Below are 114,293 nucleotides of genomic sequence, written 5' to 3'. Positions count from 1 at the left end.
TGATATGAAGCACTCTGTAACGTAAAATGCTTGCCAGAAGGTCTCAGAAAGAATCCATGAAGCCCTCCGGTCTTAGATTCTTTATTCCACACTAGTCTCCTCAAAAAACGCCGTTTTGTTTAATCTAATAGGCACTTCTTTATTCTTCCTTTCAAGCAGAAAAAACACAATGCCGGCGTATTCTATTCCCGAATCTGTCCACCCGCCATCAAAAGGTGCGGTGGTCCTTTCAATCCACAACAATATACCCGATCATCGGCCCGTTGCTGTCTCTATCAGGATGGGTAAGGCAGACCAGGCGGTAAATGCCTTCTTTATCAATCTTGACCGGCACTGATGTTTCACCGCCTTTTTTCACGATCCCTTTTATATCAGTTCCTTCAATGATGAAAGGATGTTCCATGCCGTTGATGCCGGAAATCTTTAAAACGACTTCTTCGCCTTCCTTGATGAAAATCGTTCCAGGATCCCAGCGGTATGCTTCAAGTTCCTTTCCATCAGGCAGCGTCGCCTTGAATTCGCCTGTGACCATGTGTATTTCTCTTGGAGCCGCCGCTGCTTTATCCTGGCTGAATACACTTATGCTGTCCTTGCCCAGCAAAAACCAGCCTGTTGCCGACACGACAGCTGCCAGCAGAACCAGTGCGAAAATAACGGTACTTCTTTTTAAAACTAAAAATGGCATATACAGATCCCCCTTTGAATTGATCTATATTAAAGATATGCCAGGGGGGCGGGGGAACTTGTCTTATTCCACAAAATATTTTTAATTTTTGTTCCAGCTGGGTAAAAGGCATAAAACAGGAAAGTTTCACCACACTATTCAGGACAACATTTTTGGCGAGGTGTAGTATGTACCGATTATTTACACATAATGATCTTGATGGGATAGGCTGCGGAATATTAGCAAAGCTTGCATATGGTGACAAGGCAGAGGTCCGCTATAATTCGGTCTCCGGATTGGATATACAGATAAGCCGTCATTTGGACCGGCTGAAAAACAAAGAAAAGAAACAGGATATACTGCTGATCACAGATTTATCTGTTAATGAAGAAAATGAACAGCGGCTAAGCCAGCTGCAGAAGGAGGGAGGCTCCGTGCAGCTGATCGATCACCATAAATCCGCTCTGCATCTGAACAGCAGCAGCTGGGCGAGTGTAACCGTGGAATATGATGACGGACGGCTTGCTTCTGCAACGTCCCTGTTTTTCGATTATCTGATCAAGAAAGACCACATAACCCCAACAGAAGCGCTTATAGAATTTGTAGAGCTCGTCAGGCAATATGATACATGGGAATGGGACCAGAACGGGAACATGAAGGCAAAACAGCTGAATGATCTCTTTTTCCTTCTTTCCATTGAAGAATTTGAAGAGAAGATGCTCGACCGGCTGAAAGATAGCGCGTCATTCGAGTTTGATGAATTTGAGAAAAAACTTCTCGAAATGGAAGAAGACAAGATTGAACGTTATATGAGAAGAAAAAAGCGGGAAATCGTCCAGGCTTTTATAGGGGAGCATTGTGCGGGAATTGTCCACGCAGAGTCTTACCACTCCGAGCTTGGCAATGAGCTTGGAAAGGAATTCCCTCACCTGGACTATATTGCCCTGCTCAGCATAGGCGGAAAAAGGATAAGCTACAGGACCATCCATGATCATATCGATGTTTCAGAAATAGCAGGAAGGTTCGGAGGCGGCGGGCATGCCAAAGCATCAGGCAGCAGCATGACTGAAGAGGCATTTTCCCTTTTTGTGAAAGACGTTTTTTCAGAAGACCCCATTAAGGGTGACGCCTATAAAAATGAACATAATCACAAAGAATCCGGCTCAGGCTCTCTATATGAGAACAGAAAGGGAGATCATTTCCTCATCTTCAAGGACAACGACTCATGGAAAATTGATGTGAATGGCCGAACAGCAGGGGAAGAATATGACAGCTTTACGGCTGCGGAACATGACCTCAAAAGGAACCATTCCGCCTGGCTGGCCAGAGACGAAAATTTCATCGATTATTTAAAAGATTTCTTCCTTGAAGCAAAACTGAATTCCAGCAAGGGAAACCGCCATTGATAATATGGCGGTTTTTTCCTGTAAAAAACATGCATGACAGAATATAATGGTAGTATCAGTCATAAGGAGGGGGAGAATGGCAGGTTTCATTGTATTTATCATCGTTTTCGTATTCATCTTTGGTATGGCGGTTTCTATCATCAGCGGCAATAAAGGAAAAAGGCGTCCGAGGCTGTATGCGGATGAATTGCCTGAAGGGCTTGGCATCGAAAAAGATGCGGCCAAACCGCTTGCACAGCATTTAGAAAAAGCAATGTCTGACGGATTTCAGTCCAATATAAAAAATAGAATGCTGAAAGAGCATCCTTCCTGGTCGGAAAAGCATTTTGACTGGGTATTCTTTGAGCTTAAAAGATTCTTTGTGCTAAGCAGCATCTTAAAATCGGTGCCGATGTTCAGCGGGAAAGTGGATGCAGTCTGGCATGAGATGCTTATGTTCACAAGAGATTATGAAGATTTCTCGAAAAAGTTCTACAACAGCTTTTTGCACCACACACCCAATATGGAGATAGTTCCCATCCCAGGGGAAAGAGCCTTTTTCGACTGGGTCTACCTTCAGGTCTTTTCTCCGGCAAGAAACAGCCGCTTGATTTGGGGAGAATTTTTGAGAACACCGATTGAGCAGGGCATTTTGCATGATTTCAGAACCAAATCTGAAGGAGAGCTTCTAGCAAAGTATTTCAGGGATGGAGAAGCTGCAAGAGAAATTCAGCTTTATCTGATCCGGCAGCTCAAAAATGATATCAGGGAAGCAGAAATGACTTTCAGCAAAAATGAAAAAAAGCCATTCACGCGAATTTCTTCTTCACATGATATGAGCATGCTTCTTCCGGCAGCCGTATTTTTCTCGATATATGAGCATGATGATTATTCATCACATATTGAAGAGGTGCTTCCTGTAGAAATGATGAAGAGCGGGTATGCGGGTGCGACCTCTTGTTCCGGTTTTGCCTGCAGCACTGATCATGATTCAGATTCCGGCAGCTGTTCAGGGGGGGCGAACTGTTCGGGCGGATCCAGCTGCTCAAGCTGCGGAGGAGGAGGCGGCTGCGGGGGAAGCTAGACCTTTGCAGCCCTGGATAAAAAGTGTTTTTAAACTAAATATGCAGCTTTTAAAAAAGCACACTGTTTGAAGCCATCTTAATAGATGGCTTTTCAATTTGGCCGGCTATATACCCAGCCTCAACATTCACCAAACCTGTTATTTTTCATTTTTGTAACAATTCATAAACAAGCCCATTTGCCGCAAAATATTTTGGTACAATCAAAATTAGGGAATTTAGCACTATCAAAATCAGCAAATGGAGATTGACAGATGAAGAAATTTTTATCCGCTTTAATGGTTTTCATGCTTACTGTACACGCCGGACAGAGCGCTGTCGCAAAAGAAGAAAAAGAACCTGCCATAGTGAGTGAGGCTGCGGTTTTAATTGATTCGCAATCAAATGCTATTTTATACAGCAAAAATGGATCTGACCGGATGTATCCAGCCAGCCTGACAAAGATTGCCACCGCTATTTATGCTATAAAAAAAGGAAATCTGGATGACATGGTGACTGTCAGCAGGAGTGCTGTTGAAACAGAAGGGACTAAGGTTTATTTAGAAGAAGGCGAGAAGACAACGCTCAGGCATCTGATCGAGGGGATGCTGATAAACTCAGGGAATGATGCTGCTGCAGCTATTGCCGAGCATATTGACGGAAATATAGAAGAGTATGAGAGAAATTTGAACACATTCCTGGAAAAAGAAGTGCATGTCCATAATACCCATTTTACAAATCCGCACGGCTTGTTTGATGAAAGGCATTATACGACAGCTGAAGACATGGCTCTTATTACCAGCTATGCCTTGAAAAACAATACCTTCAGAACGATTTACGGGACAAAAGAGCTCGCATGGGATGGAGAAAGCTGGGATACAACGATATTTACCCACCATCGGATGCTAAAAGGGGAAGTGCCATATACCGGGATAACCGGCGGAAAGACAGGGTTTGTGAACGAAAGCAAGCAGACGCTGGCCACTTCCGCAGAAAACGGAAAAATCCAGCTGACTGCCATCGTCATGAAAGCAGATTTCAAGAGGGATATCTATAATGATACAAAAACCTTATTTGACTACGGCTTCAGCCGTTTCAAGTCTTCTGTGATCAGCAAAGAAACTTCCTTTCAAAAAGGGGACCAGATTTATTTTAGCGGAAAAGACCGCTTTGTCACATTACCGCTGAATCATTTTGAAAAAATCGTCACAGAAGAAGGCCTTTTGAAAATCGTTGATGGAAGCGGAAAACTGATTCAAATCTTCCCCCTCGAGCCGGAGGCCGTAAAAGCTGCAGGTCCTTCTGAAGCGGTCCAGGCACAGGAAATTGAGGAGACACCGGTTAAGTCAGGGGTCTTTTACATGGTATTTGTGCTTTTACTGGCTTCTCTTTACATTATGTCACGGAAACTATACCGCAGAATCAAACAAAGGCATTGAATCAGCTGATTCAATGCCTTTTTATAAAAGAAAAGACTAAAGAGTAACCTTTAGTCTTCTGCGCCATTTATTGAAGCCTTGATTCAACCTGCTGGCAAACTTCATCTGCCGATAACCCGTTTGCCTCGATGACTGAAGATTGTGTGAAAGTATCCTGCATCCCCATAACATTGGAGTCCAGTCCTGTCACTACACAGCAGGAGCAATTCTGGGCATCCTCCTGAGTTTTCATGTCAATTACATCATAACCTTTCGCACGGAGTGCCTCCTGGATATTGGTAAGAGATTGTTCTACCGCAATACGTTTCGCCATAACTTACACCTCCTCTGAATGTTATGATGCCTGAAAGAGCGTGGTCTTATTCCCATGAATGAGATGGGACTTGGGAGTTAAAAGTAATAAACGGAGGTGTTTAAGATGGCCAAACATAAAAAAGATCCTTCCAAAACCGGCTTAAGCTCGCCTGAAGTTGAGGGACAGGGCACGACCAATAATGAAACAGGCAGGTTCAAAACTGATTCAGCAAGAAAAAAGACAAAAAAACAAGATGTCTGACCCCTGAAAATCTTAGCCTGATACTAAACCGGAACTTGATCAGGAATAAGAAAAACCAGGAAAGCAGTGCTTTCCTGGTTCACTTTTATTTATACATTTCAGCTACCTGTTTTTGCAGGTCTGTGTTTTCCAAGTATTCATCATAAGTCATTTGCTTATCAACAGTGCCGTTCGGAGTGATTTCAATGATCCGGTTTGCAATGGTCTGGATGAACTGATGGTCATGAGAAGCGAAGATCATGGAACCTTTGTAGCTGGTCAATCCGTTATTCAATGCTGTGATAGATTCAAGATCCAAATGGTTTGTCGGCTCATCAAGAAGAAGCACATTCGCACCGCTCAGCATCATCTTTGAAAGCATGCAGCGGACTTTTTCTCCACCAGAAAGCACGCTGGCTTTTTTCAGCACTTCTTCGCCTGAGAACAGCATTCTGCCAAGGAATCCGCGCAGGAAGCTTTCACTCTCATCCTGAGGGGAGAATTGGCGCAGCCAGTCAACAAGGTTAAGTTCGCTGTTTTCAAAATACTGCGAGTTGTCTTTAGGGAAATACGCCTGTGAAGTCGTGATGCCCCATTTAAATGAACCGCTGTCCGGTTCCATTTCTCCGGTAAGGATTTTGAACAATGCCGTTTTTGCAATTTCATCTGTACCGACAAGTGCAATTTTATCGTCTTTATTCATAATGAAGCTGACATTGTCGAGCACCTTGACACCGTCGATCGTCTTGCTGATACTGTCTACCCTTAAAAGATCATTTCCGATCTCGCGCTCCGGCGTGAATCCAACATAAGGATAACGGCGGGAAGAAGGCTTGATATCATCAAGGGAGATCTTATCGAGCAGCTTTTTCCGGGAAGTTGCCTGCTTGGATTTTGATGCATTTGCACTAAAACGGGCAATAAAGCTTTGCAGCTCTTTGATTTTTTCTTCTTTTTTCTTATTTGCATCAGATGCCATCCTGGAAGCCAGCTGGCTTGATTCATACCAGAAATCATAGTTCCCGACATAAACCTGGATTTTTCCGAAATCAAGATCGGCAATATGCGTACAAACTTTATTAAGGAAGTGCCTGTCATGGGAAACGACAATGACTGTGTTTTCGAAGTTGATCAGGAACTCCTCAAGCCAGCGGATTGCTTTGATATCCAAGTGGTTTGTAGGCTCATCTAGCAGAAGGACATCAGGCTTGCCAAATAGAGCCTGTGCAAGCAGGACTTTTACTTTATCTGATCCTGTAAGATCTTCCATCTTTTTATTATGGAGCTCTTCGCCAATTCCAAGGCCTTTAAGCAGGATGGCCGCTTCAGATTCAGCTTCCCAGCCGTTCAGTTCAGCAAATTCACCTTCCAGCTCAGCTGCCTTCATTCCATCTTCATCAGAGAAATCAGCTTTCATATAGATGGCGTCTTTTTCCTGCATAACCTGGTATAGGCGGGCATGGCCCATGATGACCGTCGTAAGTACCTCATGCTCCTCATACTCATAGTGGTTCTGCTTTAATACTGCAAGACGTTCTCCTGGGCCAAGTGATACATTACCCGTCTGGGACTCGATTTCTCCAGAGAGGATTTTCAGGAATGTCGACTTCCCGGCACCATTGGCGCCGATAAGGCCATAGCAGTTACCGGGATTGAATTTAATATTAACATCTTCGAACAGCTTCCTGTCGCCATAACGAAGACCTACGTTGCTGACAGTTATCATATAGGTTTGATTCCTCCAAAAAAAACAATATCGTAAGAATTATAACACTTTCAGCGTCCAAGAGCGAATCTTTCCAACAGGTGCCTATGAAAAGAAAAAGGCAGAATAAGAAGAAAGGCAAGAGAAAAAGTTTCAGCTGAGAAGAAATGGGAAATAGATAGAGTAAATCAGCTGACTCAGAATGCGTGCCAATTTTTTATAAATAAAATTATCAAAAATTATTCACATTTAATTTGCCGAATGTCATAGTTTTTTCATATTTTTCATGTAAAATGAAAACATACAGGCAAAACAAAGGAGTTTTTTGACATGGCTAAAAAGCAGCTCGTCGATTTAGTTAACCGTTTGAAAAAATCCGGCATAAAGATAAGCTTCACTAAGCCAAAATCTGACTACCTGCTGCACATTAACCAGGCCGGAAAGATATCTTCCTCCACGAACTGAGACTAGAGAGGTACAGGAGACAGGCACATATACAGCTGTCTCCTGTTGTGCAGCCTGAAGAACATAAGAAACATACGAATGAATATACATACAAAAGGCTGACCTGCCTCTCCGGCAGTCAGCCTTTTTCGTGCTTAAGAAAAAATCCAGGCCGTGGGAACCCTGGATTTACAGCTCCTTCAAAATCTTCTTATACACTTCTTTTCTATCAAAACTTTCACCCATTGGGAACTTTTTAATATATTTATTGTCTTTATCCAGGAGATAAACATAGGTGCTGTGCACATAGAAGCCATCCCCGGGATCACGGTACTGAAACTGGAAGGCATTGGCGAGCTCCTGTATTTCCTGCTGGTCTTCTTTCATGCTGTCTCGATCTCCAGTCAGGAACACCCAGTTCCCGTCTTTATTAATTTCAAAAGTGTCCATATACTTACTCAGCACTTCAGGTGTGTCGCGATAAGGGTCAATGGTTACTGTCATGAATTTTACTTTATTGCCAAAAACATGATCTTTCTCCAGATCGCTTCTGAGCATATTCATTTTTTGTGTTGTTGTGGGACAGATATCAGGACAATGGGTATAGATAAATTCAACTAATGTTAAGGTCTGTCCACGCTCGCTGAAATCATAGGTTTCACCATTTTCATTAATCAATGATAGATCTTCAGGAATTTCTGCTGAATGATCCCTGATGACAAAAAAAGCAATCCCTGCAGAAATCCCGGCAATAATAAGGATAGAGCTGATCCAATAAAGTTTCTTCATTTCGTTCCCTCCCACTTAAGAATAGGGAAGAGAAGGAAAAAATGACATGGATATTATGTGAAATTTTAAAAGCAGGAGCAAAAAAATATTCATCCGGCTCCGTGGCATATGGACAGCACTATCTGGGTGATTCGATAATTTCTCAAGTAGAGTTATAAAAGAAAAAAAGGAGCCCGCGGGCCCCTCTTTTAATGATTGGATCAGTTCATTCCGATCCAGACGCTCTTCACTTCTGTATAATTATTCAAAGCGTAGGATCCCATTTCCCGGCCCATGCCAGACTGTTTATAGCCGCCGAATGGGGAGGCTGCGTCAAAGGCATTATAGCAGTTGACCCAAACAGTTCCTGCCCTGAGCTGACTGGCGATATAATGGGCTTTGGAGACGTCCTTCGTCCAGACGCCCGCCGCCAGGCCGTATTCGCTGTTATTTGCCCTGGCAATCAGTTCATCAAGATCTTCATACGGCATCGCCGAGATGACAGGACCAAAGATTTCTTCTTTGGCAATCGTCATCTCATCACGTACATCGGCAAAGATAGTAGGGGAGACAAAATAACCTTCTTCATATGGCTTATTTCCGCCGACAAGCAGTTCCGCTCCTTCGCTGACGCCTTTTTCAATATATCCAAGGACCCTGTTCTGCTGTTCTGTTGAAACGAGAGGGCCTATCTGCGTATCAGCATGCAGGCCGGCACCCTGCTTGATCTTCTTGGCATGATCTACCATATCGGACACTACATTATCAAACTGCTTTTTCTGGATGAACACACGCGATCCTGCACAGCATACCTGGCCCTGGTTGAACATGACTCCGTTCAATGCGCCTGGGATGGCCTTTGTCATGTCGGCATCAGGAAGGATGATATTCGGCGACTTCCCGCCAAGTTCCAGCGTGACACGTTTCAGTGTCTTGGAAGCCCTTTGCATGATCATTTTTCCGACCTCTGTAGAACCGGTGAACGCGATCTTATCGACCAGAGGATGATCCACAAGCGGCTGGCCTGCTGTTTCACCAAAGCCGGGGACGATATTCACGACTCCTTCAGGGAAGCCCGCTTCCTGGATTAATTCTGCCAGATACAGAGCGGAGAGAGGTGTCTGCTCTGCCGGCTTGAGAACAACCGTACATCCTGTGGCGAGTGCCGCCCCAAGCTTCCACATTGCCATGAGGAGAGGGAAGTTCCAAGGGATGATCTGGCCGACCACTCCAACAGCCTCGTGGCGTGTATAGTTAAAGAATGGGCCGTTTACCGGAATTGTCTGTCCGACGATTTTTGTCGTCCAGCCCGCATAGTAGCGCATATGCTCAACAGCAAGCGGGATATCAGCTGCAGAGGTTTCCCTGATTGGCTTACCGTTGTCCAGGGTTTCAAGCTGTGCCAGCTCTTCTTTGTGTTCTTCCATTAAATCTGCGAGTTTATACATTAATCTGCTTCTTTTAGCGCTGCCCATCTTGGACCATTTTCCTTCATCAAATGCCTTCCTTGCAGCGAGCACGGCTCTATCAATGTCTTCAGGACCTGCTTCATACAGGGTCGCCAGAACTTCACCGGTAGCAGGGTTATAGCTTTCAAATGTTTTCTGAGAGGCGCTTTCCACGAATTCTCCATTAATGAAAAGCTTTTTCTTTCCGGCCAGGAACTTTTCTACTTTTTCCTTCAAATTAATTGTTAATTGGGTCATTGCAATTCCTCCCTGAAATTAATTTATGTAGCCAAAAGCCTATTTTGATAGCGCTTCCATAAACTATGTTAGCATTTACAGATTCTATTATTCAAATAAAAAGAGAACAAATTTTCAGATAGTTTTCGACAATATTCTTATGCGCTTTTTGTCTATCCCTCCAAATTTCTGATAAAAAGAAAAATTCTATTTACTTCTGTGGCCTCCCTTGTATATGATTATATTGTATTAAATAATTTGTTCAGCAAAAGGGGTATGTTGTATGTTAGGTGCCGTTCTTAACTAAACCGTTAATCAAATACGGTCATTCCGGGGCTCTTTCTTAAAAGATTAAGGAAGGGAACTTTTATTTAAGTGTGCCCATGGAATAGAGTTAAGAACTCGGTCATAGCCTGCAGCATTTTCTATCAGTGGAAAGCTGTGTTCTTTGAGCACAGCTTTTTTGAATACTGATATATGCTGAATCCTATTTTTGGGAGCCGCAATGATATAGTTCATTGCGGCTTTTTGTATTGATAAAAAGGAGGAAAAAAATTGAATTCACACACTTATGAGTCTTTAGATTTCCATGTGGTAAAAGAAAATGCGGCTCAATTCGCTTTGACGGAAGGAGGAAGAAAAAAGATACTCAGCATGGAGCCATCCTTTCTAAAAGGCCAGATCGAAGCACTGGCAGACGAAACTGCTGAGGCAGCTGCAATTCTTAAAACCGGAAGCAGTGTTCCCATCGGCAGTATGAAAGGGGTTGAAGCCCTGCTGTCATCATTCCACAAAGGAATTGTGCTGCGGGTAGAACAGCTTAGCAGGCTATATGAATTTCTGCAATCCTGCAAGAAGCTTAAGAAGTATATGAAAGACAAGTCTAACCTTGCTCCAAGAATATCTTCCTATATACTCTCTGTTGACGAGCTGCCTTTCCTTGCAGAAGAACTAATGCGCTGCATCCGGAATGGGGGGATAGATGACCATGCCAGCAAGGACCTCCTGAAGATCCGCAAACAGATTGCTATCCAGGAAGAAAGGCTTAAGGAAAAATTGAACCAGATCCTGAAATCAGCTAAATATAAAGAGGTTTTGCAGGAGGGGGTAGTCAGCCAGAGGAATGGCCGGTATGTGGTGCCGGTAAAGAAGGAATACAGGTATAAGATCAAAGGGTCAGTGCTGGACAGAAGTGCTTCAGGTTCAACCCTTTTTATTGAACCTGAAGAAATCGGAGCACACCAGGACCAGCTGAATTGGCTGCATTCAGATGAAGAGTCGGAAATCCTGAACATTCTCTTGTACTTGACAGGGCTGGCGGAGGATAAGCATGAAGAAATCAAGCTGGCGGCCGAGACAATGATCCATTATGATATCGTTTTTGCAAAGGGAAAATACGGGCTGGCGATTGAGGGCATCCCAGTTTGTTTTCAGGATGATCAGTCTTTCCGCCTCCTTGATGCCAGACATCCTTCGCTGGGGAGCTCAGCAGTCCCTCTAACAATAGAGCTTGGACAGAGCGGAACTACAGCCCTTGTGATAACGGGACCGAATACAGGAGGCAAAACAGTTGCCATCAAAACGGTCGGCCTGCTCGCCCTGATGGCTCAATGCGGTCTGCTTCTCCCGGTTTCCCAGGGAAGCTCAATGGGCATATTCCAGAAGATCCTGGTTGATATAGGGGACGGCCAAAGCATTGAAGAAAACTTAAGCACCTTCAGCTCCCGGATAAAAAATATAGGCGAAATCTTAGAAGAATCCACTGCTGACTCCCTGGTGCTTCTGGATGAACTTGGCTCAGGCACTGACCCGGGGGAGGGAATGGGGCTGGCAGCAGCTATTCTGGAGCAGCTGCACAGGAAAGGAGCTGCTATCCTGGCAACAACGCACTATAAAGAGATCAAATCTTTTGCAGAGCATCATGAAGGCTTTATAAATGGAAGCATGGAATTTGATCTTGCCACCTTAAAGCCAACATACAGGCTGAAAATAGGAGAGTCAGGAGAAAGCCAGGCATTTGCCATCGCTTTAAAGCTTGGAATCCATCCGAAGCTGATTGAAAGGGCTCATTACTATTCATACGGGATAGAGAAGAGCTATCCACAGGAACTTTCAGATGATACAGCAAAGAAAAAGATGGAGAGGCAAATATTTGTTCAGAAGCACGAAAAGAAAAGAGAGAAGACAGCAAAAATAGAAAAGCCTGCCGCCTTTAAAACAGGTGACAATGTACTCTATACAAGTACAGGTGAACTGGGGATTATCTATAAAGGACCAGACAGCCGGGATCAATATATTGTGCAAATTAAAGGAGAGAAAAAGGAGATCAACTCTAAAAGACTCAAGCTGTATATTAAGGCAGAGGAGCTATATCCGGAAGAATATGATTTTTCCATCATATTTGATACAAAAGAGAATCGGAAAGTTCTGAAGCAGATGGGTAAGAAGCATGTAAAAGGTTTAAGTGCAGATGCTGATGATTAACATATAAAAAGAAAGGAAAGAAGCGAAGTGCTTCTTTCCTTTTTGCATACTTACAAAAGCATTCCTGCAATTGCTGCGCTCAACAATGAAGCCAGCGCACCTGCTACGACTGCTTTGAATCCGAGTTTAGCGATATCGCCTCTCCGGTCGGGAGCCAGGTTTCCAAGACCGCCAAGAAGGATGGCCATGGATGAAATATTGGCAAATCCGCATAGAGCGAAGCTGATGATGGCTGAAGTTTTTTCAGACAGATTCCCGATTTCAGGGGCAAAGGAAGAATAGGCCACAAATTCATTCAGAACAAGCTTTTGACCGATATATCCCCCAGCCTGAACCGCTTCTGACCACGGAACACCTACCGCAAATGCAATTGGCGAGAATACATAGCCGAGAATCATTTCAAGAGACAGATTGTCTGCACCGAATAGCCCGCCGGCAAAGCCGATCAATCCGTTAATCATAGCAACAAGCGCTATGAACGCCAAAAGCATGGCACCGATATTCAATGCAAGCTGAAGGCCGACACTGGCGCCTTTTGCGGCTGCATCTACTACATTGACAGATTCTGTATCTTTCTCAATAGTAATCTCTTTATCTGTCTGTGATTGTTCTGTTTCCGGAATCATGATCTTTGCTAATACCAGGCCTGCAGGAGCAGCCATGAAGCTGGCAGCAAGGAGATATTCCAGCGGCACCCCCAGCAGGGAGTAACCGATAAGGACTGAACCTGCAACTGAAGCAAGTCCGCCCGTCATGACAGCGAATAATTCCGACCGGGTCATCTTACTGATGAATGGACGGACGATGAGAGGAGCTTCTGTCTGGCCCACAAAAATATTTGCTGCTGCAGAAATGGATTCTGCCTTGCTTGTCCCCAGCAGTTTTGAAAGTCCTCCGCCGATAATCTTGATAACCCACTGCATGACACCAATGTAATAAAGAACAGAGATTAAAGATGAGAAGAATATGACAGTCGGCAGAACCTGAAAGGCAAATACCATCCCGATATTCGTTCCATCGGCAAACAGGCCGCCAAACAGGAAGTTGATTCCTTCGTTCGCATAGCCTACGATATTGTTCACCGTTTCAGTGAGCATCTCTAGTGCTTTTTTCCCCGCATTCCATTTTAAAACAGCAAAAGCAAAGATAAGCTGTATGGCAAGTCCGCCAGCTATCGTCCTTAGATTGATCGCTTTTCTGTTTGAAGAGAAGAGAAGTGCGATTCCAAGAACGACTGCAATCCCAAATAGTCCCCAAAGTAAATTCATCAGTTCCACCCCTTAACAACTAATAGTAATCTCTAGCTTATAAAAATCTTCATAAACGTCTTCCAAATGTTGTATGAGAACAGACGTCAGACATCCAACTAATTTACCTGTTTCATTTTAACATGAATCCGTTTACAGTCCAGTATTTTGTTTAATAAAATTGTTTAGAAAATTAATACATGGATTCTATTTTCCATATTCGCTTTTGCGGAAAATTAAATATGGTTAGTCTGAGCAGGTTCAGGGAAACAGAAGAAAAAACAAAGGGGGGATTGGATGGATCCTTATTTTTTCGGTATTTATGCTATCATTTACACTCTGCTGCTGGTTTGGGGAATTTTTCTTTTATTTAAAAAGGGAAGGTCCACATACGGAGATGTGCTGCTAGTTGTGATTGCCGGCCTGATCTATGATAATAGCATCCTTGCAGCAGGACGGATAGCCGGAGAATCTGACATGCTTCTGTCTCTCAATAGAATGCGATTTATTTTACATGCCGCCGCAACACCTCTCCTCGTTCTCTTTGCCTGGTATGCTGCAAAAGAATCGGGTGCAAGGGTGCTTGATCAAAAGAAAAGCCTGGGGATTGCCTGGATCATAACCATTGTCTTAATGTCTATAGAATTCTTTGCCATCAGGAATCTTCAGCTTGAGGCAGTAACTGAATACGGGGTGCTGAAATATGCACCATTGCATGCTCACGGTCCTCCAATAATGGTGATCGGTGTATCGGTCTTTCTCTTGATATCCGGAGTTATTGTCTGGAAAAAAACAGGCTGGTTCTGGATGTTTGCCGGAATTGCTATTATGGCTGCAGGAAGTGCTGTACCATTTGATCCAGGCAGTGCTGCAGTTACGAATCTGTTTGAGCTAATCTTAATTGCCAGCCTGCTTTTGACAAAAAAATATTTGGATAGGAATGCCGTATAAAAATGCGGGGCAGAAATTGCTCCGCACTTTTTTTCGCAACATATACTGGTCCAGCTTTAGGAATATCCGCACTTGTCCCCGGACGTTTGTCCATTAGCTGACAGGCCCTCCTGCATATGATGTTAGCGGACAACATATCGGAGGTGATTGAAATGTCAAGAAGCTATTACAATCAGTGCAGAGGCGGCATGGGCCGAATGGTGCGGATCCGGACTGTGCATGGAAGAGAGCATGTGGGAGTTATTGAACGTGTTACACCTTCAAAGGTTTTTATCAGACCTGCAGGCGGCAGGAATTACGGCGGCCACGGCTATGGAGAGTTTGATGGATTTGCGTATCCTTACGGCTGGGGCTGGGGCTGGGGAGGCTTTGGCATCGGCATTGCGTTCGGAGCAATTGCTGCTTTAGCTTTTGTCCCATTTCTATGGTAGGAGCTCAATTAAGCACAAAGATACTATTAGCCCATTCAAAACAGTCATCCTTCTCATACAATACCCTAGGTCGTGCATAAAGGGGGTGCAATGAATGAGCGGTGGAGCTGGATACGGCTACGGCGGCGGGTTTGCCCTTATCGTCGTGCTTTTCATCCTTTTGATTATTGTTGGCGCTGCTTATGTTGGGGGAGGCTTCTAATCCTTTCTGCATTTGAGCAAAAGGAATCTGTTTTCAGGCAGATTCCTTTTTGCGTTTTCCCCCTAAACCATTCTTGCTCGCATGGATGATCTCCCTGAATTAAAATCCTGAAAAAGAAAACAATATAATGACAGCCTCAAGGAGGGATTCATCATGCCAAAAGAAGCACAGGATGACATGTCACAATACAAAATGCCGGATGCGTTAAAGAAACAGCGCAATTCATCCTACCAAGTCGGCTATACCGCTACAACAGGCAATCAAACCGGCGGAGAACCTGAAGTGGGCAAAAGGGCAGACTATAAGAATTGACTTGAATCAAGCTGCGCTATGCAGCTTGATTCTGTCACTTTATCTTGCTCTTGCTACAATGCCATTGTGCACTTTTATAAATCCGTGCTGAAGAATTTCCAGTCCGTTTTCATACATATAAAGCCCCATCTGTTCGACTGTCATAAGCTCCCGGTACGTGTGGTTCATAACATCGGCCATTATTTCATAATAAAGCTTGGACCTGAGCTGTGCTCTTGGAGTCGTCATAATGATATACCCTGATGGTTTCACAAAACTTCTGTGCCAATCGACCACCTCGGGCTTTAATTTGTCAGGGAAATGCTCCAGCAGCCCCACGCTCAAGACAATATCAAATTCCTTCCCATAAGGCAGATTCCTGATATCCTCCACTACATAGTCAATTTGGAAATCATTTTTGTAAAAAGCTTTTCTGCCCCCTGTTTGTTTATTTTGGCCAAGGAAGGGATATGATTCTGGAAATTCATCAAAGCGTGCATCCCTGCAAAACGGATCATAATCCACCAGTACTGCTTCTCCGCCTGGATACATGGCAGACAGCTGCATTGCTTCATATCCTTCTGCAGCACCTAAAAACAGGATACGGGGCTTTTCAAGGTCCAAGTTGGCAAATAGGCCTCTTTTTCCGCGCGGATCCCAAATCCCATCCTGAATCCTGTGAACATAATTCCATAGTGACAGCCTTACCAGCTCGCCCAAAGCTGATTTCGCTGCACGGGGCTTCATCATAGCTGCATTTTTCAAGAATTCCTTCTTAGACCTGTCCATTTCGGCTGGGACATCCTTAACAAACCACTGATGAAAGGAACGGTTGAACATTTCCCAGGATGTATGGACGGGAAGTTCCTTTTCATGCTCCCTTTCCCAGTCATGCTTTTCTTTTGCAAATGATGTCACTTCGTACGGCTTCCCGATGTCTTTCCACGAGAGCAAGGACCAATCCCTTACAGTGTTCATCTTAATGAATCTGCCGGCCTGCTTTTCCGTATACTCGCGCATATCCTTCCTGTAAGAGGGAAGGAGAGAGGTTTCCTCCTGAATCTCATCTGCTTTTATTTCGGTTTCAAGCAACAATACCACCCCGTTTGTAAGCGTTATCAATATTTATTCAACACAGGAAATGTCAATCCCTTTAAAAGGCGGAAATAAAACGACTTTCCTATGGCTTTACTGATTCATATTGTGATGGGACCATTTAGCTGGATAATCCTCGTGACTAATAGTGTGTTTACAGGTCTGTAGAACTTGATTTCACAAAAATGATCTAATCATTAGCAGCAATGACACAAAAACCGTCTAAAGATAAAAAGAGCAGGATATCCTGCTCTTAAATCGCCGCAGCCATCTTTTTTCTTTCTAATGTTAGAGCCGCAAACAGGAAGGAAAGCGCTGCTGCAAAACGAACAGCTGAAGTTATGCTCATAGCCGATAACATACCGAAATGATCAAGCAGGAACACTCCGAATTGCGGGGCGATAAAACCGACAAGGGATAACAAAAAGTTATAGTTGGCTATATAGCTGGTCCGGTTTTTTTCCGGCGAAGCATTAAGAAGCTGATTGAACAGTAGCAGATTAGTCCCCGAAACAAAAAGGCCGATCCATAGATTGATTAGCGTCAGGTAAACAAGATTGGATGAAGCGACTGTAAGGAGCGGGGCCGTTGCCATGCCAGCTGCTGCGATGAATAGGCTAAAGCTGTTGCCTTTCCTGTCCGCCGCTTTAGCCCACCATTTAATGCTGACAATCTGGGCCAGCTGGTTGGTTACAGAAAACAGGGAAAGCCACAGGGCAGTAGCTCCTGCTTCCTTTATTTGATATATGCTGAAAATGGACCATGCCATCTGAGCACCAAAATTAAATAAAAGTCCGCAGACAACAAATGTAAGGAATGGCTTGTGCCTGAAAACAGCTAATGATAGTTTCTTTGTCTTGATGCCCTCTTCCGGCTTTTCTTTTATCACCGGGCTTTCTTTATGCTTAAAAAGGTAATAAACTTCCAGCAGCGCAAAGAGGAAGCCGAGCACAAAGAGAAATTGATACGGAAAAGGTGAACCTTGGTCATACTGCTGCAGGAAAAATCCTGTCCCGAAAGTTATAAACATGGCAGCAATTGTATTAAGGCGGTTGCGTGTGCTAAAGAATTCACCGCGTCTTTTTTCAGGGACCAGATCTCCGATCATGGACTGCCAGGACAGTCCGGAAACAGCTCCCGGGAAATTGAGCAGACCAATAAGCCCAACAAGAAACCATGGCGCATATTCCTTTGGCAGGAAAGGTACAAATAAAATCAGCATAAAAAGAAATCTTGTCGCAAATGTAGAAGCAACAGCCACCCTTTTTTTGCTCCGTGAACGATTGATCCAAACTGCTCCAGGAATGATGGCCAGAAGGCCGATGATAGAAGGAAGGGAACTTATCAGTCCCATCTGCTGATTTGTTGCCTCGAGAACACTGATGGCCAGTAGGGGGATGTAGCCGTTGACCGCATTCGTAGAAATAGTAGAAGCCAGGCCATTATAGATGCTCAGCTTTTCATTTTGTGTATATTTCAATTCTTAATCTCCTTTTTCCTTTTTCGTTGCCGAAATGGATTGTATGCTTTCGCTTCTCAAAAAACAATACATTTGGCATAAAAAGGGTAAAAGGCGGGACCTTCTCGATTAAGAACATAGACCTATCGAAGGACTTATGTCACATGACAAAATCATTATTGCCACTGGAATAATTTAACTTTACCGGTAAAATCTTTCCATGTTTCCTCTATAGTTTACGTTTTTCCACCAGGGGTACTTATTCTAGGAAGGCTTATCCAGCCAGACTAAAATACACCTGTCGAGGAGGAATTTTATGTTTTATCATGTAAAAGAACTGCAATTCGAAGCAAGGCCAGAACGTCCGGATCCCTTGTTTGCCAAGAAGCTGCAAGAGCTGATCGGCGGGCAGTATGGAGAAATGACCGTTGCCATGCAATATATGTTTCAGGGATGGTCTACACGCGGCAACGAAAAGTACCGGGACCTGCTTTTGGATATAGGTACAGAAGAAATCGGACATGTTGAAATGCTTGCTACCATGGTTGCCCGCCTGCTAGATAACGCACCTGTCAAGGACCAGGAAGATGCAGCAAAAGATCCTGTCATTGGTGCAGTCCTCGGCGGGATGAATCCGCAGCACGCGATTGTAAGCGGACTTGGTGCCCGCCCGAGCGACAGTGTCGGCAACCCTTGGATGGGCAGCTATACCATTGCAAGCGGCAACCTTCTGGCTGACTTCAGGGCTAACCTGAATGCAGAATCCCAGGGGCGCCTGCAGGCCGTACGCCTGTATGAAATGTCTGATGATGCTGGAGTTAAAGATTTGCTTTCTACCCTCATTGCCCGCGATTCTTACCATCAGAATCAATGGATGGCAGCAATCGCTGAACTTGAGGAAAAAGAAGGCATCATTACACCAAGCACATTCCCTCGCGAACTTGAGAAAAAGGATATTGCTTATAAACTATATAATCTTTCTGAAGGCCAGGAAAGCGGCGCAGGACGGTGGGCAAGCGGACCTGCACTTGATGGCCAGGGAGAATATGAATATGTTGCTGATCCTAAACCGAATGCCGAGAAGCCATTTCTGAACCCGGCTCCTAAAAGCCTTCATAATACGCTGCCGGAAGACTTAAAAAATCAATAAAGAAAGAGTCATGGCCCGGGGTATCCAGCTCCGGGTTTTTTCCTGCAGCCGGGAAAAATATGAAAAAGCAGCAGGAGGATCAAAATGAGCGTATTCAATGTAATCAGCCATAGACCCTACCCTCTTCCAAAGTTACCCTGGCTAATGACGCAGACTTGGACTGATGTGGTGTTTGTACATTGGCCAGTGGAGGCTTCTTCCATCAGAAGCTCTGTGCCTGATGGTATGGAAATAGATATTTACGGAGGCCAGGCATGGATCAGTGTAGTTTTTTTTTCTCTGAAGGAAGCAGGCTTGATAATCACCCCGAGATTTTCGCTAAAAGAAAAAGTCCATGAAATGAACGTCCGGACCTATGTGAAGAGAAATGGAAAACAGGGAGTCTATTTTTTCAGCCTTGATACGAATTCCCTGCTCAATACAGTTGGTCCGAGACTTGCTTATTTCCTCCCATATTTTTGGGCTGATTTGAAAAAAGAAAGAAATAATGAAAGCTTAACCATAAAAGCTGCCAGGAAAAGCAGCCATCGTAAATACAAATGCAGCTTAAGCACCTGCGGACAAACATACACAGCTGAAAAAGGGTCACTTGATGAGTGGCTGACTGAGAGATATTGTTTATTCAATAGAATAGGGGGGCGATATTTAAGGACGGATATCCATCATAAAAAGTGGAGATTGATGCAGGCGGAGGGCAGGGCAGCAGAGAATTCCTTTTTACCGCCGGAGCTTGAAGGTGCAGCCGCAGAAACACCTATCTTCCATTATTCCAAGAGCCAGACCGCCTTCATATGGCCATGGATGCTGGATTAAAAAATAACAGCCGTCAAATGCGGCTGTTATTTTTTCCTGTTCTGATGCATTTCTGCCAGCTGCCTTTTGACTTCGTTGTACGACAGTCCCGAAGCTGCATTTTTTTTCTTTACTTCTTCAATATCAGTTCCTGCAGCAGTATACCTTTTATTAGACTCCAAGCATATTCCCTCCAGTTCTTTTTATTTAACAGGTTAAAAAGGCAGAACCTGCACATACTAGAAAAAAAGGAGGCGGTTCCTATTTTTTTCAACAAGAGAGCACAAGAAGAAAAGCCAGAAGATATCTTAATGGATACTGAAGTATACTCCTGCGCCGGTGAATCCTGCAATGGGTGGATGAGGAAAGATTTCGCATCCGATGACTTATTATGCCCCCTTTGCGGAACAGGTATGACTGCTGAAATAAGAGAGCTTCCAAAGATTTGATGCTGCACGATTAATGGGAAGAAGCCTGAACCTTTGTCAGGCTTCTTTTTGTTGGCATAACGCAGAGTATTTATGCCGTGTTCCTGGAACAAGGCATTTCCGCTTTTCTATTGTCCAGCTCCGCCGGCTAGAGCCTCGAGTCATAAGCCACGCAAGGATTAAAGGCAAAGAACGCCTTTTATCCTTGCGCGTCTTATGCTTGTCGGCTCTGGGCAAGCCGCTTCCGCTTTTCTATTCATAATGTTCTTCAAATGCTTTTTCTGCGGCGGCTTGTGAGGTGAACAGGGCGTCGTCGTCCTCAATTACGTGAAAGGTTTCGTTTAGGAACAGGGCATACGCGTTGGGATCTTTGGGATGCTGGACGATTTCTGCTGCCCGGATATTTGAGACCGTAGGGGTATGGGGGTTGTTATATATAACAAATACTTCATCCCCGGCTTTTACTTCTTTAGGATTGATCATATCCATATTGGCATTCTCCTTTATAAGTTCTCGTTTTGCTGTCCAAATTCGCCTGCAGCTATGATGCTATTGGCTGTTTCCAGTGATTCATGCTCATTGACAGAGTCTCCGGGCGTATTTCTTTCGTTTATCCCGCGAGCATCAGTGTCTATTGTCATTTCAGGCTCAGAAGGTGCAAAATTCTTAGGGTCTTCTGTTTCTTTCTCCTGCAAGTATATCCCCTCCTTTTTTCGAACCATCTATTTAAAAGTTTTTCCTGATGTATCTCCACTATGCATTACGACCAAATTAAAGCAGAGGCTTTAGGATCTGAGCAGCGGGAATACGCATAACAGATAGAAAAAAAGGAGGCAGGGAATGTTTAAAAATAATGCAGAAAGAATAATCTCAGATATCCAGAACCACAGCATTAGGATTGATAATTTTAATGACTTGGATGCAGCAGCAGAAGCTGCCGGCAGCTCCCAGTTCGTCCTACTTGGTGAAGCGTCCCATGGAACATCTGAATTTTATACCTGGAGGGCAGAGCTGACGAAGAAGCTTATCGGACAATATGGCTTCAAGGCCGTCTGTGTTGAAGGGGACTGGCCATCATGTTTTGAGGTTAACAGCTATATCAAATCGTATAATCAGCGCCTGCCACAGGATGTACTGAAAGCAGCATTTAACAGATGGCCGGAGTGGATGTGGGCCAATCGTGAGATCCAGGACTTTATCGTATGGCTCAGGGATTATAATGAGCAGGCAAAAAAAGATATGATTGGCTTTTACGGTTTGGATGTCTACAGTTTATGGGAGTCCATGGAGGAAATCATCCAGCATCTTGAAAAAGACAGCTCCAATGATGCAGAAGCTGCCAAAAAAGCTTTTTCGTGCTTTGAGCCTTATTACAGGAATCCTGAGGACTATGCGGTGTCATCGGGCTTTTATGGAGAATCGTGCGAGGAAGAAGTAATGGAGCTGCTGTTAAATATCCGGAGAGACTTGGCAAAATACCCTCCCCAAAATGAAACGGCGCTTAACCTTTCAGTCAACAGCCTTGTTGCCCTTCATGCAGAAAGTTATTACCGGTCAATGGTAAAAGGAGGCGCTGAGGACTGGAACATTAGGGACAGACATATGGTCAGCGCAATTGAGGAAATCATTAAATACTATGGTGAAGCTACAAAGATCGTCATCTGGGAGCATAATACGCATATCGGTGATGCAAGAGCAACTGATATGGAAATGCATGGGATGACGAATGTCGGCCAGATTCTCAGGGAGAGGTATGCCGGCAAAGTATTTGCGCTCGGTCTGGGAACATACGACGGGACTGTGATTGCCGGACGCAGCTGGGGAGAGAGAAGGGAAGTGATGCTTCTGCCTCCTGCAGCAGAAGGTAGCTGGGAGGATTTGCTGCACCGGGCTGGTGCACATAATAAGCTGATTCTCTTCAGCAGCGAAAATCGCAGCCTTTTTCAAGAAACGATTGGACACAGAGCGGTGGGAGTCGTATATAATCCGGAATTTGAACTCAATGGAAATTACGTTCCTTCACAGATTTCCGACCGGTACGATGGTTTTCTTTTCATTGACCGCACTTCTGCTTTAAGATCTCTTGACTAAAGAGGGTGAGCCTGAATCAGGCTCACCCTTTGTTACATTATTGATAGCTGTCCGCCAGTTCATCAACAAGAGAACCGACAAAAGAAACAGCTTTCCTGATCGAATCCGGCTTGCTCATATCAACGCCCGCGTCCTTGATAAGCTCCAGCGGCTTTTTCGTTCCTCCGGCTTTCAGTACATCGATCCACTGTTCAACGGCAGGCTGTCCTTCTTCCTTGATCCTTTGTGCAACAGCAGTTGATACAGTCAATCCCGCAGAGTAAGTATACGGGTACAGACCCATGTAGTAATGAGGCTGCCTCATCCATGTCAGGCTTGCCCCTTCATCGATTTCAACTGAACTGCCCCAGAAGTCTTCAAGCACCTGTTTCTTCTCCCTGGATAATAAAGCAGCCGTCAGGGGAACCCCTTGCTCCGCCAAAGCGTAGACTCTTCTCTGGTATCTGCCTTCCAGGAGATGTGTAACAAAGTTATGATAATAGGTTCCAAGTAGCTGAAGGATGACCCAGCGCTTCATCCGCGGATCTTCGGTGCCTTCCAGTAGATGCTGCCCCAGCAGAAGCTCATTGATCGTCGATGGCGCTTCTACAAAATAAGTGGAAGGACGGGTATTCATAATACGCTGATTTTTATTTGCCAGGTAGAAATGGCCGGCATGGCCCAATTCATGGGCAAGCACGAATGCACCGCGCATTGTATCTGTCCATGTGATCAGAATATACGGGTGCGAGCCGTACGGGCTTGAACAGAACGCACCTGTAGATTTGCCGATATTATCTGCAAGGTCCACCCATCTGTCTTCAAGGCCTTTTTTCATGATTTCTGTATATTCTGGCCCCATCACCTGAAGAGCTTCCAGGATGACTTCACTGGCAGACTCATAGGTGGTGGCCGGGTTGAATTCCGGGTCAAGCGGCGCCTTAAGGTCAGCAAATGTCATCCTATCAAGTCCGAGTACCGTCTTCTTCAGTTCAGCATACTTGCGCATAATAGGGGCCAATTCTTCTCCGATGATATCAAGCTGATTGTGGTACATTTCCTCTGTAACCTGCTGAGGCTCCAGCAGCATTTCTGTTGCAGATTCATACTTTCTCGCCCGGGACAGAACGACCTGCCGTTTCACTTCTGCTGAATAAGCGGCAGCAAACGTGTTTTTATACTGCTTCAGTGTATCAGTGAAAGATTCATAAGCAGCTCTTCTTGTATGTGTATCAGGCGAAAATTCATAACGATCTTCAAACAGGGCAAAAGAGTTTGGCAGTACATTGCCCTCCTTGTCCTTAAATGAAGCGAACTGCATATCTGCCAGCTTGCTGTTTTGATAAACCTGATATGGAGAGGCATGTACCTCGCCAAGTGAGGCAAGGACTTCTTCAGTCTCTGGGCTGAGCTTATGTTTTTTTGTTTCAAGAAGCTCTTCAAGATTTTTTCTGAAGGCTTCCAGCTCTGGCTGTTCTTTTATGTATCTCTCAAGCAGCCCATCTTCAAAAGCCAGGATCTCGGACTCAATGAAAGAAAGGACGGAGTTCACTTTTGCCCGGAGTGACGCTGCCAGCGATGCGTTGGACTGATTGTCAGGATCTGATCCATCTTCAGATTGGCGCAGGGAAGCATAGGTTCCGGCCTGGACCATCCTGATGGAGTAAGCTTCCTGTGCCAGCAGGCATTCCTTCAGGACAGCAGAGCCGCTGGCAAGCCTGCCTTTATATGAATCAAACCGGGACAGGTCAGCCTCCAGGCTTTCAAGCTCACTCTTCCAGTTTTCTTCCGAAGAGAACAAATCATTTAAATTCCATGTAATAGCCTCAGGGACCTCTGAGCGTGCTAGTCTTTTGACAAGTGTTTTTTCAGTCATTTATAAAAAGCCTCCTTTATATAAAACGGGAAGATGTTTCGAAACCCTAAAGAAATTATACTTCATCGGAAGGCATTTTCCTATCCTTTATCTAAATATTTTTAATCTTTGTACATAAAAAAACGGGCTAAGCCCGTTTCCGATTACTACTCATGTTTTTTAGCCAGGCATCTGTCGCATTCCAGCAAATAGGCTTCTGCCTGTTCTTCCATATGTTCGCCGCATTCCGGGCATTCCTTCTTCGGAAGGTTCCTGAAAAATTCAACTGGGTTCTTAATCATGATAATTCCTCCTTTTATAATACAACTAATTTATATTGTTTCTGTTATAGTACAGTATACCTTCAGTTGATTTATTTGTGAAGGATAAACTGCAAATTTTTTAGATTTTTCCACCCGATACAAAATTTAGGTAAAAATTCGAGAAGCGAAATATGGCTGTTAAATGCTTGTCATGAACGTAAAGGATTTATTATCTGCCTGTTCTTTTTCTCAGAATATTTCATGCTATGATAGATTCCGTTAGCGAGAAATAGCTATCAGGAGGTAATCAGATGAAAAAACAAATTTTATCATTAGTGGCTGCAGCAGCCGTGGCCGGAGCAGCCGGATCCAATGTACAAGCAGATGAAATTTCCGTAGAAAAGGGAGATACCCTTTGGGGGCTTTCCCAAAAATATGAAGTAACAGTAAATGATATTAAGCAGTGGAATGATTTGTCTTCAGACATGATCAGAGCAGAAACCACTCTTTCTATTTTTCCAGAAAAAAAATACATAATTAAATCCGGGGATACGCTATGGGCTATAAGCAGGAATCATGGCGTTTCCGTCAGTGATTTAATGCACTGGAACAATCTGTCGTCAGACTTGATCTACCCTGAACAGGCCCTTGTCATTCATCCGAAAGGAAGCATAAAGGAAAAACCGGCAGCACCAGCGCCTAAAGGGCAGGAACAGACTGAAAAACAGCAGGCCGTACAAGCTGCTGAAAAGTCTCCTGCTCCTGAAAAAACAGCCCCTGCTGAGTCTAAGCCTGCTGAAAGCGAAGGTACTGTAAGCACCCAGCCTGCTCCTGAAGCCAGTGCACCAGTAGCGCAGGAAGAGGTCGGCAAGGAAATCACCGTTACTGCAACCGCCTATACTGCCAGCTGTGAAGGCTGTTCCGGCGTAACATCTACTGGAATTGATTTAAATGCAAATCCAGATCAGAAAGTCATATCGGTAGATCCCAATGTCATTCCTTTAGGTTCCAAGGTATATGTCGAAGGATATGGCAATGCGATTGCCGGAGATACAGGGGGCAGCATTAAAGGCAATAAAATTGATGTATTTATCCCGACTAAAGAAGAAGCAATCAAGTTTGGCAGACAGACATTGACGGTCAGGATACTTGATTGATATATGTAATGTAAGAAAGAGGCCGGAGACACCATTCGGCCTCTTTCTTTTTTATACTATTGTTCTTTCATCTTCCTCTTTTTGCGTTTGTTTATCTTTAATCACGAAACGCTGCACAGGCTGTGTCAGCTGATAAAAGCGGTCTTCAAGAAAATTGCTGACAGCAGCAAATCGATCATGCATGCCAGAACGCAGATCTTCGTAGTGCCTGCCCAGTTTCTGAAGCAGATCCTCCTGTTTATCCAGACGTTCCATAATGGTCAGATGGGTCATTTCATGCAGATCTCCGAGAGAATCCACTTTATTCTTCAATTCTTCGTGTTCTTCTAAAAGGCCGTCAGGCGGAAGCAGATTATCCATCTTTCGGGAGAGTTCCAGCATCATCGCTTCCTGGATAATTTGCTGGTCATTCCATTTCTCCTGCCGGGCACTTTTCTGCTCCACGCTTTCTGTAAGCTGCAGGTGGTGACTTTCCATCATTTCGAGCCGCTGAAGGATTCTCAAGCCAGCTTCTTCCTGCTTTAGCATACATTCTTTCAGCTGTTTTAAATAAACTTCCTCCAGCCCGGCCAGGTCCTCAGAATGCCGGTCTGCTGCAGCAAGCAAATCGGCCTTAAAAGATTCGATTGACCGTGAGACAGCCTCTCTGAATAGACTGTTTTTGTAGATCACCTGATTCCCGCGGGCAGACACTTCCAAATTCTCAGTAAATATGATGGGCGAAATTCCTGAATTAGCATGGTTGCTGATAGGGCACAGCTCCTTTCTGATTTTAGGTTATCCTATGTAATGATTGCAGAAAAGCTGCAAATAATAGGCAGGTGACCCATTCAGGGAAGAACAGATCGGGAGGCGGATATGGAAATATTTTCATTTGATGAAGGCAGTCAGGCTGACATTGCAGGAACCATCATGATTGCGCCTGAAGAAAGATCTTTTTGGCTGGCATTTTGCACCTTCAATATCCACTGGAGGGGGGAAGTGATTCAAACCAGGGATGATATTCTAATAGGTGAGAGGGAGCAGCTGAAAAGGGAGTACAGCATTTTTCATGATCTTTATCAGCAGCTTTTGATGCAGCTGCCGTGGAAAGATGCATCTGGTCTGAAAATGAATCTAAAGCTTGACGAAGGGCTGCTATACTTGATCTTTACGGAAATGGACACTTTCAGGGAATACTGCTGGGAAGCTGGGGACACAGAAGGGGAAGAACTTTGCAGCTCTTACAGGATACTTCTAAAGTCGCTGATTGAAGAGGATTTAAACAGCAAAAAATAAGCCCCGCCATAATAGGCCGGGCTTTTACTTTATTGAAATAATTTTTCGTCGATGACCTCATGATTATCGTCCATTACGGTCACCTTGCTCGGCTTATTTTCTTTAGCCATTTTTTCAGCTTCTTCCACTGCTGCCGTTCTGCTGCCGAATTGTGCTGCTGGTGCTGCATCTTCCAGCTTGACCAGCCAGAGGTTTTCATCCTTATTTGGTACAACTGCATATTCTTTAATCATATAAAAAACTCCTTTCACTTTCTTAATGGTTTTTTTCCCTTTCCGCACCCTGCTAAACCGGGAATATGATTTCTCTGAAAGGAGATAGTAACATTAAAAAGGGAGTGATTAACTTGCCTGAGGATAAAAAAGAACCGACTATGGCGCCGGGCATTGATGACAGTGACGAACTGAACCAGGATGCTTCCGCACAGGAAAGGCAGAAAGGCGAATATACCAATGTGACTGCATTAGTTCTGGATGAAGCGGATCCAAGCTGATAACACGTGTGTTTATGCTAAAGTATCAAAGGGTATTTGAATGCTACCATGAATAGAAAGGAAGATAATGATGCTGAAATTTATCATAGGGGCACTTTTGGTGCTGTGGCTGCTTGGCTTCATTTTTAAGATTGCTGGAGGGATCATCCACATTCTCCTCGTAATTGCTGCTGTTCTGCTCGTCATCAATCTTATCAAAGGAAGAAGAACCAGCTAGATAAGGCCTCCAGGCGGAGGTCTTTTTTGTTAAACATTTGATTTTGGGCTCATTTCATCACAGCTGAAATGAGCCCAAAATCAACAAGGTACACTAACACAGGATTTTTTGTATTTAAATATTAAATATTTACTCTATTCATAATATTTAAAAATTATTTAGAAATATCTTTTTGTTTCGACTTTCGAACAAAAAAGGGTTGAAAAAAGTATGAAAACTAGTTAAATTATAAATTGTCAGTAAATAACCTATTTAAAAAAAGGGTCAACAGAAAAAGGAGAGAGAGAAGAATGAAAAAATTTATGGCATTATTAATGGCTTCCCTTATGACTGCCGGCTTGGCAGCGTGTTCCGATGACACGTCTAAAGAGGCTGACACCGAAAAGGACACTTCAGCCGCCGAGACTGAAACAGCTGAACAGGCTGACAGCAGCAAAGAACAAAAATCTGCGCTCCTCAGCTACCAATCTGAAGTCACCAAGCTAATCCGCAGTACTGAGGCATCTTTTGCAGAAGAAGGCAAAGATCCTGCAGAAGCAGCTTCTGCTTTTGAACCTGGTTTAGACGGAATTGAAATCCCTGAAGAATTGAGCGACTATTCTGCAGATATCGAAGGTGCATCTGACAGCCTCGTTCAATATTTCACAAAAAAAGGCGAACTTCTTAAGGCCGGGTCAGAGGACCTTGCTGAAGCTGAGACATTCAAAGAAGAGTATATTGCGGGCATGACCAAGGTCTTTGAGGGTGTTGATATTTCGACTCCAGCTTTCAAAGGCATGTTCCAATAATCAGAATGAAATTCTAGCAGCATCAGAAAGGCCGGTCCACTCTTGTGGCCGGCCTTTCGGTTTGTTCAGTTATGGAACATCATGACCCATGGAGCTTTGAAGGATTTCAAACCACTGATGGTTGTCCAGCTTCAGTTTCATGCTATTAACTGCTTTTTCAATTCTTTGCTTTTTGCCTGATCCAATGATCGGCATAATCCGTGCCGGATGGTTCAGAAGCCATGCATAGAGAACCTCATCAATGTCACCCGCTCCTATTTCCCCTGCTATATTTTTCAGGGCAGCCTGAAGCCTTTTTGCCCTTTCATCCTGAGCGGAAAAGATCCTTCCTCCCGCGAGAGGGGACCAGGCCATAGGAGCAATTCTTTTTTCCAGGCAATGATTAAGTGTCCCATCTTCGAAATTTTCAAGATGGTAAGCAGAAAGCTCAATCTGATTTGTGACCAGCTGAAACGGCAGATAAGATTGAAGCATATCAAATTGGTGGTTTTTAAAGTTGGAAACGCCAAAGTTTCTGACCTTTCCCGCTTTCTTCAGTTCAATGAAAGCCTGTGCGGTCTGTTCAGGATCCATGAAAGGATCAGGACGATGGATAAGCAGTGCATCCAGATAGTCTGTCCCTAAATTCTTTAAAGAATAATTGACCGACTCTATAATATGCTCACGGCTGGTATTATAGTGGTGTGATTTATGCTGCGGCCTGTTGGGTGATTGGAGGACGATTCCGCACTTAGTGACAATCTCCATCTTTTCCCTTAATTCAGGTTTCAGAGCAAGCGCTTTCCCAAACAGATCCTCACAGGTGTAGCCACCATAAATATCGGCATGGTCAAAGGTTGTGATGCCCATCTCCAGGCAGTATTCTATAAGCGAAAGTGTTTCCTGGTCTGACTGTTTCCAGTCAGCAAGCCTCCAAAGACCATGGATGATCCGTGAAAAAGATAAATCCTCATTCAGTTTTATTCTTTCCATTTTATACAGCTCCTCATGAGTAAAGTTAATAAATATGTATCCGAAAAGCCTTAAACGGCCTGACGGTCTTGTCCATCCAGGGAGGCTCTTGCCAAAAGGGTCTTCCTGTAGGAAAAGTTCTCTTCATCCAGAATCAGTATGCGGGATGAATAGGTTATATGCTCCAAGTAATTCTTCTTAAGGCCTTCGTAAAAAAGCATAAAGTCTTTAGTATCGCTTCGAATTTCTTCATCAAAGATGCCGGAGCTGCTGCCTGCGACATTTTTATACCTTTTGCAAATTCTTTTCGCTTTTTTGACAAGCTGCTGCGCTTCCTTCATTTTGTAGATCCATTGCAGACTGGAAAAAAACTCTTCCATATCCTTGGCGAACTGGCTTTTCACCTCTACATTTATCTGATCCACTGTGAGTGTTCTCCCCGGCAGTATAAATCTTTCAGCCATGATTTTTTCAGTGAGCTGGGGATTGCGCTCAAATGCAAAAAATATCCGCAGTGTGTTATAAGAATCAAACATCGGGTTATGCGTTTCTCCGACGAAATCCAGCCCATACAGTGCCAGGGCGTTTTCAACAGAGGGTGTATTATTAGCCGCACGGTTTGAAAACACTTCCTGGAAATCGACATATCTGGAATTGATTTTTTCAATTGTGGCAGACGGGATCCCATGTCTGGCTGCATCAGCATTCAGTCGGGACAGATCGCTTTTGGACCATGAATAGAACCTGGTTTTCTTCACTCCATTAACCCAGTAAAGAAAAGTGGAAAATACATCAGCAAATCTGTCTGCATCCCTGAGATCTTTATCTTCAATGCCGGTCAGCCTTTTGCAGAACATACTGAGCGGCTTATGATTTTCCGGCTTTATATACTCATCGAAAAATGAAAGCTTCTCTGTAATCAGATCATATTTTACTGCACCAAGCCTGATTGCCTCCATATCTTCAAACAGCATCCCTTTGTTCGAACAGAGCATCTCAAAGTCAAAAAAAACATATTGCGTCAGTTCAGCCATTTTACACCCTCCTTTCCTAACAGTTCATTATAGTTGAATTCACGGTTTTAGGAAAGGAAATATTTTTCCATATATACAAACGAATTCTTACTTGGCGCTGTGTGTTAAGCGCCGCTGCTGATTAAGGGCTCACTTAGCCACACATTCAGGACACCTGAACGGCATATGGAGCAACAGTTCACAGAAATGCCGGATCAGCACATAACACTTACAGAGTATTATTGAACCTTACGCTGTAAAGAACCTTATTTATGACGAATGTTCTTTGCAGAAACGGGTATTAACATTGTAACAAAACCAATTGCAGAGGAGTGGAGCCGGTGAAAAAGATATACACCCTGGCAGCCGCTGCAGCCATAGTACTTTCAGGCTGCGGTGCCGAGGATGACCAAGAAACCGTTTCAGATGAGCAGAATACGACAGAAGGGTATAACGAACAGACAAATACGGAAGGAGAGGAGGAAAAGTTAAGCGCAGGAGAACTGGATGACCGCATCACAGAAGGAATGGATTATGGGACCTATTCAGCAGAGGTTCAGTCATGGGCTGAAAAAGGCCAGCTGGAATTTAAAGAATCGGTCAAGCTTGATGGCGGCGAGGAAGGGACGCTGGCTGACATCCATCAGCTTGCAGACGGATTCCTTGCAGTATCACATGATGGGCAGCAGGTAACGGAAGTACTCGTTTTCACAACCATCGAAGAAGCAAAGGAAACCCTGAAGGGTGAAACAACCCCCGGCACATCTTCGTGATAAATTAAGCAAAAATAACTTAATTAACGAAAGGACGGATCGTTCATGATAACTGTTAATGCAGAGCTGCGCTTTGAAGGAAAGATAGATAGAGATGATATGAGGACAAAGCTGGAAGGATACTTGCAGGGGACTGAGTTCGAGATTCTTTCTATAGATGAGAAAGATCACAGCCAGACACCTTTGGCAGATGAAAACAACAAAGAATATAAACATCATAAGCTTCCTTCCCAGCCTGAAGGCGCTGCACCGGATGTTAACACTTCCGGGGCGGGCGGAATGGTTTCACCGGATACGGATGACTACAGCAAAAATTAGGGATAGATCAACACAGGGCGCCGAAAGCCCTGTGTTTTTCTTATGAAAAGAGACCTGGATGTTATCTTATATTCTATTATTCATTGGAGATCCATATGATGGTATAAAAACCTATTTGAGGTGCTGAAATGGGAATTCATGTTGTATCATACGGTGACACCATATGGCAGATTGCCAATGAATATTCTGTTTCCCCAGCCGACATCTTACTTCTTAATGGATTGAAGGACGCCAATGAAATAGTGCCCGGGCTGGCGCTGTATATCCCTCTGGACACTCTGCCTGTCCGCTCTCATATAATAAGGGAGGGAGACACCGTTTATCGGCTTTCTCTTTTTTATCAGACACAAATTGATTCTATTCTTAAAGCAAATCCCGGCTTGAATCCATATAATCTTAGGCAAGGACAGAACATATTCATTCCTTCACCACTTAAATACGGCATTCAGACGCTTGGTTTTATATTGCCTTACAATACTGAGGCTCTTTTCCCCATACTGGAAGGAATTTCGCCCCTCCTTACCTATCTTGCCATCACTGCCTATTCATTCCGGGCAGAGGGAACTGCCTACAGGCTCCTTGATGACACATCTGTTATCAATAAAAGCAAAGAGCTGGGCATCCTCCCGCTGCTCATGATCCGCAACTATCAGAATGGCGACTTTGATCCGGAACTGGCCGGAAGCGTGCTGGGAAATAGAAGGTATACAGCCAATCTGGTCAGCAGTATTGCCAGTCTGGCTAAAGAGAAGGGTTACAGCGGCGTCAGCATTGATTTTGAATTCATACCTCCGCCGCAAAGGAACAGCTTTTCCCGATTTCTTGCTGAGCTGAAGCTTGCCCTTGGAAATCTGATTCTTCATGTCAATGTCCATGCAAAAACAGAGGATATTCCTTCAAACAGGATCATTGGCGCCTATGATTATGAGGCAATCGGTGCTGCTGCAGATATTGTTGCCGTCATGACAATCGATTACGGTTATCCCGGCGGGCCGCCTGAGCCTGTTTCACCGCTGCCATGGATGGAGGATGTAGTCAAGTACGCCATTACCCAGATTCCTCCGCGTAAGCTGCAGATTGCCCTGCCCTTATACGGGTATGACAAATTCGGACCGGACAACAAAACTGTCTCTCTGTCAGTTCTCCAGGCACAGAACCGGGCAATAGAAAAAGGCGCTAATATCCAGTATGACAGCAACAGGGCAGCACCATTCTTTACTTATTACGATGAGGGGCAGCTCCATACCGTCTGGTTTGATGATATCCGCAGCTATATGCAGAAATACCTTCTTATGGACCGTTATCAGCTACTGGGCACCACTTTCTGGCAAATCAGCCTCCGTGCCCCGCAAAGCTGGCTCGCCCTTTATAACAGCTATCATGTCGTGCGGCAGGAATAGGAGGTTTATTATTGTTTCTGCTGTAAATAATTCCATTCATAATAGATCGGTCATGCAGTGCAAAATAAGACCGTTACATTATTATGAAAAGGGGTTAACAGAATGAGCAAAATGAAATTCAGCTTTTTGCCAGCAGTTTTTGCAGTGATGCTGGTGTCTGCCTGCGCCTCTAATAATGCTGCAGATGACAGGCAAGGCGGCCTCAACACATTGAATGCCGGGAATGGCAGACAGGGCCAGACCAACTTTTTAAATGACCGCAGCAGCCAGCAGTCAAAAGGAATGATGGAAAGCCTTCAGGAAATCAACAATGGATTTATTACGATTGATCCGAATGCTTACAGCACTGGCATGCCAAGCGAAGAATTCCCGCATGGTGAACAGCAGGATAATGGCATGTTCCGTTTTTATACGGGTGAAGAAAGAGGGCAGCAAGGACAGGAAGGACAGCAGGCAGCTCCAGGACAGAATCAAGCAGAACAGGGAGCAGGCATGGAGCCTGGCACTCAGTATGGGGCAGGCCAGGGAACAGCGCCTGGCGGCCAGGGTGACCAGGGGCAGAATGGCGCTGAGGAACAGGGACAGCAAAAGGCAGGAGACACTGACCAAAGCATCAGCGATATGGAATCCAAAGTCATCGAGCTGACTAATGCAGAAAGAACGAAGAACGGCCTTGCTGCATTGAAATCTGACAGCTCTCTGAGCGGGGTTGCCCAGGAAAAATCAGATGATATGCAGGCCAAGAATTACTTTTCCCATACTAGTCCAACTTATGGCTCCCCATTTGATATGATGCGGGACTTTGGAGTGGAGTATTCAACAGCAGGTGAGAATATTGCCATGGGACAAAGATCTGCAGAGGAAGTCGTCGATGCCTGGATGAAAAGTGAGGGGCACCGCAAGAATATCCTCAGCAGCAAATTCACCCATATAGGAGTAGGGCATACAGGCGAAGGTAATTACTGGACACAAATGTTCATTGGAAAATAGAAGGAGAAAAGAAGTGCTTTTCATGGGCACTTCTTTTATTTGCCTGAAAATTTCGTATTGCGAAACTTTCAGATACCGGATAAAATAGACAAAAACCGCACTGGAGTAAAGGAATGAACAGAAAAGTAATATTATATGTAAAAGCTTTTTCAGATTTTGGCACCTTTATGGATACAATTGTCCTCAACGTCCTCATTTATGCTGCTACAGGGAGCACAGGATGGATGGCTGCCGCTATGGCATTCAGGACAGCCGGCGGTGTGTTTTCAAGCATTTTTTCCGGCATACTGGCAGACCGGTTCGACAGAAGAAAGATCATGATCATCAGCGACCTGGCAAGGGGCATTCTGATTTTGTCCCTGATTTCTTTTCCATCACCCTATATGATCATACTCGTATCCTTTGCTATTGGGTTCTCCAACAGCAGCTTTATGGTCAGCTTTAATGCGGAAATCCCCCAGATCTTTGGCGAAAATAAGGTGCTTGAGACAAATGCTCTTATTTCCAGACTTACTTCCGCCAGCCTGGTCGCCGGATTTTTGGCCGCTGGCATCCTGACAGATATTATAGGCTACCATATTACACTGATTATCGATTCAGCTACCTACTTCCTGTCTGCTGCTGTGTTGATGATGCTTAAATGGGAATCGGCACCTGGCAGGAAAGCGGGTGTTCAATCGACGCTTCAAGGGAAGCTGTCTTCAATTTTCTCTGATATAAAAGAGGTCTATGCCTATTTAAAGCTGGCTCCGATGCTTATGCTCGTCAACCTTGTCTTCCTCGCAGGATCTTTTGCCGGAAGCTCCCATAACCTTGGGATTCCGATTTTGGCAGAGGCCCTTAATCCTGACAGACAAAGCTTTTATTATGGGTTGATTTGGAGTACATGGGGAATCGGGTCTATTCTGTCTGCATTCCTCCTGCCGAGGCTCCGGTGGGCAAGGGGCAGCAGAATTTATCTTGCGTGCTTCATTTCTGCCATCCTGATGTCATCAGGGTTTATCATCTTTTTATCAAGCAGCTATATCCCTGCAATATTACTGGTTGCTTTTCTAACCGGTATTTTTGACGCAGCTTTTACGACCCTGCATGCAACCATCCTCCAAAAATCGGCCAATCATATAAGGGGCAGGATATTTGGAGTAGGCATGCTCCTGAAGTCGCTCGGTTTCGCATGCGGATTTATTCTGGCTCCAGCTGTCCTTGACAGTACCAGCCTGCCGGTGCTTGCAGCATCCTTCCATGGCATCCTGATCGTAATGACGCTATTGATCATGGTACGTACATACATATTTGCCAGGACGAAAAATCAGCAGGAAGCGGGGAGTGCTTAACCAGATTGGATTTTTGGCTATAGCCGTGTTATATTATCTTTCATTAAAATGGCCGGCGCTTCTTCCAAAGAAGAAGCAAATGGTGATTGTTGAGTAAAGGAAGAAATATGATGAGCAGCACAAAAAGATATATAGCAGAATGGCAAAAGGCCCTTCAATCAGAAATACAGCATATGAAAAATTATGGAAGCAGTAAATATTCCCTTCACAATGGCATTCTGATATCAAGCCATGAAGGGTTTGTTTATTTTTTTGAGACAGAATCTGCACTGCATGTGCCTATCGGATCACAGGTGAAAATCAGCTGGGGGCATAAAAAAGCTGAAGGAAGGATCCTGTCTTCTGAAGGCCGGAATATCATTGTCTCTGCGGACCAGTATTTGGGTGAGGAACTGCAATATGCATCCCTGCACCATGATCCCTGGGAGCTGATCGATCAGCTCATACAGCGGCTTGATGATATAAAAAAAAGCAAAACGAAGAGGCTGCGGATCAAAAAACTGATGGATCCCTCCATGCCGGCAGCCCATCCGGGAGGAAAGGCAAAATCCCCTGTCCATGAACTTATTTTGAGATCCAAATATAACCCGGTTACATTTGTATGGGGTCCCCCGGGGACTGGGAAAACATATACGCTTGCCCGGACAGCAGCTAATAAATATTTCAAAAAACTGAAGGTGCTTGTTCTATCACACAGCAACCAGGCGGTTGATGTACTGATGGCCGAAATTGCCTCTTTTTCGTCCCGCAAATCCGAAACCAAAGACGGGGATATTCTCAGGTATGGAACGAGAAGCAGCAGTGAAGCACATGCAGGGGGGCTGTTTCATTCCGACAGGCTCATTGAAAAGCACCACCCGGATCTGGCAGATAAAAAATCTCAGCTGATGGAAGAAAAAAGGCTGTTAAAATCTGATTTGGGGCGCTCTTTCAGTAAAAGGGATTCTGAAAAGCTGGTTGAAATTGAAACTAAGCTCGCAGCCGTTCTGGAGAAGATCCGCAAAAAGGAAATTGAATATGTTAAGGATGCAGGCATCATTGGAACCACTCTTGCCAGGGCAGCAGGTGATCCGGCGATTTATGAAAGCCAATTTGATCTTGTCATTGTGGATGAAGCGAGCATGGCTTATGTACCGCAGGCTGCCTTTGCTGCCTCTCTGGGTAAAAGGATCATCATTTGCGGAGACTTCAAACAGCTTCCGCCTATAGCCGCCTCCAGGAGCGAACTGGCAGTCAAATGGCTGAAAGAGGATATTTTCCACCATTCAGGGGCAGCTTCTGCGGTCGGGAATGGCCAGATGCATCCCCATTTGTTTTTGCTGAAAGAACAAAGGAGGATGCATCCGGATATTTCTGCTTTTACCAATAAACATGTTTACCATTCCCTTGTGACTGATTTTGAAGGCACAGCCGAGCTGCGGGAAGGTATTTCCAAATTAAATCCGTTCAAAAACATGGCATCTATTATGGTTGACAGCTCTGAGATGGGAAAGTACGGAGTTAAAGATAATAACAGCGGATCCAGAAGCAACCTTCTTCATCTTGCGCTTTCATTCCAGCTGATCCACGAGGCATATCTGGATGGGGCCAGGTCAATAGGTTATGCTACACCTTACAGGGTTCAAGCTTCATTGATGGAACAGTTCATGGAAGAGGTATACAGCTCTGAAGCTGCTGCTGCAGACATTATTGCGGCAACCGTCCATCGTTTCCAGGGGAGCGAAAGAGATATAATGGTCTTTGACACCGTTGACAGCTTTCCTTTTGAAAAAGCTGGGATGCTTATGACTGGAAAAGACAGTGAAAGGCTGATCAATGTAGCCGTAACAAGGACAAGGGGAAAATTCATACAGGTAGGGGATATCCGTTTTATCAAAGAAAAAGTATATACAGGAAAAACATGGCGGAAACTGGCAGAACACCAGCTCAAGATGGATCAGGCTGTTACTCCCTCCAGTATCGGAAGATGGATCAGGAACCAGCACCAGGCTCTGCAATGGATTCACAGCAGGAAAACCGGCAAAGTTGAAAATGATTTATTACAGGCCAAATCAGCCATCATCATTTCGCTGCCAGCCACCCATGCATTGGACGAAGAATGGACAAAAATAGTGAACGGAATGACTGGAAAGGCCAGTGTCACGCTGATTTCAGACAAAAGGCATGAGACGTTAAAGCATGCCGCTTTCGTTCAAAAAGATGTACCGTTTCCTTTCATCAGCATTGACAGCAGCATCTTATGGCTGGGAATGCCTTTTTGCAGACATGAAGGCATCAGGCCTCCATATATTGCTGTCAGATTTCTATCGGAAAACATTGCCGGCTACGTTGAATCGCAATTTCTGTGAAAAAGCCTGGTACATGCAAGCCAACTAAACATAAAAAGACCCCCTGAAACAGGGGGTCTTGCGTATTGAGGCGGCAGGCTGCACGCCACATCGTGCATTTCCAATAAAGGAGCGCCCGCCGGCTTATTCAATTAGCTCATCGCTCAATAAATATATCACCAATCATCCGCTGATGCAAGATTAAATTTTTCCACAGGGTCTATTATACAAACATATAGGTTTCATAAAAACAGAAAAAGAAGTAAAATTATCTCGAAGTAAAGATTTTTTCTTGAAAAGGAAGTGCATTTGATGAATTTGCTAGCATTGAAAGGCATCCACCATGTTTCTGCCATCACAGCAAACGCAAAAAAGAACTATGAATTCTACACTGACACTTTAGGCATGAGGCTCGTAAAGAAGACGGTGAACCAGGATGATACTTCTGTTTACCATTTGTTTTATGCAGATGAAAGGGGAAACCCGGGAACTGACTTAACCTTTTTTGAAATACCGAATGCAGGGCACACCTACCCCGGAACCAACAGCATCAGCCTCACTTCCCTAAGAGTTCCGAGTGACCGCTCACTTGAGTATTGGCAGGACCGGTTTAAGGAACACGGGGTCGAATATACGGCCATTACTTCTGACAGCGGTAGAAACATGCTTTTTTTCACTGACTTTGAAGATCAAAGACTTGCACTTATTTCTGATGAAGCGAACACCGGGGAAGAAGGAGGGCGCCCTTGGGAGCAAAGCCCTGTTCCCGCAGAGCATGGAATCATAGGTCTTGGACCCGTATTCCTGACTGTCGCCGAACTGAGCCGGACAGAAGATACCCTTGTCAGCCTTTTAGGTTTCCGAAAGAAAGATTCTTATTCCGCATCTGCGCTTGGCGGCCATACAGCACATGTGTATGAAACAGGAAAGGGAGGATCAGGGACCGAGGTACACATCATTGTTCGGGATGACTTGCCAAAGGAAAGGCCAGGCCGCGGAAGCGTGCACCATGTAGCTTTCCGTGTTGAAAACCAGGAAGAGCTGAATAAATGGGTTGCCCTCCTGAAAGAAAAAAGAATCCCCAGCTCTGGATTTGTAGAGCGCTATTATTTTAAATCACTATACTTCAGGGAGCCGAATGGCATTCTGTTCGAGCTGGCGACTGACGGACCAGGGTTCGAAAGTGATGAGCCATTTGAAGAGCTGGGGCAGAATCTTGCACTGCCGCCTTATTTTGAAGACCGGAGAGAAGAGATAGAAGCTAAATTGAAGCCTCTTGATACAGGAAGATAGGCGGAATCCGCCTGTTTTGTGCTCTCTTTAATCATTTGGGCACGCAATCGACAGTTTTCGTAATTTCTTTAAGTTTTGGTGCGGCTCAATCAGCTTCTGACAAACAAGAAACCCGGCAGTATTTTATACTGAAATAATTATCTCCTTTTCTTTCCTGCTATGTTAAGATGAAGTTAACAAATTTAGGGAGATAACTGATGGATTCTATTGTTTTGGATCATTTGTCGGTTGCTGTCATGGCAATTGACGAAAATTTTACTATTAAAGTAGCCAATAAAAGATGCAAGGAAATATTGGGAATAGATCCTGAAGAAGCGCTTGGGCAGAATATCGACGAATTTTTTGGCCATCCGCCTGAATTTACCAGGACCGTTCAGCACACCCTTGAACAGGGAAAGAACTTCCGATACGATGTGTTCCCATATACTTGGGGTAAATACGAATTGACATTGAGCCAGCGTTCCACCTTGCTCAAGGACGATAATAACCAGATAAAAGGTGCTATGGTTGAATTTGAAGACATCACAGAGCGGCACAAGATGGAGGAGCAATATAAAAACTTCATCGAGGAAAGCACAGTAAACATCATTCTTGTAGATGATAAGATTGGAATGCTTTCTCTCCATGCGCTGCCATATGATGTGTCACCGGCCAAAATGGCAGACCTTACTGCTAAAGCCATGCAATCAGCAAGCCAAAAGCAGATCAGGGCCCTGGTTCTCGATATGTCTAAACTGTTTACTATTAAATTGCTTGCCAATGCTGCAGGGTTTGTAAAGCTTATGCAGGGGTTCAGGATGATTGGCATTGAAGTTGTATTCGCAGGCATACGGCCGGATATTGCAGTTCAGTCAGTACAGGCCGGAATCAGGCTGGAAGGAATCGAAACATTTTCTCAGCTTGATTCAGCCATCAGGCACTTAAAAGAAAAGTATTAGCAGAAGGAAGGAAAATTTCATTTTCCTTCCTTTTTTCTGTATAAGTTGGTTAAAATAGAGTATTGAATATGATTTTTTAAGGAGAAAGTTAAAATGGAAAGACTCAAACAGGTCTGGGAATATATCAAACGCTTTTGGAAGAGAAAGCATATCACACAGATCCTGCTGCTTGCCGCCCTGACGGCCCTGCTGCTCGCCATTTTGTTTTTTGCCTACCTTGCAGCCACGGCCAATGTCCAATCCTTGAAGGATGGCCTGAAGCAGTCGACCGTCCTTTATGATAAAGACGGAGATGAGGCCGGAAAGCTTGCCGCCAACAGGACCGGGGGAGCAAAAATAGAAGAGTTGCCTGACCATATGAAGGAAGCTGTCGTCAGTATTGAGGACGAGCGTTTTTACAAGCATAATGGCTTTGATATAAAAGGGATTGCAAGGGCCTTTTTCAGTAATTTGTTTGCAGGGAGAATCACTGGCGGCGGCAGCACCATCACACAGCAGCTCGCCAAAAATGCACTTCTGTCGCCGGAACAAACATACAGAAGAAAAGCTGAGGAGATTTTCCTGGCGGTCGAAATAGAAAAGAATTACAAAAAAGAAGATATCCTGCTGATGTACCTGAACCAGGTTTATTTTGGCAGCGGGGCATGGGGCATTGACAGGGCCGCAAGAACATATTTCAATAAACCGATAAGCGGAGTCACCATCAGCGAAGCAGCGCTGCTTGCGGGACTGCTGCAGTCTCCATCAGCATTAGATCCTTACCAGCATTATGACAGGAGCATAAGCAGGCGTGACACGGTGCTTGGAAAAATGCAGGAACTTGGATACATCTCAAAGGATGAATATGAAAAGGCTATCGCGGAGAAAATTGTCCTGGAAGATGGAAGTTCAAACACAGAAGCAAGAAAGTATCCCTATTATGTAGATGCAGTCCTTGATGAGGCAACAAGCAAGTATGGCCTTACTCAGGAGGAGATATTTACAAGAGGCTATACCATTTATACAGAATTGGATCAAAATATACAATCCGGCCTTGAAAAGGTATATGACAGAGATTCCCTTTTCCCTGCAGGCAGAGGAGGACAGCTGGTGCAGAGCGGCTCAGTCCTATTAGATCCGTCGACCGGCGGTGTCCGTGCCATTGTTGGAGGCCGGGGTGAGCATGTATTCAGAGGCTTTAACAGAGGGACACATATAAAGGCTCAGCCAGGGTCCACCTTAAAACCGCTCTCAGTATATACACCTGCTATAGAAGAAGGCTATGATGCTTCATCTATCCTGAAGGATGAGCCGATGACATTCGGGAATTATAAGCCGGAAAATTTCTCGCGGACGTATGCCGGCGAGGTGCCGATGTATAAAGCAGTTGAAGAATCGCTTAACATTCCTGCTGTCTGGCTGCTCAATGAAATCGGGATTGATAAAGGCATGGATTCTTTAAAGCGCTTTGGAATCCCGACTGAGAAGGAAGACAGAGCGCTTGGCATCGCTCTTGGCGGAATGAGAAAAGGAATTTCGCCGCTGCAGCTCGCACAAGCATATGCCGCTTTTCCTAACGAAGGAAAAAGGCATGATGCCCACTTTATTACCAAGATAGTCGGACCGACAGGGAATGTTATTGCAGAAAGAAAGAAAAAGACAGTCAAAGTCACTTCCAAGGCAGCGGCAAGGGAGATGACATCCATGCTCCTTAATGTTGTCGAAAGCGGAACCGGCCAAAGGACCAGGATTCCGGAAGTACAGATAGCGGGAAAAACCGGCTCCACACAGCTGCCTTACAATGATATCGACGGCACGAAGGATCAATGGTTTGTAGGCTATACACCTTCATTGGTAGGTGCTGTATGGCTAGGCTATGATAAAACAGACCGGGAGCATTATTTATCAACAAGCAGCTCTGAAACTGTAGTGCCTATTTTCAAAAGCATCATGGAGCAGGTGCTGCCTTATACAGAACAGAAAGATTTTGGAACAGAGTCAGTTAATGATCAGCTCGCAGAAGAAGCTGAACCTGATATCGATCTTCAGGAGCGGGCTGAGGAATTCAGCAAGCGATTGAAGGAAGATTTGCCGGAATGGAAAGAAAAATGGCAGGATGCACGGGAGCTGCTCGATAAAACAGAAGAAAAACTAAATGAGATTTGGGACAAAATTGGAAGTTAGCTGTGTTCTATCACTAATATAATCAATATGTTGATCTAAAAGGAAAACATCATCGAATGTTTTCCTTTTTCTGTTCGGCAAATTTTTATATCACATGATCTTATTCGACAATCTCCGAAACTCTTGCGCAGCAGGGGGTATATCAAACTGCTAGCAAATGATTAGCTATTTGATATCTGTATGTTATCCTATAAATAGGAGGTGCTATCATTGCAGAATGAACAAAGAACACAATTAAATGTCCGGCTGCAGAAAGAAACGCTGCAGAAGCTGGATGAAATTGTAGAATATTATCAGGAAAACACTAAGATTGGCCGAATATACAAAGCAGACGTGCTTGCTGATATTATTGAAAAATCATATGAAGTGATGAAGAAACAGAAATCCATAAATGTCCGAAAATTTTAAAAGGCAACTAAATGTTTTGAACTGCTTGGATCTGGAAAAAATAATTAGAACTTCTTCAGGGAGTCCTTTGCCGATCTCAGGCAAGTACCTCATAGAAATAATTAAAAGGAATGGTTTTATTGAGAGATGTCACTTTAGAACAGATTTTCAAACACAGAATCGCCCAAAAGTATTTGACACGATCCGGGGTGGCCCATGCAGTTGCGGTTTCCAATCACAGTTTTAAGCTTGCGGCTGAAAGAGGCGCTGATCCTGACATGGCTGCTAAAGCAGGGCTCCTGCATGATATGGGGCATTACACTTGGTATAAAAATGGAAAGTGGGATTATGATCTCTACAAAAAGAATGATATACATGCGATAAAAGGTGCAGAAAGGGCACATAAACTTTTGATCAGGCTGGGTGAAAATCCTGTTAAAGCAAAAGAAATAGCTCTTGCTATTCTTTTACATACAGATTCCTTTCTTCCTGGGGGGGAAGTCATCCGCACGCCTCTTCAAACAATTGTAAAATTGGCCGACGAATTTGATGAAGAACCTGGCGGCGCCCACCATTACAGAAAAGTTGATGAAGAAAGGGCCCTTGAAAGCCTTAGAAGGCTTGATAAGAAGATCGATAATCTTCTGGAAGCTGAATAAAGGAATCCGCTGATGAAGCAGATTCCTTTTTTTATTTATTTGAAGGCTTCTATTCTCAACTTTTTGTCTAAAAATCATTCCTTTATAGGTATTTATACCTACTACTTTATCCATGAATAGATTGTGAGCCTTCGCAGATTCTTTTAAACTAAAATACAAAGGTATGTAAAAATATTCCGATAGGAGAATCGGCATGGAAATCACTTTATTTAAAAAAAGCAGAAACAGGCAAGAGCATTCTTTCAAACTTAATGATAACGGGAATATTGGAATCGATCAGTCTCTTAGTGAAGAGGTATTAAGGCAAATTGATATGATTGGCCTTCAGGACAGTGACCTGAACTATATACTTTCCCTGCAGCCCTATGTGAAAGAAAATCTCCCTGCTATCATAGAACAATTCTATAAGAATTTAGAAAATGAAAAAACACTGACGAAAATTATCAACGATAACAGTTCAGTTGAGAGGCTGAAAAATACTTTGAGCGCCCACATTTATGAGATGTTCAGCGGAAAAATAGATACAGAATTCATTCAGCAACGTTTTGTCATTGCTCATGTCCATGTAAAAATCGGCCTGCAGCCAAAATGGTATATGTGTGCTTTTCAGGATCTTTATTTGTCCTTATGCAGCATGATCATAGATACAATCTCAGAGAAGGGTCCTTGCACCGGGGCGATGCTGGCTGTTTCAAAGATCATCAGCCTTGAGCAGCAGATAGTGCTTGAAGCTTATGAACAGGAAATAAGCCGCATCAGGAAAGAGTCTGAAAGCTATAAAGAGCAGCTGAAGCATCAGGTTACAGAAGCAGCTGGAGAGCTGGCGGCCATCAGCGAACAGACAAGCGCCGCGATCCAGAAGGCAGCCGAAAGAACAGAGGATATTAGGGCTGATACAAAGTCTGGCTCCGATATAGCTGTTGTTGCAGAGGAGAAATCGGAAGAAGGAATGAATAGGCTTATCGGTCTTGGCAGGACTTTAGTTCAGGCCGAGGGCAAAATTGCCAGCATCAGCCAGAACATGGAACAGCTGATTGACAGTTCGAAACAAATCGAGCAGATTGCTGCGATTGTCACTTCTATTGCCGATCAGACGAACCTTCTGGCTCTCAATGCAGCAATAGAAGCTGCCAGGGCAGGTGAACATGGAAAAGGTTTTGCGGTAGTGGCTGATGAGGTGAGAAAGCTGGCGGAGAATACAAAAAATGCTGTTTCAGAAGTTTCAGGATTAATCGGTGAAATGGAAACCCGTTCAGGCATCATGGCTCAATCCATCGAAGAGGCTGGCGTAAATATCAATTCCAGCTCTGTTCAGTCCAAGGCAGTTAATGAATACTTCTCTCTTATCCTTGAGTCAATGCGGCAGGTAAAAGAAAAGAATCTGGCCATCGTGAAGGAAATGGAGGATTTGAATTTAGTATTTATTGACATAGGAGAAGCTTCAGGCCAGGTTGCTGCATCATCTGATATGCTTTCCGGACTGACTTTGACTTTATAGGAAAGAAAAAATGGCGGCCGCAAAAGCAGCCGCCAGCCCTTTCCGTCCGTACAGTGGTTAAGTGTCCCGCAACAAGCGAATGTCCGGAAAGGGCTTTTTAAGCTTAACATATGCTTTATGGAAAATCAAAAGGGGAAAAAAAGCCAAGTTATTTTATTTCCTCCGCAAAAAATGATATGATAATCAATGATTTTTAAATCTTGGCGATGCTGTTAATCAAAGCTGGTTCCCCGGAACATCAGCCGGTACTGAACCCAGTCAGGATACAGCTGGCCATCAACCCAAGGAGATGATTTCAATGGCGAAAAAAGGATACATACAAATGAAAGACGGCGAGAAGATCGAGTTTGAATTATACCCTGATGAGGCTCCGGGCACAGTTGCTAACTTTGAAAAGCTTGCAAACGAAGGCTTCTATAACGGCTTGAACTTCCACCGCGTGATTCCTGGATTCGTGAGCCAAGGCGGCTGCCCGAATGGAACTGGGACTGGCGGACCTGGCTACACAATCAATTGTGAAACAGAAGGCAACCCTCATAAGCATGAATCAGGGTCTCTATCAATGGCACATGCAGGCAAAAATACAGGCGGAAGCCAGTTCTTTATTGTACATGACCCTCAGCCTCACCTGAACGGAGTCCATACTGTTTTTGGTAAAGTAACATCTGGCCTTGAAGCTGCTAAAGCGATGAAAAACGGCGATGTTATGGAAAAAGTTGAAGTATACGACGCCTAATCAGTAAAAAAGAGCCTCTGGCTCTTTTTTACTTTCACAAAGCTTTTCTTCAGGCTGGAATATGACCAGGCCGATTTTGTTCAAAGAAAGGAGCAGGTATGCTAAAACCAATAAAAGACCATCTCAAGCCAGGCTTGGATATCATCTTTGTCGGCTTCAACCCCAGCATCCGGTCAGCTGAGACCGGACATCATTTCGCCAATCCGAATAACCGGTTTTGGAAGATCCTTTATGAAGCGGGCATCACTCCTAAAAAATCTCTCCCTCAAGAAGACAGCCTGCTGCTGGATTTGAATATAGGGCTGACCAATATCGTCCCGAGGCCGACCAAAGCAGCAGACGAAATAACCAGGGAAGAATATAAAGAAGGCAGAGAAAGGCTCATCTCACTCATTACGGAGCTGAAGCCAAAGGCAGTCTGTTTTGTCGGCAAAGGGGTTTACCTGGAGTACAGCGGCAGCAAAAAAGCACCATGGGGACGCCAGGACATTTCTATTGTTCCAGGGGTTATTGAATTTGCAGCTCCTTCTTCCAGCGGACTGGTGCGGATGAAAATGGACGAAGTGATTGATATATATAAAGAATTGCCTGCCATCGTGTATGAACAGGCACCCTCCCGGCATGGAGAGGACAGCTAAAGGAAAATACGGGGGAATATAGAATGAAATTAGTATCATGGAATGTAAACGGAATCCGGGCCTGCGTCAAAAAAGGCTTCCTGGATTTTTTCATGGAAGAAAATGCTGATATATTCTGCATTCAGGAATCAAAACTTCAGGAGGGACAGATTGAACTCAATCTGGATGGCTATCACCAGTACTGGAACTATGCCGAGAAAAAAGGCTATTCCGGGACCGCCGTTTTTACAAAGGAAAAGCCCCTCTATGTATCCTATGGGATAGCCGGAAGAGAAACAGAACCAGAAGGACGGAGCCTGACTCTTGAGTTTGAAAATTTTTACCTTCTGAATGTGTATACACCTAACTCTAAGAGGGACCTGGCAAGGCTTCCTTACCGGCTGGAATGGGAGGATGAGATTCGGGAATATATCCTTGAGCTTGAACAAGAGAAGCCAGTCATACTCTGCGGGGACCTGAACGTCGCCCATCTTGACATAGACCTTAAAAATGCCAGGTCTAACAGAGGAAACTCCGGATTTACGGATGAAGAGCGCGGAAAAATGACATCTCTTCTGTCAGAAGGATTTGTAGACTCCTTCAGATACCTTTATCCAGAGCAGGAAGGCGCTTATACGTGGTGGTCCTATATGGCCAAGGTCAGGGAGCGGAACATCGGATGGCGCATCGACTATTTTATAGTATCTGATAAACTGAAAGAGCATATACTAGATTCTAAGATTTATTGTGACATCATGGGCAGCGATCACTGCCCGATCATGCTCGAAATGGCCCTTTAGATGATAAAGGGCTTTTTTTCTGTATATAATGGAATCAGCATAAAAATAGGCGCAGTGAAGGAGGCAGGAGAGTCTGCCTGCCTGAACTGCCATGACAGGAAGGTTTTATGAAAAAGACACTTGTTTTGACGGGCGGGGGCTCAGCCGGCCATGTTACCCCCAATATGGCTTTGATTAAAGAACTTGAGGGGGAAAATATAGACATCCATTATATTGGCAGCAAAGAGGGCATTGAAAAAGAGCTTATCAGCGGGCTTTCCATTCCCTATCATTCGATTTCAAGCGGGAAACTAAGGAGGTACGCCGACTTTGAAAATGTAAAGGATATGTTCAAAGTGGCAAAAGGATGTACTGAAGCGCTCTGGATTCTTAAACAGCTCAAGCCAGGCCTCGTTTTTTCCAAAGGGGGTTTTGTATCCGTACCTGTCATCGCGGCAGCAAAGCTCCTCGGAATTCCGATATTCATCCATGAAAGCGATCTAACACCGGGCCTGGCTAACCGGATTTCAAAAAGGTTTGCTTCAAAGATTTATACTTCATTTGAAGAAACTCTGCAGTACCTTCCAAATGGAAAAGCACAGGCAATCGGCTCGCCAATCAGGAGGGAAATCCTTTCTGGCATCAAGGAGAAGGGGCTTGAATTCCTCGGTTTTGACAGAACCAGGCCGGTTCTTGCCATTATGGGTGGCAGCCTAGGGGCAAAGAAGATTAACGAAGCAGTGCGGCAGGAAATTGAACAAATCGGCGGCCAGTTTCAAATCGTGCACCTTTGCGGAAAAGGAAATCTTGATCCTGCATTGGAAGGCCGGCCAGGATACAGGCAATTTGAATTCCTGAACAGTGAACTTTCAGATGTACTTGCCTGTACAGATTTAATGGTAACCAGAGGAGGCTCTAATGCTATTTTTGAATTCCTTGCCCTCCGTATTCCGATGCTTATCATTCCTTTGAGCAGGAAACAAAGCAGGGGCGATCAGATTCTGAATGCAAAAAGCTTTGAGGAAAAAGGCTATTCATTGACCTTGCAGGAAGAAGACCTGACAGCCGCATCTTTAGCCGGGTATATTGCCCTTTTAGATAAACACAGGGAAAGCATACTGAAACAGATGGAAGAATCAAGGATGAAGGATGCTTTATCCGTCATGGCTGGTAACATTAGGGACAAATTGCAGCAGAATTAGGCCTTCTGGGTCTTTGTTCGCTTTTTTGTTCGGTTCTAAAAAAGAAAATCAAGCCTATCTCCTTATCTGAATATTCCTTCGATTTTGGTATAATGGAGATACATCTTGTTTCTGCATCCTGAATTACTCTGAAGGAGGGAAAATAATGAAAGAATGTGTACGTGTGATCCCGTATCAGGTAATTGAACAATCAGAGGCGGTATCAGGCATTCCGGAAGGCATCGGATTGATACAGGCGCCAAAAATCTGGGAAGAAACAAGGGGAGAAGGCATTACAATCGCTGTACTCGATACAGGCTGCGACATCAGCCACCCTGATTTAAAGAATCAAATCATCGGCGGCAGGAATTTTACTGGCGATGATTCCGGAAATCCGGATATTTATAAAGACTATAACGGCCATGGCACCCATGTTGCGGGGACCATTGCAGCAGAAGGCAAAGAGCCCGGCATATCGGGCGTTGCGCCAGGTTCAAAGCTGCTCATTGTCAAAGTGCTTGATAGAAACGGCTCCGGCCAGTATGACTGGATTATTGAAGGAATCCGCTACGCTATCGACCAAAAAGCCGATATTATTTCCATGTCGCTCGGCGGCCCGAATGACATGCCTGAGCTTCATGAAGTTATAAAGGAAGCCGTACGGAACAACATCTCTGTTGTATGTGCAGCGGGTAATGAAGGAGACGGAAAAGAATCAACTGATGAGTTCGCCTATCCGGGCTGCTATAACGAAGTGATCAGTGTAGGTGCAATCGATTTGGACAGGAATTCTTCACAATTTACCAATTCACATAATGAAATCGACCTGGTTGCACCAGGGGAAGAAATACAATCAACCTTCCCGAATGGCAAGTATGCCACATTAAGCGGCACCTCCATGGCTGCACCCCATGTATCCGGCGCAATGGCACTTATTAAAAATTCTGCCAGCAAAAGCTTTGACAGGAAGCTGTCTGAGGCAGAGCTGTTCGCCCAGCTTATCAGGCGCACCGTTCCGCTCGGCAATTCACCTAAACTTGAAGGCAATGGCCTGGTTTATTTGACTTTGCTTGAGCATCTGTCAGATATTTTCACACCTAAAGTTCTGCCGATGGTCGTTAAATCATGAACAGCCTGGCAGAACAGCTCGCTGCTGAAAAGGAGGCTGCACTAGCGAGCCTTCTGGCCCAAAGCGCGGAGCGTGTCTATTATGATGAAGCTGCAGACCGTGAGAAATGCCATGCTTATTATGCTTCCCTCGATTTTGAGGCAGCGGATGCCATAGAAGACCTTCGGAAGCTTGTGGAGGAAACCCATAAGACCGTCCTGAAATATTCCCCTCATCTCTATTTATATCCCTGGGTGGATCTGCAGGAGAACTTTGCTCTCAAAAGCCTCTATTCAGGCGGCAGGATGGATCCGGCTGAGAGCATTAAGCATGATGCGGAAATATGGATGAAGCGAAACCGGACTGGAGACACGCAAGCAAAGCTGAACTGCGAGCATGTGATTCCGCAGTCCTGGTTCAATGAACAGCAGCCGATGAAGGGGGATCTCCATCATCTGTTCGCCTGTGAGCCTGCCTGCAACAGCATGAGGAGCAATTTTCCTTATGAAGACTTTCCTTCCTATATACCGGAAGCTTCTGCTTTCGGTATAAGAGGCGGCTGCGGTATGGCTGAAGAAGGTAAGTTTGAACCGGAGTACGGCAAAGGAATCGCAGCCCGGGCTTGCTTCTACTTTTTCCTGAGGTATAAGCATTTCAAGCCTGAAGATCACGGAATCAACTGCGGGCTCCTTCATAAATGGCATCTTGAATTCCCTGCATCCATCTATGAAAAGCACAGGAATGCGGCAATCGAGGAGCTGCAGGGCAATCGCAATCCATTCATTGATTTTCCGGAGCTAACAGGGAAAATGACTGATTCAATTGAATAAAATTACGGAGGTTTTATTCTTAGCTTTATGCAGCCTTTTACTCAAAGAACGATAAAAATCATTAAAGAAATACCTGCCGGAAAGGTGATGACATACGGCCAGATAGCAGAACTTGCCGGCAGCCCCCGCGCAGCCAGGCAGGTCGTCCGGATTCTTCATTCGCTGAGCAGGCAGGAGAATCTTCCCTGGCATAGGGTCATCAACAAAATGGGTGAAATCAGCATGAAGGATCCTTTGGCTCAGGAGGAACAGAGATTTCTCCTTGAAGCGGAAGGCATCACTGTAGACGGCAAAGGAACAATCAGCCTGGAAAATTTTCTGCACAAGCCAAAAAAAGGGCTGGATAATAATACCTGATTTTGATATGATAATAAAAATCTTAAATTCTATGACGAGAACAAGTAGGAAAGGGAATGTTCCTTCAGCGAGCTGGGTATGGTGAGAGCCAGCGGAAACGATCTTTCTGAAACATCATCTCTGAGATGCAGGTCTGAAATCCAGTAAGTCCTGACGGGTGTCCGCCGTTAAAAGGAACGCGTATGATGGTACGTTGGTGAGCGCTATTGCGTCTGCAATAGAATTTGGGTGGTAACGCGGGTATAACACTCGTCCCTTTACAGGGGCGGGTGTTTTTTATTTCCCTAAAAAAATTCAACTAGGAAGGCAGGTACTGAAATGGAAAGCACTCAGTCAAGAGAAAATAGAATCAGGGAGTATTGGAGGGCAGAGAATATTTTTGCCAGATCCGTTTCCAATCGTGCAGGCAAAACTCCTTTCGTTTTTTATGAAGGGCCTCCGACCGCCAACGGCCTGCCGCATGCCGGCCATGCCCTCGGCAGGACATACAAGGATTTGACAGCCCGCTACTGGACGATGAAAGGGAGGCAGGTAATCAGGAAAGCCGGCTGGGATACACATGGACTTCCGGTTGAGCTGGGAGTGGAGAAAGCACTCGGCATATCAGGAAAGAAGGAAATCGAGGAATATGGTGTAGGAGCGTTCATTGAAAAGTGCCGTGAAAGTGTCTTCCAATATGAAAAGCAGTGGAGGGAATTCACAGAGCAGCTTGGATACTGGACAGACATGGATGAGCCTTATATGACTTTAAGCAATGAATATATCGAGTCGGTATGGCATATCCTCGGGACAATCCATGAAAAGGGGCTGCTTTACAAAGGCCATCGTGTATCCCCCTACTGTCCAAGCTGCCAGACTTCCTTGAGTTCCCATGAAACTGCACAGGGCTACAAGGATGTAAAAGATTTAAGTGCAACCGTCACTTTCAGGCTGAAAGGAAGGGAGAATGAATATCTCCTCGGCTGGACGACGACACCATGGACACTTCCGGCCAATGTGGCGCTGGCTGTCCATCCCCAGGTACGTTATGCAAGAGTAAAGAACGGAGACAAGATTTATATCGCTGCAGAAAACCGGGTGGCAGCTCTTTTCCAAAGCTTTGATGAAATCCTTGAAACGCTGGAAGGAAAAGAGATCGCGGGATGGGAATATGAGCCCCCATTTCAGGCCGATGGGCTTGAAGGTGCACACAGAGTCATTGCCGCTGAATTTGTCACTGAAAACAGCGGTACAGGAATCGTTCATCTTGCTCCTGCTTATGGTGAAGACGATTACCGGGCGATAAAGGAAAATGGGCTCCCTTTCATCAATATCGTTGATTCTAAAGGCTGTTATACCGATGAATTTCCGCCGCTCGCAGGGAGGTTTGTCAAAGACTGTGATGTGGACATCTTAAAAATGCTGGGAAGCAAGGACTTGTTATTCCATAAGGAGAAGTATGAACACAGCTATCCATTTTGCTGGCGGTGCGACTCTCCGCTCCTTTATTACGCAGCTGACAGCTGGTTCATCAAAACCTCTTCCCTGAAAGAGAAATTTCTTGAGCTCAACAGCCAGGCAGAATGGCATCCAAGCCACATGAAGAATGGCCGTTTCGGCAACTTCCTTGAAGGGCTGGTGGATTGGAATATCAGCCGGAGCCGCTATTGGGGCACGCCTCTCAATGTTTGGGTCTGTGAAAATTGCGGGGCAGAGAAAGCCCCAAAAAGCTTTCAGGAGCTGCAGGAGCTTTCAGAAGCAAATGGAAAGCTCACTGATTATCATAAGCCTTATGTCGATGCAGTGAAAATCCCTTGCCAGGACTGTGATGGTTACATGGCCAGGACACCGGAGGTCATCGATGTCTGGTTTGACTCAGGAAGCATGCCATATGCCCAGCTTCATTACCCTTTTGAACATAAAGAGGAATTTTCAAGGCTATTTCCGGCCGATGCAGTTATAGAGGGTGTGGATCAGACCAGGGGCTGGTTTTACTCATTGCTCGCGGTTTCAGTCTTATATAAGGGGCAATTGCCTTATAAAAATGTCCTCGCCCTTGAGCATGTCCTTGATGAAAATGGACAGAAAATGTCTAAGAGCAAAGGAAATGCCCTTGATCCTGCAAAGCTGATCACTGAATTTGGAGCAGATGCTTTAAGATGGGCGCTGGTGGAAGACAGCAGTCCATGGAAGCCCAAGAAGTTTTCCGGAAAAAATGCGGCAGAGGCAAAATCAAAGCTGGTCGACTCGCTAGCAAGCATTCACCATTTTTACAGCCTCTACAGTACAATCGATCATTTTGAGCCAGATAGCTCTCAAACTTCCGGCAACATCATGGACCGGTGGATTCTTTCGCGGCTGCACAGTGTCATTGAAACGGTAAACAAGGAGATGGGCAGCTACCAGGCTACAAATGCCGCCAGGGCAGCAGGCACGCTGATCGAAGAGGTCAGCAACTGGTATATCAGGAGAAACAGGGAAAGGTTCTGGGCGAAGGGCATGGAAGACGACAAAATTTCTGCATTCCAGACACTGTATACACTATTGGACAATATCTCCCGCATGCTGGCACCATTCGTGCCTTTCATAGCTGAAAGCGTCTATTTAGACCTGACAGGCAGAAGCGTCCACCTTGAAGACTACCCGGAGGCTGAAACCGCCTTGATTGACAGGGAGCTGGAGGACAATATGGTTGAAGTCATGGATCTGGTTGAGCTGGGCAGAAGCATCCGGCATTCAAAGCAGCTGAAAACAAAGCAGCCACTGGCCGAAATGCTTGTGCAATGCAGCAAAGAAAAGGAAGAGAAATTAAAAGCTTTCAGCAGGATCCTCAAGGAAGAACTGAATGTAAAAGATATCTCATGGGCTGAAAGCTTGCAGGATAAATACTTCTGCCGGCTGAAGCTGAACTTCAAAGCAGCAGGAAAGAAGTACGGAAAGAATGCCAATCTCGTTCATCAGTCGCTGCAGCAGCTCTCTGAAACAGATATCCGCCAGCTGCTGGAAACAGGAAGCCTCGTTCTGCAGGCTGGCAATGAACTGCTGAAGGTCGAAAATAGTGATACAACGGTGGAAAAGCTCCCAAAGAAAGGCTACGCGGAAAGCAGCGGACGAAATATGACAGTTCTTTTGAAAACAGATTTGACTGAGGAATTGAAGAGGGAAGGCTATGTAAGGGACTTTATCAGAGGAATACAGGATTTAAGGAAAAAGCTGGAGCTTCCTATCGACAAAAGAGTTAACCTGCAGATCGATACAACCTCTGAAGCAGAAGGAATACTGCGCGGATTTGAGGATCTTTTATACGCCAATATCGTTCTTGAAGGGATTGCTTTCAAGCCTCTGCAAGCTCCGATGCTGAAGGGCAGGCTTGGGGGGGAACTGATAGCTGTCTCATTGACATAACCACTGGCTGGCCGGCACCTTTCAAAAACACTACTTTTTCCTCACAATGAAAATAAAGGAAAAGCAGCATTCAAAGCGAAGTAACTGTTAATACTTTAAATCTGGCAAAGCTTAACTTCTGGTTTTGGATCTGAATTTAATTTTTGCCACAGGAAGGTGCTGCTGCTTGTTGAGAAAGTGGAAAATTGTCATCCTTATAACAGCTTTATTATTCATTTCAGCCTCTCCATACGCTTATGAACTATCCCGCCAGGCTTCGGCGGTTGAAGAAGGAGGACTGACCCGAGACCTGAATCAGCTTCTGAATAATGATCCTATCCTCTCTGGAGCGCTTGCGGGAGTAAGCATCAGAAATGCAGAGACCGGCGAACTGCTGTATGACCATATCGGCGGGATCCGTCTTAGGCCGGCCTCTAATATGAAGCTGCTCACATCCGCCGCTTCTCTTCAGGTTCTTGGCGAAGAATACCGGTTTACTACTGAGGTACTGACAGATGGACTGCACAAAAAAGGCAATCTTCATGGAAATCTATATTTGAAAGGCAAAGGCGATCCGACCCTATTAAAAAGCGACTTTGACAAGATGGCAGCCGGGTTAAAGCAAAAGGGCATTAAAACGATTCATGGCAGCCTGATTGCTGATGACAGCTGGTATGATGACATAAGGCTATCAAAGGATCTGCCCTGGAGCGACGAGTCCTACTATTACGGCGGCCAGGTATCAGCACTGACAGCGTCGCCAAATGAAGATTATGATGCAGGCACGGTCATTGTAGAGGTGAATCCGGGGAAATCAGCAGGAGAACTACCGGCAGTCACTCTGACCCCTGAAACAGGCTATGTAAAAATCATCAACGAGGCAGCGACCGTCCCGGCTGACGGCAAAAAGGACATCACCATTGAACGGGACCATGGCACGAACACGATCCGCATTACCGGGACAATACCTGAAAAGGCAAGCAGGTCCAGGGAATGGATTGCCGTGTGGGAGCCGGCCGGATATGCGCTTGATCTGTTCAGCCAGTCATTGAAGGAACATGAGATACGCGTAACCGGAAAATTGGAGCTGGGGAAAGCCCCAGAGAAAAGCTCTCTGCTTCTGGCACATCAATCCATTGCATTGAAGGACTTGCTGATACCTTTTATGAAACTCAGCAACAACAGCCATGCAGAAGTACTGGTCAAGGAAATGGGCAAAAAGGTGAAGAATGAAGGAAGCTGGGAAAAAGGCCTTGAAGTTGTCTCAGAACAGCTTGCCAGCTGGGGAGTCAATAAAGACACCCTGATCCTCCGTGACGGGTCGGGCATATCCCATGTCAGCCTTATTCCGCCTAATGAGTTGTCACAGCTGTTATACGGCGTACAGTCTGAGAAATGGTACCCCTCATTTGAGAGATCACTCCCATTGGCAGGAGCCCAGGACAGATTAATTGGCGGCACACTACGCAACAGAATGAAGAACTCGGCAGCAGAAGGAAAGATTAAAGCCAAGACAGGTTCCATATCCACCGTAAGCTCCCTTTCCGGATATGCAGAAACCAAAAGCGGTGAAAAGCTCATTTTCAGCATTGTCCTCAATAATCTGAAGGATGACAGCAAGGCAAAAATTATAGAAGATAAGATTGCAATCCTTCTGGCAGAACAGCCGTAACGCCAAGAAGCAGGCAGATTCCTTTCAATAGGGAGTCTGCCTGCTTCTTTTTTTAATAATAACGGTTTATTTCGTACGCCCTGCATATTCCTCAACCATTTCAGCGGTCACAAGCTTCCTGGAAGGAACAATTCCCTGTCTGGCAAGCTGGTTGATTTCCTCTGTCACTTCATTGATTTTTTCTGTAGAAAAAGCTTTTCCTGCTTTAGACAGAGATAATGCTTCTTCAATAAACGCTTCTCTTTTTGCGTCAAGCTCAAGAAAGCGGGTGATCCTTGTGTTTAATTTCTTGGCATGTTCGGTTAAAGCATGGTGCACACTCATCGTTTCACTCCTCATTCAAAAGGCTAATATTATATTATCAACTAACCTCCATTTCGTTAAGAAAAACTTTTCTGTGTTAAAGTTCTAAGGAGAACTTTAAAGGATAGGGTGCTGGCCAATACATGATAATATAATATACAGGCTCCTTAAAAGGCGCCGATTAATATTCAAAGGGGGGATTTTCCATGGAAGCATTGGAAACTCTCTATCCTCTTGCAGTAGAACAAGCTAAAGCAAAAATTTTAGAGGATATTCACTATTATTTATCAACGAAAGATTCTCTTCCCGATTTTGAAGAATATTTTCAGGACAGGAAGCTGTATTATGAACAGATTTGGATAAATGTCTGGCTTAATATGACCAACAATAAAGTGGCGCGGAAATTAAAAAAGGAATATCTTCAGGAAAAGGGATTTTCAACAGAGGGAATCGACAAGAAGGTCATCAACAGCCTTTTCCGATCTGAAGTAAAGAACTATTCACCATGGAATGCAGAGAAATGGCTGCTTTCCCTCTATTCCCATGATCCAGGCAAATGGGAACAGACATATCGGGATGCAAGGGAAAAGTATCTGCTTCAGCTTCAGCATGAGGAAAATGCCGAGCGTATTGCCAAGGCTTACACAGCACTCGATAAGGCTGCCGGGAAAATCATGAGGAAGCATAGCCGGCTGTTTTATTTGAGGGCAAGATATGAGGCTGCCCGGCAATTAAAGAAGGACTTCAGCAGCGGAACCAAATACGGGCAGGCGGATACATTTGCACTTGAAGAAAAGCTCAGGCCGGAAGGACATTTTAACCCGGAGCATTATACACTCGCTGCCGAGTTTTTTGAAGAGCTGACTGGCGGCATCCATTCAACAAACCATTGGGGCAGACAGTATTTTGAATATGAAACCTATTATTTTAAATATGAAAAGCTTTTGATGGATTCTATGAAAGATATTGTTCCTGAGACCGTATTGGAACTAATGGATCCTTCCATGCTTGAACAATACAAATCGCTCCATCCGGAAAACGACCCGGAAGCAGCCATCCATTCCATGACTGAATGGCCGTCAGAGGAATTCGCCGGAGAATTCCTGGAGGAAATTGAAAATGAATTCATGGAGGACTTGCTCCGCCTCAGTTCTTTTCCATGGGAACCAGCCGTGCATCTGGAAATATATCAGATGGATCTTGAGGACCGGGAGCGGAAAGAGGCAGAAGCGCGAGCAGCAGAAGAGCGGAGAAAGCAGGAGGAAGCCAGGATCCTCGATGAGATATTTGGCCGGGAATACAGCCCTTCTGTGGACAGGAGCGTCAAATACGTCCTTCATATCGGCGATACGAATACAGGCAAGACCTTCCATGCGCTCGAAAGCATGAAAAAGGCGGACAGTGGAATTTATCTGGCCCCCTTAAGGCTTTTGGCACTCGAGGTATACGATAAGCTGAACGGGGAAGCTATTCCCTGTACACTTAAGACAGGGGAGGAAGAAAAAGTGACTCCCGGGGCAAGCCATTTTGCTTCCACTGTCGAGATGTTCAGTGAAAAAGAGCGTTTTGATATAGCAGTCATTGATGAAGCACAGATGATCACTGACAAAGACCGCGGGTTCTCATGGTATAAGGCCATAACGAAGGCTAATGCAAGTGAAGTCCATATCATTGGCAGCAAAAGCTCTCAGTCAATCCTCCTTCAGCTTTTGGAGGGGACAGATTTGGAGATACATGAATACCATAGAGATACACCGCTTATCGTCGAACCTGACGAATTCAGGCTGAAGCACAGCAGAAAAGGGGATGCCCTGATCTGCTTTTCAAGGAAAAGAGTGCTGGAGACTGCTTCCCGGCTTCAGAATGATGGCCGCTCTGTCAGCATGATATATGGCAGCATGCCGCCTGAAACAAGGAAAAAACAGGTGCAGCGCTTCATCGACGGCGAGACCAATATTATAGTAAGTACAGATGCAATTGGCATGGGTCTGAACCTTCCTATCCGCAGGGTCGTTTTTCTTGAAAATGAAAAATTCGACGGAGTCAGCAGGAGGCAGCTCACTTCCCAGGAGGTCAAACAGATTGCCGGAAGGGCCGGCAGAAAAGGCCTCTACAATACAGGCCGGGTCGCATTTATGGAAAACATCAAGGAAATGGGTTCCCTGCTGGAACAGGAAGATGATCCGGTCCATACATTTTCGATTGCGCCAACCAGCGGAGTATTTGACCGCTTCCAGAAATACTATCATGATCTGGGAACTTTCTTTGAACTTTGGGACAAATTCGAAAGTCCACCTGGAACAGTGAAAGCGTCCCTTGCCGAAGAGAAGGAGCTTTATGAGCTCGTCCAGGGAACAGAAATGGAAGCCAGGCTCAGCCTCGGGGACCTGTATGGATTCCTGCACCTGCCTTTTTCAGCCAGGGAGCCGGAACTCGTCAGGCAATGGAGGATGTCGGTGATGGCATCGGTGCATAACGAAGACCTTCCTGAGCCTTCAATCCGCAAAAGGACCCTTGAGGACCTGGAGCTCACGTATAAATCTGTCGGTCTGCATCTGCTGTTTCTTTACAGGCTCGACCAGAGGACAGAAGCTTTATACTGGGAAAGGGTCCGGGATGAACTGGGGACAATGGTCCATGAAAAGCTGAAGACAGATGTTCAGAAAATGACTAAAAAATGCCGCAGATGCGGCAAGAAGCTTTCATGGGAGCATCCTTATCCGATATGCGACGAATGCCATGAGGGCGGGTTCAGGACCAGGAGAAAACCTTCATATTTCAGGAGATGACTAAAAAGGGCAGGCAGCCCGTGAGCTGCCTGCCCTTTCATTGACAATCCAAACTGTATCTTTTATTATTACAGTATAAGCAGGACATATCCCGGTATTAACCAGCTGCTCAGATATACAATGAAAAGCCTATATGCAGTTTGCGTTATCACACAGAATTTACGGGTAATGATACAGTATACGGCCGAAAAGAACCGGCCCTGAATCTAAGATCTTAAATGTATTGAACATAAAAAATAAATAATCTATTGAGGGCGGTGTTATGATATGAACAATCAAGACATTAAAATGGGCGGATGGATCACAGGGAAGTCGCGGAATGGGGAGCTTGTTCAGGGCTTCGTGGAAGCGGCATTGCCAGAGCGTGAATTTGTGACAGTTTTTGTTGTCGACAGCGACAACCCGGAAGTGATCGGCAGGAAGGTCCATATTGAAAAGAAAAAGGCAGAGACTATGAAAAACGATCTTCTTCCTTCTGCCGACGGTCTTCGCTCCCTTATCGACACAGCTTTGCTTACAAGGGACAAGGAATGGTTTATGGAGCTCTCAAATGCACTGAATCGTATTGAACAGGCAGGCATTGAAAAAAAAGAACATGCAGCCGGCAGCGGTACATTTCCTTCAAGCGAAGGCAGAATGAATAAGAAATATTAAAACTATGCTGTTACAGCAATAATAGAAAGAAGGCAGGAAGATGAAGCTCGGTATACTTGATCAATCTCCTGTTCCTGAAGGGAGAACGGCTCATGAGGCCCTTTTAGCCTCACTCGAGCTTGCACAGGAAGCGGAACGGCTCGGTTACAGCCGCTATTGGATTGCAGAGCACCATAATATGACAGGGCTTGCCTGCTCTGCCCCTGAAGTGATGCTTCCCTATATAGGCGCCCAGACTTCACATATAAAAATTGGAAGCGGAGCCGTTCTTCTTCCTTATTACAAACCTTACAAAGTGGCGGAAACCTATAATATGCTTGCCACCCTTTTTCCCGGAAGAATTGATTTAGGGATCGGAAGGGCGCCAGGCGGATCTGCCGAAACATCCATGGCGCTATCTGACAACTTTTTAAAAGGCGTCGCTGAAATGCCTGATAAAATCACTGAGCTCTTAAACTTTCTGGTGGGCAGCCATCCTGAAGGCCATATGTACTCCAAAGTGGCGCCTGCACCTGTACCCCGTTCTGCTCCTCTTCCGTGGATATTGGGAACCAGCAAGAAAAGCGCCATACAGGCTGCCGAAAAGGGAACAGCCTACTGCTTCGGGCATTTTATGAGCGACCAGAATCCCGAAGAGATTATTTCACTCTATAAGAATAATTACATTCCTTCTAAAATGGCCTCTGCCCCATACTGCATAGCCGCTGTTAATGTGATTTGTGCAGAAACAGAAGAACAGGCAGAGGAGCTGGCTATAAAAAGCCGCTCATGGAGGAATCTGCTGAGCGGGGAAGAAGCGCAGCTGGAACAGGAGTCCTTAAACACAGAAGAACTCTTGCAGGACATGAAGAAAAAAATGATCATCGGAAATCCTGTTCAGGCTGCTGAACAGCTTGAAAGCCTGGCCAGCAGGATAGGGGCAGATGAACTTATGATCATCACTCTGACAACCGACTATCAAGACAGGCTGCATTCATACAGACTGATTGCTGAACAAATGCTATAATAATCCGCTGTGGATGGTGCAGCGGGTTTTTCATTTAAAAGAGGGGATGAAGTATGAAACTAAGCGTACTGGATCAAGCTGTCATTCGAAAAGGAGATTCTCCGGGAGATGCACTTAAGCAAACCTCCCACTTGGCGCAAATTGCCGATAATCTGGGATACACCCGCTTTTGGACCGCTGAGCATCACAATTCCAATGGGATGGCAGGATCTTCACCAGATGTCCTGATCTCCCATATAGCAGCAGTAACCAAAAAGATACGGGTAGGCTCTGGAGGGGTCCTCCTACCTCAATACAGCCCGTATAAAGTTGCAGAGACCTTTAAAGTGATGGAAGCTCTGTATCCGGGCAGGATTGACCTCGGTATCGGCAGGTCACCTGGCGGCGGTGCAGACACAAGACTGGCTCTGACAGACGGCATCAGGAGGAGCATGAATGAATTCCCCGGCCAGCTGAGAGATCTCCAGGGCTTTTTAACCAACACTCTGCCGGATAACCATCCTTTTAGGGAGGTAAAAGCCTACCCGGATCTGCAAACTCTGCCGGAATTATGGCTATTGGGGATTACCGAACGCGGCGCTAGAGCGGCAGCTGAAAACGGCATGCGATTTACCTATGGGCACTTCATCACACCGGCAAACGGGGAAAAAGCATTCCAATACTATTACCGTCACTTCCAGCCGTCTGCTATGCTGAAAGAGCCTTCGGCAAACGTCTGTGTATTCGTCATCTGCGCGCCGACTAACGAAGAAGCCGAACACCTCGCAGCCAGTCAGGACCACTGGCTCCTGGACATCGAAAAAGGAGCCGACACAAGAATCATCTCACCAGAGGAAGCCCAAAAAAGAACCCTGACGGCAGCCGAAAAAGAAAAGATTCAGCACAACCGAAGCAGAATGGTCATAGGCAATCCTCAAAAAGTGAGAAATCAGCTCCTCAAGATCAGTGAAAAATACGGTACCGATGAAATCATGGCCATCAATAATACCTATAGTTTCAAGGACAGAGCAAGGAATCTGGAATTATTGGCTGAATTGTTTTTATAAAGTTTTTATGTAAAGATTATTGTATTTGAATATAAAAAGGGACAGTTTACATTTAGGTTATTATATATGGAGGCTTATTCAGTTAATGGGACATTTTAGTGATGGAAGGCTTTTTGGAGAAAAGAAGTATAATATTATCCGATTTGAGCAGCAAGCCTCAAAATAAGCGGAGATTCTCCTCTTAGACGGCTGAATATGGCACGGATGGGTGTAAATAAGCGGAGAATCTCCGGTTAAGCGAAGCGAAGTTGCCCATTTTCCTGTTAGCGCCGCCCCGCGGAAAGCGAAGTGTCTGGAACGGAAACCATCAGCCCAAGTTAAGAACACAACAACGGATGAAGAAACCAATTAGGGGGTGTCGTTGCTTAGGAATCTTTTTCTCAAAGCCCTGCTGACCGGAACGGAAGGCACGAAGACTCCTCATAAAATGCATGCTCATTTTCTTCGTGCGATGCAGATTCCAGGAAGAAGATTCAACGTCCTGCGGGATTGCAGCGGAAATGTTGAGACCCCGCAGCGCGTAAGCGCGAGGAGGTTCAACTCCGCCCCGCGGAAAGCGAAGTGCCTGCAGTGCAGATCAGGAGCCTACATTTTAAAGCTAAACTAATTTTAGCAAATTTATACAAATCCATAAAAAAACAAAAGCCTGAACCAAACCGGTCCAGGCTCACATCACTTCATCAGCTTCCTAATCAGCTTCAGCCCATTCTCAGCAGAAGGATAACGGAACGAAAAATCAAACAGCGTAGTCTGCTTCAGCACACTTTTATCATGCGAAAACGTCCCAAAACTGCTCTTCCCATGATAACTCCCTATCCCGCTCTCCCCGACACCTCCGAAAGGAAGATACGGCGTCGCGATATGCATTAAAGTATCATTAATGCACCCGCCTCCAAAAGAAATCGTACCATTCACCTTATTTTCTATATCCTTGCTTCCCGTAAACAAATACAAAGCAAGCGGCTTCGGGCGTGACTGGATAAAGGAGACGGCTTCATCCAAGGCTGCATACCCGTATACCGGCAGGATCGGGCCAAATATTTCATCCTGCATAACAGGCGAATTAAAAGAAGGGGCATCCATCAGTGTCGGCTCCATTTTTCTAAGCTCACCATTCACCCTTCCCCCGAAAAGAATTGGTCCGTCGCTCAAATACGCTTCAAGCCTGCTGAAATGCCGGTTATTGACGATCTTGGAATAATCCTCATTACCAAGAGGGTTATCACTGTAAAATTCCTTGATGCACTTCTTCATCTCTTCCAGCAGAGTCTGTTTCACTTTTTCATGGACAAACAGATAATCCGGGGCAATGCACGTCTGTCCGGCATTTGTAAATTTGCCGAAAACAATCCTCTTCGCCGCCAGGCCGATATTTGCATCCTCATGGACAATGACCGGGCTTTTTCCGCCAAGCTCCAGGGTGACAGGAATCAGTCTTTTGCTGGCTGCCTCCATCACAATCTTGCCGACAGGGACGCTTCCTGTAAAAAATATATAATCAAAAGGCTGCTCAAGCAGCTGCTGGCTGGTCTCCACACCGCCTTCAACAGTTGAAATATACTCTACCGGATAGACTTCCTTGATCAGCGCTGAGAGCACATGTGATACATTCGGGGTCAGCTCCGATGGCTTGATGACAGCCGTATTCCCGGCAGCAATTGCCCCAATGAGCGGGGACAGGGCGAGCTGGACCGGGTAATTCCATGGGGCAATGATGAGGGCCGCTCCGTATGGCTCAGGGATAATATAGCCCTTGGAGCCGATATGGGTCATGGCCGTCTTCACTTTCTTTGCTTTCATCCACTTTTTCAGATGCTTCAATGTATAGCCGATTTCTTCATATAAAATCCCAATTTCCGTTGAATATCCTTCAAGTTCAGACTTTCCAAGATCTTCTTTTAACGCAGAGATCAGCTGCTGTTCATTATTTTTGATACTATCCTTAAGCTCCTGCAGCCGGGCAAGCCTGAATGCTGCGGGCTTTGTTCCCTGGGTCGCAAAAAAGTTCTTCTGGGCGGCAAGCAGCCTTTTTATTTCTTCTGCTGGCGTCTCAGTTAAGATGTTTTGCTGCAATCCGATCACCTGCTTTCAGCTTGATTCAATGATTAAATTGAGCATACCTTTTCCCTCAGGAATAGGCAATCAGCAGGAACTAAAAAATAATTATTTTCGAATACCGAATTATTTGTTATTCTAATAAAAAGGAATAAAAATTCACCACTAAGGATGGTTATACAATGAAACAGATAATTCAGAACGAAATAGATAAGCTTAAGCAGGAATTTGTCAATATCAGCACGTACATAGGAGAAAATCCTGAGCTCGGGCATGAGGAGTTCAAATCTTCGGCGATTTTGATTGAAACATTGGAAAAGCACGGATTTAATGTAGAGAAGGGAACCTGCGGACTTCCGACTGCTTTTCGTGCTGTTTATGACAGCGGCATTGCGGGAGCAGCCATTGGGCTGATGGCTGAATATGATGCACTTCCTGAGGTAGGTCATGCATGCGGGCACAACCTCATAGGCACAATGGCAATTGCTGCAGGGATCGGCCTGAGCAAGGCTGTTGGAGAAACTGGCGGAAAAGTGATTGTGTACGGAACTCCCGCTGAAGAAACAAAAGGCGGGAAAGTGACAATGGCGGAGAACGGGATCTTCGATGAACTGGATGTTGCGATGATGGTCCATCCTTTGTCCAAGTATTTGAAAAGCGGCAGATCACTTGCCATGGATGCGATCCAGTTTGAATTCTTCGGCAAGAGTGCCCATGCGGCTGCGAGTCCGGAAAAAGGGATCAACGCTCTTGATGCTGTGCTTCAGACTTTTAACAGCATCAATGCCCTCAGACAGCATATCACTTCTGATGCAAGAATCCATGGCATCATCCCTGAAGGAGGAAAAGCGGCCAATGTAGTTCCTGACTATGCGTCTGCCCAGTTCTATGTAAGAGCATCAAGCCGATCTTATGTGAATGAACTGGTTGAAAAAGTGAAAGCATGCGCCCAGGGTGCTGCGCTTCAGACTGGTGCAGAAATGAAAGCTTCTTTTTATGAATTTTCGTATGATGACATGCAAACAAACCAGCAATTATCGGATGCATTCACTAACGAGCTGATCGGGCTGGGAATAGATCCAGGTGAAATCCACGAGGACCGCGATGGATCAGGATCGCTCGATATGGGAAATGTCAGCCAGGCTGTGCCTTCCATTCACCCATATATCAAGATTTGCGACGAAGATTTCGCCTGCCATACCCATGAGTTCCGCGAAGCGGCCATGAGCAGCCAGGCACAGGAGGCAATGATCTTAGGGGCAAAGGCAATGGCCCTGACGGGTTATGAAATCCTCTCAAGCGAAGAACTGCTTCAATCCATCAGGGAAGAATTCAAAAAGAATAAACTCGTTAATGCATAATGATGTACTCAAAAAGCTTATCCAAAACGGATAGGCTTTTTTAGATTCAGCCTCAGCAGGACACAATTAGGAAAAACCCGTTTTTTTGCCTTTTATAAAGGGTACTCTAGATAGTAATCAGCCTAACCAGCTTGGAATCACTCTCTCAAGAGCTCGCCATAGAAGTGGCCAGGGCTGGTGATAGGGGCAACAGACTAACAGAGTTAAAGGGGATTTTGCACATGAAACTGACACCAGAGCAACGGATCGAGCTGCACGGCTTTAATAATCTGACTAAAACGTTAAGCTTTAATATGTATGATATCTGCTATACAAAAACAAAAGAAGAACGGGAAGCTTATATTGATTATATTGATGAACAGTATAGTGCTGAGAGGCTCACCAACATTCTGACTAATGTGTCCGATATCATCGGGGCACACGTGCTGAATGTCGCCCAGCAGGACTATGTACCGCAGGGAGCCAGTGTGACCATGCTCGTATCAGAAGGCCCTGTTGTCGAAGTGCCTGAAGAATCACTGGAGGAATCTCCTGGACCGCTCCCTGACAATGTGGTCCTGCAGCTTGATAAAAGCCATATTACAGTCCACACCTATCCTGAATTCCATCCGACAGAAGGGATCAGCACCTTCAGGGCAGATATTGATGTTTCCACATGCGGGGAAATTTCACCGCTAAAAGCCCTGAATTATTTGATCCACTCCTTTGAGACGGATGTAATGACGATTGATTACCGCGTCAGAGGGTTTACACGGGACATCAACGGTGAAAAGCTATATATCGACCATGATATTAACTCTATACAGAACTATATACCAGATGAAGCAAAAGGCCTGTATGATATGATCGATGTGAATATCTATCAGGAAAAAATTTTCCACACAAAATGCAAACTGAAGGAATTCGACCTGAATAATTATCTGTTTGGCTTTACTAAGGAGAAGCTGGATTCAGAAGAAGCGGAAGAAATCACCGACCGACTTAAAACAGAGATGGACGAAATCTTTTATGGCACCAATATTTCCTCGCAAAATTAATTTCTATACTTTTTATTAAGGTAGCATGAGACTGCAAAGATCCTCTCATTATGGGGCCATTTGCAGTCTTTTTTGTATGCAGATATCCTTCACACTGTGTTTTTGCTAGAGGATTAGCATTATTTGGGTTTCTTCCAGCCTTTTTCTTTCTACTCTCTTTAAATTAAGTTTTACAACTTGCCCTTTCTGCGTATGTTAGATTAACGGAACATTCTGAACCATGCTGCTGGATTGCCCTGGTACGAAACAGCCCGGTTCTGCAAAGGATGATTCTTTTTATTTTAGAGGGGGAGTAAAGATGGCAGACAATGTGAAGATCGGCTTGATACAAGCATCTCATGATGTGGACGGCAGCGAGCCAGTTGCAGTTCATAAGGAGAAGGCAATCGAAAAGCATATAAAGCTTGTTAGGGAAGCGGCAGAAAAGGGCGCCCAGATTGTATGCCTGCAGGAGATCTTTTATGGTCCTTATTTCTGTTCCGAGCAGAATACGAAATGGTATGACGCTGCAGAAGAAATCCCGGACGGCCCGACAACAAAGCTTTTCCAGGAGCTGGCAAGGGAGCTTGGGATTGTTATTGTCCTTCCGATTTATGAACGGGAAGGGATAGCTACCTATTATAATACAGCTGCTGTCCTGGATGCAGACGGAACTTATCTGGGAAAGTACCGGAAGCAGCATATTCCGCATGTTGCGGCAGGAGGAAACGGCTGCGGGTTCTGGGAAAAATATTATTTTAAACCAGGGAACCTGGGCTATCCGGTATTTGATACTGCATATGCCAAAATCGGCGTGTATATCTGCTATGACAGGCATTTCCCGGAAGGGGCAAGGCTGCTGGGGCTTAATGGCGCAGAAATCGTCTTCAATCCATCGGCCACGGTCGCCGGCCTGTCCGAATATTTATGGAAACTCGAACAGCCTGCCCATGCAGTCGCCAACGGATATTATGTTGGCGCCATCAACCGCGTCGGCTATGAGGGTCCATGGAATATGGGAGAATTTTATGGGCAGTCATACCTGGTGGATCCTAAAGGAAGCTTCGTTGCCTCTGCCAGCCGGGATAAGGATGAAGTCATCATAGGTGAAATGAACAAGAAGCTGATCCGGGAGGTCAGGGACACCTGGCAGTTTTACCGCGACCGCAGGCCGGAAACATACAGTGAAATGACATCCCTTCTTCCGTAAGGGGCTTTTATGTGAAAATAAGCTTTTCAATTGCCTGCCTGGCACAGGCAGGATAGGAGGGAACGCTGTGATCGATGCAAAACCAAAGCGAATCTCACACACCGACCTGGAACAGAACTTCAGGGAAGCGGAGCCTGCGCTGTCCAGCAGGGATGCTGCCCATGAAGCCAGCCGCTGCCTGTATTGCTATGATGCCCCTTGTATTAAAGCATGTCCAACTGGAATAGATATCCCTTCATTCATAAAAAAAATCAGCAGCGGAAATATGCTGGGATCCGCCAAAACCATCATGGATGCCAATCCTGTCGGCGCAAGCTGCTCAAGGGTCTGCCCGACAGAAGAGCTCTGTGAAGGGGCGTGTGTATTGAATTCAACAAAAAGCCCTATTCTGATCGGCAAACTGCAGAGGCATGCGACTGACTGGGCCATAAAAAGCGGGAAGGACTTATTTTTCCCAGGCGCGGCCAACGGCAAAAAAGCAGCGGTCATCGGAAGCGGACCTGCGGGATTATCGGCTGCCAGGGAGCTGGCCCGTCTCGGCTATGAGACTGTCATCTATGAAGCCGAGGAGGAAGCCGGAGGGCTGAACACTTACGGTATCGTTTCATTCCGTCTGCCGAAGGAGATTGCCCATTGGGAAGCAGAACAGGTCAGGCGGATGAATGTAGACATCAGGACAAAAACGAAGATCGGCCGGGATGTTACAGCCGGAGAACTGCTGGACGGATATGACTTTGTGATTCTTGCTGCAGGCATGTCAAAAGTGCCGGACCTTGGAATTGAAGGTGAAAATCTGGAAGGTGTCTTTGATGCGATTGAATTTGTGAAGCAGACAAAAACCGGTGAACTGAGGAGAGATGTGGCAGGCAAGAAAGCAATTGTAATCGGCGCCGGCAACACAGCAATTGACGGGGCAACCTGTGCAGCAAGGCTCGGGGCGGGGAATGTGAAAATCCTTTACAGGAGGACACAGGAAGAAATGACTGCCTATGATTTTGAATATGAGTTTGCGAAGCAGGATGGAGTCGAGTTCCGATGGCTGACGGCACCCAAAAGGATTATCAGCAATGACCGCGGGGAAGCAGCAGGACTGGAGTGCATCCAAATGATGCTTGGCGAGCCGGATACGGATGGTCGGAGAAGGCCCGTACCCATTGAAGGATCTGAGCATCTGCTCCCGGCTGACATCATTATTAAAGCCATCGGGCAGCAAAGGCACGAAAGCCTCATCGATCAATTCGGCCTTGCTCACGATGGGGGAGTTGTAGAAATCAATCCTGAGACATGCCAGACCTCAAATCCGAAAGTGTTTGCCTGCGGGGATATTGTCTTCGGCAAAGGAAAAGGGGAAGCCATGGTCGTCACTGCTGCCCAGCAGGGTAAACAAGCAGCCCATGCGATCCACAAGCTGATGATGAAGGAAGAAAGGAGAGAAGCAAATGGCTGATTTAAGCATAGAATTGGCAGGCATAAAGTCCCCCAATCCTTTCTGGCTTGCCTCTGCACCACCTACCAATTCAGGCTATCAGGTTCAGCGTGCTTTCGAGGCCGGATGGGGCGGAGCTGTTTGGAAAACGCTGGGTGAGCCTATTTTAAACGTTTCTTCCCGATTTGCTGCTGTCAGCTTTAATGGACAGCGGGTCGCAGGCTTTAACAATATTGAGCTGATTACAGACAGGCCGCTTGAAGTCAATCTGAAGGAAATCTATGAAACGAAAAAGAAGTTTCCCAACAACACGATCATTGCCTCACTGATGGTTGAGCCGAAACAGGAGAAATGGCATGAAATTGTCAAACGGGTCGAAGAGATTGGGGTAGATGGACTTGAGCTTAACTTCGGCTGCCCGCACGGGATGGCAGAGAGGGGAATGGGATCTGCATCCGGACAGGTGCCAGAGCTGGTGGAAAAACAGACTTATTGGGCGAAGGAAGCGGCCCGGACACCAGTCATCGTGAAGCTTACCCCCAATATAACGGATATTACAGCAACAGCAGAAGCAGCGGTAAAAGGCGGTGCAGATGCTGTCAGTATGATCAATACGATCAACAGCCTTGCCGGGGTGGACCTTGATACCTGGAATACGATTCCGCATGTCGGAGGGAAGGGAGCACATGGAGGCTATTGCGGCCCGGCAGTCAAACCGATTGCACTGAACATGGTCGCTGAGTGCGCCAGGAATCCAGCAATATCTGTACCGATTTCAGGCATGGGCGGGATATCGAACTGGCAGAATGCGGTTGAATTCATGCTGATGGGCGCTTCCGGCGTACAGATTTGTACAGCTGCTATGCACCACGGGTTCCGCATCATTGAAGATTTAATGGATGGTTTGAATAATTATCTGGACGAGAGAGGCATCCGGTCAGTCAGGGACATTATCGGAAAATCTGTACCAAGGTATTCGGACTGGGGCAATCTGGACCTTAACTATAATATTGCCGCGAGGATCGACCCTGATATCTGCATCAACTGCAATAAATGCCATATCGCCTGTGAGGACACCTCGCATCAATGCATTGATATGCTGGTTGATGAAAACGGAAAAGAATATTTGAAAGTCCGCGAAGAAGACTGTGTCGGCTGCAACCTCTGTTCTATTGTCTGCCCGGAGGAAGGGGCCATTTCAATGGTAGAGCTTCCGCACACACAGCCGCCTATGACCTGGAATGAACGACAGGCCGCGATAGCCGGGGCACAGGCATGCGAATTGGATCTATCTAAACGGTAAAGGGGTGCTGAATATGAAGAAAATAATAAAGAACGGCACTATAGTGACAGCATCAGATACTTTTCAGGCTGATATTTTAATAGAAGAAGGAAAAATCGCCCTGATTGGCAGGGATCTGCAAGATACCGGGGCGGAAATCATCAATGCTGCAGGGCTTTACGTTTTTCCGGGCGGCATAGACCCGCACACCCACCTGGATATGCCATTCGGCGGGACTGTGACAAAGGACGATTTTGAGTCAGGCACGATTGCCGCAGCCTTTGGGGGCACGACGACCATCATAGACTTTTGCCTGACATCTAAAGGAAGGCCTCTCCAGGAAAGCATTGATGAATGGCACCAAAAATCTAAAGACAAGGCTGCCATCGATTACAGCTTCCACCTCATGATCGGGGAAATCAATGATAAAGTACTGGCGGAGCTGCCGAAAGTGATAGATTCTGAGGGAATTACTTCTTTCAAAGTCTTCATGGCCTATAAAAATGTCTTCCAGGCTGATGATGAAACGCTTTTCAAGACGCTGGTTGCCGCAAGGGACCTCGGGGCTCTTGTCATGGTGCATGCAGAAAACGGGGATGTCATCGATTATCTTACGAAAAAGGCATTGGAAGAAGGACATACAGAACCCATCTACCATGCGCTTACAAGACCTCCTGAGCTGGAAGGGGAAGCAACGGGGCGTGCGGCTGAGCTGACCGGCCTGGCAGGCTCCCAGCTGTATGTAGTACATGTATCCTGCGCTGAAGCAGCAGAAAAAATTGCCGCAGCCCGCTCCAGGGGCATCGATGTCTGGGGGGAAACCTGTCCGCAGTATCTTGTTCTTGACCAGACCAGCCTCGAAAAGCCTGAGTTTGAAGGCGCAAAATATGTGTGGTCCCCGCCGCTCCGTGAAAAATGGAATCAGGACACTTTATGGAATGCCCTCAAAAGCGGACAGCTCCAGACGATCGGCTCTGACCAATGCTCTTTTGACTTTAAGGGGCAAAAGGATCTCGGCAGGGAGGATTTTACCAAAATACCGAACGGAGGCCCGACTATTGAAGACCGGTTCTCGATCCTCTTTTCAGAAGGGGCGGCAAAGGGAAGGATCACCCTCAACCAATTTGTCGACATCACTTCGACCCGTGCTGCGAAGCTATTTGGCCTCTACCCTCAGAAAGGGACGATTGCTGTAGGCTCTGATGCCGATATTGTCCTATTTGACCCTGAAAAGGAACGAACCATTTCTGCAGGCACCCACCATTTGGCTGTTGATTACAGCGCATTTGAAGGATTATCAGTCAAAGGAGAGCCTGTCACTGTGCTCGTAAGGGGAGAGTATGTGATTAAAGACCGCCAGTTCACTGGAAAAGCGGGCAGCGGGCAATATTTAAAAAGAGCAAAATATTTTAAACACAAAACCCATAATAACGTGATTCCTGCTTATTAGATTAAGAGGGTTGGCTGTGGACGGAGATGAATTACCCCGGCTTTGTTTCAGTGAACAGGATGATGGCATGCACTAACCCGGCTTTTCGGTTTCAATCAGCTTCTCGGCCTGACAAAAATTAACCGGACAGGATGTGTACGTATGAAAAGAAGCCATCTGAAATCCCCTGACCTTTATCCGATCCAGCAAAAGGACAGGAATATCACCTCGCTCGGCTATTCATTTATGTGGGTGGGCATGGTGGTGGTACTCGCCACCTTTGCCATCGGAGGCTCCGGGGTTATGAGCCTCCCATTGCCGCTTGTCATTATTGCAACGGTGATCGGCTGCCTCGGAATCGGCTTATTCATCAGTTTGATTGCAGACATCGGGATAGAGCATGGCCTATCCTTCCCGGTCTATATGCGCGCCCCTTTCGGCACAATCGGGACTCATATCCCCTCAATCACGAGGGGCGTCACCGCCTCTATGTGGTTTGGAATCAATACCTACTTCGGTGCCACTGCCATGAATGGCATCATTGATATTTTATTCGGTTTCAATAACTGGTTTATCTGTTTTCTTATTTTCGCAGCTGCACAGCTCATTAATACCAGCCTTGGGATAAAAGCGATAGAGCGTTTTGCTGACATGGCAGCTCCGGTCATTATCCTGATTTCCGTCTGGATGTACCTATCTTTATCCGATACGGCTGAAGAGGCAGGAAGGAATATTTGGACATGGGCAGAAAATCCGGCAGCGGGAACCGATGCATTTACTGCTTTCCTTGTTGTGATCTTCAGCAATATGGGCTTTTGGGCGACCTTGAGTGCTGATATTCCTTCCATTTCCCGGTTCATCAAGGCGCCCGTGAATGAAAAAAACTGGTTTAAGCGCAATAAAGGGGCGCTGATCGGCAACCTGATCGCCATGCCGCTGACACAGACCTTTATGATTATCATAGGAGGGATCGCTTATATTGCCGTCCTGAATTACGATCCTGTCATCGCCCTTCAGGAAGCGGCAGGAGGACTCGTCCTATGCGTCCTGCTTCTGATGATCATCCTGGCGCAATGGTCCACCAACACGGCGGCCAATGTCGTTCCGGCGGCAACGATATTTTCTAATGTTGGCGGGCCGAAATTTCCTTTCTGGGCTGGCGTTATTACAGCAGGAATTGTCGGGACAGTCGTCCAGCCATGGAATCTCTTTGGCGTCATCATCCCTGTCCTCCTGTTTGTAGGCGGCATCCTGTCTGCGATTGTCGGCATCCTTTTTGCTGATTATTATCTGCTGAGAAAAAGGCGCGTCAATGTACCTGAATTATACGAGGACCATGGGCAGTTCAGGTATTGGGGAGGAATCAACCTTGCAGGATTCATCAGCTGGGTCATTGGTGCCGCAGTTGCATACTGGCTTCCCAACTATTCATTCCTTGCCGGATTCCTGGCAGGAGCAGGCTCTTATTACCTTCTTGCCCGGTACTGGTGGTTCCGCAAATATCAGCAGGCCGAAATCAATGATCCGGATGACAGCAAATATCTCGGAATCAGTGTGGGGCGCGACTGGATTTTGGACGATGATCAGGAAAAAGCCGCTGATTCCATGAAATCTTGACTATTTTCAGGAGGTCAGAGTATGTCAGACTACCAGTTCTTTTTGCATGAAAGAGACAAAATCGATTTTTATATCGAAAAAGGATTCAGAATCCTTCAGGTGAAAGAAAGCTTGGATGGAGCGGCCATCTTGTTTGCCAATCCGGCCAGCGGGATCCAGGAAACAATCCATGTTGGGACAGCAGAAGCACGGAAATATTTCAGCGGGCTTCTGCTCAAGCAGAAAGAGCATTCTGCAGAACAAAAATAGCTGTGATAGAGCGAAGGATTGCGCATTTCATTATTTGCCGCTGATCCTTCGCCTTCATGTGCAGCTTTCTATCGAAGTCTTATAAAAATCTGAAGTGGATATTTCATATGAAGGAGATGGAGCATATGGCGATCAGGCATGAAACAGAGGTTTTGAGAAATTTTATTGATGGCAATTGGGTAGAAGCTTCCTCTGCAGATACATTTGAAGTCATCAACCCTGCCAATGATGAAGTGCTCGCGAGGGTGCCTGCCTCCAGTGCAGAAGATGTCAGCCTTGCTGTCCAGGCAGCAGGAAGGGCGTTTATTTCGTGGAGGAAGGTGCCTGTCCCAAAGAGGGCAAGGCTCCTTTTCAAATATCATAATCTGCTGTCACAGCATCATGAACAGCTTGCTGAGCTGATTGTAAAAGAGAACGGAAAATCCTTCAAAGAAGCATTCGGCGAGGTCCAAAGAGGCATCGAGTGTGTGGAATTTGCCGCAGGTGCACCGACCTTAATGATGGGTGAGTCGCTTTCAGGGATCGCTGAGGATATTGATTCTGAGATGTTCCGTTACCCGCTTGGCGTGGTTGGGGGGATCACTCCTTTTAACTTCCCGATGATGGTCCCTTTGTGGATGTTCCCTCTTGCTGTTGCCTGCGGGAATACTTTTGTGCTGAAGCCGTCTGAAAGGACGCCGATCCTGGCAGCGCGCCTTGCTGAACTGTTTGCCGAAGCGGGCGCCCCTCCTGGAGTCCTGAACATTGTACACGGCGCACATGATGTTGTGAATGCACTGCTTGAACATAAAGAGGTTGCCGCCATCTCATTTGTCGGTTCTCAGCGGGTTGCAAAATATGTGTATGAACGGGCCGCTTCTGAAGGAAAGCGGGTACAGGCACTCTCGGGTGCTAAAAATCACCATATCGTCATGCCTGATGCCGATGCTGAGAAGGCGGCCCAGCATATCATCAGTTCCTCATTCGGCAGTGCCGGCCAGAGGTGCATGGCATGCAGTGCCGTTGTCGTGGTGGGAGAAAACGACAGCTTCATTAATGAGCTTAAGAAAAAAGCCGATGAGCTCAAGGTCGGCAGCGGGATGGAAGAAGATACCCTCCTGACGCCCGTCATCCGCAAGGAGCATCTTGAAAAAGTCCTCGGACTCATTGAAAAAGGAGAAGAAGAAGGGGCTGAGCTGATACGGGACGGCCGCACGGAGATGGAGCGGCACCCAGCCGGGAACTTTCTTGGTGCAACGATCTTTGATAGGGTGACATGCGATATGACGATCGCAAAGGAAGAGCTATTTGCACCTGTACTGAGCCTGCTCAGGGCAGGAAGCCTTGATGAAGCGCTGGACTTCATCCGAAGGTCAAGATACGGGAATGGAGCAACCATCTATACAAACGATGCCAGGAGCATCAGGCAATTCCGTGAAGAGGCGGATGCCGGAATGCTCGGCATCAATGTAGGCGTTCCGGCTACAATGGCATTCTTCCCTTTTTCAGGCTGGAAGGATTCCTTCTATGGGGACCTTCATGTCAATGGCAAAGATGGCTTGAATTTTTATACAAAAAAGAAAATGGTCACATCTCGTTTTGAACTTTGAAATCACTTAGCAGCAACGAGGAGGAGATAGGATGGCACAGTCAGTGAACGGAAATAAATCATTGCTTGAACAGGATGATCAATATGTATGGCATTCAATGAAGCCCTACAGCCCGCAGTCGACCATCGTCGCGGAAAAGGCTGAGGGTTCGTGGATAACTGCAAGTGACGGGAAACGCTATTTAGATGCGATGGCTGGCCTGTGGTGCGTGAATGCGGGATATGGCAGGAAGGAGCTTGCCGAGGCTGCATATGTACAGCTGAAGGAGATGCCTTATTTTCCGCTGACCCAAAGCCATGCTCCAGCCATCAGGCTTGCTGAGAAGCTGAATGAACTGCTTGGCGGAGAATATGTTATTTTCTTTTCCAACAGCGGATCGGAAGCAAATGAAACCGCCTTTAAAATCGCCAGGCAATATCATCAGCAGCGCGGGGAAGCAGGGCGCTATAAAATTGTGTCCCGCTACCGGTCCTATCATGGCAATACTATGGGATCGCTCGCCGCGACAGGGCAGGCGCAAAGAAAATACAAATATGAGCCGCTCTCCCCGGGATTCATACATGTACAGCCGCCAGACTCTTACAGAGATGAAGTCCACAGCGGCAGCCCTTCTGATCTGCCCGCAGTCAAAGCGCTTGACCAGGCAATGACTTGGGAACTGAGCGAAACGATTGCTGCCATGATTATGGAACCGATCATCACCGGAGGGGGAATCATCACTCCCCAGGAAGGCTATATGAAGGCTGCCAAAGAGGTGTGCGAAAAGCACGGAGCCCTGCTGATCTCTGACGAGGTGATCTGCGGCTTTGGCCGGACAGGGAAGCCTTTTGGCTTTATGCATGACGGTATAAGGCCCGATATCATCACAATGGCAAAAGGCATCACGAGCGCCTATCTCCCGCTGTCAGCCACTGCTGTGAAGAAAGAGATCTATGAAGCGTTCAAGGGAAGCGGGGAATACGACTATTTCCGGCATATCAATACATTCGGCGGCAATCCGGCTGCCTGCGCACTGGCGCTTAAAAACCTCGAAATTCTTGAAAAGGAAAACCTCTATAAACGTTCGGCCGATCTTGGCGCAAAGTTGAAAGAAAATCTTGCCTCCCGCCTGGCGGATCATCCTTTTGTTGGCGATGTCAGAGGGAAAGGGCTATTGATCGGAATTGAGCTAGTCAGCAGCAAAGAAACGAAAGAGCCTCTCGAGGCAGCCCTTGTCAATAAAGTCATAGCCGCCTGCCGTGAAAAAGGAGTGCTGATCGGGAAAAATGGAGCTACTGTGGCAGGCTACAATAACGTCCTTGCACTGTCGCCGCCCCTCAACATAAAAGAAGAAGATGCCGAACTTGTTATCGGGACCCTTAAGGATGCGCTGGAAAGTATTTTGTGAACGGCTTCATCCCGGTTTTTTCTGGCATAAGGAAAAATGGTTCAGAATAAGATGTGGAATAGAACCTATTTAGAAAAGGGAGTTTGATATATGGCCAGCTGCAGCCACCAGGCAGAAGTAAAAATACCGATAGAATCTTTGTGGGAATTCGTCAGCAATATTGACCGCTGGGCCCCGCTTGTGCCGGGATATATTGACCATACGATCATCAATGATCGGGAATCGACATGGAGCTTTTATACAGAAGTGGGCATCATGAAGAAGAAGATACAGCTGAAGGTGGAGATCGTAACCTGGCAGGAGCCTGAAAAAGTCACTTTCAATCTTGAGGGAATCAACGAAAAAATTTCAGGTGAAGGCTATTTTTGGGCAAAAAAAGAGAACCGGACCAATATCATGACCGGCTGCCTGACCATTAGGGCCGAGGGCCTTATGGCAAAGATGGCCAACAGCATATTGAGTTCATCCCTGCCTTCCATCACGGTGGAGCTTACAGAGGCGGTTGCCCGGAAAGCTGAAGAAAATTATAACAGAAAAATCAAGACTCCATTATAAATTGCCTATTTAGTAAAACGGTTTGCATAGCTGGATGCCACAAAGGCCTCCGGCTTTATTTTTGGCTCAAGACCCATAGACTCCAGCCTTGCAACCATTTCATTTACGTACTCCCTTGTTTTGTTCCGCGGCCCGGCGCCGATATCGATATGCCCTTCTATCGCAAAAGTAGCTCCTTTGTAGACATGTGGCAGAACGATATCAATCATCCTGTTCTTTTTCTCATCATCAAAGAGGGCCACAACTTCCTCGGTCAGGGAGGTTTCGAACGAAATCCTTTCATGGAGCTGCTGCATCTTCCGGGGAACAGTCGTTTTCCTGATGCAGGCCCAGGCCCCTTTTCCTTCATTCTGAATAACAATCCCCGTTATAAAACGGGTCGACTCGGGATGAACCTGTGAATCTGTACCGACCATCAGCCTGTAATTGCCTGCAGGCTGCCGGGACATAAAGCGCAGGATGCGTTCAAAAACCTTTTCAAAGGTAAGATCATGCTCCTGCAGGTTCTGAAAGCTGAAAGTAGAAAGCGAATCAGTTTTCACTCTTTATCACCGCTTTTCAGTTGGTTTATGGAAAGAACCCGTGCATCCGGGGCATACCGGGTTCTTTTTAACCGTACACCCAAGTGTCTAAAGGTGCTGTAATACATTATATTAATGTAATCAAAGGATGTTGTTCTTTTTTTAAAAGGCCTTTTCTGCACATCTCCATGTTTGCCGGATTGCTGTGAGGATATATAACAGGAGAGAACGTAAGGAGGCTACCGTTATGAAAATCAAGAGTTTATTCCTGAATTGCAGTTTAAAAGCAGGGGCAGAGCCCTCAAATACCCAGCGGCTGATGGATGAGGTAATCGGTCACTTTGATACCCTTGGAGTAGAATCAGAAACCATCAGGCTTGCAGATTTCAACATTTCCTATGGGATTTCCGCCGATGAAGGAGAAGGGGATGAATGGCCGGAAATCTTTGAGAAAGTCAAAGAAGCGGATATCCTGGTCATTGGCACGCCGATCTGGCTCGGGGAAAAGAGCAGCATTGCCACACTGGCAATCGAGAGGCTATACGGCGCAAGCAGCATGACAAATGATAAGGGGCAATATCTTTATTATAATAAAGTAGGCGGAGCTGTTGTCACAGGCAATGAAGACGGAGCAAAGGACGCTTCCAAATCCATCATTTACGGTTTATCACATATCGGCTTTACCATCCCGCCGAATGTGGATGCCTATTGGGTAGGGGAAGCAGGCCCGGGCCCTTCATTCATCGAGGCGGAAGGCTATAAAAACAGCTTTACTAAACAGCACGCTAAAATTCTGGCCTATAACTTATTCCACTTTGCCAGTCTGCTGAAAAACCATCCCATCCCAGCAGAAGGCAATGTGATTGAAGGATAGCTGTACAGAAGAAACAGAGCAGACCTCCCCTCAGGCTGCTCTGTTTCTTTTTGTTTTCTATGCAGGATTTACACTTAATCTCATCAGTAATAAGGAGATTCAAGAACAGACATTGAGGGAATGCTATATTTTGCAATTTCAAGTTGGCAGCAGGAGTGACATTATGGACAGGTTTGAAATGAAACAGCATGCTATTGCCATCATCGGTGCCGGACTCGCAGGTCTTACCTGTGCTTTCCGGCTGAAGCAGGCAGGAATCGAAGCTGTGGTATTTGAATCACAGGCAGACGCAGGCGGCAGATGCCGGACAGACCGGGCTATTTTTGCGGAAGGGCAGTTTGCTGAATGCGGAGGAGAGTTCATTGATTCCAACCATAAAGAAATACTGGGCTTGATCTCTGAACTCGGTTTGCAGACAGATGACCTTACCAGCTTCGAAAAAAAAGGGGGAAAGCCGCTTTATCTTATTAATGGAACAAGCATCCCCGGAGAAAAGATCGAGGATCTCTACAGCCGGATAGCTGACACTGTCAGAGAAGAATACAGGCTTTGCGAATTCCCTCCGTTGTATAACAGGCATTCTAAGCGCGCAAAAGAGCTGGACAGCATGTCGATTGTGGACTGGATCAATCAAAATATAGAGGGAGGAACTGGCTCTGAGTTCGGCCAGCTTTTATGCGATGCATACACAATCGAATATGGGGCAGATTGTGCTGAACAGAGCGCACTTAATCTCATCAGCCTTGTAGGAGGGCTGAATGGATCGCATTTCAATGTATTCGGCACCTCTGATGAAAGATACAGGGTGCGGGGCGGGAACGACCTGATCATTGAGAAATTAAAGCAAAAACTGGACGGGTCTATCCTTTATGACCACCAGCTTACAAGCATCAGATCCCTCGGGCAGGGCGGATATCACCTTGGATTTCAATCGGCTGGGAAAAGGAAGGAAGTCTATGCAGGCAAAGTCGTGATGGCCATTCCCTTTACTGTTTTAAAACAAACAGATTACACAAAGAGCGGCTTCAGCCCTCTAAAAGCAAAAGCAATAGAAGAGCTTGGCATGGGTCATAATTTAAAAGCACATTTTCAATTCAGCAGCAGATTTTGGGAGAAGTTTGCCAGCACCGGAACAATCTATACCAATGATATGTTCCAATCTGCCTTTGAAGCTACCCGGGCACAAAAGGGGGATGCCGGAATCCTTGTACATTATGCAGGCGGAAAGGAAGCCGTTCGGTTAATGAAAGAAGGCAAGGAAAAGCATAAGCGGAGATTCCTGCAGGATTTGTCACGGCTGTTCACAGGTGCAGCAGACCAATTTAATGGCAGGGATTTGATATCCTACTGGATTGCCGGCAGCTGGACTGGAGGTTCCTATTCCTTCAGGAAGGTCGGCCAGCACACCGGTTTTGCAGGAGTTGAGATGGAGAAGGAAGGAAGCTGCTATTTTGCCGGGGAGCATACATCCATCCTTTATCAGGGCTATATGAATGGAGCAGTAGAGAGCGGGGGCAGGGCAGCACTTGAAGTGCAGATGGACCTTTTGGACGAACATCATAAAGGCACTCTATAAAGCTATATTCCCCGGGGTCTCTGCCCTGCCCCGGATTATAGTGTTATGTGAAGCCAGAAAGGAATGGTATACTGCTTATAAGCCGGTTATAATTCCGGGATGAAATTCGCAAACCGCTAAAAAAGGAGAATACTCATGCTAAAAGAAAATCTTGCTTCATACATAGAAAAAGAACAAAAAGAGAAAGGGACTGCCCTGATTTTTGAAAAAGAAAAAGAATATCTCGGAATGACAGACTCTGATTCAGCTGATGGATTCACAATCGGCAATGAGGGAGACCGCTTCCGGGAGGCTTATTTGGAAAGAGGCGATAAGGAAACAGAAGAAATCCTTGCTGAAGAATCGCCAGATTTTCTGGAAAAGCCCATTTCCTATTTCCGTGAGCATAAACGCGAGTTTGTATACATGGAGTCCAAATGGTTTGATGTCATTGGCGCAGATGCTGTCTCTCTTGAAGTGGATGATGTGTTCGGCAACTACGATATTATGCTTGGATTAAAACTGCAGAAGAAGTATCAGAAATACCTCAAAGACAGCCTGGATAAAGGGCTTGAAGGCAGCGGGGACGCTTATGATCTGATGTTTGATTCAGGTGAAGGCATCTGGAATTTAAATTTTTCCCTCGATGCTCTTCCTGGTTATCATGGCGGATTGTCAGTCGGGGAAGCATACAGTCTAGTATATGGATTCCTATTTAATCTTGCTGAGGGTGCACAAAGTCAGCAAGGATAAAGTTCTTGACATTTAATTAAAGGATTGCCATAATATTAAGAATATTATTAAAGGTTATTTATTGGAAAAGTAAGCAAGGGAGGGTGCAAATGATATGGTGCGATACCGCATTCACATCATTTGCTTCTTTTTCACCCATTCCCTTCAGCACTTCAAAGCATAATAGCAGAAAAGGAGTTTTCAAAAATGACAGATTGCCAGATCAGCGTAACTTTAAGGAACGAAAAAAAGGTCAAGCCGGAAGCAGCGGCACTGGAATTCGGCAGAAATTTCACTGACCATATGTTCGTGATGGACTATAAGGAAGGGTTCGGCTGGCATGATCCCCGCATCATTCCCTACCAGCCGCTCACATTGGATCCGGCAGCCATGATTTTTCATTATGGCCAGAGCGTCTTTGAAGGGCTTAAAGCATACCGGACAAAAGATCAGGAAATCCTTTTATTCAGGCCGGAAAAAAATCTGGAGAGACTGAACAGATCCAACAGCAGGCTTTGCATACCGCACATTGACGAGGACCTGGCGCTTGAAGCCCTCAAAAAACTGCTGATGATCGAAGAAGAGTGGGTTCCTTCTGCTGAAGGCACTTCCCTCTATATAAGGCCTTTTGTCATTTCCACAGAACCATATTTGGGAGTGGCTCCTTCTGCAAGCTATCAGTTCATCATCATCCTTTCCCCTGTCGGTGCCTATTACAAGGAAGGGATCAATCCCGTCAGAATCGCGGTAGAAAGGGAATTCGTCAGGGCCGTCCCAGGCGGCACCGGCAATGCCAAGACAGGAGGCAACTATGCCGGAAGCCTGAAAGCCCAGCAGGGTGCCGGCAAAGGCGGATATGCCCAGGTATTATGGCTGGATGGAAAAGAAAAAAAGTATATTGAAGAAGTTGGGAGCATGAATGTCTTTTTCAAAGTGAATGGAGAAATCATCACGCCGGCTTTGAATGGAAGCATTCTTGAAGGGGTTACCAGGAATTCAATCATTGCCCTGCTTGAAGAATGGGGGCACCAAGTTACGGAAAAAAGGATTTCCATCGAGGAGCTGGCACAGGCTTACCGGAATCGGGAGCTCGAAGAAGCTTTTGGCACAGGGACTGCAGCAGTCATTTCCCCGATCGGCGAATTTCTATGGCAGGATGAAAAGCTTGTCATCAATAATGGAGAAACCGGGGAGCTGAGCCGGAAGCTGTATGATACACTGACTGGCATCCAATATGGCAGAGTTGCGGATCCTTTCGGGTGGACGGTGAAGGTGGAGAAGCCGGCAGCAGCGAAAGTGTAAGACTGAATACTGGAAGATGCTTAAATAAGCCCGGCAAATGCCGGGCTATTTATATTGCTGGCATTTCCTGATTACGTCAATCCGCTTCCGCTTTTCTTTATGTCCAGCTCCAGCGGCTAGAGCCTCGAGTCATAAGCCGCCTCCGCTTTTCTTTTACCCAGCTTTTTCTCTCTTAGTTCAGTATAATGGATAGAGACGCTATTCTAGTTTCGGAGTGATTTCTTATGAATATTGTATGGTTCAGGAAAGACTTAAGGATTCATGACCATCGGCCGCTTGCAGAGGCATGTGCTTCAGCGGAGGAGGTTATCCCTTTATATATAGCAGAACCGCTTTCAGGCCGGAAGGAAGTCTCAAGACGCCATATCCAATTTGCCGCAGAGGGGCTTGAGCAGCTGGATGAGGGCCTAAGGGGTCTTGGAGGAAGATTATTTGCCGCTCAAGGCACCATCATCGATATACTCGAAGAGCTACTGAAAAGATACGGTGATTTCTCCCTTTTTTTCCACCTGGAATACGATACGGATACTGACAGACAGGCTGCGGAGTGGATGGTGTCTAAAGGACTGCCTTTCTATCCTTTCCATCCTCCAGGCCAGCTGGAAAAACCAAAGAGCAAGAGCAGGTTCAGAAAGCTTTGGCAGGAGTCAATGCTTGAGGAGCTGACAGATCCTCCGGCTGCGGTCAGAGTTCCGGAAAAGGTGCCGGATTTTCTTAATCTTTCTGTTCAGAAGGCATTAGGCATGAAAGTTAAAGGAGAGGCCATCAGGTTTGGACAAAATGGCGGGGAAAAAAGGGGAATAGAAACACTGGAATTTTTCATAGGGGAACAGCTCGCCAACTATGAAAAAAACTATCAAAAACCGCTCGCTTCTTCTTTCTCTTCCAGCAGGCTTTCCCCGTACCTGGCATACGGTAATATTTCACCAAGGCTCGCCTACCATGAAGCCGCAAAGAAGGCGGAAAACTGTACAGAAACTGAGAAGCAGCAGCTAAGCCTTTTTCAATCAAAGCTGCTTGAGCGGAGTGAGGCATTGCAGTGGCAGGAAAAAGAAACACAAGCAAATGCAGCCGATAGTAATTCCGCCAGAGCGCATGATGCAGAGCTTCTTGAAAAATGGCGGACAGGAAATACCGGAATTCCTTCGATTGATGCGAGTATGCGCTGCCTGCGCAAAACCGGCTGGCTCAATTACAGCAGCAGAAGGATGCTGGCAGGCTTTGCCTGTAATATACTTCTATTAGATTGGGAGAAGGCTGCACTGGAGCTCGCCCTTTTGTTCCTTGACCACGAGCCTGCTGTTCACATGAAAGAGATGGGCATTCTTGCCGGTAAAAGCGGCTCAAAAACCGTCAAAATCATCGATCCGGTCAAATGGGGAAAAGAGCTTGATACTGATGGAAGCTTTATCCGCCGGTATGTTCCGGAGCTGAAGGATGTGGATGCGGCATATATACACGAACCCTGGCTGTACCCTGGTTTTTTTCAGCTTGGATACCCAGCTCCCATTTGTGATGTACGGAAAGCAATTAAGCAAGCAAAAAGGCAAATAGAGGACCAGAAGAAAGATCAGAAACCTAAAGACATACTTAAAAGTAAAAAAGCAGCTCTTGAAAGTGAAGAACAGCTTACCTGGGATTTCGATTAAAGCTGAAAACCGGAAAAGGCTCAGGGGGAAAATCTGAAAATATGCTTTTAGCCGCGAAATGTTTTATAATAGGTAAAGGGCAGGATGTTCATCCGCTGAAGTCCCTCGGTTGAAGAAGATGTTTTTCCAGCTGATCCTCCCCGTGAGTGATCAGCTTTTCTATATGATAGCAGTAAAGATAAGCTTAGAATGCAACAGCAGGAAAGGCGGAATAAAAATTGTTCCAGGATGTAGGAATTGAGAAACTTTTAGAACTGAAGGATAAACGAAAGCTTGTACTGGTAGATGTAAGGTCTCCTTCTGAGTATAAGGACAGCACGATACCGGGAAGCATCAATATACCTTTGTTCAATGATGAAGAGCGGGCTGAAATCGGCACAATTTACAAACAGGTGAGTGTTGAAGCTGCCAAAGAACGCGGTCTGGAAATCGTTTCGGCCAAGCTTCCGGATTTTATCAGGGAATTTAATGCCGTTGAAGGCGACAAAGCCGTATTCTGCTGGAGAGGCGGGATGAGGAGCAGAACCTCTGCCACCCTCCTTGATCTGATGGGCATACGCACATACCGGCTAGAAGGCGGTGTCAGAGCGCATCGCAGATGGGTTGTCGAAACGCTTGAAGGACTCAAGCTTAAGCCCAAAGCATTCGTCTTGAACGGCTATACAGGTTCAGGGAAAACGGCCATTCTAGAGAAGCTGGCAGAAAAGGACTATAGTGTGATCGATCTCGAGGGACTTGCCAGGCACCGCGGTTCCATCTTTGGCCATATCGGCCTTGAACCGAGCAATCAGAAAATGTTCGATAGCAGGCTGCTGAGAAAGGTGCTCGAGGTGCAGGATTCTCCTTTTGTCTTTTTTGAAGCTGAGAGCAAAAGGGTTGGGAAGGTGGTGCTCCCTGAATCTATCATTGAAAAGAAGGAACAGGGGATCCAGCTGTTCATTGAGATGCCGATGGAAGAAAGAGTCCGCCATATCCTGGAGGATTACAAGCCATGGGATCATCCTGAAGCATGCTTTAATGCGTTCAGCCATATTAAAAACAGGATCCACACACCGATTGCTGCCGAAATAGAACAGAATCTCATTGATGAAGAGTATGGGTCAGCGGTTGCGCTGCTCCTTAAATATTATTATGATCCCCGTTATACGCATACAGCTAAAATGTATCCGGAAGACAGGATCGTGACTATTCAAGCCGCAAATATCGAGGATGCTGCCCAAAAGATAGAAGAGTACGTACTATCACAATCTCCGGTTGCGCAATAATTCTTGTATAAATAGGGCTGCATGCTGTCATGCAGCCCTATTTATTTTTGCTTTTAATGGTAAAATTAACCTAATGAGATGATAAGGTGGGGGTATGATTGGCTTTTTACAAACTTTTGGGCTTATCTGATACAAACATAGACAGGCAAATTAAAATACGGGAAGCGGTCAGGGCAATCATTATACAAGATGATCTGATCCTTCTTCTGCAGACAATTACAGGAGGCTATAAATTTCCCGGAGGAGGGGTAGAGGAAGGAGAAGCCTGCACGGAAGCACTGATCAGGGAAGTTGCAGAGGAAACAGGCTACACAAGCTGCAGGGTTAAAGAAAAGGCTGGGGAAGTCGTTGAAAGGCGTATCGACGAATATGATGACCGCTTCATTTTTCAAATGAATTCACATTTTTATATCTGTGAATTAAATGATTTCGCTTTGGCAGCGCAGCAGCTGGATACATATGAAGCAGAGCTGGGATTCATACCCAAATGGGTGGCCATTGATGAAGCAATAGAAGAAAATAAGAAAGCCATCGGGAAAATAAAAAATCATACTTGGCTAAAAAGGGAAAATTTTGTACTCGAAGAGCTTAAAGTTATGCTAATCAACCACTAAAAGCAAAAAGCATCCGGAGGGTTATGCTCCGGGCGCTTTCCTTTTGTTCTTTCCTGGCTGGAGGGAGGCAAAGCTATATCCTTTGAGTTTGATCTCTTTTAATAACTCAGGCAGGATATCAGCAGTCTGCTTTAGTTCATGCAGGAGGATAATGGCTCCATCTTCCAGATGATCAGTTACATTGCAAATGATTTTTTCCGGGTTTCCTTTAAGCTCCCAATCAAGGGATGCAATTCGCCACATTACAGGGGTCAATTCGAGTTCATTGGCCGCCTTAAGGGTAGCTTCATTATACTGGCCAAAAGGCGGACGGAAGAATACAGGCGCCTTTCCGGTAACCCGGCGGATCTTCTCTTTGCTGGTTTCCAGGTCCTTATATTGATCCTCACAGGAGAGAGCAGCCATATTTTTGTGGCGGGATGAATGAGTTCCAATGATATGCCCTTCATCGAGCACTCTTTCCCATGGCCTTTCAGGATACAGAAGCCGTGTCTGCCAGAAAAAAGCGGCATATGCATTTTCCGCTGCCAGGCTGTCCAAAATGGAATGCAAATGCCTGCCAGGTCCGTCATCAAAGGTTAAAACCACTGACGGCTTTTCACCGGGCTGTAATTTTGATAACACTTCATTATCTGCTGAGTCGTACACGACTCTTGTCTCATCAACCACTCAAGGACTTTTTGTCATAAGTATTCTCCTTCCCCGGATCAGACCGGAATAAATTCAGCCCCATAGGTCTGTTTATACAATTCATCTGTGAATTCATCTGGTTTCCCGTCAAAGATGAGGCTGCCATCTTTTAAGGCAAGAATGCGTGTTGCATAGCGCTTTGCGAGGGAAACATCGTGAACATTAATGATGGTCAGAAGGCCATGCTCTCTGTGAAGGGACTGAAGAAGCGAGAAAATCCTCTCTGATGTCCCGGGATCAAGGCTTGCCACAGGTTCATCACCAAGAAACACTTTGGGAGACTGGAGCAGGGCCCTTGCTATGCCGACGCGCTGCTTCTGTCCTCCGCTCAATTGTTCAACTTTCCTTCCGGCAAACTCACTCAGGCCGACATCTTCCATCACACTGCGGGCAAGTCCAATTTCTTTTCTGGAAAAAGCGCCTATCAGATTTTTGAAAGTGTTTCTGTAGCCAAACATTCCTGTCAGGACATTTTGCATGACTGTCAGACGGGGGATGAGATTATAATGCTGAAAGATCATGCCCATTTCCCTCCGTACAAGCCGTTCTTCCTCGGCAGATTTGCCGGATACCGGCTTGCCCTGAAAGTATACTTCCCCAGCAGAAGGCTTCTGGAGCCCATTCATGCAGCGGATCAGTGTAGACTTCCCGGCACCGCTTTTTCCAAGTACACATATGAATTCTCCTTGGTTCAGTTCAAGGTTTATGTTATGCAGGGCAGGGGAGTCAGCCTTCGGATAACGTACGGTAACATTCTCCAGCTTGATCATAAGCCCAGCCTCCTTTTAAATCACTTTATTTCTGACAAAGCTTCCAAACAAATCGACGATTACGACTATGACCATAATAATCAGCACATCGAGAGAAACGGCAGAATAATGGAAGGTCTTGAAATCATTGAACAATCTCTGTCCTATTCCGCCTCCGCCGATAAAACCAAGAATCAGAGAGGTACGGATCGCTACCTCGAACCGGTAGAAAAACTGGGACAGCACATTAGGCCAAATTTGCGGCAGGATGCTGAACAGGGAGGCAAACCAGCTTTTGGCGCCGACTGCCCGCATGGCTTCCTGCGGCCCGCGCTCTGAGGACTCTATCAGTTCTGATATCAGCTTTCCAAGTACACCGGCATTATGGAACAAAATGGCCAGTACAGCAGGAAAAGGCCCAAGGCCCAAGGCCGTAAGAAGGATCAGCCCAAAGACGATCTCCGGCACTGAGCGGACGAAACTGAGGCCTAGCCTTGTCACATGATAGACTGCTTTCGATGGGGAAGTGTTCCTTGCAGCCAGGAAACTGAGCGGCAATGCCGCCAGCAGGCCGAGGAAGCTCCCCAGAAATGCCATCGCCAATGTTTCCATGCTATCCTGGAGCATCCGGGGCAGGAGCGAGAAATCCATTGGAAACCACTGCGATAAAAAGTCGATCATATTCCGGAAATCACGGAATTTAGTCAGATCAAACTCTGTAAGACGGGCACTGGCGTATACAGCCAGTGCCAGCAGAAGAACAGTAAAAATACTACGCTGTTTAAACCACACAATAATCAGCTCTATTCGTTAATGATTCCCTGTTTGACAGCTGCTTCCCTGATGCTTTCATACTGTTCATTGGAAGCCTCGGTAAAACCTGTTGCGCCAAACGCATCAAGCACTTCTTTATCATCGATCGCCAGGAATGTTTCCTGAAGCTTTTCTATTGTTTCTTTATCTGTATCTTGATGAACTGCCCAAGGATACTGGAAAAGTTTCTCGGATTCCCAGATTGTCTTAAACTGCTCTCCATCAATTTTCCCTGAATCTACAAGCTGATTGTAGATGGCGCTGTCAATCGCACCGGCATCCACCTGCTTGTTTTGGACAGCCAGGGCTGTAGCATCATGGGAACCTGTGAATCTGACTGATTTGAACTTATTGTCATCCTCGGATGTATAAACACCCTGATCCTGCAGTTCAATGGAAGGGATAAGGGAGCCGGACGTTGAATTGATATCGCCAAAAGCAAAATCAATTTCTCCTGCTGCTGCTACCATGTCTTCCATGTTATTGTACGGGCTGTCTTTATGTGTGACGATATATGAATGGTAGAAAGGCTCTCCATCTATCAGCTGGGTGATGATTGCTTCAGCACCACTTTTTTCATGTGCAACCACATATGTAAGCGGTCCAAAATAGGCCATATCGATTTTATCGTAGTTCATCGCTTCAACTACGCCATTATAATCAGGATAAACCTCAACATCCACTTTCCTGTCCAGCTCTTTTTCAAGGATCGACTGAAGCTTGTCCATGGCCGTTTCCATTGCACCTTCCGTTTGTACCGGTATGACGCCGATTGTGAAAGCTTCTTCATTATTATTGCTGTTTTCTTTTTGTTCTGTGCCTTCCTCTGAACCGCAAGCGGCAAGAATCATGATCAGCGTAAAGGCAGCTGCAGTCATTAGCCATTTTTTCATCAATAAAACACCTCATTAATATAATTGGGGGGATGGGCAGAGAGGCAGCATAAGCTTTAAGCAAATCTGCCTGACATCCCATACCCCTTAAAAAAGGACTCTAATCGAGTCCTTTTACAATACTTTAATCTTCCCGGGAGATTGATCTGTTACTTCGCCGATGATAGCAGAAGTGACATTTCTTTCTTCAAGGGCCTTTTGCAGTGCTTCAGCTTCCGCCTCAGGCACAGAAATCAGCAGCCCGCCTGAAGTGATGGCATCACACAGAATCAGCTGGGTTGTTTCATCAATATCAGGATTGTACTCAATCCGCCCTGACAGCCATTTGTGGTTCTTCCTTGAACCGCCAGGAATGATATTCTGTTCTGCTAGCTCACGTGTCCTTGGAAGGACCGGTACACTACCGCTGTTGATGATAACACCGGCTCCGCTGCCTTCAGCAAGCTCGATCGCATGGCCGAGGAGGCCAAAGCCAGTCACATCGGTACAGGCATTCACCTGGAAGCTTTCCATTGCTTCTGCGGCATCTTTATTAAGTGCAGCCATTACGTTCATGACAAGATCGATATCTTCCTTCTCGAGCAGGTCCCGCTTGATCGCTGTCGTAAGGATGCCGACACCGATCGGCTTTGTCAAAATCAAACGGTCGCCAGGCTTAGCGCCGGCATTGGCCCTGATTTTATCCGGATGCACAACACCTGTGACTGAGAGTCCGAATTTGGGCTCCTGGTCATCGATCGAGTGTCCTCCGACAAGGGCGGCCCCTGATTCCATGACTTTGTCTGATGCTCCTGCCAGGATGTCAGCAAGGATGCTCTTATCAAGAGTGCTGATAGGGAATCCTACGATATTCATAACTGTGATCGGTTTTCCGCCCATTGCATAGACATCGCTTAATGAGTTTGCAGCCGCAATCTGGCCGAACATATAAGGGTCATCCACAATCGGTGTGAAAAAGTCGAGCGTCTGCACTAAAGCAACATCATCGCTTATTTTATATACTCCTGCATCATCGGAAGTATCAAGCCCGACAAGCAGATTTGGATCAGGTACAGCTTTGGGCAAATGACGCAGAACCTGCGCCAGGTCCTCAGGACCAATTTTGCATCCTCAGCCCCCTTTTGTTGATAGCGAAGTCAATTTGATGATTTCTTCTCTGGACATGAATTCCTCTCCTTTCATTAAACAAGGGCTGTCCCAAACAAGCTGTTCAGGAAGGGGCAAGCACCCTGCTGTATATCCTCAGCATACTTTCGGCCTCAGATACATTAGAGTGGTGTTCTGCTATGTAATTTTCAGCAGCAGCTCCAAGTTTTTTTCTTATCTCGTAATTATTGATCAAGCGCTCGGCATAAGCAAGAAATTCGACTTCATTCTGATAAACAAATCCGGTGGTTCCGTGCTTTACAAGGCTTATGTTTCCTTCATTGGCTGAAACTAATACAGGCAATCCGCAATCCATCGCTTCTATGATGGCTGCCGGCTGTCCCTCGGAAATAGAAGTGTTCAGGAGGGCATCTGCACATTCGTAAAGACTTCCCATTTTACTGTGGGGAATCTGGCCGATATAGTCGATCCAATCTTCCTGTTCCGCCAGCTTTTTCACGTATGATCCTTCTTCTTCTTCAATGACAGGACCTGAAATCACTAAACGGATATGGGGATACCTGTCATGCAGTTTTTTTAGGGATGTGATTGCGAACGGGATATTCTTGATTTTCCTGATCCCGGCTGGAAGCAGGAAGACAAATGTATTTTGCTCTTTCTTAAAAACAGGCTCCATCATTTCAAACTGACTTCTTCCTTGTGGAATCACATAGACCTTTGCTTCAGCATCGGGAACTTCGCTAATGAGAAGCTGCTTTGCCTGTTCATTGAAGACTGTAACGGCTTTTGCTTCCTGAAGCGTCCTGATTATATCCTGCCGCCTTTCATGATGAAAAAGATCCTGATTCAGGTCGGTTCCTGTCATTGTGATCACATAGTTATCTATCGGCATACCAAGCTCTTTCTTGTAAAGGAAAAAGCGGTAAGCATGAAAACCATGGACGATATCTCCCTGTGGAAGGGGGGATGCGGGTCTTTCTGTTGAAGAAACAATTTTTGTATCTGCTCCAAGCCTGCGGAGGCCGTCAGATATTCTTTTAACGGTAATTGTATTTCCACGTTCCTGATGGAAATTGGGAGAAGCCAAAATAATCTTCATCATGTCACTCCTTTTATGCCGATTCTCTGCTGCAAAAACTGACAGCCGCCTGCCGCTAAAGCATACACAATCAGTAGTATATACATACCCTCAAAATTATACCGGAATACCTCTTGAAATCAAGAGAAATGCACAGTTATCCAAGGGATAGTTGACAGAGCAAAAGGTTATATGATATTAAAAAATTAGCACTCAGCTTCAAAGAGTGCTAATGTAACTTCAACATATTCAGGGAGGGAGAAATAAAATGGTAAAGCAGCAATTCAAAGCAGAATCAAAAAGACTGCTGGAGATGATGATCCATTCCATCTATTCCAAAAAAGAAGTATTTTTAAGAGAGCTGATCTCAAACAGCAGCGATGCCATTGACAAGCTGTATTACAAAGCACTGACAGATGATTCAATCAGCTTCAACAAAGAAAACTATTACATAAAAATTACCCCTGACAAAGAAAGCCGCACTCTTGTCATTAAAGATACCGGGATCGGGATGACAAAGGAAGAACTTGAGGATAACCTGGGCGTTATCGCCAAGAGCGGCTCATTGAATTTCAAAACCAATACTGAGCTAAAAGACGGCTATGATATCATCGGCCAATTCGGGGTCGGCTTTTATGCAGCCTTCATGGCTGCAGACTCCGTTACTGTCATCAGCAGGGCCCATGGGAGCACAGAAGCATACAAATGGGAGTCAGAGGGAGCAGAAGGCTTCTCAATCGAGCCTGCCGTCAAGGAAGAAACAGGAACAGAGATCATCTTGAAAATTAAAGAAAATACAGAAGAAGAGAATTATGATGAATTTCTTGAAGAGTATTCACTAAAGAGCATCGTCAAAAAGTATTCCGATTTTATCCGCTATCCTATCCTGATGGATGTGCCAGGCAGGCGGCCTAAGGAAGGCTCAGATGGTGAATTTGAGGATTACACGGAAGAACAGACCATCAACAGTATGGTGCCGATCTGGAGAAAAAATAAAAGTGAGCTGACGGAAGAAGACTATGAAAAGTTTTATGCAGAAAAGCATTTTGGTTTTGATAAGCCGCTGAAGTCCATTCATATCAATGTTGACGGTACCATCCGCTATAATGCGGTGCTCTTTATTCCAGAGAAAATTCCGTTCGATTATTATTCCAAAGAATACGAAAAGGGGCTTGAGCTGTATTCAAATGGCGTTCTGATTATGAACAAGTGTGCCGAGCTGCTTCCTGATTATTTCAGCTTTGTGAAAGGAATTGTTGATTCAGAGGATCTGTCCCTGAATATCTCGCGCGAAATCCTCCAGCAGGACCGCCAGCTGAAGCTTATTGCAAAGAATCTCGGGAAAAAGATTAAAAGCGAACTGCAGTCTATGCTGAAGAATGATCGGGAGAAATACGAAGCATTTTACGAGTCTTTCGGCAGGCAGCTGAAATACGGGGTATACAGCGATTTCGGCAGCAACAAGGATATGCTCCAGGATCTGCTGATGTTCCATTCTTCAAAAGAAAACAAGCTAGTCACACTGGATGAATATATTTCTAGAATGCCTGAGGACCAGAAGTATATTTATTATGCTGCCGGGGAATCCATCAGCCGGATTGAAAAGCTCCCGCAGACAGAGCTTGTCGCCGACAAAGGTTATGAAATATTGTACTTTACCGAAGATATCGATGAATTTGCCATCAAGATGCTGTTGAACTACAAAGAGAAGGAATTCAAGTCTGTATCCAGCTCAGATTTGGGGATTGAAGCTGAGGAAAATGATAAAAGCGAAGAAAAAGCCTATCAGGAAATGTTCACAAGCATGAAGGATCTGCTGGCAGGGAAGGTAAAGGAAGTCCGTGCTTCCAGGAGACTGAAAAGCCATCCTGTCTGCCTGGCAGCAGAAGGGGATCTGACCATTGAAATGGAAAAGATTCTGAACAGCATGCCTGACAGCCAAAATGTACAAGCTGAGAAAATTCTGGAAATCAATCCCAATCATGAGGTTTTTGCTTCACTGCAGAATGCGTTTGCAAATGACAAAGAGAAGCTGGCACTATACACCAATCTATTATACAACCAGGCTTTGCTGATTGAAGGATTGCCGATCAGCGATCCTGTGGAGTTTACGAATGATATATGCAAGGTTATGAATTGACCTTTGATCCTGCACAATAATGAGAAAGACGAACTTTCATAGACCATGAGAGTTCGTCTTTTTTGTTATTTTTTCTGAATTCTGCTATTACGCCTATCCACAAAGCAAACCGATTTCATAAGCTGTTACATCAGGCAAGGAGGTGAAAATAATGAAAGAAAATTATTTGCGATGGTCTGAGCATCCTTATGCTGGAGAAAGAAAACCGCCATCAGAAGGTGTTACGCCATATGCCGGTTCCTGGCCGCTGATCTTTTTAAAAAGGGACAGTGACGGCCATTTTCTTGATCCCAATTACAAAAAAATCGTTTTACCAATTAAAGATCCTCACTATATCGATTTTCATCGTGAATTAAAAATCGTTCAGCGGACATTGAACAACCTGACACCTCAGCAAAAGAAGATCGGCATTTATTATGGTACAGGTGTTCCGACAAAGCAATGGACACCAGTCATTGACAAGCTGATCGATACGTATGGTGTCGGTCCAACCCAAGCGGCAAGGATTCTTGCTGTTGTTCAAGGTGCTATAAATGACAGTATGGTGGTTACCTGGCATTTAAAATACCTTTGGGATGCAGCAAGGCCCAATCAGTATGACCAGACACTTGAAACATTGCTGTGCACCCCGAGGTTCCCTGCCTATCCTTCAGGGCATGCAGTCATGTCAGGCTGTGCAGAAGTCATGCTGACCTATTTTTTCCCTAAAGAAGCAGGAAAGATTAAAAGGATCTCAAAAGAAGACGCCATTAGCCGGCTATATGCAGGAGTCCACTTCCCTTCGGATAATGATGAAGGGCTGAGGCTTGGAAGACATATTGGAAAAGTGATTGTCAGCCACCTGAAACGCCAGTCAGACGAGCGGGGGCAAATTCTGGATTTATCTGACAGCAAGTACCGGAACGCAAACATCCTTTCAGAGGATTACCAGCAGGCTATCCCGTTTGACTTTAATGAAAGATGCCTGTCGCTTACAAGGGATGCTGATGTTGGAGTTAAAAAGAATACTGAAGCTGCTAAACCATACTTGAAATTTTAAAAACTAATTACGCCCGACCAAAAGCTGGATTTTAGTCCAGCTTTTCATTTTGAAAATCATTTACCGCATTAAAGATTCAATCCCGGCTTGTGGTTTGCTTCAATTGGAATAAAAGCAGATTGAGAAACACTGAATAATCCGGAGGCAGTTAATTTAATTTCCGGGATAACAGGAAGAGCCAGGAAGGATAATGCCAAAAAAGGGTTAACATCTTTTTTTGCACCTAGATGTTTCAGGGCGTTATTGACGTCTGCCAGCATAGACGCTGCTTCTTCATAAGACTGATCGGACATAAGTCCCGAAACAGGCAGCTTCAGCGAGGCAAGCATTTCGCCTTCCTCAATGACAGCAAGGCCGCCCTGCATATCCTCCACAGCCCTTAGAGCAGCTAACATATCTTTATCATTTGTGCCTGCAATGATGAGGTTGTGTGAATCATGGGCTACCGTAGAGGCAATCGCTCCGGATTGAAGGCCGAGCCCTTTAACAATTCCCAATCCGATATGCCCAGCTGCACGGTGGCGCTCAATGACGGCCAGATTCAAAAGATCCCTTGATGTGGAGGGCTGAAAGCTGTTTTGGCTGTCCAGATCAATTTCCTCAATTATATGCCTGGTAACCAGGCTTCCAGGGAGAATCTCTATGACGTTGGCTTTATTTCCTGTCATTCTGATTTTTAAATCTTCCTGGCGGGTAATGCTTATTTTTACCGTATTTTTGAGCATGGCTGCAGGAGGCACGCCTCTAAAACAGCCTTTTGGCAAAAGTTTACCAGCAGAAACGACTTCAACGCCTTCTTTAAATACCCGCTCAATGATCAGCTCTTCAAGCGATTCAAGGAAAACCATATCAGCTTTATACCCAGGGGCCAGTGCTCCCTGATTCTTCAAACCAAAACACTCTGCTGCATTCAGGGTCGCCATTTGAATGGCAGTTATAGGAGGGAGGCCTGACTTCACTGCCAGCCTGATATGGTGGTCAATGCTTCCTTCCTCAAGCAGGTCATCCAAATGCTTGTCATCTGTGACAAACAGACATCTGCGGCTGTTCTGCTGATTGACTGCAGGCAGCAGTTTCTCAAGATCCTTTGCTGCAGTTCCTTCGCGGATCATCAAATACATCCCTTTACGCAATCTTTCCTTTGCTTCTTCAGCGGTTATTGCTTCATGATCGGTGCGGATGCCCGCAGCACTATACACATTTAACCCGGATGCGCCTAAGCCTGCAGCATGGCCATCGATTTTTTTCCCGGCAGATTCTGCTGCAATGATTTTCTCGATCATGTCAGTTTGTGCATTCAATATAGCAGGGTAGTTCATGACTTCTCCAAGCCCAAGAACTCTGGGATGGCTAAAGAATGGCTTTAGATCAAGAGAATCCAGCCTTGCACCGGCATATTCAAAATCAGCAGCAGGAACTGAGGAAGGCAGCATTAAATAAAAATCAAAAGGCAGTCCTTCAGAAGCATCCAGCATGTACTGCAGACCGGAAATGCCTGATACATTCGCAATTTCATGCGGATCTGCCACAGCAGCAGTCACACCATGAGTCAGCAGCACCCTGGCAAATTCCCCGGGGGACAGAAGGGAGGATTCAATATGGACATGGCCGTCAATGAATCCAGGAGAAATATAGCTTCCTTTTGCATCGGCAATCTTATGGCCCTCATACTCGCCAATGCCCGCGATATACCCGTCTGCAATGGCAATATCCCCATAAATGACCTCACCGTTAAAAACATCTATGATCTTTCCATTTTTAATGACCAAATCAGCAGGCTCTCTGCCGGCAGCCACTGCAATCCGGCGTATCAATCGTTCTTTTATCATTTTTATCCTCCTAAAAAGGAAGTACTTTATATCTCAATAATCAATCTTAGAAAAAGACTTCTCCCACAATTTAAACGGCATTAAAGCTTCATCCATTTTAACCTGCCGCATTTCTATGCTGCGCTGTTCAAGCGGGAGGGAGAGCTGCTCATAAATAAACTGATCATCAAATCCTGCAGCGGCTGCATCTTCTTTTGTACAGGCAAAATATACTGCTTTTGGGCGAGCCCAGTAGATAGCGCCAAAGCACATTGGGCATGGCTCACAGCTGGTATAGATTTCACAGCCGCTCAGCTGGAAATCCTGAAGATGCAGGCAGGCAGCACGGATCGCCTGTATTTCTGCATGTGCTGTAGGATCATTAAGCGAAGTGACCCGGTTTGTGCCTGTGCCGATCACCGTACCATCCTTCACAACAACCGCTCCAAAAGGACCTCCCAGATGGGCAGCAGCATTCTCCAAAGCAGCCTCTACTGCATTTTCCATAAAATAAAGGTTCGTCAACAGGATCACTCCAATTTAAGGTATTTTATATATTATTGGAGTGATAGGGATAAAAAAGCATTCGGTTTGGGAGGAAATCTGACAGGAAATTTATATAAAGGGCTTAAAAAATGGAAGAAAGATGACAAAGTGAACAATTTTACCGACATAGAACATATGTTCTTTTCGCTAAAAACAGCACATGCTATAATGATTGATATAGAGTTTCTTATCAGGAAGGTGAATGAATATGTGGAAAAAGGTTGACGGAAAACTGATTCAAAGAACAGATGAATCAAGGGTAAAGTTCAGGACTAATATCAGCAAAGCGTTGATTGAAAACCTGAATGAACTGGCTTATGAACATGATACCCATGTGAATTATTTACTCGAAACAGGACTCAAAAAAGTCCTTGAGCAGGATTATATTGATTTCAATAAGAAAAATCGGCCTAAAGACAGAATCCAGTACAAAACTACATATGACAGCAGCCTGATTGAACAGGTAAAAACCTTCGCCAAGAAACATGATGTTTTTATCAATGATGTGATTGAGTACAGCGCAGGATACATTGATATAAAGTCAGCAAAAGACAGCGGTTATAAGCACAGGATAGAGTAGGCAGCTTAAGCTGTCCTGTTTTTTAAAACTACGCCCCGAACATAATATATATTATAGGAAGTCATATAAACGAATGGATTTCTAGTCTCAATAGTTAAGTATACTTAAGATAGTGAGACGAAATAAAAATTTTATAGGATTTTGACTGCATTTGAGTTTTTGGCCAATTTGCTGGATTTTTAAACTTTTTATATGAGAATCTTTATTTTTGATTTTTTGATTCACTATAATGGTTATCTATTATTCAATATCCTGATTTTTTTGCTGCTGGCTTCCAGTATACTTACAATCATACATATCGGCATCTATATACTTACAGCAGTTTTATATTTATCGGTGATTTTTTCTTATTATTAGTTTCTCTTGATTTATAAACTTATTTAAGTAGTTCTTTTGCACAGCTGTACCTCTGCTATTAGAAAACCTTATTTTAATTTACATAATATATTTATATTCCACTTACTCCCATGCATCTGTCTCAGCTTATGTAAACAAGCCCCGGTCATTGCCCGGAGCTTGTTCTCTTGTCATATTTAGATAACCGGCTGCTGTAAGCTATTTAAATACTGCCTTGGTGTTCCATAATAAATGATCTTGCTGAACTGCGGAAATACGGAATCAAACTGAACGTAAATCGGTGAATCCAGCAGCCACGGATAGCTTGAGAAAAAGCTCCTGTCTCCGTAAATGATCGCTTTCAGCGCTAAATCCATTTCCCGCTGAAAGATCATAAACCGCACCTTTGAGAATTTTTCGTCAAACTCTCCCCCGCTCACATATACCGATGCCTTAAGAACATATTGCCCCATCTGAGGCAGCCACTCAGCCAGAACTTCATCCCTGAATTTATTATTGATTGTGCTGTAATCATAAACGCAACCAATGCTAAGAAACAGGTCACCAGTCTCATCTGAATGTGTAAGCGTATATTTCCTGGCATCGACAGGCTTTTGCTCTGTTGCCGGAGCCAGGTACCGGACGCTTAGTTTCTGAGGATCAAATTGACTCATAGCAAGCTGCTCTCCCTTCGGAAAGAAGTTATACCTGCTATATCATATGAAGTTAGTCTCATGAGGGTGACAAAGGCCTATCTCTTTTTATGCCCCCTCCCTGTCTCATACAGCTTGGTTTCAAGCACTTTCCAGCTGCCATTTTCATATATCCATGAAGATTCAGCAAATGCTATCGAATCCGCGTGATATGCCCCGCTGATCTGCTGTACACCCTTTAAGCCGATTTTTCCTTCCCCAAGCATGATGGGGATGAGTGTCCCAAAAGGATCGACCATCAGTTCAGCCGGTTCATTCAGTTTGCCGTTATGATAGAGTCCCAGTCGTTCATAGTCATCTTTTCTCTCTGCCAAATCAAAAGTATAAGATTGGCCTGTCGCAGGAATGGAAACAGAGGCTTTATAGCCGTCCAGAAATTCACTGTCGATGACTAAAGGTTCCGGAACAGTCAAATTTTCAAGTTTGAAGTCTTTTAAGGTATACAAGTAGTAGTTGGAGAGTCCGCCGCTGCCCCCAGTGGGAACCGTTGCGAATAGATCCTTTACTCCATCATGGTTCAAATCGCTGAACTTAACAGAAGGCTCATATCCCCCTTCTAAATCAATCCTGTAAGTCTGGCCATTCGAAGCCTCAATGATCACGTAGACTTCCTTTAAAAAGGCTGCCCCTTCCTCATATGGAATTCCTTTTATGTAAATGGTATCTTTTTCTCCATCTCCGGTTATATCTTCTTTCTTCTTCTCGACCGTTTCTGTCTTGTCAGCTTGTTCAACTGCATAGGCACCAGTTATGGCTGACACTGACATAAAGAAAAATGCCGCGAATGCGAACAATAGTTCTCTTCTCATAAAAACCGCCCTTTCCGAACAATTTTATTCGTATTATGTCCAGAAATGGGAAATCTATGTACCTGTTCAAAGACTATATTTTTATGCTTTTTAACTGAGGAGCTGCTGATCTGCACTCCAGGCACTTCGCTTTCCGCGGGACGGCGCTGAGCCTCCTCGCCCTAGCGCGCTGTGGGGTCACAGCTTTGCCGCTGCGTTCCCGCAGGACTTTGAATCAGCTTCCACGAATCTGCATCGCACAAAGAAAATGCGCATGCATTTTATGAGGAGTCTCCGTGCCCTCCATTTTGATCAACAGTGCTTGGGAATTTTGCTGTCTCTCTTGCTGGGTCTCTTATGAAAGATGGTTTAGGCGCTGGTTTTTTCCTCTATACTGCAAAATGATTCTACGGCTATATAAAAATGGCCTCCCTGCTCAGGGAAGCCATTCTCATTAGTTCAATTTTTTCTTCTTTAAAGCCTGCTCTTTAGTTTCCCAGTATTCAATATTTTTTAATCCCGGGATGCTGTCAGAATAAAAGACAGGATCTTTTCCTTCCCTGCGCTGATTTTTGTAGTCCTTCAGCGCTGCAAATGCTATTTTGCCAAGCATGGTGATGGCAATCAGGTTGATGATGGCCATGATGCCCATGAACAGGTCGGCAAGTCCCCATACAACTTCAAGATCGACTGCTGCACCGAAGATGACCATTCCGATTACTGCCAGCCGGTATATAAAGAGAGCGGTCTTGTTTTCTTTAATGAATTCAATATTTGTTTCACCGTAGTAATAGTTGCCGATAACAGAGCTGAATGCGAACAAAAGGATTGCGATTGCTACAAAATAGCTTGCCCATGAGCCTATATGCGTTGCCAGGGCAGACTGTGTAAGCTCGATCCCTGTCAGATTTGTTCCCGCATAATCACCTGATAAAAGGATGATAAATGCTGTTGCAGAACAAATCAGGATCGTATCCACGAATACGCCAAGAGTCTGAATAAGACCCTGTTTCGCCGGATGTGTAACGGCAGCTGTAGCAGCAGCATTCGGCGCGCTCCCCATACCCGCTTCATTGGAGAAGAGCCCCCGCTTGATCCCCATCATGACGGCAGCGCCCATGGCACCCCCGGCTGCTTCCCTGAAGCCGAATGCACTCTCAATGATCAAACCGAACATAGCCGGTATTTCAGTAACATTCATAATCAGGATAACAATAGCAAGAATCAGGTAGAGAACAGCCATGACAGGCACAAGCACCTGTGATACATGGGCAATCCGCTTGACCCCTCCAAAGATAATGACAGCCGTGAAGATTGCCAGCACGATGCCGATCCACAATCTGCTGATCCCGAAGGACTGATTAAATGCCAGCGAGATGGTATTGGACTGGACAGAGTTGAATACCAGCCCGAAACAGAAGGTAATGATAACCGCGAACAATATCCCCATCCAGCGTTTGTTTAAGCCTCTTTCCATATAGTAGGCCGGACCACCGCGGAAACCGTCTTTATCTTTTACTTTATAAATCTGGGCAAGCGTGCTTTCAACAAAGCTGGAAGCCGCTCCAAGGAAGGCGATGAGCCACATCCAGAATACTGCTCCCGGTCCTCCCCCTGCAATGGCTGTAGCGACACCGGCCATATTGCCTGTGCCAATGCGCGAAGCAGCACTGATGCTGAACGCCTGGAATGAAGAGATCCCTCTCTTGCCTTCAGCAGAAACCATCGACTTATCGCCGAGGATCCTGAACATTTCCTTAAAGTATCTCAGCTGCACAAATTTAGTCTTAAAGCTGAAATACAATCCCAGCAGAATCAATCCTGCTATTAAAATATATGTCCATACAAAATCATTTACCAGGCCAACATATTCCTGGAACTCGTTCACAAAAGTCTCCATTCGTTTCCCCCTTGGCTGTCTGTCAGCAAATTGTTATCTTAAAATAGTAACTCCCTTAAATCTATCAGAAGTTTCACTGGCGGACAAGATGAAAATGCTTTCATGCCCTTGCTGACAGATTAGTTTATGTAAACGTAATCTTTATACCCTTATAGTAAAATAGCAAAACAGGTCTTTTTGCCCGCTTTTATTTTTCTTCACAGCAAAAAGCCCCTGTCTATTCAACAGGGGCTTATCATTATTCAGCCGTTATCTCAGCTGCTTCTTGCCACATCTTTTTCGCTTTTCCGCTGTCAGATTCGTCAAGAATGAACGATCCGTTTGAATAGCGGTCATTGAAGCGCAGGTCAGACGCTTTCACTTGCTCGATAATGCCTTTTTCTGATTCGATAAAAATCTTGTCATGATTTTTTGCCAGCACCATACCGACCACTCTGTGCGGGTTGGCTTTAAGTTCCCGCAGCATAACCAGTCCGCGTTTGGCTCTGGAAGTCCTTTCAAACTCAGCGAGCTTCATCTTTTTGATCGCCCCGCGCTGAGTTGCAATGACAACAGCTTCCTCTTTGACATTGCTGACAAGCTTTCCGCTTATCACATAATCGCCGTCCTTTAGATTGATGCCCTTCACACCGGCGGCACGCGCTCCAACAACGCTGACTTCTTCTTCCGGGAACCACAGGGCATACCCCATAGAAGTTGCAAGCAATAGATCCTGCTTGCCATCAGTCAGGAAAACATCTGTTACGATATCGTCATTTTTAAGATTAACAGCCACAAGCGGCTTTGAATATCGCTGTGCTTTGTAATTTTTCAGCTCCGATTTCTTCACCATGCCATTCTTTGTGACAAACATTAAATAGGCATCATTCTCAAAATCTTTAACCGGAATTGCGCCTATGATAGACTCAGTCCGGTCAATCGGCACTAGATTAGCGACATGCTGCCCGAGATCTTTCCAGCGAATATCCGGAAGTTCATGGACAGGAAGATACATATAGCTTCCTTTGTCCGTAAAGACAAGCAGGACATCTGTTGTGTTCATATCAAGTTTTGACATAAGCCTGTCAGAATCCTTCATGCCGAAATCCTGTCCGTTTGATGCCGCATAGGAACGCTGGCTTGTCCTTTTGACATAGCCTTCGTTTGTAACAGTAACGATAACATCTTCACTGGCAATCAGCACTTCAAGATTGATTTTAATCTCTTCGATTTCGGCTTCGATAACAGAACGGCGCGCGTCCGCAAATCTCTTCTTCACATCTTTAAGATCCTTTTTAATCACGCTCAGAAGTTTTTTCTCGCTCTGAAGGATGCTAAGCAGCTCTGCTACCTTTTGGGCAAGCTCTTCCGCTTCCGCCCTCAGCGCCGTAATATCTGTATTGGTCAACCGGTACAGCTGGAGGGATACAATCGCTTCTGCCTGAGGCTCTGTGAAACCGAACTGGCTGATCAGATTATCCTTTGCATCACGTTTATCCTTTGAAGCACGGATAGCGGCGATGACTTCATCAAGTATAGATAGTGCCTTCATAAGGCCTTCTACGATATGCTGGCGGTCCTGCGCCTTTTTCAGCTCATACTGGGACCTTCGGGTGACAACTTCCTTCTGATGTCCGATATAGGCATCAAGCATTTCACGCAGCCCGAGCAGCTTTGGATGGCGGTTTGAAATTGCGACCATATTGAAGTTGTATGGAATTTGAAGATCTGTGTTTTTATAAAGATAGTTTAAGACACCTTCAGCGTCTGCATCCTTCTTCAGCTCAATGACGATCCTCAGGCCTGTCCGGTCCGTTTCATCCCTGACTTCGCTGATGCCTTCAACTTTCCTGTCCATCTTAAGCTCGTCAATCTTCTTGACCAGATTCGCTTTGTTTACTTCAAACGGAATTTCTGTGATGACGATCTGCTGCCTGCCGCCGCGGATGTCTTCAACCTCAGATTTGCCGCGGATGATGATCTTGCCTTTCCCGGTCTCATAGGCCTTTTTGATCCCTTCAGCCCCCTGGATGGTTCCGCCGGTCGGGAAATCCGGCCCTTTGATAACCTCCATAAGCTCATCTACCGTACAATCCGGCTTGTCCATGCGCAGGATGACGCCGTCTATGATCTCCCCAAGATGATGCGGGGGGATTTCAGTAGCGTAACCTGCTGAAATTCCTGTCGATCCATTGACCAGCAGGTTCGGGAACATGGCTGGAAGTACAGTCGGTTCACTGGAAGTATCATCAAAGTTCGGGATGAAATCGACTGTATGCTTTTCAATATCCCGCAGAAGCTCTGATGAAATTGCCGACAGCCTTGCTTCTGTATAACGCATGGCTGCTGGAGGGTCTCCGTCAATGCTTCCGTTATTTCCGTGCATTTCAACAAGGAAATTTCTTACCTTCCAGTCCTGGCTCATCCGCACCATTGCATCGTATACGGAAGAATCTCCGTGCGGATGATAATTGCCGATAACATTCCCTACCGTCTTGGCAGATTTCCTGAAGCCCTTTTCATTTGTATTGCCTTCTACATGCATCGCATACAGGATGCGCCGCTGTACAGGCTTCAGCCCATCCCTGACATCAGGGAGGGCCCTGTCCTGGATAATATATTTGCTGTAACGCCCAAATCGGTCGCCGAGGACATCCTCCAGTGGAAGGTCCCTGAATTTTTCAGAAGAACTCATAGTTCAGACGCCTCCTCTGCAACCGAGATGTTTTCGTTTTCAAGGATGCTCCCATCTTCTTCAAGGCCGAAGGCAACATTTGTTTCAATCCACTTTCTTCTTGGTTCAACCTTATCACCCATCAAGGTCGTAACCCTTCTTTCCGCTCTTGCAGCGTCATCGATCCTGACCCTGATCAGCGTCCTTGATTCCGGATCCATGGTTGTTTCCCACAGCTGGTCAGCATTCATTTCACCAAGACCCTTGTAGCGCTGGATCATATAGCCTTTGCCGATTTTTTTCATGGCACCCTGCAGCTCATCATCGCTCCAGGCGTACTCGATCTTCTCTTTTTTTCCGATCCCTTTGCTCACTTTGTACAGAGGAGGCAGGGCAATGAAAACCTTGCCGGCTTCAATGAGAGGCTTCATATACCGATAGAAGAACGTAAGCAGCAGCACCTGGATATGGGCGCCATCCGTATCGGCATCAGTCATGATCACAACCTTCTCGTAGTTGACATCTTCCACATTGAAATCCGCTCCTACCCCGGCACCTATGGCATGGATGATCGTGTTGATTTCCTCATTCTTAAAAATGTCCTGAAGCTTTGCCTTTTCTGTATTGATGACTTTACCCCTCAGCGGAAGGACTGCCTGGAAGCGCCTGTCACGGCCTTGCTTTGCCGAGCCGCCGGCAGAGTCTCCCTCTACAAGGTACAGTTCATTCTTCTGCGGATTGCGTGACTGTGCAGGCGTCAGCTTTCCGGAAAGGACCGCTTCAGAACGCTTCCTTTTCTTGCCGCCCCGCGCTTCTTCTCTTGCCTTACGCGCCGCTTCTCTTGCCTGGTAGGCTTTAATGGCTTTTTTTATGAGCAGAGAGCTTATATTGGGATTTTCTTCAAGGAAATACGACAGATGCTCACTCACGACTGCATCAACGGCTGAACGTGCCTCACTGGTGCCCAGCTTCCCTTTTGTCTGTCCCTCAAACTGCAGGAGCTCTTCCGGCACCCTTACGGAAATAATCGCAGAAAAGCCTTCCCTGATATCAGAGCCGTCCAGATTTTTATCTTTTTCCTTCAGCAGTCCGACTTTGCGTGCGTATTCATTGAAGACCCTTGTCATGGCTGTTTTGCTTCCGGCTTCGTGTGTTCCGCCGTCCTTTGTACGGACATTGTTGACGAAGGAGAGGACATTCTCGGAATATCCGTCATTAAATTGGAAGGCAAAGTCAACTTCTATCTGGTTATGCTCTCCTTCGAAGCTGACAACAGGATGCAGAACGTCTTTTTCCTCATTCAGATACGCAACAAAAGCTTCGATGCCTGTTTCAAAATGGAACAGGTCACGGGCATCGTGCCTTTCATCAATCAGTTCGATTTTCATGCCTTTCATCAGAAACGCGGACTCCCGAAGGCGTTCGCAAAGCGTCTCGTAGTTATAGACAGTCGTTGAAAAAATCGCCGGATCCGGCTTAAAATGAATCACTGTTCCCGACTGGTTCGTTTTTCCGACCTTTTCAAGCGTAGTGGCAGGCTTGCCTCCATTCTCGAACCGCTGCTCATAAACGAACCCGTTTCTCCGGATTTTGACTACGAGCCACTCTGATAGCGCGTTCACGACTGAGGCGCCTACTCCATGGAGTCCGCCGCTCGTCTTATATCCTCCCTGGCCGAACTTGCCTCCTGCATGGAGCACAGTCAGAATGATTTCAGGTGTCGGTTTGCCGAGCTTATGCATTCCTGTTGGCATGCCCCGGCCTTTATCCTGCACGCTGATGGAGTTATCTTTATGTATTTTGACGATAATATGGTCTCCATAGCCTGCAAGTGCTTCATCCACTGAGTTATCTACTATTTCATATACGAGATGGTGCAAACCTCTCGCATCGGTGCTTCCAATGTACATACCAGGGCGTTTTCTAACTGCTTCCAGCCCTTCAAGTACTTGTATGGCATCATCATTATAATCAAATGCCTGCTGATTTGTTGCCACAAACATACCCCTTTCATTGCTGCACACAACCGTCTTGCCTTTGTATCTATGTTGTCGAACATCACTATAAGTATTCGCCTTTTCACATGATAATCCTTGTCCCCGGCACAGAAATACCGGTATAGGAACAAGTGTTCTATGTTTAAGTTTACCATATTTTTAAAAGACGTCTATGCTTAATTGTATCTATTTATTTGGTTTTGGCAAATGAGTTCTGAAAATTTTAGATTAAGAATTGATGTCAAGGGTGCTGTCAGAGAGCAGCCGAATCCTATTTAAGCCTTCTTTCCCGGCAAATGAAAGCACACTAATAGCAGATGTATTAGTGTGCTTTAGGTTCCATTTCTCGTCATTTTGTCATTGCATGCTCTACTTTGATACAGCGATCCATAATGACTGTATAGCCTTTTTCCTTCAAAAAGTCATAGGCTTCCTGATTAGCAACACCCAGCTGGGCCCAAAAAACATCCGCATCTATTTCATCAAATTCCCTTGCAAGATCAGGCAGATATTCAGAACGCCTGAAGATATTTACAATATCTATATGTCCCTCTATTTCCTTCAGTGACCCGACAGCCTTTTCACCAAGGATCTCTTCCTCGCCGGGGTTTACCGGGATGATGGTATAACCTGCATCCTGCATGGCTTTTGATACCATATAAGAGGTCCTGTCCGGATTCCCGCTCAGGCCGACAACAGCAACCTTTTTCGCTTTTTTCAGTATTTTGCCGATTTCTTCCCGGCTCGGATTTTCAATTGACATGATTTAACCACTCCTTATTATTTCATATTCTTTTTATATACGCCAGTATTCCTATAACCTGAAGGGATGAGTCTGAAACCTTTCAGTGGCTTTACGGCATGATTCTGCAGGATATGCATCCGGCTTTATTTCATCATGGATTTACTGCTTTTTATAAGTCTGGTGTTAAACAAGAGTTTCACCTAAATGAACTCAATCAGCATGGGACACTAACAAAGCCGTTTATAAAACAGAAGGGTGTTTGTTTCTTTAAAATCCATTTTCCTGTAGAGTGAAATTGCATTTTCATTTGCGCTGTCAACGCATAATTTTATCCTCTCAATCCCGCTTTCCCTCAGCTTCTTGGCCGCCATAAGAATAAGCCTGGCTCCCGTGCCTTTTCTTCTCTCAATAGGGGAAACACCCATAAACTCAATGCTCGCAGCCTTCTCTTCTGAGTCCAGTTCTGCATAGAGATAGCCTGACAATTCGTTACTCTTTGTTATGGCAAAAATAAGATGTTCATCATCGAGTTTTTCGAGCATCTCGCTGCCGGAATAATAGGTAACTGGAAACAGTGAATCATGAAGATGGGTAAAATCGGCAAAGAACTCCTTTGTTAAAAGAGATGGCGGTTCCCCGCCAACTGTATTTTCAAGGATAAGCTCCATGAACATCTGAGATGAAGAAAGCTTGAAGCCCTTCTTCTCAGCAAGCGATTTGCATCGTTCATTTTTCCGGCCGATAAAGAGATGCCATTGGTTCAGCCTGTTCCCAAAATATTCTTCCGCTGAGGACAGCAGATATGCAGCAGAGTCATCCCAGCTGGTGGGATCTGCAAATGGCCCCCACAATTCTCCGACTCCTCTTTCCAAATCGGCATCCACTCCGAGGAAACCGGTGATTTTTGAGGAGTCCTCTCTATGAATAAAAGAGGCGGAATCTTCATCTTTAGAAAGGTCTGCCAGATCTTCAGCAATATCAGGCGCCTCTGTACCCAAATAGCCAACAAATGAATCCGGCTGCCTGTTTTTTGCCGCCGCGTAATCAGCAAGCTCAAGTATATCCTCTTCCGTTAGCATAGTTTTCAGCATAGAATCAATTCCTTATGTAAATTTACTATAATTTTATCATTATTCAAAAAATAAAGTCCATGATATGAAGAAAAAAATGGCAGGTGCTGAAGAAGCACCCGCCATCAGGGCTATCAGCGGCTTTCCCCAGACTGACGGCCATAAACCCTTTTTGTAATCTGATCGGCTGTTATCGCTATAACAGAACCGAATATTAGTCCATTATTTAAAAATGACGTAATCAGCGGGGATACCCCTTCAAATGCCTCAGGCGGCACGAACATAGCGCCTACACCTGCAAGGAGGGAAATGCCCGCCACCAGGCGTATCCGGCCAGTTTCTTTTTCTTTGTCAAGCTCTCCGAATGCAATGCCTGCCATATTGGCAAACACCACAAAAGTGACAGAATATCCTACAGGAGCCGGCAGTGATGCAAAGAAAGACATCAGTGCCGGGAAGAAGCTTGCTGCCGTGATGATTGCCGCCCCAATTATGAATGGGATGAGCTTAGTGATCTTTGTCGTAGCAATGAACCCGGCTGAGCCTGAAATCGGCACGGGTCCTATTGCAGAGAAAACACCGCCAAGAAGCTGGTTGACTCCTGACACAAAGCCGGAAGCCTTGAACCGCGGAGAAGGTGTTTTTTCGCCTTCTTTCTTCAGCACCTCGTCTGCTACCCGGATGCTTGCGATCATATTTGTCAGCAAAAGCAGTGTCACAAAGACGGCAGTCACGGTCATTCCTGCATCAAATTTCGGCGGCCCGAAGGCAAACAGTTCCGGCATGGAGATCACACTGTCTCCCGATATAGACACTTCCTTTGACAGTCCGAAAAGAAAAAACAGCAGCCAGCCGCCAGCAAGGCTGATCAGAATGGAATATTGGCTGACCGCCCTGATCCTGTGTTTGGACAAGTAAAACGCAGCAATGACAAGAGCCAGACAGAAAAAGAATACAGGCATGTCGACGCCATCCTTGCGATAGCCGATTCCGAGCATACCATTAAAAAAGGAACCGCTGAGCTGAAGGATCAGCAGCAGCAGATAGACTCCCGATACAACCGGTGTAAACAGCAGGGCAAGCCGGTCGATGAGCTTAAAAATGCTTAGGAGGATGAAGACAGCGCCTGAGACAAGCATCGCTCCCTCTAATGCCTGAAGAGTTTCACCTGCTGAAGAAAACAATGAGGTGCTGAGCCCTGCGTAAATGGCAAACACACCCCACCAAAGACCAGCAGGCCCTTCGTTTATGGGCAGCCTGTGCCCGAAGAAACCCTGAAGGAGGCTTGATATCCCCAGTACAAAAATGGTGCGCTGGACGAGGCCCGCTGCCTCGGCCGGATTCAATCCGAATAGATCGGCAATGGCGATGGGTGCGACAATCGTCCCGGCAACCATGAATGCCATCCACTGCAGCGCTGAAAAACCAACTTTCATGTAAAAGACTCCAATCGTAATGAAATTAAAAAAGAAAATGGCCCTTTTTCGGCCATTTCCTATTATAAAGTATAGAATGCTGTTTTTGGAGACTTCTTACTTTTTGGCAGCCTGGCCCTTACCAGGTGAAAGGGCCACCCATGCTGACTGATCCGCAAAATATCTGGACCAGCTGCCGACACCGGCCAGTCCATGACGATCCGCTATCTCTGCTCTTTTCCTCAAAGACATTTCATCCTCCAGCCAGATTTTATAAGTTGCCTTATCTTTCTCAGAATAATATTCTGCATAGTTTTGCCCGGATGCCTCATCATAAGCCGGCACGGCTCCTGTTTCATTGAGCCACTCTTTCACTTCCTTCATGGACAGCGCCTTTGAGGAAATGCCGCCTTCATCCTTTTCCTCCCATAGCCTGGCATACAGGGGAACGCCCAGTATAAGCTTTTCTTTCGGCACCACTTCAAGCAGTGACTGAAGATTGCTTTCCACCCAAGGAAGGCTTGCAACACTTCCGGCAACAGGCGAAGTAGCCCAGTGTTCATCGTATGCCATTACTGCTAAATAATCGACCATTCCGGCAAGCTTATCCCTTTCATAAAACGCCGACCAATTCCCGCTTGAAATGAATGTAATATCCATTGAAACCGTCAGTCCTGCCTGATGAAAATACGGTGTCGCTTCCCGTACAAACTGAGTCACAAGCGGCCCATCCTCCTGATTCACATTCTCAATGTCGAGATTGATGCCATCCAGCTTATAAATTTGGCTGTAATGCAGGAGGGAGCGGATAATCTTTTGCCTTGTTTCAAAATCTTTAAATGTCTGATGCGTCAATTCCGGGTCGAATGCATTGGAAAACAAGCCCCATACCTGATAACCCCTTCCATGCGCCCATTTTACATAATCCGCCGAACCAAGGTTTTTTACTGAGCCATCCGCACCTGCAAGCTCAAACCATGTAGGGGAGACGACATTAACGCCCGGCATCGATGGGATTGCAGCATGATCCGGATTTTTCGAATAAACAGCTTCCCATGTCAGATGGATCGGGCCATCGATCTTCTTTAATTCAGGCTTGTATCCCTCTACTTTGGCAGACACTTCTATTTGATCTCCTTTAATGACATACTCTTTTTTTATATATCCAGCAGTTCCGTCACTCTTTCTTGCAAAATAGTATTCTCCTTTTTCCTCTTCGATATACAGTTCCTCATTCTCTTCGGCATCAGCCGTATAAGGTGACTGGAGATCAGGATCCGTCCTTAACCGCAGCCTTTCCTTGCTGATGTCCTGATCACGGATGATTGCCTTCTGCACCGTCTCGCCGTCCTTTTGAATCCATATTGCACCTGTGCCTTCAAGCACTGTATAAGCGAGTGGATAATAACGCCTGATTTCATCGAGCGAAATAAAGAGGACGCCTGACTGATTCCTTGCGGCAGGAAGCTGCAGTTCGACAGGCCTGCTGTTCACATAATATGACAAAGCATCCGTCGGCATTTGCACGACTTTGTTTTTGGTAGTCAGAATAATAGATTGAGAACTCTCATCAAACACGATGGAATCATCCAGCTTTTCCTGGAGCAAAGACAGCGGCAGATAGATATTTCCGTTATCAGTCCAGGCATTTCCTTCCTGTCTTCCTTCAAAGATGATCGGGTTCTCCCCTGAGAAATACTCTTCTTTAACGGGTGATGCAAAGGGGTAAAGCCAAAACAGGATGCCGGAAATAACAGCCAGCAGCACGAGAACAACTCCTGCAGCAAGGCCCCTTTTCTTTGCCGGCTTTTGATTAAATTGTATATTGGCCATAAAATGAATTCCTCCCGGATACTATCGTAACGAATCTATGCAGCAAAGGGAAGGACGAATCTCCTAAAATATCCTGCCTGTTTTTTCTTGCAGCACTCTCTAATATTAACGATTGGGAAACGTAAAAAGTTTCAAAGCATTCCACTTAAAGGCAACCGCAAAAAACCTTCCAGGCAAAGGAGTGCCGGAAGGTTTTTTTTGCTGGCAAATATATTAATAAGTGGTAAAACCAAGCATCCTTTGAAGACTGTAGACGATATATCTAAACACCGGAAGCTCTTCCTGGGTACCATAGTCAAGCGTATAGATGCCATCTTTATTCTGCCATAGTCTTTGAAAATAGGCATCAGCATCCTTTATGACCTCTGTGTCATTGGAGGCTGCTATCTTAACATCCGTTTCGAGATTCAAATCATCCAGATTCCTTTTTGTAAAATTGGCTGAACCGCCGATCAAAACGCTATCAGCTTCCTTTTGAATGAACATCAGCTTCGGATGGTACTGCTCCTCATCTGTATTGTACCAGCGGATGGAAATGTTTTCTTTACCGAGCTTTTCAAGTTCAGAAGCAACCGGAATATTCGGGAGACCTGTCTTTTCCGAGCCAAAGGCATTCTGGTTCGGGTCGAATATGAGATTGATCTGCACTCCGCGGTCTGCCGCTTCCTCCAGGCCGCCGATGACATCCCGCTCGGCAAGATAGAACATGCCAAGCCATATGATATCTCCTTTCCGGCTTTCATCTATTTCTTGAAGTATATGTTTGAGAATCTTTCCTTCTGTCAAAACCTGCAGGCTGATAGGTCCGCCTTCCTTTGCATTTTGCTGGTACTTTGGCAGCTGAATATCATAGCCGGAATAATCAATGACAGCCTGTTCTGTTTTGAGCAAATCCGCTATGAGACTGCCGCTTCCTTCAAAAGCGATGTTGGAATGATAGCCGCTTGCATCATGGGGGTTCCCTGAAGAAACGATGGCTGTTTTCTCAGACACGAAGACCTTGCGGTGATTGGCCTTGATGTTAAGCAGATCAAGATAGGACCGTGCTGTGACATCAGGTGCAGTATTAGCAAGCGGATTGGGCAGCCAGCCTTTGCCATCCTGGCCGAACCACTGCAGAAACATCCGCCAGAAACCAGAATAGAGCGGGTTTGAATCACGCAGCGGCTCTAATTTCGTCATGACCACCTCAATGCCGCTTTTCTTCAGGTCCTCAAGTTCAGGTGCTTCATGGGAGCCATATGTAGTATTGATTTTATCTGTAATGACAATAATGGGCATCTCGGGATTCTGCTTCTTCTTCCTGATCAGCTTGTCAGTTATATTCTGGCTGAGCGGAGGGAACTTCTCCTCCTTGTCGTAATAGCCGCTATATAGGAACATATCCATAACGATAAAGTCCTCTGCTTCTTCGATCGCCTCCTGCATCCTTTCAAAAATTTCCTGATCATGCTGCCTTTTTCCTTTTTTGTCTTCGTATGATAAATCCGTCAGCAGCTGCAAATCCTCAGCCTGATGGACTTTCCCTTCATAAGACAATCCCTCAGGCAGCTTTTTATTTGTATGGTAAATGACTGTAACGCTGTATATGATCAAAAACAGCAGCACAGCCGGAACCCATACTTTTTTCTTTTTTAACGGCCCCATATTTGTTCCTCCCATTTTTTCCTGCCAAGCGGATGAATGCCTATATAATAACCCTTTTTTCAAAAATAGAAACCATGTGGCCAATCAGAACAAAAGCGCAAGCGCCTTGATCACTTTAAGGAACGCAGACTAAGAACGCCACGTCCTGTGGCAACGTCTGCAATTTTAAATTCCTATACAGAAAAAAAGAGCAAAGCATAGATTGCTTTGCTCCTGATTATTTTGAGATTAGCCTACCAGTTTCACCAGCAGATGGGAAAGAGCATGCTGCTCTTCTTCGTTGCCGGACTTCCAAAGCTCCTGAAGCAGCTTTTCCTCCCTGTTGCGAGGCTCTTCCTTCTTTGCCAGATAGTCGCCTACCTTCTGCGCAGCATTTGCCAGCTGCTCTTCATTCAATCCCATTTTCTTGCCGAGTGAGACCTTGCCTCCTAAATAATCCTTGAAGCCTTCAAAGCTTGATAGAATTTCGTCTTTCTTCTCAGATCCCATGTTCTCCAGTTTGTTTTCTACTTTGCTGTTTGTTTCAGCTGAACCATTTGTATGTTCCATTGATAATCTCTCCTTTAAAGTAAAGTGATTGTTGCTTCTGTTCTATAGATACCCGATTTGGCCCAGGCGAAACACTGAAAAGCATATTGAAAGATTCTTGAAATATATTTACAACAAAGCGTATATTTATTGATAGAATGGGCCGGCCGGCATCAGCTTCCGGCTCAGCCTGAAAAAACATAGGGGGTTCTTATATGGAGCATCTGATTTTCAAGCATATGGAGACGGTGAAGGATATTACAGAAAAATCGCTTAAGCGCATACCAGAGGAAGCAGCAGATTTTGTTCCAGAAGGCTTCAATAACAGCATCCGCTGGAATTTCGGACATATTGTCTACATACAGGAAAAAATAGCATTCTTGCTGCTGAAGGAAAAATCAGGACTGCCGGCATCTTATGAAGAGCTTTTCAGTGCTGGCACCAGTCCGCAAACATGGAATCAGGAGCCGCCGAGCCTGAGGGAAATTGCCGGCATCATGGCTGACCAAAAGGAAAGGATCCTCCAATTTATGCCTGGCCGCCTGGAAGAAACGCTGCCAGAACCTTTCACCAATAAAGCCGGCACAACCTTCCATACAGCAGGGGAAGCCTTTCTCTTCAGTTTTTACCATGAAGCTCTCCATATGGAAGCAATTAAAAAGATCTACCAGATCTATAAGAAAGGAAAAATCTGAGGACTGTGCTTTTATAAGAAAAGCCCGCCAGGCTGGGAAGCCGGCGGGCTGCTGCTTTTTATTTTTCTTTGTTTTCCATATTGTATTTCTTCATAAAACGGTCGACACGGCCGCCTTTATCGGCGAATTTCTGTTTGCCGGTATAAAAGGGATGTGTGTCAGAGCTTACTTCGACCTTTAACAGCGGATAAGTGTTGCCGTCTTCCCATTCTATCGTTTCGTTCGTCTTTTTCGTAGAACCGCTTAAAAATTTATAGCCGCTGTTTACGTCCATAAATACTACCTGCCTGTAATCCGGATGAATATCCTGTCTCATTGCAGTCACCTCTTTTATAAGATATTCTTATTGTAATCGAAACGATTCCGATTATCAATAATAATGCTCAACTCTTATCTATAAATCATTTTCCCTTGTAAAGCATCAATAAACATGGATTAGTACCTGGTGCTAAGTTGTCCTCACATGGTACAATATAAAGACCTGGCTAATCCTCTTTGAATTGATACCAGAACAGACAATCAGATTCCTGTCAAATAACGTGGGGAATCGCGGATTTTGAATAAAGGAGAGAAATTATGACAGCAGGCATTATCATTGTACTGGCTTATTTGCTCGGATCCATTCCTTCCGGGCTCTGGATCGGAAAGGCATTTTACGGGACAGACATCCGCCAGCATGGCAGCGGCAATCTGGGCGGAACTAATACATTCAGGACGCTTGGCGTTAAGGCAGGCATCATCGTTACAAGTGCAGACATATTAAAAGGGACCCTTGCAGCCCTCCTTCCCTATTTCCTGGGATCGGATTTCAATTGGCTCGTGGCAGGCATATTCGCTGTAATTGGCCATATGTATCCTATTTTTGCCGGCTTCCGGGGAGGAAAGGCAGTTGCAACATCCGGAGGAGTACTGCTGGCATGTGCACCGCTAATGTTTGCAGTGATCGTGGTAATTTTCTTCCTCAGTTTATACATAACCAAATATGTATCCCTTTCATCTATGCTGGCAGCCGTTTCGGCTGTGATCTATTCCCTTTTTGTAGGTGAATGGGATCCGCTGCTGACTATAGTTGTATCCATCCTTGCCTTCTTTGTTATTTACAGGCACAGGACCAATATTAAACGCATAAAAGATAAAACAGAGCCAAAAATCTCCTGGCTTTAGAACAAAAAATAAACGGCTGGAAAGCCGTTTATTTTTTTCCTCCCGGCTACTTCAGTAAATGCTATTCTTGCAAATAACACCCTAAAAAATCTGTTCTGCAAAAGAAAAATATTGTGCGTTATTGTAGTGTACATACCAGTTTTGTATAATAGTATAAAAGTCATGATTACCCACTTTTTCGACTTAAAACTTTCTTTTTTATCAAATTCCGCACATAATACGGAAAAAGATTCATATATTACGGTGTGGCCCCTGACTCCGGGCGGCTTAAAAAAGATAAAATACGCACACATTACTCGTTTTAAGGAGGGTATATTGTGATACCCGTAAACTCTTTATCTCAAGAATCGTTTCCTTTTCCTTATTTTATTTTAACCCATGATTTATTCATCATCTCGGCCTCAGGTAACCATCAGCATCATTGCCAAAAGCATATTTCGGAACTTCTTGCCGAGGGCCAGAATGCGCAGGAGCTACAGGCTTTCCTTTTTGGAAGGAATGCAGAATATCTTGATTTTCATTTTAAAGAAGGCTGGTTCCGCATTTACCGGGCTGATGGACCCGAAAACGAAACGATCCATATATTCTGCTTTCCGATTGAACCATTGGCAGCGGAAATTGAACAAGTGCTGGCGCAATTCGAGGAAAAAGCAGCCGTTTTTTCCAAAGCCCTGCAGAAAAAAAAGGAAAAGCTTGTACAGACTGCAGAACAGGTGCAGGAAATGGCAGTCGCCTATGAATTCCAGGCGAATCTAGGAAAGCTGGCTGCCGGCATCGCTCACGAAATCCGCAATCCGCTTACTACAGTCAAGGGCTTCCTCCAGCTGCTTAAGCCGCAGCTCAGGGAGATCGGGAA

At 45.5% G+C, this 114,293-nt stretch carries 107 protein-coding genes, 2 pseudogenes and 1 other annotated feature (1 of these 110 running past the window's edge); of the genes and pseudogenes, 69 read left to right on the top strand and 40 right to left on the bottom strand.

The window, feature by feature from the left end:
• Window positions 1-229: 229 nt before the first annotated feature.
• Window positions 230-685 (bottom strand): cupredoxin domain-containing protein, encoded by a 456-nt coding sequence (locus CYJ37_RS02530; protein ID WP_094769005.1) that lies wholly within the window; start codon window positions 683-685, stop codon window positions 230-232.
• A gap of 167 nt (window positions 686-852) precedes the next feature.
• Between CYJ37_RS02530 and CYJ37_RS02525 the strand changes: the two genes are divergently transcribed.
• The 3 genes from CYJ37_RS02525 to CYJ37_RS02515 all read left to right on the top strand — a co-directional run bounded on the left by CYJ37_RS02525 (window position 853) and on the right by CYJ37_RS02515 (window position 4,549).
• Window positions 853-2,070: a DHH family phosphoesterase gene (locus CYJ37_RS02525; RefSeq protein ID WP_101547765.1), complete on the top strand. Its 1,218-nt coding sequence runs from the start codon at window positions 853-855 to the stop codon at window positions 2,068-2,070.
• Window positions 2,071-2,146: 76 nt separating this feature from the next.
• On the top strand, window positions 2,147-3,133 hold the full coding sequence (locus CYJ37_RS02520; RefSeq protein ID WP_224950314.1) for a hypothetical protein: 987 nt from the start codon (window positions 2,147-2,149) through the stop codon (window positions 3,131-3,133).
• A gap of 252 nt (window positions 3,134-3,385) precedes the next feature.
• Window positions 3,386-4,549: a D-alanyl-D-alanine carboxypeptidase family protein gene (locus tag CYJ37_RS02515; protein ID WP_009793807.1), complete on the top strand. Its 1,164-nt coding sequence runs from the start codon at window positions 3,386-3,388 to the stop codon at window positions 4,547-4,549.
• Between the two features lie 67 nt (window positions 4,550-4,616).
• Here CYJ37_RS02515 and CYJ37_RS02510 read toward each other — a convergent pair whose 3' ends face one another.
• Window positions 4,617-4,862: a YkuS family protein gene (locus CYJ37_RS02510; RefSeq protein ID WP_009793808.1), complete on the bottom strand. Its 246-nt coding sequence runs from the start codon at window positions 4,860-4,862 to the stop codon at window positions 4,617-4,619.
• 105 nt (window positions 4,863-4,967) lie between these two features.
• On the opposite strand from CYJ37_RS02510, the gene CYJ37_RS02505 reads away from it, so the two are divergent.
• Window positions 4,968-5,105 carry a YuzL family protein gene (locus CYJ37_RS02505; protein WP_101547764.1) on the top strand — a complete coding sequence of 46 codons (138 nt, stop codon included), beginning with the start codon at window positions 4,968-4,970 and terminating at the stop codon, window positions 5,103-5,105.
• 85 nt (window positions 5,106-5,190) lie between these two features.
• Here CYJ37_RS02505 and CYJ37_RS02500 read toward each other — a convergent pair whose 3' ends face one another.
• Complete coding sequence (locus tag CYJ37_RS02500; protein ID WP_094769009.1) at window positions 5,191-6,810, bottom strand: ABC-F family ATP-binding cassette domain-containing protein; 1,620 nt, start codon at window positions 6,808-6,810, stop codon at window positions 5,191-5,193.
• A 309-nt stretch (window positions 6,811-7,119) separates the two neighbouring features.
• On the opposite strand from CYJ37_RS02500, the gene CYJ37_RS27580 reads away from it, so the two are divergent.
• Window positions 7,120-7,254 (top strand): hypothetical protein, encoded by a 135-nt coding sequence (locus CYJ37_RS27580; protein WP_009793811.1) that lies wholly within the window; start codon window positions 7,120-7,122, stop codon window positions 7,252-7,254.
• 168 nt (window positions 7,255-7,422) lie between these two features.
• Here the strand turns inward: CYJ37_RS27580 and CYJ37_RS02495 are convergent, their stop codons facing one another.
• Window positions 7,423-8,022: an SCO family protein gene (locus tag CYJ37_RS02495; RefSeq protein WP_009793812.1), complete on the bottom strand. Its 600-nt coding sequence runs from the start codon at window positions 8,020-8,022 to the stop codon at window positions 7,423-7,425.
• A gap of 200 nt (window positions 8,023-8,222) precedes the next feature.
• On the bottom strand, window positions 8,223-9,707 hold the full coding sequence (locus CYJ37_RS02490) for an aldehyde dehydrogenase family protein (protein ID WP_009793813.1): 1,485 nt from the start codon (window positions 9,705-9,707) through the stop codon (window positions 8,223-8,225).
• A 534-nt stretch (window positions 9,708-10,241) separates the two neighbouring features.
• Here CYJ37_RS02490 and CYJ37_RS02485 point away from each other — a divergent pair.
• A complete protein-coding gene (locus CYJ37_RS02485; RefSeq protein WP_094769011.1) occupies window positions 10,242-12,170 on the top strand; it encodes an endonuclease MutS2 in 1,929 nt (642 codons plus the stop codon).
• A 50-nt stretch (window positions 12,171-12,220) separates the two neighbouring features.
• Here CYJ37_RS02485 and CYJ37_RS02480 read toward each other — a convergent pair whose 3' ends face one another.
• Window positions 12,221-13,438 carry a NupC/NupG family nucleoside CNT transporter gene (locus CYJ37_RS02480; RefSeq protein ID WP_009793816.1) on the bottom strand — a complete coding sequence of 406 codons (1,218 nt, stop codon included), beginning with the start codon at window positions 13,436-13,438 and terminating at the stop codon, window positions 12,221-12,223.
• Between the two features lie 276 nt (window positions 13,439-13,714).
• Here CYJ37_RS02480 and CYJ37_RS02475 point away from each other — a divergent pair, with 276 nt between their 5' ends.
• From CYJ37_RS02475 to CYJ37_RS26995, 4 genes are all read left to right on the top strand, one after another.
• Window positions 13,715-14,368: a hypothetical protein gene (locus CYJ37_RS02475; protein WP_094769012.1), complete on the top strand. Its 654-nt coding sequence runs from the start codon at window positions 13,715-13,717 to the stop codon at window positions 14,366-14,368.
• A 152-nt stretch (window positions 14,369-14,520) separates the two neighbouring features.
• On the top strand, window positions 14,521-14,799 hold the full coding sequence (locus CYJ37_RS02470) for a hypothetical protein (RefSeq protein WP_094769013.1): 279 nt from the start codon (window positions 14,521-14,523) through the stop codon (window positions 14,797-14,799).
• 94 nt (window positions 14,800-14,893) lie between these two features.
• The gene (locus CYJ37_RS02465; RefSeq protein WP_009793819.1) at window positions 14,894-15,001 is read left to right on the top strand and encodes a YjcZ family sporulation protein; all 108 of its coding nucleotides are present in this window, start codon (window positions 14,894-14,896) and stop codon (window positions 14,999-15,001) included.
• A 153-nt stretch (window positions 15,002-15,154) separates the two neighbouring features.
• Entirely contained in the window at window positions 15,155-15,313 is a 159-nt protein-coding gene (locus tag CYJ37_RS26995; protein ID WP_009793820.1) for a hypothetical protein, read from the top strand.
• A gap of 39 nt (window positions 15,314-15,352) precedes the next feature.
• On the opposite strand, the gene CYJ37_RS02460 is transcribed toward CYJ37_RS26995, so the two are convergent.
• A complete protein-coding gene (locus CYJ37_RS02460; protein WP_224950343.1) occupies window positions 15,353-16,393 on the bottom strand; it encodes a class I SAM-dependent methyltransferase in 1,041 nt (346 codons plus the stop codon).
• A gap of 247 nt (window positions 16,394-16,640) precedes the next feature.
• Window positions 16,641-17,867, bottom strand: coding sequence for an MFS transporter (locus CYJ37_RS02455; RefSeq protein ID WP_101547762.1), 1,227 nt, complete (start codon window positions 17,865-17,867; stop codon window positions 16,641-16,643).
• A 295-nt stretch (window positions 17,868-18,162) separates the two neighbouring features.
• Here CYJ37_RS02455 and CYJ37_RS02450 point away from each other — a divergent pair, with 295 nt between their 5' ends.
• Window positions 18,163-18,996: a manganese catalase family protein gene (locus CYJ37_RS02450; RefSeq protein WP_101547761.1), complete on the top strand. Its 834-nt coding sequence runs from the start codon at window positions 18,163-18,165 to the stop codon at window positions 18,994-18,996.
• Window positions 18,997-19,080: 84 nt separating this feature from the next.
• Entirely contained in the window at window positions 19,081-19,809 is a 729-nt protein-coding gene (locus CYJ37_RS02445) for a DUF2071 domain-containing protein (protein WP_022543858.1), read from the top strand.
• 26 nt (window positions 19,810-19,835) lie between these two features.
• On the opposite strand, the gene CYJ37_RS27575 is transcribed toward CYJ37_RS02445, so the two are convergent.
• Window positions 19,836-19,970: a hypothetical protein gene (locus CYJ37_RS27575; protein WP_022543857.1), complete on the bottom strand. Its 135-nt coding sequence runs from the start codon at window positions 19,968-19,970 to the stop codon at window positions 19,836-19,838.
• Here CYJ37_RS27575 and CYJ37_RS27970 point away from each other — a divergent pair.
• A complete protein-coding gene (locus CYJ37_RS27970) occupies window positions 19,908-20,237 on the top strand; it encodes a cold-inducible protein YdjO-related protein (protein WP_224950341.1) in 330 nt (109 codons plus the stop codon). The two genes, CYJ37_RS27575 and CYJ37_RS27970, sit on opposite strands and share 63 nt — an antisense overlap.
• 231 nt (window positions 20,238-20,468) lie before the next feature.
• Here CYJ37_RS27970 and CYJ37_RS02435 read toward each other — a convergent pair whose 3' ends face one another.
• Both CYJ37_RS02435 and CYJ37_RS02430 read right to left on the bottom strand, forming a co-directional pair.
• Window positions 20,469-20,705, bottom strand: a complete 237-nt coding sequence (locus CYJ37_RS02435) for a transcriptional regulator SplA domain-containing protein (RefSeq protein ID WP_009793826.1) — start codon at window positions 20,703-20,705, stop codon at window positions 20,469-20,471.
• Between the two features lie 14 nt (window positions 20,706-20,719).
• Window positions 20,720-20,911: a hypothetical protein gene (locus CYJ37_RS02430; protein WP_374703139.1), complete on the bottom strand. Its 192-nt coding sequence runs from the start codon at window positions 20,909-20,911 to the stop codon at window positions 20,720-20,722.
• Window positions 20,912-21,056: 145 nt separating this feature from the next.
• Between CYJ37_RS02430 and CYJ37_RS02425 the strand changes: the two genes are divergently transcribed.
• Entirely contained in the window at window positions 21,057-22,307 is a 1,251-nt protein-coding gene (locus tag CYJ37_RS02425) for an erythromycin esterase family protein (RefSeq protein WP_101547759.1), read from the top strand.
• Between the two features lie 37 nt (window positions 22,308-22,344).
• Here the strand turns inward: CYJ37_RS02425 and pepF are convergent, their stop codons facing one another.
• Both pepF and yhfH read right to left on the bottom strand, forming a co-directional pair.
• On the bottom strand, window positions 22,345-24,162 hold the full coding sequence (gene pepF / locus CYJ37_RS02420) for an oligoendopeptidase F (protein WP_101547758.1): 1,818 nt from the start codon (window positions 24,160-24,162) through the stop codon (window positions 22,345-22,347).
• A gap of 146 nt (window positions 24,163-24,308) precedes the next feature.
• Window positions 24,309-24,443: a protein YhfH gene (yhfH, locus tag CYJ37_RS02415; RefSeq protein ID WP_009793830.1), complete on the bottom strand. Its 135-nt coding sequence runs from the start codon at window positions 24,441-24,443 to the stop codon at window positions 24,309-24,311.
• A gap of 272 nt (window positions 24,444-24,715) precedes the next feature.
• Here yhfH and CYJ37_RS02410 point away from each other — a divergent pair, with 272 nt between their 5' ends.
• Window positions 24,716-25,561: a LysM peptidoglycan-binding domain-containing protein gene (locus CYJ37_RS02410; RefSeq protein ID WP_101547757.1), complete on the top strand. Its 846-nt coding sequence runs from the start codon at window positions 24,716-24,718 to the stop codon at window positions 25,559-25,561.
• A gap of 51 nt (window positions 25,562-25,612) precedes the next feature.
• Here CYJ37_RS02410 and CYJ37_RS02405 read toward each other — a convergent pair whose 3' ends face one another.
• A complete protein-coding gene (locus CYJ37_RS02405; protein WP_142385213.1) occupies window positions 25,613-26,233 on the bottom strand; it encodes a hypothetical protein in 621 nt (206 codons plus the stop codon).
• Between the two features lie 186 nt (window positions 26,234-26,419).
• On the opposite strand from CYJ37_RS02405, the gene CYJ37_RS02400 reads away from it, so the two are divergent.
• Window positions 26,420-26,839, top strand: a complete 420-nt coding sequence (locus CYJ37_RS02400) for a hypothetical protein (protein WP_094769022.1) — start codon at window positions 26,420-26,422, stop codon at window positions 26,837-26,839.
• Between the two features lie 29 nt (window positions 26,840-26,868).
• On the opposite strand, the gene CYJ37_RS02395 is transcribed toward CYJ37_RS02400, so the two are convergent.
• Window positions 26,869-27,072 carry a DUF2188 domain-containing protein gene (locus CYJ37_RS02395; protein ID WP_022543855.1) on the bottom strand — a complete coding sequence of 68 codons (204 nt, stop codon included), beginning with the start codon at window positions 27,070-27,072 and terminating at the stop codon, window positions 26,869-26,871.
• Between the two features lie 113 nt (window positions 27,073-27,185).
• Between CYJ37_RS02395 and CYJ37_RS26990 the strand changes: the two genes are divergently transcribed.
• The 3 genes from CYJ37_RS26990 to CYJ37_RS02390 all read left to right on the top strand — a co-directional run bounded on the left by CYJ37_RS26990 (window position 27,186) and on the right by CYJ37_RS02390 (window position 28,337).
• Complete coding sequence (locus tag CYJ37_RS26990; protein ID WP_022543854.1) at window positions 27,186-27,332, top strand: hypothetical protein; 147 nt, start codon at window positions 27,186-27,188, stop codon at window positions 27,330-27,332.
• A 70-nt stretch (window positions 27,333-27,402) separates the two neighbouring features.
• Complete coding sequence (locus CYJ37_RS26805) at window positions 27,403-27,549, top strand: lmo0937 family membrane protein (protein ID WP_022543853.1); 147 nt, start codon at window positions 27,403-27,405, stop codon at window positions 27,547-27,549.
• A gap of 290 nt (window positions 27,550-27,839) precedes the next feature.
• Window positions 27,840-28,337: a hypothetical protein gene (locus CYJ37_RS02390; RefSeq protein ID WP_009793838.1), complete on the top strand. Its 498-nt coding sequence runs from the start codon at window positions 27,840-27,842 to the stop codon at window positions 28,335-28,337.
• Between the two features lie 69 nt (window positions 28,338-28,406).
• On the opposite strand, the gene CYJ37_RS02385 is transcribed toward CYJ37_RS02390, so the two are convergent.
• Together CYJ37_RS02385 and CYJ37_RS02380 are read right to left on the bottom strand one after the other, a co-directional pair.
• Window positions 28,407-29,309, bottom strand: a complete 903-nt coding sequence (locus tag CYJ37_RS02385; RefSeq protein ID WP_009793839.1) for an aldo/keto reductase — start codon at window positions 29,307-29,309, stop codon at window positions 28,407-28,409.
• Window positions 29,310-29,359: 50 nt separating this feature from the next.
• Window positions 29,360-30,322 carry a 3'-5' exonuclease gene (locus CYJ37_RS02380; protein ID WP_009793840.1) on the bottom strand — a complete coding sequence of 321 codons (963 nt, stop codon included), beginning with the start codon at window positions 30,320-30,322 and terminating at the stop codon, window positions 29,360-29,362.
• A 320-nt stretch (window positions 30,323-30,642) separates the two neighbouring features.
• Between CYJ37_RS02380 and CYJ37_RS02375 the strand changes: the two genes are divergently transcribed.
• The 22 genes and pseudogenes from CYJ37_RS02375 (at window position 30,643) to dacB (ending at window position 55,024) form a co-directional block, all read left to right on the top strand.
• The gene (locus CYJ37_RS02375) at window positions 30,643-31,074 is read left to right on the top strand and encodes a hypothetical protein (RefSeq protein ID WP_022543852.1); all 432 of its coding nucleotides are present in this window, start codon (window positions 30,643-30,645) and stop codon (window positions 31,072-31,074) included.
• A 45-nt stretch (window positions 31,075-31,119) separates the two neighbouring features.
• Window positions 31,120-31,392, top strand: coding sequence for a hypothetical protein (locus CYJ37_RS02370; protein WP_009793842.1), 273 nt, complete (start codon window positions 31,120-31,122; stop codon window positions 31,390-31,392).
• Between the two features lie 128 nt (window positions 31,393-31,520).
• Entirely contained in the window at window positions 31,521-32,792 is a 1,272-nt protein-coding gene (locus tag CYJ37_RS02365; protein WP_101547755.1) for a glycosyl hydrolase family 18 protein, read from the top strand.
• A 102-nt stretch (window positions 32,793-32,894) separates the two neighbouring features.
• Window positions 32,895-33,782: a CAP domain-containing protein gene (locus CYJ37_RS02360; RefSeq protein ID WP_009793844.1), complete on the top strand. Its 888-nt coding sequence runs from the start codon at window positions 32,895-32,897 to the stop codon at window positions 33,780-33,782.
• Window positions 33,783-33,895: 113 nt separating this feature from the next.
• Complete coding sequence (locus tag CYJ37_RS02355; RefSeq protein WP_009793845.1) at window positions 33,896-35,116, top strand: MFS transporter; 1,221 nt, start codon at window positions 33,896-33,898, stop codon at window positions 35,114-35,116.
• Between the two features lie 110 nt (window positions 35,117-35,226).
• Window positions 35,227-37,464 (top strand): AAA domain-containing protein, encoded by a 2,238-nt coding sequence (locus tag CYJ37_RS02350; RefSeq protein ID WP_101547754.1) that lies wholly within the window; start codon window positions 35,227-35,229, stop codon window positions 37,462-37,464.
• 291 nt (window positions 37,465-37,755) lie between these two features.
• Window positions 37,756-38,736: a ring-cleaving dioxygenase gene (locus CYJ37_RS02345; protein WP_022543849.1), complete on the top strand. Its 981-nt coding sequence runs from the start codon at window positions 37,756-37,758 to the stop codon at window positions 38,734-38,736.
• Between the two features lie 197 nt (window positions 38,737-38,933).
• Window positions 38,934-39,674, top strand: a complete 741-nt coding sequence (locus tag CYJ37_RS02340) for an STAS domain-containing protein (protein WP_009793849.1) — start codon at window positions 38,934-38,936, stop codon at window positions 39,672-39,674.
• A gap of 93 nt (window positions 39,675-39,767) precedes the next feature.
• Entirely contained in the window at window positions 39,768-41,837 is a 2,070-nt protein-coding gene (locus CYJ37_RS02335) for a transglycosylase domain-containing protein (protein ID WP_009793850.1), read from the top strand.
• 210 nt (window positions 41,838-42,047) lie between these two features.
• Window positions 42,048-42,245, top strand: coding sequence for a hypothetical protein (locus CYJ37_RS02330; RefSeq protein WP_101547753.1), 198 nt, complete (start codon window positions 42,048-42,050; stop codon window positions 42,243-42,245).
• A 119-nt stretch (window positions 42,246-42,364) separates the two neighbouring features.
• Entirely contained in the window at window positions 42,365-42,883 is a 519-nt protein-coding gene (locus CYJ37_RS02325) for an HD domain-containing protein (RefSeq protein ID WP_101547752.1), read from the top strand.
• A 193-nt stretch (window positions 42,884-43,076) separates the two neighbouring features.
• Window positions 43,077-43,616 (top strand): annotated as a pseudogene (locus tag CYJ37_RS27965) (protoglobin family protein); the annotation flags it as partial.
• Window positions 43,617-43,910: 294 nt separating this feature from the next.
• Window positions 43,911-44,381 (top strand): annotated as a pseudogene (locus CYJ37_RS27960) (methyl-accepting chemotaxis protein); the annotation flags it as partial.
• Window positions 44,382-44,679: 298 nt separating this feature from the next.
• On the top strand, window positions 44,680-45,117 hold the full coding sequence (locus CYJ37_RS02315) for a peptidylprolyl isomerase (protein WP_101547750.1): 438 nt from the start codon (window positions 44,680-44,682) through the stop codon (window positions 45,115-45,117).
• Window positions 45,118-45,215: 98 nt separating this feature from the next.
• Window positions 45,216-45,755, top strand: coding sequence for a G/U mismatch-specific DNA glycosylase (mug, locus tag CYJ37_RS02310; protein ID WP_101547749.1), 540 nt, complete (start codon window positions 45,216-45,218; stop codon window positions 45,753-45,755).
• A 23-nt stretch (window positions 45,756-45,778) separates the two neighbouring features.
• Window positions 45,779-46,534, top strand: coding sequence for an exodeoxyribonuclease III (locus CYJ37_RS02305; protein ID WP_101547748.1), 756 nt, complete (start codon window positions 45,779-45,781; stop codon window positions 46,532-46,534).
• A 107-nt stretch (window positions 46,535-46,641) separates the two neighbouring features.
• Window positions 46,642-47,715: an undecaprenyldiphospho-muramoylpentapeptide beta-N-acetylglucosaminyltransferase gene (locus tag CYJ37_RS02300; RefSeq protein WP_101547747.1), complete on the top strand. Its 1,074-nt coding sequence runs from the start codon at window positions 46,642-46,644 to the stop codon at window positions 47,713-47,715.
• Between the two features lie 145 nt (window positions 47,716-47,860).
• Window positions 47,861-48,823 carry a S8 family peptidase gene (locus CYJ37_RS02295; protein WP_101547746.1) on the top strand — a complete coding sequence of 321 codons (963 nt, stop codon included), beginning with the start codon at window positions 47,861-47,863 and terminating at the stop codon, window positions 48,821-48,823.
• Entirely contained in the window at window positions 48,820-49,632 is an 813-nt protein-coding gene (locus CYJ37_RS02290; RefSeq protein WP_101547745.1) for an endonuclease I family protein, read from the top strand. Before CYJ37_RS02295 ends, CYJ37_RS02290 begins: the two co-directional genes overlap by 4 nt.
• Before the next feature lie 27 nt (window positions 49,633-49,659).
• Complete coding sequence (locus CYJ37_RS02285) at window positions 49,660-49,989, top strand: MGMT family protein (RefSeq protein WP_101547744.1); 330 nt, start codon at window positions 49,660-49,662, stop codon at window positions 49,987-49,989.
• A 22-nt stretch (window positions 49,990-50,011) separates the two neighbouring features.
• Window positions 50,012-50,249: a binding site (T-box leader), on the top strand.
• 58 nt (window positions 50,250-50,307) lie between these two features.
• Window positions 50,308-53,373, top strand: a complete 3,066-nt coding sequence (ileS, locus tag CYJ37_RS02280; protein WP_101547743.1) for an isoleucine--tRNA ligase — start codon at window positions 50,308-50,310, stop codon at window positions 53,371-53,373.
• A gap of 166 nt (window positions 53,374-53,539) precedes the next feature.
• Window positions 53,540-55,024, top strand: coding sequence for a D-alanyl-D-alanine carboxypeptidase/D-alanyl-D-alanine endopeptidase (gene dacB / locus CYJ37_RS02275; protein ID WP_165352536.1), 1,485 nt, complete (start codon window positions 53,540-53,542; stop codon window positions 55,022-55,024).
• 66 nt (window positions 55,025-55,090) lie between these two features.
• Here dacB and CYJ37_RS02270 read toward each other — a convergent pair whose 3' ends face one another.
• The gene (locus tag CYJ37_RS02270; protein WP_022543845.1) at window positions 55,091-55,348 is read right to left on the bottom strand and encodes a YpbS family protein; all 258 of its coding nucleotides are present in this window, start codon (window positions 55,346-55,348) and stop codon (window positions 55,091-55,093) included.
• Window positions 55,349-55,533: 185 nt separating this feature from the next.
• Here CYJ37_RS02270 and CYJ37_RS02265 point away from each other — a divergent pair, with 185 nt between their 5' ends.
• From CYJ37_RS02265 to CYJ37_RS02250, 4 genes are all read left to right on the top strand, one after another.
• Complete coding sequence (locus CYJ37_RS02265; RefSeq protein ID WP_101547741.1) at window positions 55,534-58,116, top strand: DEAD/DEAH box helicase; 2,583 nt, start codon at window positions 55,534-55,536, stop codon at window positions 58,114-58,116.
• Between the two features lie 267 nt (window positions 58,117-58,383).
• Complete coding sequence (locus tag CYJ37_RS02260; RefSeq protein WP_101547740.1) at window positions 58,384-58,770, top strand: IDEAL domain-containing protein; 387 nt, start codon at window positions 58,384-58,386, stop codon at window positions 58,768-58,770.
• A gap of 40 nt (window positions 58,771-58,810) precedes the next feature.
• Window positions 58,811-59,776, top strand: coding sequence for an LLM class flavin-dependent oxidoreductase (locus tag CYJ37_RS02255; protein WP_009793869.1), 966 nt, complete (start codon window positions 58,811-58,813; stop codon window positions 59,774-59,776).
• Between the two features lie 53 nt (window positions 59,777-59,829).
• Window positions 59,830-60,822: an LLM class flavin-dependent oxidoreductase gene (locus CYJ37_RS02250; RefSeq protein WP_101547739.1), complete on the top strand. Its 993-nt coding sequence runs from the start codon at window positions 59,830-59,832 to the stop codon at window positions 60,820-60,822.
• A gap of 672 nt (window positions 60,823-61,494) precedes the next feature.
• On the opposite strand, the gene CYJ37_RS02240 is transcribed toward CYJ37_RS02250, so the two are convergent.
• Window positions 61,495-62,904, bottom strand: a complete 1,410-nt coding sequence (locus tag CYJ37_RS02240; RefSeq protein ID WP_101547738.1) for an aldehyde dehydrogenase — start codon at window positions 62,902-62,904, stop codon at window positions 61,495-61,497.
• 155 nt (window positions 62,905-63,059) lie between these two features.
• Here CYJ37_RS02240 and CYJ37_RS02235 point away from each other — a divergent pair, with 155 nt between their 5' ends.
• The 11 genes from CYJ37_RS02235 to CYJ37_RS02185 all read left to right on the top strand — a co-directional run bounded on the left by CYJ37_RS02235 (window position 63,060) and on the right by CYJ37_RS02185 (window position 75,998).
• Window positions 63,060-64,238, top strand: a complete 1,179-nt coding sequence (locus CYJ37_RS02235; RefSeq protein WP_009793873.1) for a M20 family metallopeptidase — start codon at window positions 63,060-63,062, stop codon at window positions 64,236-64,238.
• 221 nt (window positions 64,239-64,459) lie between these two features.
• Complete coding sequence (gene speD, locus CYJ37_RS02230; RefSeq protein ID WP_009793874.1) at window positions 64,460-65,275, top strand: adenosylmethionine decarboxylase; 816 nt, start codon at window positions 64,460-64,462, stop codon at window positions 65,273-65,275.
• 298 nt (window positions 65,276-65,573) lie between these two features.
• A complete protein-coding gene (locus CYJ37_RS02225) occupies window positions 65,574-66,464 on the top strand; it encodes a nitrilase-related carbon-nitrogen hydrolase (protein ID WP_101547737.1) in 891 nt (296 codons plus the stop codon).
• 67 nt (window positions 66,465-66,531) lie between these two features.
• A complete protein-coding gene (locus CYJ37_RS02220; RefSeq protein WP_009793876.1) occupies window positions 66,532-67,911 on the top strand; it encodes an NAD(P)-dependent oxidoreductase in 1,380 nt (459 codons plus the stop codon).
• A complete protein-coding gene (gene preA, locus CYJ37_RS02215) occupies window positions 67,904-69,193 on the top strand; it encodes an NAD-dependent dihydropyrimidine dehydrogenase subunit PreA (RefSeq protein ID WP_094769266.1) in 1,290 nt (429 codons plus the stop codon). Before CYJ37_RS02220 ends, preA begins: the two co-directional genes overlap by 8 nt.
• Before the next feature lie 13 nt (window positions 69,194-69,206).
• Window positions 69,207-70,622, top strand: coding sequence for a dihydropyrimidinase (gene hydA, locus CYJ37_RS02210; protein WP_101547736.1), 1,416 nt, complete (start codon window positions 69,207-69,209; stop codon window positions 70,620-70,622).
• A gap of 141 nt (window positions 70,623-70,763) precedes the next feature.
• Window positions 70,764-72,218 carry an NCS1 family transporter gene (locus CYJ37_RS02205; RefSeq protein ID WP_101547735.1) on the top strand — a complete coding sequence of 485 codons (1,455 nt, stop codon included), beginning with the start codon at window positions 70,764-70,766 and terminating at the stop codon, window positions 72,216-72,218.
• Window positions 72,219-72,239: 21 nt separating this feature from the next.
• Complete coding sequence (locus CYJ37_RS02200) at window positions 72,240-72,467, top strand: hypothetical protein (RefSeq protein WP_009793880.1); 228 nt, start codon at window positions 72,240-72,242, stop codon at window positions 72,465-72,467.
• A 116-nt stretch (window positions 72,468-72,583) separates the two neighbouring features.
• Complete coding sequence (locus CYJ37_RS02195; protein WP_374703146.1) at window positions 72,584-74,056, top strand: CoA-acylating methylmalonate-semialdehyde dehydrogenase; 1,473 nt, start codon at window positions 72,584-72,586, stop codon at window positions 74,054-74,056.
• Window positions 74,057-74,087: 31 nt separating this feature from the next.
• Entirely contained in the window at window positions 74,088-75,443 is a 1,356-nt protein-coding gene (locus CYJ37_RS02190; protein WP_009793882.1) for an aspartate aminotransferase family protein, read from the top strand.
• Between the two features lie 90 nt (window positions 75,444-75,533).
• Complete coding sequence (locus CYJ37_RS02185) at window positions 75,534-75,998, top strand: CoxG family protein (protein WP_101547733.1); 465 nt, start codon at window positions 75,534-75,536, stop codon at window positions 75,996-75,998.
• Window positions 75,999-76,003: 5 nt separating this feature from the next.
• Here the strand turns inward: CYJ37_RS02185 and CYJ37_RS02180 are convergent, their stop codons facing one another.
• Window positions 76,004-76,540, bottom strand: a complete 537-nt coding sequence (locus tag CYJ37_RS02180; RefSeq protein WP_101547732.1) for a ribonuclease H-like YkuK family protein — start codon at window positions 76,538-76,540, stop codon at window positions 76,004-76,006.
• Between the two features lie 226 nt (window positions 76,541-76,766).
• Here CYJ37_RS02180 and CYJ37_RS02175 point away from each other — a divergent pair, with 226 nt between their 5' ends.
• From CYJ37_RS02175 to CYJ37_RS02145, 7 genes are all read left to right on the top strand, one after another.
• Window positions 76,767-77,393 (top strand): flavodoxin family protein, encoded by a 627-nt coding sequence (locus CYJ37_RS02175; RefSeq protein WP_094769261.1) that lies wholly within the window; start codon window positions 76,767-76,769, stop codon window positions 77,391-77,393.
• Between the two features lie 163 nt (window positions 77,394-77,556).
• Complete coding sequence (locus CYJ37_RS02170) at window positions 77,557-78,969, top strand: flavin monoamine oxidase family protein (protein WP_142385212.1); 1,413 nt, start codon at window positions 77,557-77,559, stop codon at window positions 78,967-78,969.
• Window positions 78,970-79,104: 135 nt separating this feature from the next.
• Entirely contained in the window at window positions 79,105-79,701 is a 597-nt protein-coding gene (locus tag CYJ37_RS02165; RefSeq protein WP_101547730.1) for a branched-chain amino acid aminotransferase, read from the top strand.
• Window positions 79,702-79,887: 186 nt separating this feature from the next.
• Window positions 79,888-80,982, top strand: coding sequence for a branched-chain amino acid aminotransferase (locus CYJ37_RS02160; protein WP_022543841.1), 1,095 nt, complete (start codon window positions 79,888-79,890; stop codon window positions 80,980-80,982).
• A 224-nt stretch (window positions 80,983-81,206) separates the two neighbouring features.
• Window positions 81,207-82,631 (top strand): FAD-binding domain-containing protein, encoded by a 1,425-nt coding sequence (locus tag CYJ37_RS02155; RefSeq protein ID WP_101547729.1) that lies wholly within the window; start codon window positions 81,207-81,209, stop codon window positions 82,629-82,631.
• A 218-nt stretch (window positions 82,632-82,849) separates the two neighbouring features.
• Window positions 82,850-83,896, top strand: coding sequence for a tRNA 2-selenouridine(34) synthase MnmH (gene mnmH / locus CYJ37_RS02150; protein ID WP_009793891.1), 1,047 nt, complete (start codon window positions 82,850-82,852; stop codon window positions 83,894-83,896).
• Window positions 83,897-83,994: 98 nt separating this feature from the next.
• Entirely contained in the window at window positions 83,995-84,510 is a 516-nt protein-coding gene (locus CYJ37_RS02145) for an NUDIX domain-containing protein (RefSeq protein WP_094769255.1), read from the top strand.
• Between the two features lie 21 nt (window positions 84,511-84,531).
• Here the strand turns inward: CYJ37_RS02145 and CYJ37_RS02140 are convergent, their stop codons facing one another.
• The 6 genes from CYJ37_RS02140 to CYJ37_RS02115 form a co-directional block, all read right to left on the bottom strand.
• Entirely contained in the window at window positions 84,532-85,134 is a 603-nt protein-coding gene (locus CYJ37_RS02140) for a polysaccharide deacetylase family protein (protein ID WP_050767302.1), read from the bottom strand.
• An 83-nt stretch (window positions 85,135-85,217) separates the two neighbouring features.
• The gene (gene phnC, locus CYJ37_RS02135; protein WP_009793894.1) at window positions 85,218-85,970 is read right to left on the bottom strand and encodes a phosphonate ABC transporter ATP-binding protein; all 753 of its coding nucleotides are present in this window, start codon (window positions 85,968-85,970) and stop codon (window positions 85,218-85,220) included.
• Between the two features lie 15 nt (window positions 85,971-85,985).
• Complete coding sequence (gene phnE, locus CYJ37_RS02130; protein WP_101547728.1) at window positions 85,986-86,741, bottom strand: phosphonate ABC transporter, permease protein PhnE; 756 nt, start codon at window positions 86,739-86,741, stop codon at window positions 85,986-85,988.
• Between the two features lie 11 nt (window positions 86,742-86,752).
• On the bottom strand, window positions 86,753-87,655 hold the full coding sequence (gene phnD / locus CYJ37_RS02125; protein WP_101547727.1) for a phosphate/phosphite/phosphonate ABC transporter substrate-binding protein: 903 nt from the start codon (window positions 87,653-87,655) through the stop codon (window positions 86,753-86,755).
• 114 nt (window positions 87,656-87,769) lie between these two features.
• Complete coding sequence (gene selD / locus CYJ37_RS02120) at window positions 87,770-88,819, bottom strand: selenide, water dikinase SelD (RefSeq protein WP_083783106.1); 1,050 nt, start codon at window positions 88,817-88,819, stop codon at window positions 87,770-87,772.
• A 46-nt stretch (window positions 88,820-88,865) separates the two neighbouring features.
• Window positions 88,866-89,864 (bottom strand): glycosyltransferase, encoded by a 999-nt coding sequence (locus CYJ37_RS02115; protein ID WP_180827228.1) that lies wholly within the window; start codon window positions 89,862-89,864, stop codon window positions 88,866-88,868.
• 244 nt (window positions 89,865-90,108) lie between these two features.
• On the opposite strand from CYJ37_RS02115, the gene htpG reads away from it, so the two are divergent.
• Both htpG and CYJ37_RS02105 read left to right on the top strand, forming a co-directional pair.
• Window positions 90,109-91,980 (top strand): molecular chaperone HtpG, encoded by a 1,872-nt coding sequence (gene htpG / locus CYJ37_RS02110; RefSeq protein WP_101547725.1) that lies wholly within the window; start codon window positions 90,109-90,111, stop codon window positions 91,978-91,980.
• Between the two features lie 151 nt (window positions 91,981-92,131).
• Window positions 92,132-93,019, top strand: coding sequence for a vanadium-dependent haloperoxidase (locus tag CYJ37_RS02105; protein WP_101547724.1), 888 nt, complete (start codon window positions 92,132-92,134; stop codon window positions 93,017-93,019).
• 68 nt (window positions 93,020-93,087) lie between these two features.
• On the opposite strand, the gene ade is transcribed toward CYJ37_RS02105, so the two are convergent.
• Together ade and CYJ37_RS02095 are read right to left on the bottom strand one after the other, a co-directional pair.
• Entirely contained in the window at window positions 93,088-94,848 is a 1,761-nt protein-coding gene (gene ade, locus CYJ37_RS02100; RefSeq protein ID WP_101547723.1) for an adenine deaminase, read from the bottom strand.
• 33 nt (window positions 94,849-94,881) lie between these two features.
• Entirely contained in the window at window positions 94,882-95,334 is a 453-nt protein-coding gene (locus CYJ37_RS02095) for a nucleoside deaminase (RefSeq protein WP_035402596.1), read from the bottom strand.
• Window positions 95,335-95,575: 241 nt separating this feature from the next.
• On the opposite strand from CYJ37_RS02095, the gene CYJ37_RS02085 reads away from it, so the two are divergent.
• Complete coding sequence (locus CYJ37_RS02085) at window positions 95,576-95,953, top strand: rRNA methyltransferase (RefSeq protein ID WP_232217716.1); 378 nt, start codon at window positions 95,576-95,578, stop codon at window positions 95,951-95,953.
• Between the two features lie 533 nt (window positions 95,954-96,486).
• Here CYJ37_RS02085 and CYJ37_RS02080 read toward each other — a convergent pair.
• From CYJ37_RS02080 to CYJ37_RS02030, 11 genes are all read right to left on the bottom strand, one after another.
• Window positions 96,487-96,963: a staygreen family protein gene (locus CYJ37_RS02080; RefSeq protein ID WP_101547721.1), complete on the bottom strand. Its 477-nt coding sequence runs from the start codon at window positions 96,961-96,963 to the stop codon at window positions 96,487-96,489.
• A 77-nt stretch (window positions 96,964-97,040) separates the two neighbouring features.
• Window positions 97,041-97,811 carry a hypothetical protein gene (locus CYJ37_RS02075; protein WP_101547720.1) on the bottom strand — a complete coding sequence of 257 codons (771 nt, stop codon included), beginning with the start codon at window positions 97,809-97,811 and terminating at the stop codon, window positions 97,041-97,043.
• A gap of 433 nt (window positions 97,812-98,244) precedes the next feature.
• Window positions 98,245-99,690, bottom strand: coding sequence for an alanine/glycine:cation symporter family protein (locus tag CYJ37_RS02070; protein ID WP_101547719.1), 1,446 nt, complete (start codon window positions 99,688-99,690; stop codon window positions 98,245-98,247).
• A gap of 238 nt (window positions 99,691-99,928) precedes the next feature.
• Window positions 99,929-102,364 carry a DNA topoisomerase IV subunit A gene (gene parC, locus CYJ37_RS02065; RefSeq protein WP_101547718.1) on the bottom strand — a complete coding sequence of 812 codons (2,436 nt, stop codon included), beginning with the start codon at window positions 102,362-102,364 and terminating at the stop codon, window positions 99,929-99,931.
• Window positions 102,361-104,340 (bottom strand): DNA topoisomerase IV subunit B, encoded by a 1,980-nt coding sequence (gene parE, locus CYJ37_RS02060; RefSeq protein WP_101547717.1) that lies wholly within the window; start codon window positions 104,338-104,340, stop codon window positions 102,361-102,363. The genes parC and parE overlap by 4 nt, the downstream gene beginning before the upstream one ends.
• A gap of 349 nt (window positions 104,341-104,689) precedes the next feature.
• A complete protein-coding gene (locus CYJ37_RS02055; protein WP_101547716.1) occupies window positions 104,690-105,103 on the bottom strand; it encodes a CoA-binding protein in 414 nt (137 codons plus the stop codon).
• A 209-nt stretch (window positions 105,104-105,312) separates the two neighbouring features.
• The gene (locus CYJ37_RS02050) at window positions 105,313-106,176 is read right to left on the bottom strand and encodes a GNAT family N-acetyltransferase (RefSeq protein WP_101547715.1); all 864 of its coding nucleotides are present in this window, start codon (window positions 106,174-106,176) and stop codon (window positions 105,313-105,315) included.
• Between the two features lie 113 nt (window positions 106,177-106,289).
• A complete protein-coding gene (locus CYJ37_RS02045) occupies window positions 106,290-107,591 on the bottom strand; it encodes a purine/pyrimidine permease (RefSeq protein ID WP_101547714.1) in 1,302 nt (433 codons plus the stop codon).
• Between the two features lie 96 nt (window positions 107,592-107,687).
• Window positions 107,688-109,403, bottom strand: a complete 1,716-nt coding sequence (locus CYJ37_RS02040) for a glycosyl hydrolase family 18 protein (protein ID WP_101547713.1) — start codon at window positions 109,401-109,403, stop codon at window positions 107,688-107,690.
• 213 nt (window positions 109,404-109,616) lie between these two features.
• Window positions 109,617-111,050, bottom strand: coding sequence for a phospholipase D family protein (locus tag CYJ37_RS02035; protein ID WP_257964155.1), 1,434 nt, complete (start codon window positions 111,048-111,050; stop codon window positions 109,617-109,619).
• A 228-nt stretch (window positions 111,051-111,278) separates the two neighbouring features.
• Window positions 111,279-111,599, bottom strand: a complete 321-nt coding sequence (locus tag CYJ37_RS02030; RefSeq protein ID WP_009790936.1) for a DUF3243 domain-containing protein — start codon at window positions 111,597-111,599, stop codon at window positions 111,279-111,281.
• A gap of 194 nt (window positions 111,600-111,793) precedes the next feature.
• Between CYJ37_RS02030 and CYJ37_RS02025 the strand changes: the two genes are divergently transcribed.
• On the top strand, window positions 111,794-112,273 hold the full coding sequence (locus CYJ37_RS02025) for a DinB family protein (RefSeq protein ID WP_101547711.1): 480 nt from the start codon (window positions 111,794-111,796) through the stop codon (window positions 112,271-112,273).
• A 58-nt stretch (window positions 112,274-112,331) separates the two neighbouring features.
• Here the strand turns inward: CYJ37_RS02025 and CYJ37_RS02020 are convergent, their stop codons facing one another.
• A complete protein-coding gene (locus CYJ37_RS02020; RefSeq protein ID WP_101547710.1) occupies window positions 112,332-112,589 on the bottom strand; it encodes a type B 50S ribosomal protein L31 in 258 nt (85 codons plus the stop codon).
• Between the two features lie 260 nt (window positions 112,590-112,849).
• Here CYJ37_RS02020 and plsY point away from each other — a divergent pair, with 260 nt between their 5' ends.
• Window positions 112,850-113,437: a glycerol-3-phosphate 1-O-acyltransferase PlsY gene (plsY, locus tag CYJ37_RS02015; RefSeq protein WP_101547709.1), complete on the top strand. Its 588-nt coding sequence runs from the start codon at window positions 112,850-112,852 to the stop codon at window positions 113,435-113,437.
• Between the two features lie 317 nt (window positions 113,438-113,754).
• Window positions 113,755-114,293: the start of a two-component system sensor histidine kinase NtrB gene (locus tag CYJ37_RS02010; RefSeq protein ID WP_101547708.1), read on the top strand. Its footprint extends 598 nt past the window's final position; only the first 539 of its 1,137 coding nucleotides appear in the window; it begins with the start codon at window positions 113,755-113,757; its stop codon lies off the right edge, out of view.

It is taken from the genome of Bacillus sp. UMB0728, from assembly GCF_002858875.1.
In the GTDB taxonomy this organism is placed as follows: domain Bacteria; phylum Bacillota; class Bacilli; order Bacillales; family Cytobacillaceae; genus Bacillus_AB; species Bacillus_AB infantis.
The sequence above is the reverse complement of the archived record's forward strand: the minus strand, read 5'-3'. Positions and strand labels throughout refer to the sequence as shown.

Bases quoted from the DNA above. Each gene is read 5' to 3' on its own strand.
- CYJ37_RS02530 (WP_094769005.1), bottom strand. From the start codon at position 685: ATGCCATTTTTAGTTTTAAAAAGAAGTACCGTTATTTTCGCACTGGTT.
- CYJ37_RS02525 (WP_101547765.1), top strand. From the start codon at position 853: ATGTACCGATTATTTACACATAATGATCTTGATGGGATAGGCTGCGGA.
- CYJ37_RS02520 (WP_224950314.1), top strand. From the start codon at position 2,147: ATGGCAGGTTTCATTGTATTTATCATCGTTTTCGTATTCATCTTTGGT.
- CYJ37_RS02515 (WP_009793807.1), top strand. From the start codon at position 3,386: ATGAAGAAATTTTTATCCGCTTTAATGGTTTTCATGCTTACTGTACAC.
- CYJ37_RS02510 (WP_009793808.1), bottom strand. From the start codon at position 4,862: ATGGCGAAACGTATTGCGGTAGAACAATCTCTTACCAATATCCAGGAG.
- CYJ37_RS02505 (WP_101547764.1), top strand. From the start codon at position 4,968: ATGGCCAAACATAAAAAAGATCCTTCCAAAACCGGCTTAAGCTCGCCT.
- CYJ37_RS02500 (WP_094769009.1), bottom strand. From the start codon at position 6,810: ATGATAACTGTCAGCAACGTAGGTCTTCGTTATGGCGACAGGAAGCTG.
- CYJ37_RS27580 (WP_009793811.1), top strand. From the start codon at position 7,120: ATGGCTAAAAAGCAGCTCGTCGATTTAGTTAACCGTTTGAAAAAATCC.
- CYJ37_RS02495 (WP_009793812.1), bottom strand. From the start codon at position 8,022: ATGAAGAAACTTTATTGGATCAGCTCTATCCTTATTATTGCCGGGATT.
- CYJ37_RS02490 (WP_009793813.1), bottom strand. From the start codon at position 9,707: ATGACCCAATTAACAATTAATTTGAAGGAAAAAGTAGAAAAGTTCCTG.
- CYJ37_RS02480 (WP_009793816.1), bottom strand. From the start codon at position 13,438: ATGAATTTACTTTGGGGACTATTTGGGATTGCAGTCGTTCTTGGAATC.
- CYJ37_RS02475 (WP_094769012.1), top strand. From the start codon at position 13,715: ATGGATCCTTATTTTTTCGGTATTTATGCTATCATTTACACTCTGCTG.
- CYJ37_RS02470 (WP_094769013.1), top strand. From the start codon at position 14,521: ATGTCAAGAAGCTATTACAATCAGTGCAGAGGCGGCATGGGCCGAATG.
- CYJ37_RS02465 (WP_009793819.1), top strand. From the start codon at position 14,894: ATGAGCGGTGGAGCTGGATACGGCTACGGCGGCGGGTTTGCCCTTATC.
- CYJ37_RS26995 (WP_009793820.1), top strand. From the start codon at position 15,155: ATGCCAAAAGAAGCACAGGATGACATGTCACAATACAAAATGCCGGAT.
- CYJ37_RS02450 (WP_101547761.1), top strand. From the start codon at position 18,163: ATGTTTTATCATGTAAAAGAACTGCAATTCGAAGCAAGGCCAGAACGT.
- CYJ37_RS02445 (WP_022543858.1), top strand. From the start codon at position 19,081: ATGAGCGTATTCAATGTAATCAGCCATAGACCCTACCCTCTTCCAAAG.
- CYJ37_RS02435 (WP_009793826.1), bottom strand. From the start codon at position 20,705: ATGGATATGATCAATCCTAAAGAAGTAAAAGCCGGGGATGAAGTATTT.
- CYJ37_RS02425 (WP_101547759.1), top strand. From the start codon at position 21,057: ATGTTTAAAAATAATGCAGAAAGAATAATCTCAGATATCCAGAACCAC.
- pepF (WP_101547758.1), bottom strand. From the start codon at position 24,162: ATGACTGAAAAAACACTTGTCAAAAGACTAGCACGCTCAGAGGTCCCT.
- yhfH (WP_009793830.1), bottom strand. From the start codon at position 24,443: ATGATTAAGAACCCAGTTGAATTTTTCAGGAACCTTCCGAAGAAGGAA.
- CYJ37_RS02410 (WP_101547757.1), top strand. From the start codon at position 24,716: ATGAAAAAACAAATTTTATCATTAGTGGCTGCAGCAGCCGTGGCCGGA.
- CYJ37_RS02400 (WP_094769022.1), top strand. From the start codon at position 26,420: ATGGAAATATTTTCATTTGATGAAGGCAGTCAGGCTGACATTGCAGGA.
- CYJ37_RS02395 (WP_022543855.1), bottom strand. From the start codon at position 27,072: ATGATTAAAGAATATGCAGTTGTACCAAATAAGGATGAAAACCTCTGG.
- CYJ37_RS26805 (WP_022543853.1), top strand. From the start codon at position 27,403: ATGCTGAAATTTATCATAGGGGCACTTTTGGTGCTGTGGCTGCTTGGC.
- CYJ37_RS02390 (WP_009793838.1), top strand. From the start codon at position 27,840: ATGAAAAAATTTATGGCATTATTAATGGCTTCCCTTATGACTGCCGGC.
- CYJ37_RS02385 (WP_009793839.1), bottom strand. From the start codon at position 29,309: ATGGAAAGAATAAAACTGAATGAGGATTTATCTTTTTCACGGATCATC.
- CYJ37_RS02380 (WP_009793840.1), bottom strand. From the start codon at position 30,322: ATGGCTGAACTGACGCAATATGTTTTTTTTGACTTTGAGATGCTCTGT.
- CYJ37_RS02370 (WP_009793842.1), top strand. From the start codon at position 31,120: ATGATAACTGTTAATGCAGAGCTGCGCTTTGAAGGAAAGATAGATAGA.
- CYJ37_RS02365 (WP_101547755.1), top strand. From the start codon at position 31,521: ATGGGAATTCATGTTGTATCATACGGTGACACCATATGGCAGATTGCC.
- CYJ37_RS02360 (WP_009793844.1), top strand. From the start codon at position 32,895: ATGAGCAAAATGAAATTCAGCTTTTTGCCAGCAGTTTTTGCAGTGATG.
- CYJ37_RS02355 (WP_009793845.1), top strand. From the start codon at position 33,896: ATGAACAGAAAAGTAATATTATATGTAAAAGCTTTTTCAGATTTTGGC.
- CYJ37_RS02350 (WP_101547754.1), top strand. From the start codon at position 35,227: ATGAGCAGCACAAAAAGATATATAGCAGAATGGCAAAAGGCCCTTCAA.
- CYJ37_RS02345 (WP_022543849.1), top strand. From the start codon at position 37,756: ATGAATTTGCTAGCATTGAAAGGCATCCACCATGTTTCTGCCATCACA.
- CYJ37_RS02340 (WP_009793849.1), top strand. From the start codon at position 38,934: ATGGATTCTATTGTTTTGGATCATTTGTCGGTTGCTGTCATGGCAATT.
- CYJ37_RS02335 (WP_009793850.1), top strand. From the start codon at position 39,768: ATGGAAAGACTCAAACAGGTCTGGGAATATATCAAACGCTTTTGGAAG.
- CYJ37_RS02315 (WP_101547750.1), top strand. From the start codon at position 44,680: ATGGCGAAAAAAGGATACATACAAATGAAAGACGGCGAGAAGATCGAG.
- mug (WP_101547749.1), top strand. From the start codon at position 45,216: ATGCTAAAACCAATAAAAGACCATCTCAAGCCAGGCTTGGATATCATC.
- CYJ37_RS02305 (WP_101547748.1), top strand. From the start codon at position 45,779: ATGAAATTAGTATCATGGAATGTAAACGGAATCCGGGCCTGCGTCAAA.
- CYJ37_RS02300 (WP_101547747.1), top strand. From the start codon at position 46,642: ATGAAAAAGACACTTGTTTTGACGGGCGGGGGCTCAGCCGGCCATGTT.
- CYJ37_RS02295 (WP_101547746.1), top strand. From the start codon at position 47,861: ATGAAAGAATGTGTACGTGTGATCCCGTATCAGGTAATTGAACAATCA.
- CYJ37_RS02290 (WP_101547745.1), top strand. From the start codon at position 48,820: ATGAACAGCCTGGCAGAACAGCTCGCTGCTGAAAAGGAGGCTGCACTA.
- CYJ37_RS02285 (WP_101547744.1), top strand. From the start codon at position 49,660: ATGCAGCCTTTTACTCAAAGAACGATAAAAATCATTAAAGAAATACCT.
- ileS (WP_101547743.1), top strand. From the start codon at position 50,308: ATGGAAAGCACTCAGTCAAGAGAAAATAGAATCAGGGAGTATTGGAGG.
- CYJ37_RS02270 (WP_022543845.1), bottom strand. From the start codon at position 55,348: ATGAGTGTGCACCATGCTTTAACCGAACATGCCAAGAAATTAAACACA.
- CYJ37_RS02265 (WP_101547741.1), top strand. From the start codon at position 55,534: ATGGAAGCATTGGAAACTCTCTATCCTCTTGCAGTAGAACAAGCTAAA.
- CYJ37_RS02260 (WP_101547740.1), top strand. From the start codon at position 58,384: ATGAACAATCAAGACATTAAAATGGGCGGATGGATCACAGGGAAGTCG.
- CYJ37_RS02255 (WP_009793869.1), top strand. From the start codon at position 58,811: ATGAAGCTCGGTATACTTGATCAATCTCCTGTTCCTGAAGGGAGAACG.
- CYJ37_RS02250 (WP_101547739.1), top strand. From the start codon at position 59,830: ATGAAACTAAGCGTACTGGATCAAGCTGTCATTCGAAAAGGAGATTCT.
- CYJ37_RS02235 (WP_009793873.1), top strand. From the start codon at position 63,060: ATGAAACAGATAATTCAGAACGAAATAGATAAGCTTAAGCAGGAATTT.
- speD (WP_009793874.1), top strand. From the start codon at position 64,460: ATGAAACTGACACCAGAGCAACGGATCGAGCTGCACGGCTTTAATAAT.
- CYJ37_RS02225 (WP_101547737.1), top strand. From the start codon at position 65,574: ATGGCAGACAATGTGAAGATCGGCTTGATACAAGCATCTCATGATGTG.
- preA (WP_094769266.1), top strand. From the start codon at position 67,904: ATGGCTGATTTAAGCATAGAATTGGCAGGCATAAAGTCCCCCAATCCT.
- hydA (WP_101547736.1), top strand. From the start codon at position 69,207: ATGAAGAAAATAATAAAGAACGGCACTATAGTGACAGCATCAGATACT.
- CYJ37_RS02205 (WP_101547735.1), top strand. From the start codon at position 70,764: ATGAAAAGAAGCCATCTGAAATCCCCTGACCTTTATCCGATCCAGCAA.
- CYJ37_RS02200 (WP_009793880.1), top strand. From the start codon at position 72,240: ATGTCAGACTACCAGTTCTTTTTGCATGAAAGAGACAAAATCGATTTT.
- CYJ37_RS02195 (WP_374703146.1), top strand. From the start codon at position 72,584: ATGGAGCATATGGCGATCAGGCATGAAACAGAGGTTTTGAGAAATTTT.
- CYJ37_RS02190 (WP_009793882.1), top strand. From the start codon at position 74,088: ATGGCACAGTCAGTGAACGGAAATAAATCATTGCTTGAACAGGATGAT.
- CYJ37_RS02185 (WP_101547733.1), top strand. From the start codon at position 75,534: ATGGCCAGCTGCAGCCACCAGGCAGAAGTAAAAATACCGATAGAATCT.
- CYJ37_RS02175 (WP_094769261.1), top strand. From the start codon at position 76,767: ATGAAAATCAAGAGTTTATTCCTGAATTGCAGTTTAAAAGCAGGGGCA.
- CYJ37_RS02170 (WP_142385212.1), top strand. From the start codon at position 77,557: ATGGACAGGTTTGAAATGAAACAGCATGCTATTGCCATCATCGGTGCC.
- CYJ37_RS02165 (WP_101547730.1), top strand. From the start codon at position 79,105: ATGCTAAAAGAAAATCTTGCTTCATACATAGAAAAAGAACAAAAAGAG.
- CYJ37_RS02160 (WP_022543841.1), top strand. From the start codon at position 79,888: ATGACAGATTGCCAGATCAGCGTAACTTTAAGGAACGAAAAAAAGGTC.
- CYJ37_RS02155 (WP_101547729.1), top strand. From the start codon at position 81,207: ATGAATATTGTATGGTTCAGGAAAGACTTAAGGATTCATGACCATCGG.
- phnC (WP_009793894.1), bottom strand. From the start codon at position 85,970: ATGATCAAGCTGGAGAATGTTACCGTACGTTATCCGAAGGCTGACTCC.
- phnD (WP_101547727.1), bottom strand. From the start codon at position 87,655: ATGAAAAAATGGCTAATGACTGCAGCTGCCTTTACGCTGATCATGATT.
- CYJ37_RS02115 (WP_180827228.1), bottom strand. From the start codon at position 89,864: ATGATGAAGATTATTTTGGCTTCTCCCAATTTCCATCAGGAACGTGGA.
- htpG (WP_101547725.1), top strand. From the start codon at position 90,109: ATGGTAAAGCAGCAATTCAAAGCAGAATCAAAAAGACTGCTGGAGATG.
- CYJ37_RS02105 (WP_101547724.1), top strand. From the start codon at position 92,132: ATGAAAGAAAATTATTTGCGATGGTCTGAGCATCCTTATGCTGGAGAA.
- ade (WP_101547723.1), bottom strand. From the start codon at position 94,848: ATGATAAAAGAACGATTGATACGCCGGATTGCAGTGGCTGCCGGCAGA.
- CYJ37_RS02095 (WP_035402596.1), bottom strand. From the start codon at position 95,334: ATGGAAAATGCAGTAGAGGCTGCTTTGGAGAATGCTGCTGCCCATCTG.
- CYJ37_RS02085 (WP_232217716.1), top strand. From the start codon at position 95,576: ATGAATATGTGGAAAAAGGTTGACGGAAAACTGATTCAAAGAACAGAT.
- CYJ37_RS02080 (WP_101547721.1), bottom strand. From the start codon at position 96,963: ATGAGTCAATTTGATCCTCAGAAACTAAGCGTCCGGTACCTGGCTCCG.
- CYJ37_RS02075 (WP_101547720.1), bottom strand. From the start codon at position 97,811: ATGAGAAGAGAACTATTGTTCGCATTCGCGGCATTTTTCTTTATGTCA.
- CYJ37_RS02070 (WP_101547719.1), bottom strand. From the start codon at position 99,690: ATGGAGACTTTTGTGAACGAGTTCCAGGAATATGTTGGCCTGGTAAAT.
- parC (WP_101547718.1), bottom strand. From the start codon at position 102,364: ATGAGTTCTTCTGAAAAATTCAGGGACCTTCCACTGGAGGATGTCCTC.
- CYJ37_RS02055 (WP_101547716.1), bottom strand. From the start codon at position 105,103: ATGTCAATTGAAAATCCGAGCCGGGAAGAAATCGGCAAAATACTGAAA.
- CYJ37_RS02050 (WP_101547715.1), bottom strand. From the start codon at position 106,176: ATGCTGAAAACTATGCTAACGGAAGAGGATATACTTGAGCTTGCTGAT.
- CYJ37_RS02045 (WP_101547714.1), bottom strand. From the start codon at position 107,591: ATGAAAGTTGGTTTTTCAGCGCTGCAGTGGATGGCATTCATGGTTGCC.
- CYJ37_RS02040 (WP_101547713.1), bottom strand. From the start codon at position 109,403: ATGGCCAATATACAATTTAATCAAAAGCCGGCAAAGAAAAGGGGCCTT.
- CYJ37_RS02035 (WP_257964155.1), bottom strand. From the start codon at position 111,050: ATGGGGCCGTTAAAAAAGAAAAAAGTATGGGTTCCGGCTGTGCTGCTG.
- CYJ37_RS02030 (WP_009790936.1), bottom strand. From the start codon at position 111,599: ATGGAACATACAAATGGTTCAGCTGAAACAAACAGCAAAGTAGAAAAC.
- CYJ37_RS02025 (WP_101547711.1), top strand. From the start codon at position 111,794: ATGGAGCATCTGATTTTCAAGCATATGGAGACGGTGAAGGATATTACA.
- CYJ37_RS02020 (WP_101547710.1), bottom strand. From the start codon at position 112,589: ATGAGACAGGATATTCATCCGGATTACAGGCAGGTAGTATTTATGGAC.
- plsY (WP_101547709.1), top strand. From the start codon at position 112,850: ATGACAGCAGGCATTATCATTGTACTGGCTTATTTGCTCGGATCCATT.